The organism is Burkholderia aenigmatica (assembly GCF_902499175.1).
Classification (GTDB): Bacteria; Pseudomonadota; Gammaproteobacteria; order Burkholderiales; family Burkholderiaceae; genus Burkholderia; species Burkholderia aenigmatica.
Genome location: NZ_CABVQC010000014.1, coordinates 1 through 115,343 on the forward strand (window position 1 = coordinate 1; position 115,343 = coordinate 115,343).

Genomic DNA, 115,343 nt, shown 5'->3' on the forward strand with positions numbered 1-115,343 from the left:
AGCGTGCGCGCGAGCGTGGCGCCGACGCCGAACAGCATCGGGTCGCCGCTGGCGAGCACGCAGACCGGCGACGCGCGCCGCGCGAGCACGCCCGCGAGATCGAATGGCGACGGCCACGCTTCACGCGCGGCCGGCAGCCGCGCGGGCAGCATGTCGAGATGCCGCTTCGCGCCGACGACGAGCGTCGCGTCGAGCAGCGCGCGGCGCGCGCTGCGTCCGAGCCCCGCGTAACCGTCGTCGCCGATGCCCACTACCGTCAGCCACGCCGTCATGCACCCTTCCCCATCGTTCGATTTCCTACCGTTTGTTGCAATGCGCGGCTGCCGGGCCGCCGCGCGTTGATCCGTTCATGTGCGGTGCGCATCGCCCGCCAGCCGGTGCGATGCGGCTACAACTACGACGTCAGCCGAGCGGCACGCCGACGACAAACGTCAGCAAGGCCAGAATCATGCCGCCGATCGACGCGATCAGCAGCCAGCCGAGCAGCAGCCACATGAGCGAGCGTGCATCGGTTTTCCGGTACAGGAACGTTCCGCCCGCCACGATCGGCATGCCGAGACCGGCGAGCGCGACATTCTTCGGCCACTCGGCCAACGGTGCAAGCGGGATCAGCATGCCCTCGAGCAGCATCCATGCCGGGATGGCCAGCAAGCCCAGTGCAATGCCCATGCCGAACAGCTCCGTCCTGGCGAGTTTCATCGCGAATGCCGGCAGTCGCCGATCTGATGTCGAGCTGCCAATCGTACCATTTGCGAGACAGTGCAAACCCGGCTGCGGCCGTGCTGCGACGCGGTTGCGCGGCGAATTCCCGATGCCGGATCGTCGTGAAAATCGGGTATCCTACGGCCGTTCGTTCGCCGGTGCCCTTCGGGGCCGAAGAGGGAACACAGGGCGCGCCACGCGCCGCTGTGGCTGCCCCCGCAACTGTAGACAGCGAGCCGATCTCCCCCTCATGCCACTGGTTCCACCGGGAAGGCAGGGAGCCGGCGCGGACCTGTCAGCCAGGAGACCTGCCGGCCTGAAAGTGCGTGCGTGCCAGTCGGCGTCGGGCGGGGTGTACCGATGCGTTGGCCGCGGCGCGACACTGTCCCGGTACCCCGTTGAGTTCCGCCCCCGTTTCGATTCCTGCGTCGCCCGTCGCGCGCCCGTCCGCCTGCCCGGGGCTCGTGCGCGTGGTCGCGGCCGCCGACGGCGGGCTGTGCCGGATCAAGCTGCCGGGCGGCCGGCTCGATGCGCGCCAGGCGCGTGCGATCGCCGCCGCCGCGCGTGCCTTCGGCTCCGGCACGATCGACGCGACCAATCGCGCGAATCTCCAGCTACGCGGCATTCGCGACGGTGCGGCCGACGCGCTGACGCGCGCGTTGCTCGACGCGGGTCTCGGCCCGTCCGTCGATGCAACCGCAGACGCCGCCGCCGATGCGGTCGCGCTCGCCACGAGCGACGACGTCCGCAACCTGATGCTCAGCCCGCTCGCCGGCCACGACCCCGCCGCGCTCATCGACAGCCGCACGCTCGCCGCGCCACTCTTCGACATGCTGGCGCGCGAGCCACGTCGCGGCGAACTGTCGCCGAAATTCTCGATCCAGCTCGACGGCGGCGAATCGGTGGCGGCGCTCGATCATCCGCACGACATCTGGCTGGCCGCATGGCGTCGCGGCGACGGCGCAGTGCGCCTCGCAGCCGGGCTGGCCGGCTGCCCGCCGGTCGCACATGGCGATCCACCCGCTTCGGTCGATGTAGCGCCCGATCAAGGTGTCGCGCTGGTGCGCGCGCTGCTGCTCGCGTTCCTCGATCTTGCGCCGGCCGACGTCACGCGGATGCGCGCCCTGCTTGCAACATGCGGTGAACGCGCGATGCTCGAACGCGCGCAGCGCTATGCGCCCTTCCCGCTCGCGGCCGATCCGGCGCTCGCCGGCTGGCGCCGCTCGCACACCGACGAGGCGCTGCGTTTCGGCGTACGCCCGTCGCTCGATGCGGCGCGCTGCAACATCGGCGCGCAATTCGCGCTCGGCCGGCTCGATGCAACCCAACTGGAACGGCTCGCCACGCTGGCCGAAACCGACGGCGACGGCACGCTGTCGATGACGCCCTGGCAAGGCGTGTTCATGCACGGCGTATCGCGCGAGCGCGCGCCGGCCTCGCTCGATGCGCTTGCGTCGCTCGGCCTCGTCTGCACGCCGTCCGATCCGCTCGCGACGCTCGTCGCGTGCACCGGCAGCGCGGGCTGCGCGAAAGCGCGCGCCGACACCAAACACGACGCGCTCGTGCTCGCCGCGCGCATCGGCCACGCGGTCGACGTGCACCTGACCGGCTGCGAACGCCACTGCGCACTGCCGCATCCCGCGACGCACACGCTCGTCGCGGTTGCGCCCGCGCACTACGACCTTTACCGGCGCGACGCCGCTGCGGGCCTCGGTGCCCCACTCGCGCGCCATCTGACGATTGACCAGGCCGCGGCCCGACTGACGGGCGCGCGGCACAGCCAGGACACCACCGATGCTTGACTACATTCGCGACGGGCAGGAAATCTACCGCCAGTCGTTCGCGACGATCCGCGCCGAGGCCGACCTGTCGCAGGTTCCGCCCGACCTCGAGAAACTCGCGGTGCGCGTGATTCATGCGTGCGGGATGGTCGACGTCGTCTACGACCTGCGCTTCTCGGCCGGCGCCGGCACGTCGGGCCGCGCGGCCCTTGCCGCCGGCGCGCCGATCCTGTGCGACGCGAGGATGGTCGCCGAAGGCATCACGCGCGCGCGGCTGCCGGCCGACAATCGCGTGATCTGCACGCTCGGCGAGCCGGAGGTGCCCGATCTCGCGCGGCATCTCGGCAACACGCGTTCGGCTGCCGCACTCGAACTGTGGCGTCCGCATCTCGCGGGCAGCGTCGTCGTGATCGGCAATGCGCCGACCGCGCTGTTCCACCTGCTCGACATGATCGACGCCGGCGCGCCGCGCCCCGCGCTGATCCTCGGTTTCCCGGTCGGCTTCATCGGTGCGGCCGAATCGAAGGCGCTGCTCGATGCCGACAGCCGCGGCGTGCCGTACGTCGCGCTGCTCGGCCGGCGCGGCGGCAGCGCGATGGCGGCTGCCGCAGTCAACGCGCTCGCGACGGAGGTCGAATGAAGCGCGCACGCGGACGCCTGTTCGGGGTCGGCGTCGGCCCCGGCGATCCTGAACTAATGACGATCAAGGCGCTGCGCGTGCTGCAGGCCGCGCCGGTGGTCGCGTATTTCGTCGCGAAGGGCAAGAAAGGCAATGCATACGGCATCGTCGAAGCACACCTGCAGGACGGGCAGACGCAACTGCCGCTCGTCTATCCGGTGACGACCGAGGCACTGCCGCCGCCGCTGTGCTACGAGACGGTGATCGCCGACTTCTACGATACGGCCGCCGAAATCGTTGCCGCGCACCTCGACGCGGGCCGCGACGTCGCGGTGATCTGCGAAGGCGACCCGTTCTTCTACGGTTCGTACATGTACCTGCACGACCGCCTCGCGCCGCGCTACGACACCGAGGTAATCCCCGGCGTATGCGCGATGCTCGGCGGCACCGCCGTGCTCGGCCAGCCGCTCGTCTATCGAAACCAGAGCCTGTCGGTGCTGTCGGGCGTGCTGCCCGAGCACGAACTGCGCGAGCGGCTTGCGCGGGCCGACGCGGCCGTCGTGATGAAGCTCGGCCGCAATTTCGACAAGGTGCGGCGCGTGCTCGACGAGCTGGGGCTCGCGAAGCGCGCGCTGTATGTCGAGCGCGCGACGATGGCGAGCCAGCGCATCGTGCCGCTCGATGAAGTCGATCCGATGGCGTCGCCGTATTTCTCGCTGCTCGTCGTACCGGGGGAAAAATGGCAAGGATGACGACGCCGCCCGCGATCGTGATTCTCGGCGCGGGCGCGCTCGATACCGCGCGGCGCATCCAGGCGCGCTATCCGGGTGCGCTCGTACATGGCCTCGCGTCGCGCGTCGCGGCCGACGTGCCGTTCGACGATCTCGGTGCGCACTTGCGCGAACTCTATGCCCGCGGCCTGCCGATCGTCGCGCTGTGCGCAGCCGGCATCGTGATCCGCTGCCTCGCCCCCGCGCTGGCCGACAAGGGCGTCGAGCCGCCCGTGCTCGCGGTGGCGGAAGACGGTTCGGCGGTCGTGCCGCTGCTCGGCGGGCTGACGGGCGTCAACGTGATCGCGCGCGAAATCGCCGCATGCGTCGGCGTCGCGCCGGCGATCACGACGAGCGGCGAACTGCGCTTCGGCGCGTGCGTGCTCAATCCGCCGGAAGGCTATGCGCTCGCCGATCTCGCCCAGGGCAAGCGCTTCGTGTCCGATCTGCTCGCGGGTGCGTCGACGCGCATCGATGGCGCGGCGCCGTGGCTCGACGATGTCGCGCTGCCGCGCGACGACGCGGCCGCGCATGCGATCCGCGTGACACCCGATGCATGGCCCGGCACACGCGACGAACTCGTGATTCATCCGCGCAGCGTGGTGGTCGGTGTCGATGCACCGGCTATCCACGGCGATGAAGCGCTCGCCGCGCGCATCGACGCCGCACTCGAAGCGCACGGTCTCGCGCGGCTGGCGCTCGCGGCCATCGTCGCGCCCGCATCGGCAATCGGTGATGGCGGGCTGGAAGAAGCGGCGCAAACGCTCGACGTACCGCTGCGCTTTGTCGATACCGACGGTGACGGCGGCGCGACAACCGATGCGGCCGCACTGCTCGGCCGCGCGTTGCGCGTCGTGCACACGCTGCGCGCGACGACGAACGGCATCGCATGCGCGATCGCGTCGCATCCGGTCGATCCCGCCACGCTCGGCCGCGCGCGCGGCCGCCTGACGGTGCTCGGGCTCGGCCCGGGCGGCGCCGCGTGGCTCACGCCGGCCGCGCGCGCCGCGCTCGCGGAAGCGACCGACATCCTCGGCTACACGACCTACGTGAACATGGCCGGCCCGTTCCGCGACGACCAGCGCGTGCACGGCACCGACAATCGCGAGGAGATGCAGCGCGCGCGCCATGCGTTCGAACTCGCGGCGGAGGGCCGGCGTGTCGCCGTGGTGTCGTCGGGCGATCCGGGTGTGTTCGCGATGGCCGCGGCCGTGCTCGAAGCGCTCGACGAAGCGCGCGATCCGCACTGGGCGGCGGTCGACCTGCGCGTGGAGCCCGGCATCTCGGCGTCGCTCGCGACGGCCGCGCAGGCTGGCGCGCCGCTCGGCCACGATTTCTGCGCGATTTCGCTGTCGGACAACCTGAAGCCGTGGGACGTGATCGAGACGCGGCTGCGGCATGCGGCGCAGGCCGATCTCGTGATGGCGTTCTACAACCCGATCTCGCGTGCGCGGCCGTGGCAGCTCGATCGCGCGCTCGATGTCGTGCGCGCGCACCGCACGGCCGATACGGTGGTCGTGCTCGGCCGCGACATCGGCCGGCCGGGTGCGACGCTCACGACGACGACGCTCGGCGCGCTGCGCAGCGACCAGGTCGACATGCGCACGATGGTGATCGTCGGCTCGTCGACGACGCGCCGCTTTGCGATCGGCAACGCACGCGAATGGGTCTATACGCCGCGCTGGTATCGCTGAACCCGGTCAGCGCGTCGGCGTGACGCTGCGCGTGCCGGCATCCGCGATGCCGGCCGCGCCACCCGCTCGCCAGAACCGGTACACGAGCACACCGACGATGGCCTGTGCCGCGACCACGAACGCGACGCAGCCGGCCCATCCCCACCGATGCCAGCCGGGCACCGGCAGGATCGAGCCGAGGCTGCCGCCGAAGTAATAGCAGGACAGGTAGATGCCGATCGCTGTCGAGCGCGCGCTCGACGCCGCCTGCGAGATGAACGTGTTGGCCGACGCCTGTTCGACGAACACGGCGGTCGAGCTGAGCGCGAGGCCCGCCAGGATCACCGGCACGGTGTCGGACAGCGTCAGCAACGCCCCGCCGATCGCGAGCGCGGCCGCGGCAAGCCCCGGCGCGCGCGGGCCGCGATGCCGCGCGAGGCGCCCAGCCAGCGGGGTCACGACCACCGCCACCAGAAACACCGCATAGATCGCGCCGATCCCGACCGTACCGAAGCCGAACGGCGCGCGCGCAAGGCGCAGGCCGACGAACGTGAACGTCGCGACCTGCGACGCGAGTACACACGCGCCGATCGCGAACGACGCGAGCAGCGGGCCGCGCGTGACGATGCGCCAAGACGGCCCCGCACCGGCATCCGCTTCGTGCTCGGCGCGCCGCGCGATCGCACCGGACGCCGGCAGGCTCGCGTAGATCGCGATGCCCGTGACGAGACACAGCGCCGCGACGACGTCGAGCGCATGCCGCCAGCCCCAGATCGACGTCATCAGGTTGGTCGCGAAGCGGCCGGCGAACCCGCCGAGCGTCGTGCCGGCAACGAACAGCGCACTGATCTCGGCCGACGTGCCGCGATCGAAGCGCTCGGCGATATAGGCGATCGACAGCGCGAAGACGAACGGCATGACCAGGCCGGCCGCGAAGCGCGCGCCGAGAAACGACGCGAAACTGCCCGCATGCGCGGACCACACGACCGGCAGCGCGACCGCCACGGCCGCCAGCGAGATCGCGATGCGTCGCTCGATGCGTGCGGCCAGCACGCCGACGAACGGCGCGATAATGGCGACGGCCGTCGTGGTGGCGCTCACGCCCTGCCCTGCACGCTCGGCGCTCACGCCGAAGGTGGCCGCGAGTTCGTGCAGGATGCCCTGTGTCGAATACAGATTGAGAAACGCGGCAAAGCCGCAGAGAAAGAACGCGATGCGCGTGGTCCTGTCGTTCATCGGAGCGGCCTGGTCGTCGATGCCGACAGTCTGACAAGCGCGCCGCATGCACGCCAATACCGTTTTCATCGCGATTGATACCGGAACGACAACAATGCTCGACCTGCGCCGCCTTCGCTATTTCGTGGTCGTTGCCGACGAACTGCATTTCGGGCGTGCCGCGCTACGCCTGCGCGTCGCGCAGCCGCCGCTGACCCGCCACATCGCCGCGCTGGAAAGCGAACTCGGCGTGCGGCTGTTCGAGCGCTCGACCCGTGCGGTGCGGCTGACGCCCGACGGCGAGCGATTCCTCGAGCATGCACGCAACGTGGTCAGCGCGGCTGCCGAGGCCGAGGCGAGCGCGCGCAAGCTGCCGCAGGGCATCGCCGGGCGCATCGTGATCGGCTACGCGAGCTCGATTCCGATGTCCGACACGTTCCCGGACATCGTCCGTCAGGCGAGCCGCACGATGCCGGACGTCGAGCTCGCCTTCCGCGAAGCGTCGACCGCCAGTCAGCGCCAGCAGATCGCGGACGGCGCGATGGACGTCGGGTTCGGCTGGTCGTGGGCGCGTGCGCCCGGTGCAGCGGTGCCGTCGTTCGTCGTCGCCCGCGAACCGCTCGTCGCGGCCGTGCCGGCCGGCAATCCGCTTTCGGAACGCACGCACGTCGACTTTGCCGCGCTCGCCGGCGAAACCTTCGTGACCTTCCCGCCCGGCTTCGGCTCCGCGCTGACGACGGCGCTCGACGATCTGTGCGCGCAGGCCGGTTTCGCGCCGCGCATCGGGCCGACCGCATCGCAGATCACGACGCTCGTGTCGCTGGTGGCCGCCGAGCGCGGCATCGCGATCGTGCCGGGTTTCACCGCGACGCTGCAACGCCCGGGCGTCACCTACGTACCGCTGAACGACACGCGCCGGGTCGAACTGATCGTGTCGTGGCGCGAGCCGTTTGCATCCGCATGCATCGAACGTTTCGTCGCCCTCGCCCGGTCACTCGAACCGCCTGCGTCGGCCTGACCGGCGCGCGCGCCGTACATCGGCACGAGGTGGAAAAATCGCTCGCCCGGCGTTGCGCAACGGTGTCGAATCGGCAAGATCGTTACGTACCGGGAATCAAATAACAAAAAGAACTCCTGACTATTCCCTATCGGGCGCGAATCCTCCAAGATGAGCACGCCGTCGGGCCGGCACACCCGGTTGCCTGCCGGGCGGCGATACGCGGGCCAGCGTATCTCTCTTCCACTTGGAGAGCACCATGCACAACAATGTGTTGCCGTGTTTCATTCCGCGCGCGCTTGCCGCGGGTTGCCTGCTCGCCGTCGCGAGCGTGTCCCAGGGCGCCGGCGTCTATGCGCCCTATGTCGACGTGACGCTCTATCCGACGCCGCTCGTCGACCAGATCGGCGTCCGGCAAGGCATCCAGCAATTCACGCTCGCGTTCGTGGTCGCGGGCAGCGGCTGTATGCCGTCATGGGGCGGCGTGCAACCGATTGGCAATGGCGCGAGCGGCGGCCTGCTGACCGCGCTGTCGACGTCGATCGCGAGCTATCGCGCGAAAGGCGGCGAAGTCGCCGTGTCGTTCGGCGGCGCGAACGGCACCCCGCTGATGCAGGCGTGCTCGACGGTCCCCGCGCTGGCAAGCGCGTACCAGACCGTGATCGACACGTACGGCCTTACGCACATCGACTTCGACATCGAAGGCGTGTCGCAACTCGACACGGCCGCAGTCGCGCGCAACTTCCAGGCGGTCACGCAATTGCAGGCGAGCTATGCGGCGAAAGGCAAGCCGCTGCACGTGACGCTGACGCTGCCGACGATGCCGACCGGGCTTACGCAGGACGGCCTGAACATCGTCAATGCGGCGATTTCGAACCAGACCGTGTTCGATGCGGTGAACGTGATGGCGATGGACTACGGCCCCGCGAATCTCGACATGGGCGCGGCCGCGATCAGCGCCGCGCAGGCGCTCTATTCGCAACTCGATACGGCCTTCAAGTCGGCCGGCCAGCCGAAGACCAATGCCCAGCTCTGGCAGATGGTCGGCGTCACGCCGATGATCGGCGTGAACGACGTGCAGGGCGAAACCTTCACGCTCGCGAATGCGCAGAGCGTGCTGAACGCGGCGGTCGCCAACGGCTACGGCTTCTTCGGCAACTGGTCGGTCGGCCGCGATCAGGCGTGCCCGTCCGGCGGCACCTATGCGTCGCCGACCTGCTCGGGCGTCGCGCAGCAGCCGTACGCGTTCGCGACGATCTTCAAGCAGCTCGACGGCAAGTGGGGCACGGGCGTCACGCAGGATCCGAACTACGGCGGCGGCTCAAACGGCGGCACGCCGCAGCCGGGCGCACCCTGGGCGGCCGGCCAGGTCTATACGGCCGGCGCGACGGTCACCTACCAGGGCACCACGTATCAGGCGCAATGGTGGACGCAGGGCGACGTGCCCGGTCAGGCTGCGGTGTGGAAGGCGGTCGGAGGCGGCACCGCCACGTGGTCGGCGACCACCGCGTATTCAGGCGGCACCTGCGTGATGTACCAGGGCGCGAAATACTGCGCGAAATGGTGGACGCAAGGCGACAACCCGAGTGCGGGCGGTGTGTGGGTGAAGTCGTGATGCCGCGTAGCGGCCGTCGCTAGGCCAGCGCGTCAGGGGCCGTTCACGACGATCGCAACCGGATCGCCAGCGGACGGCTCGCAGGCCGGCGCGCCCTGCCCGCCGTCAGTCGCGCGCGTGTTCGGCCAGCAGCCTGGCCTTCGCATCGACGAGCAGCGCCGCATGCGTATCGCGATGCTGGCGGATCCGCTCGGTCGGCCCGACCACCGACAACCCGTACCAGTCGCCGTCGAGCGTCAGCGCGACCGCGATCGCCGACAGCTCGGGCGCGCTCTCGCCGAAGTTCTCGGCCCAGCCGAGTTCGCGAAACCCGGCGGTTTGCGCGACGAGCGTGGGCAGGTCTGCCACGGTCGAATCAGTGAAGCGCTCGAACGGCAACTGCGCGCCGAGCGCCTGCTGCGCGTCGCCGGCCAGTTCCGCGAAAATCGCCTTGCCGATCGAGTTCGCATGCAGCGGGCGCAGCTCGCCCGGCGCACGCGTATAGCGGATCGCCTGCTCCGATTCGACGACGTCGAGGTACGTGACCGACACGCCCTGGATCTTGCCGAGCACGGCCGTCTCGCGGCTCGCGTCGCGCAGCGCGACCAGATGCGGATGGACGATGTCGACGACCGGATCCGTCGCGTCGATCGCGGCGGCGATCGTCTGCAGGCGGCGCGTCGGGTAGTAGCCGCCGCGCTTGCGCACTTCGTACAGGTAGCCGCGGCTCACGAGCGTGCGCGCCATCGCGAGGCAGCTCGACGCCGGCACATTGAGCAGGCGCGCGAGTTCGGTGAGCGGCAGCGGCCGCCGTTCGGCGGCGAACAGCTCGAACAGGTCGAGCGTGCGGGCAACGAGTTTGACGTCCATGACGAGCGCTTGATTCGGAACGGGAAACCGCGCACCGGGCCGGCCGCCGGGTCGGACCGGTCAGTACGACTTCGGCAGCCCGAGCACCTTCTCCGCGATGTAGCACAGGATCAGTTGCGGGCTCACGGGCGCGAGCCTCGGAATCATACACTCGCGCAGGTAGCGCTCGACATGGTATTCCTTCGCGTAGCCCATCCCGCCGTGCGTCGCGACCGCCGTCTGACATGCGTGGAACGCGGCTTCCGCGCCGAGGTATTTCGCGGCGTTCGCTTCCGCGCCGCACGACTGCCCCGCGTCGTAGCGCGTCGCGGCCTTCATCACCATCAGCCACGAGGCCTCGAGCTGCATCCACGCCAGCGCGAGCGGATGCTGGATCGACTGGTTCTGCCCGATCGGCCGGCCGAACACAACGCGCTCGCACGCGTACTGCGTCGCGCGGCGCAGCGCGGCCTGCCCGATCCCGATCGCCTCCGCGGCGATCAGGATCCGCTCGGGATTCAGCCCGTGCAGCAAATAGCGGAAGCCGTCGCCTTCGTGGCCGATCAGGTCGCCTTCCGGCACGCGCAGGTTGTCGATGAACAGCATGTTCGAATCGACCGCCTTGCGGCCCATCTTCTCGATCTCGCGCACCTCGACGCGCGACCGGTCGAGATCCGTATAGAACAGGCTCAGCCCGTCGGTCGGCTTCGCGACCTGGTCGAGCGGCGTCGTGCGCGCGATGATCAGCATCTTGTTCGCGACCTGCGCGGTCGAGATCCAGATCTTGCGCCCGCTCAGCACGTAGTGGTCACCGTCGCGGCGTGCCTGCGTGGTCAGGTGCGTGGTGTCGAGCCCCGCGTCGGGTTCCGTCACCGCGAAGCACGCCTTGTCGCGCCCGGCGATCAGCGGCGGCAGGAAGCGCGCCTTCTGCGCGTCGTTGCCGAATACCTGCACCGGATTCAGCCCGAAGATGTTCATGTGGACGGCCGACGCACCGGACAGGCCGGCACCCGATGCGCTGATCGTGCGCATCATCAGCGCGGCCTCGGTCATCCCGAGCCCGGCGCCGCCGTAAGCCGGATCCATCGCGATGCCGAGCCAGCCGGCCTCGGCGAGCGCCGCGTGGAAATCGGCCGGAAACCCGCCCGCGCGATCGCGTTCGAGCCAGTAGTCGTCGCCGAAGCGCGCGCAGATTTTCTCGATCGCGCTTTCGATCGCGCGCTGGTCATCGGTCAGGTCAAACTGCATGGAATGCTCTCCCGGAAAAAGCGGAGCGGCCGCGCCGCTCTCAAGGAAACGCCAGGCGGCGCCAGGGTTTCCGCGCCGACCGACGTCCCCTCGCGGGGCGCGCCGGCACGAAGCGGCAGGCCTGGGCCGCTCACAACGGAAATACCCCGACGATCACGGCGGCGAACACCATCAGCACCGTGGCGGCAAACAGGAACGGAATCGTGAATTTCTGGTGCTCGGCGAGCTCGACACCGGTCAGGCCGACGATCAGGAACGTCGCGGGCGTGAGCGGGCTCACCGGGAAACCCGTCGTCATCTGGCCGAGCAGCGCGGCCTGTGCCATCTGGATCGGCGGCACACCCAGCAGCTTCGCGCTTTCCGCGAGCACCGGCAGCACGCCGAAGTAGAACGAATCGGGGTCGAACAGCAGGCTGAGCGGCATCGACAGCAGCCCGAGCACGAACGGCATGTGGCGCGCGTGCTCGACCGGCACGTGCGCGACGACCACGTCCGCCATCGCCTTCAGCATCCCGGTGCCGGACATGATGCCGGTGAACGCGCCGGCCGCGAGCAGCACGCTCGCCATCATCAGCGCGGCCTTGGCATGCGCGTCGATCCGCTCGCGCTGGGCCTGCACGTCCGGGTAATTGATCACGAGCGCGGCGACCGTGCCGAGCATGAACATCACCATCGGGTCGACGATGCCGGACACGAGCGTGACGAGCACGACGAGCGTCAGCACGAGATTGATCCGGAAGCGTTCCGGCCGGCGCAATGCGCGCTCGGCATCGGTCAGTGCGCGCGGCGCGATCGCGAGCGACGCCGCACCGGCACGATCGAGCCCGAGCCGCTTCGCCTCGCGCACGCCGAGCACGTATGCGGTGCCGAACACGAACACGAGCCCGACGATCTGCACCGGAATCATCGGCATGAAGATCGCGGAACCGGGAATATGCAGCGCCGCCGACGCGCGCAGCATCGGCCCGACCCACGGCAGGAAATTGACGCCGGCCGCCATCGATGCGACGCACGCGAGGATGCGGCGATCCATCCCGAGCCGCGTATAGAGCGGCATCATCGCGGGCAGCGTGACGAGAAACGTGACGGCGCCCGAACCGTCGAGATGAATCAGCAGCGCGAGCAGCGCCGAGCCCATCACGATCCGCGGCGGATGGCAGCCGATCACGCGCAGCACGCCCGCGATGATCGGGTCGAGCATGCCGGCGTCCGTGAGGATTCCGAAAAAAAGAATCGCAAAAACGAACATCCCGGCGATCGGGCCGATGTTCTGGACGCCGTGCACGATGAACTTGCCGGTCGCAAGCCCGAAACCGGCTGCGAGCGACGCGGCCACCGGCACGACGATCAGCGCAACGAGCGGCGACAGCCGCTTCGTGATGATCAGGCCGAACAGCGCGACGATGGCGATCGCGCCGATCCATGCAAGCATGATGCGTCTCCTCTTCAGCCGATGCGCCCGTGCGGGGCCCGGCGTGGGGTTCGAAGGGGCGTGCGGTACGCTTGGCCGTGCGGCGCCGTCGGGCGCGCGGCACGGCCGGCGGCCGCGATGCCGGTCAGTCCCGGTGTGTGTCGTGGTCGTGGTTGTCTGCGTCGGCGAACACCTGCGCCGCGTGCTCGTTCAGCGCAGGCGGCGGCCGCCGGTACGTGGCTGGCGTACGGCCGAGCTTGATCGGCGACGCGATGCCGCGATGCCGGCCCAGTTCGACTTTCATCTCCCGATGCGCGACATGCGGATGGTCGAGCGCGGCATCGAGCCCGAGCACCGGCGCGCACGGCACGCCGCGGCGCATCAGCTGCTCGGCGAGTGCCGCGCCGTCGTGTCCGGCCAGCGCCGTCTCGAGCAGCGTGCGCAGCGCGGCGCGATTCGCGCTGCGCGCGCGGTTGTCCGCGAAGCGCGGATCGTCGAGCCAGTCGCGCGTGCCAAGCACGGCGCACAGCCCCGCGAACTGCCCGTTGTTGCCCACCGCCAGAAAGATGTCGACGCTCGCCGTCGGAAAGCTGTCGTACGGCGTGATGTTCGGATGCGCGTTGCCAGTGCGCACGGGGGCATTCCCCGAATGGAAGAAGTTCGGCGTATGCGGATGCAGGATCGACAGCGCGCAGTCGAACAGCGTCGATTCGACGAACTGGCCGCAGCCGCTCGCGTCGCGCTCGCGCAGCGCCATCAGCACGCCGAGCGCCGCATTCAGCCCGGTGACGAGATCGACGATCGGCACGCCGACCCGCAGCGGCGCGCCGCCGGCTTCGCCATTGACGCTCATCAGCCCCGCGAGCGCCTGCACGGCCGCGTCGTAGCCGGGCAGCCCGCCGAGCGGGCCGTCCGCGCCGAAGCCCGATACCCGGCAATGGACGAGGCGCGGAAAGCGCGCGTGCAGCGCGTCGAAGCCGAGCCCCCAGCGCTCCATCGTGCCGATCTTGAAGTTCTCGACGATGGCGTCCGCATGTTCGAGCAGGCCGAGCAGCCGCTCGCGGTCGGCGGCCTGCGTCAGGTCGAGCGCAATGCCGAGCTTGTTGCGGTTCACGCCGAGGAAGTACGACGCGGTATCGCCGTCGAACGGCGGGCCCCACGTGCGCGTTTCGTCGCCGGACGGCGGTTCGACCTTGATCACCTCCGCGCCGTGGTCGGCCAGGATCTGCGTCGCATACGGGCCGCCCAGCACCCGCGACAGATCGATGATGCGCAATCCCGCCAGCGCGCCCTGCTGCTCGTGTTCCGCCATGCGTCCCGCTCCTGGTTCCGGTTGATCGGACTGCCGGCTCCGGCGGCCCGGCGCCTGCGGCGCGACCTTCCGGATTGGGCAAATAATTCTTGTGTGTGAATTTATGTTCCCACTCAGGAATTATGTTGTCAACCCCGGCGGCACCCTGAGTCCGGGCGGATGACGCCGCCGCGCGCAAGTGGGGGCGACCCCGAACACGGGCCGGTTGCGGTAGCGCCCCGCCTTTCGCTAAGCTGGCGGAAAACCTTCATCTCGAAAAAATAAGGCGGATTATTCATGAAACGGATGCTGCTGGCGGCCTTCATGCTGGCGTCGACGCTGGGCGTCGGACATGCGCAAACCCAGACGTTCCATTTCGGCGAAGGACAGACCGGGATGCCGGGCGCAGCGCCGACCGCACGGCCCGCGCCCGCGCGCCGGCACGTCACGCCGCCGCCGTCCCACCATCGGCGTGCCGTTCACAAGCGCCGCCATCCGAGCCACGTGAAGCCGACGCGCAACGGGATCTATACGCACGCGTGATGCGTCAGCGGTCCTGCAACGCCGTGCACGGAACTGTCACGAACCGCCGGTAGCATCGTTGCGGCTGCCTGTACGCCGTCGCGGCCGGCTGCCGAATGACGCGCCGCCGACGCGCATTTTCTCCACGATTCAGCACCTGTTTTGCCGAACATGAGTACCGGGCCGGACACACTCGCCGTCATCAAGGAACGCGCCACGATCGTGTGCCGTCAGCGCAGCAGCGTGCTGCTGGTCTCCCGCACCGCGTCGCGCTGGTCGCTGCCGGGCGGCACGATCCGGCGTGGCGAGACGCCGCTCGATGCGGCACTGCGGGAGCTCGCCGAGGAAACGCGGCTGGAGGGGCTCGCGCTCGATTACGCGGTGCAGTTCGGCGGGCTGACGAAGCTCCATCACGTGTTCGTGGCCGACGTGCCGGCGCACCTGACGCCGCGCGCGAGCAATGAGATCGCCCGCTGCAAGTGGTTCACCGTCGACCGCCTCGACACGCTGCGTGCAAGCGTGCCGACGCGCAAGATCATCGAGTTGCTGCGGCTCGACGGTTTTTCGGCGATCGCGAACGGCCGGCTGCGCTGACGTCCACCTCGCCCGTGCCGGTCACCCGTGCAGGAACGGGCCGGCCTTGCGCTCGAGCAACGTGACGAGTTCGGGCTGCATGTACACGTAACGGTCGGGAATGTCGAGGCACACGATCTTCTTGTGCCGTAGCTGCGCGCCGAATTGCGCCGCCAGCCTCGCCTTGTGCGCCCGCTCCATCACGAACACGACGTCGGCCCAGTCGAGCTGCTCGGCGGACACGCGCGTGTCCGCATCGGGCGCGAGGCCCGCCGAGTCGGTGTCGACACCCGGCCACGCGGCGAATACCGCTTCGGCCGTCGGGCTGCGCAGCCGGTTGCGGCTGCAGATGAAAAGTGCCCGCGTCATGTCGTTTCGACGGTGCCCGGCGCCTGCCGGCTCACCCCTGCGGAATCGTGCCCGGCCGGACGTACGCGAGCATGTGCGGCACGTAGTCGGCCTTGCCGAGTTCGACGCCGTGGTGGCGCAGGATCGCGTACGCGGCGATCGCGTGGAAGTAGAACTGCGGCAGCGCCCAGTCGCGCGCGTACTGTTCGCCCGTCATGTCGAACGCGATCCCGTTCGGCATTTCGAGCGCGATCGGCAGCGAGGCACCGCCATCGAGCGCATCCGGCGCGAGTTCGTCGAGAAAGGCGAGCGTGCCGGCGATGATCGCCTGCGCGTCGGCCAGCGTGCCGGGCTGCGCATCGGCATTCCATCCCGCTTCGCGCAAGGCCAGCAGCGCAGCCGGCAACGGTTCGCCACGCAGCCGGTGGACGGGCTCCATCGCCTGGAAGCACGAGAAGCGCACCTGTGCGGCAAGCGGATACATGTCGGGCGCCAGCTTCAGCGACATCGCCGCGTCGGGCGCGTCGCCCGCGGCCTGCCGGTGTGCGACGGCCTTGTCGAGCCACGCGGTCTGCGCGCGCAGCATCTGGGTGAAGGTCGGAACGAGAAGTTGAGTCGGTGACACGCGTGCGCTCCTGTGTTGTGGTTTGCGCCACGATAGCAGTGTCGGCGCGAACCTGCATCCCGGCCTGCGCGATGAGCGCGATTAAATGCGGATCCGGTGATGTGGCGCATGGTACGTGCAGGTGTTCGTCCACGCATCCACGCAGGATGATCGCCGTACGCGGCTGGCGCAACGCACCCTCAGGGCTTGCCGTGTCGCGCGAGGAACCGGTCGAGCTGCGAGGCGAACGCCTTGCCGTCGCGCGCGCTGAACGGCGCCGGCCCGCCCGTGTCGATGCCCGCGCTGCGCAACTGATCCATCATCGCGCGCGTCGACAGGCGTTCCTCGATGTTCTCGCGGCTGAACCAGTTGCCGCGCGGGTCGAGCGCATGCGCGCCCTTGTCGAGCACGGCGGCGGCCAGCGGGATGTCGGCGGTGATCACGAGATCCCCCGCTTCCACCAGCTCGACGATGCGCGCATCGGCCACGTCGAAGCCGGCCGGCACCTGCACAGCCTTGATGAACGGCGATGGCGGCGTGCGCAGAAACTGGTTCGCGACCAGCGTCACGCTGATTTCGGCACGACGCGCGGCGCGAAACAGCATGTCCTTGATGACGGCCGGACACGCGTCGGCATCGACCAGTACTTGCATGGCGGGTGTTTCCAGAGAGCAGCAGAAGCGGCGATCATAACGCACCGCTGGCCGCCCATCAGCCGGCGCGGCCCGTGTACAGCGCGTCGGCCGTCACCCACTGCGCGCCCCAGGCCGCGGCCAGCCGCGCGCCCTGCCCGATCCGCACGGCCGCATCGTCGAAGTCGACGAACACGACGTGATCGGCCGCCGCGGGTTTCGCGGGTATCTCGCGCGTGCGTCCGTCGGACAGCACCCACAGCCAGCGCTGCTTGCCGGGCTCGCGCCGCGCCGCGTGCGCGAGCAATTGCGCGGCGGCCGCGATGCCGTCCGCGAGCGGCGTGCCGCCGCCACCTTCGACGGGTTCGAGCCAGCGCGCATTCCACCAGCGCGGCACGGCCGGGCCGAAGCGGCGCGCGGCGCCATTGCCGCCGAAACAGATCAGCGCGGTTTCGACACGGTCGCGCGCGGCCTGGTCGAAATACGCGACGATCAGCCCCTTCGCCAGTGCGAGCCGCTCGTGCGACAGCATCGACGCCGAACAATCGAGCACGAAGCAATGCAGCGCGTCCGGCGTGCCGGCCCGTTTCCGGAAGCGCAGATGGCCGCGATGCAGCGGGCCGCCGCGTTTCGCGGCAAGCGTTGCCGGCCATGCAACGGTGGTGCCGGCACGTGCCGTGCCCGGCACGCGCGCGGCTGCGCCTGATTGCCATCGAGGACCGCGAACGGTGTTCGCAGCGGCGCCGGCTCGATGGCTCAGCGTTTTTTTAGCGGCAGCGGCACCACGCCTTTCACGTCGTGCAGCCCGGCCGGTTCGGGCGGCAGGTAGCCCCAGTCGCCCTGCGCTGCCGCGGCATCGTTCTGCGCGGCGCCCGATGGATCGTCGGGGCGCTCGCGCGCATCGGGCGGCGTGTGACCGTCGCGTTCGTCGTTTTTCTGCGGCGCTCGGGACGATGGCGGCGTCCCCGCATGACGCCGGTGCCGCAGCACCGCATCGGCCACGCGCTCCACATGCGACACCGTCACCGCATCGGCCTGCTCCAGTGCGGCGAGCGCGCGCGCCGCGCGCAGCATCACGAGATCGGCACGCAGCCCGTCAACGGCCGCGTCGATGCACAGCGCGCTGACGCGCGCATGGACGGCATCGTCGAAATCGAGCGCCGCCAGCCGTGCACGCGCCGCGTGAATCCGGTCGCCGAGTTCGCGCTGTGCGGATACATGGCCTGCGCGGAACGCGTCCGGATCGAGATCGAACGCGAGCCGCGCCTTCACGATCCGCTCGCGCTGTGCGGCGTCGAAGCAATTCTCCAGTTCGACCATCAACCCGAAGCGGTCGAGCAACTGCGGACGCAGCTCGCCCTCCTCCGGATTCATCGTCCCGATCAGCACGAAGCGCGCATCGTGCGCGTGCGACACGCCATCGCGCTCGACGATGTTCACGCCGCTCGCGGCGACGTCGAGCAGCGTATCGACGAGCCCGTCGGCGAGCAGGTTCACTTCGTCGACATACAGCACGCCGAGATGCGCCCTCGCGAGCAGGCCCGGCCGGAAGCGCACGCCATTTTCAGCGAGGGCATGCGCGAGATCGAGCGTACCGGTCACCTGCTCGTCGCTCGCCGACAGCGGCAGCGTGACGAACTGCCCTTCGGGCAACAGCTCCGCGAGGCCGCGCGCCGCGGTCGATTTCGCGGTGCCGCGCGGCCCGCTGACGAGCACGCCGCCGAGCGACGGGTCGATCGCGGCGAGCAGCAGCGCCTGCTGCAATGCGTCCTGCGCAACGAGCGCCGCAAACGGAAACACCGCGCGGGCGCGGTGCAGCGTCGGATCGGTCATCGCCGTCCCCCTTCCTGGAGTTGTTCGCTCGCGAGCCAGACCGCTTCGATCCGTTCGCGATAGTCGCCCGGCTGTTGCCACAGGCCGCGCTGCATCGCCTCGACGAAGCGTTCGCAGATGCCGTGCAGCGCCTTCGGATTGTGCCGTTCGAGGAACGCGCGGGTGGCGTCGTCGAACAGGTACGCGTCGGCGACGAGCGCGTACTGGTGGTCGGACAGCACGCGCGCGGTCGCGTCATAGCCGTACAGGTAGTCGACGGTCGCGGCCAGCTCGGCCGCGCCCTTGTAACCATGGCGCTTCACGCCGTCGAGCCATTTCGGGTTGACGACGCGCGAGCGGATCACGCGCGCAATTTCCTCGCGCAGCGTGCGCATCTTCGGCGCGACCGGGTTCGCGTGGTCGCCGTGGTAGATGCTCGGCTGCTGCCCGGACAGGTGCCGCACGGCTGCGGTCATCCCGCCCTGGAACTGGTAGTAGTCGTTCGAATCGAGGATGTCGTGTTCGCGGCTGTCCTGGTTCTGCACGACGACGTCGATCGTCGCGAGCCGCTCGCCGAACACGTCGGCCGCCGCGTCGCCCGCGCTGTTCTGCGCATACGCATGGCCGCCCCACTGGCGGTAGGCATCGGCGAGATCGGCGTCGGTCTGCCAGCGGCGCTGGTCGATCAGGTCCTGCAGGCCCGCGCCGTAGCTGCCCGGCCGTGCGCCGAACACACGCCAGCCGGCGCGGCGCCGCGCTTCGTCCGGTGCCACGCCCTGCGCGACCCACTTCGCGCGCTCGCGCTCGATGCGCGCGCGGATCGGGTTCAGCTCCTCGGGCTCGTCGAGTGCGGCCACCGCCTGCACGGCCGCGTCGAACAGGTGCATCAGGTTCGGGAACGCGTCTCGGAAGAAGCCCGACACGCGCAGCGTCACGTCGATGCGCGGCCGGTCGAAGATCTCGATCGGCAGGATCTCGAAGTCGGTCACGCGGTGGCTGCCGTGCGCCCATTTCGGCCGCACGCCGAGCAGCGCGAACGCCTGCGCGATGTCGTCGCCGCCCGTGCGCATCGTCGCCGTGCCCCAGACCGACAGGCCGATCGCGCGCGGATAGTCGCCATGATCCTGCAGATGGCGTTCGATCAGTTGCTGTGCGGATTTCAGGCCGAGCGACCACGCCGCCTGCGTCGGTACCGCGCGCGTGTCGACCGAGTAGAAATTGCGACCGGTCGGCAGCACGTCGGGCCGGCCGCGCGATGGCGAGCCGCTCGGCCCCGGCGGCACGAAGCGGCCGTCGAGCCCGCGCAGCAGCTGACGCATTTCCTCGCCGCCACACGCGTCGAGCGCGGGCAGCAGCATCTCACGGACACGCTCGATCACGGCGAGCGTGTGCGGCCAGTCGCCGGGAGGCGTCGCATCGGTACCTGCGTTACCGCCGTCGGCTGCGCACAGTCCGTCCAGCCACTGCTGCGCAAGCCGTTCGAGCCGCTCGCGCGTATCGCCCGCATGGCGCCACGGCGATGCGTCGAGCGCCTGCAGGATCGCCGGGCGCGGGCCGACCCACGGCGCGGCCCAGTCGGCCGCGAGCGGATCGAAGTCATCGCCGAGTGCGAGATCGCGCGCGAGCGCGCCGATCAGTCCTGCGCGTGCTCCCTTGCCGTCGCCGACCGGAAAGCGCGCGAGCGCGAGCAGCGTGTCGCGCCGCTGACGATCGGCCGGCGACGCGCCGAACACGTGCAGCCCGTCGCGGATCTGCGCTTCCTTCAATTCGCACAGCCACGCATCGACACGCGTGAGCAGCGCATCCTCGTCGCCCGTATCGCGCGGCGGCGACACGCTCAGTTCGTCGTGCAACCGGTGTTCGGCGATCGTCGCGAGGATCGTCTTGCGCAGCAGCTTCGCGCGCCGCCCGTCGACCATCAGCGCTTCGTAGTATTCGTCGACCTGCCGCTCGAGATCCTGCAGCGGGCCGTAGTTTTCCGCGCGCGTGAGCGGCGGCATCAGGTGATCGATGATCACCGCCTGCGCGCGACGCTTCGCCTGGCTGCCCTCGCCCGGATCGTTGACAATGAACGGATACAGGTGCGGCAGCGGCCCGAGCGTCAGGTCGGGCCAGCACGCGTCGGACAGCGCGACGCTCTTGCCTGGCAGCCATTCCAGGTTGCCGTGCTTGCCGAGGTGGATCACCGCGTCGATGCGATACGCGTCGCGCAGCCAGAAATAGAACGCGAGATACGCGTGCGGCGGCACGAGATCCGCATCGTGGTAGCTCGCGTAGTCGTTCTCGCCGCGCGAGCGCGACGGCTGGATGCCGACGAACACGTTGCCGGCACGCCAGCCGGCGATCGTGAAGCGCCCTTGCCGCAGCGTCGGATCGGCTTCGGGCGGACCCCAGCGCTCGTTCAGCGCGTCGCGCACGGCCGCCGGCAGCCGCGCGAAACGGGCGACGTAGTCGGCCAGCGGGAAGCTCTGGAATGCGGGGCGCAACGCATGCACGGCCGCGTCGTTGGTCACGCCTTCGGTGAGCCGCGCGATCAGCGCGTCACCGTCGGGCGGCAGGTCGGCCACCGCGTAGCCCGCGTCGCGCAGCGCCGCGAGCACGCGCAGCGCGGACGCCGGCGTGTCGAGCCCGACGCCGTTGCCGATCCGACCTTCGCTTTGCGGATAGTTCGCGAGAATCAGCGCGACGCGCTTGTCGGCGTTGTCGAGCGTGCGCAGCCGGCACCAGCCGTGCGCGAGCGCCGCGACGAACGCGATCCGCTCGGCGTCCGGCTGGTAGCGCACGACGTCGACCTCGGTATGCGGGCAGCGGTACGCGAGCCCCTTGAAGCTCACCGCGCGCGTGACAATGCGCCCGTCGACCTCGGGCAGCGCGATGTGCATCGCGATATCGCGCGCATGCAGGCCCTGGTTGTCGGCCACCCACGCGTCGCGATTGCCGCCGGACAGGATCACCTGCAGGACCGGCGCGTCGCCGGCGAGCACGTCGTGCTCGGGGCTGTCGATCGCGCCGGCCGCGAACGCGGTCGTGTTCAGCACGAGCGCGACGTCGTGCGTGTCGCAGAGCTGCGTGATGACTTCGCGGCTCACCGCGTCCTTCAGCGACGTGACCGCGATCGGCAGCGGATTCAGCCCTTCGGCGACGAGCGCATCGGCCAGCGCGTCGAACACGGCCGTGTTCGCGGCCTGCCAGTGCGCACGATAGAACAGGATCGCGACGACGGGCGCGCCGGGCGTCCAGCGCGGCCGCCAGTCGTCGACGCTCGCGCGGTCGCGCGCCAGGTGATACAGCGCGGCGGCCGGCAGCGGGCGCGGCAGTTCGGGCTCTTCGCCGAACCCGAGCGTATGGAATGCAATGCTGCGCAGCAGCGCCTCGGCGTTGTGCACGCCGCCTTCACGCAGGTAGCGCCACCACAGCCGGCACAGGTCGGGCGCGATCGTGCTCTTCGCGACGAGGTTCGGGTCTTCCTGCAGGTCGCCCGAGAACATCGCGAGCTGCTGCTTGCGTTTCGACGCGAGCGACACGGCCTGCTCGATCCCGTACGGCCAGTACGCCTCGCCGCCGAGATGATCGATCACGACCGACTTCGCATGCTGCAGCACGTCGTCGACGTAGAAGTCGACCGACGCCGGTTGCCGCAGGAACGTGACGTTCGCGAGCCGCACGCTCGGGAAGCCGGCCGGCAGGTGCGGCACGACGCTCGCCAGCAGCGACAGTGTCGTGTCGGCCGAGCTCAGGATCACGATGTCGGCCGGCTGCTGGTCGATCCGGACGACGCCCTGCGTGTCGTCGACGAAGCCGCCCGGCGTGGTGCGCAGCAAATGCATCGTGCGTTACGCCTGTTGCGGTTCGGCCGCGCACGCGGCGTCGAACGCGCGTTGCAGCGCGGCCGCGTCGAGATCCTCGCCGATCAGCACGAAGCGGCTCGCGCGCGTTTCGCCGTCCTGCCAGCGACGGTCGAAATAGCTGTCGAAGCGGCGGCCGACGCCCTGGATCACGAGGCGCATCGGCGCGCCGGGCAGCGCGGCGAAGCCTTTCGCGCGATAGATCGTGTGCGCTTCGACGACACGCTGCAGCGCGGCGATCGTCGCTTCGCGCGTGCCGGCGTCGCCCGACACGACGACCGAGTCGAAATCGTCGTGATGGTGATCGTGATCACCGTCGTCGGCCGAGCCGTGATGGTCGTGACGCAGGTGGATCGTTTCTTCCGATGCCGATTCGAGACCGAGCAGCATCGCGAGATCGAGCTCGCCGCGCGTCGCGCGCACGATCTTCACCTGCGGCGGGATTTCGTCGCGAATCGCGGTTTCGATCTGCGCGAACGCTGCGTCGCCGACGAGATCGGCCTTGTTCACGATCACGAGATCGGCGGACGACAGTTGATCGGCGAACAGCTCGTGCAGCGGCGATTCATGATCGAGGTTCGGATCGGCGCGGCGCTGCGCGTCGACGGCCTGCGGGTTTTCCGCGAACTGGCCGCTTGCGGCGGCCGGCCCGTCGACCACGGTCACGACCGCGTCGACTGTGAAGCTGTTGCGGATCGTCGGCCAGTTGAACGCCTGCACGAGCGGCTTCGGCAGCGCGAGGCCCGAGGTTTCGATCAGCACGTGGTCGATGTCCGCACGCCGCTCGACGAGCGCTTCCATCACCGGATAGAACTCTTCCTGCACGGTGCAGCACAGGCAGCCGTTCGCGAGTTCGTAGAGCTGGCCCGACGCTTCGCCCTGCGCCCCCTCGGCATCCTCGCAGCCGATGCCGCAGCCCTTGAGGATTTCGCCGTCGATGCCGAGCTCGCCGAATTCGTTGACGATCACCGCGATGCGGCGGCCTTCGGCGTGCTGCAGGATGTGGCGCATCAGCGTCGTCTTGCCGCTGCCGAGAAAGCCCGTGACGATCGTGACGGGAAGCTTGCGCATGGTCATGGTAGGTCCTGTGTCGAAAATGGAATCAGCCCGGGATCGTCGCGTCGATGGCGGCGTGGCAGTTCATCTGGCGGATCGCGGGCATGCCGCCGCGCGATCCGGACGGACAGTCGCGGGACGGGCGGAACGACGAAGCGGACATGGTGCTTCCTTGCGAACGGTCGACATCGTGAATGCCAACACGGCTGCCGCCGGCCCGGTGCGCACCGCCTGCCGTTCGCCACGCCGGCCGGCGCGGGTTGGCGCGACGGCGGATCGGCGGAGGAAGCGGGCAACACGCGGGCGTCGGGCCTGCTGCGGCCGTGGACGATGCGCCGCCTCCCCGCGGCGCTGAACCCCAACGTTTAGGCCGGTATCCGGGCTGACGAACACACCGCTTCGCCTTCCCGGATGCACGCGGCATCCAGTGGCGGTCGTCCGCATGCGCGCGGCATGCGGCGAAGCGGCGTTGCGTGGCGCTTCTTGCGCGACGCGTTCGCTTACCGTTGCGGGGGCAGCACAGGTTGGCTCGACTGCGGCGCAGGCAGGCTCCCTGTTTCCCGTTTAACTGCGCGCGCCGGAGCGGCGCGCGCGAGCACCAAAACGCGTGCGAGTGTAGGCGGCGCGGGCGGGGAGCGTCAAGGCGGAGCGGGCCACCGGGCCCGGTTCCGGATGGCCGGCGCACGTGGCCGAACGCCGTGCGCAGTGGTTCGCGCGGGTGGATCGCTGTGCTATCGTAGCGCCGCGTTCGGTGCTCGCATGCGCATTCCGTGCATGCAGTTAAACGGGAAACAGGAGGCGGACCACCGCCCGGCCTGTGCTGTCCCCGCAACGGTACGCCGCCCGCGCGACGCGCTTCCCCGCGCACGCGCCCAGGCCGCCCACGATGCCACTGCCCTTCAGCCGGGCGGGAAGGCCGCGGCCTGGCAAGCGGCCAGCCCGGATACCGGCCGACGCAAGGGGCGAGCCCGAGGCTCGCCGAACGCCCGATCCGCGGGGGACGGATGGGGTGCGCATTCCGCCCGCGTCCGCGCGGGCTTCGTTAGATCCGTCATGCGTTTCCTGTCTGCTGGCCGCCGCCGTGCCGCCCGCCTGCCCTGTTCCACTGTTTCGACACGGTGCGCACCGTGCCGCGCCCGATGAGCCGCGCCTGGCTCATCGGCGCCGGCCCCGGCGACGCCGACCTGCTGACGCTCAAGGCCGTCCGTGCGATCGGCGCGGCGGACGTGCTGCTCGTCGACGATCTCGTGAATCCCGACGTGTTGCGCCATGCGCGTGCCGATGCGCAGATCGAGCACGTCGGCAAGCGTGGCGGCCATGCATCGACGCCGCAGGAGACGATCGTCGCCGCGATGCTCGCGCATCTGCGCGCGGGCCGCAGCGTCGCGCGGCTCAAGGGCGGCGATCCGTTCGTGTTCGGCCGCGGCGGCGAGGAACTGGCCGCACTCGGCGCGGCGGGATTCGCGGTCGAGGTCGTGAACGGCGTCACCGCGGGCATCGCCGCGCCGGCCGCGCTCGGCATTCCGGTCACGCAACGCGGCGACGCCCAGGGCGTGATCTTCGTCACGGGCCACGGCGCGGGCGCCGGCGAACCCGACTGGCGCGCGCTCGCGGCCACGCGCATGACGATCGTCATCTACATGGGCATTCGCCGCCTCGACACGATTGCAGCCGCGCTGCGTGAAGGCGGCCTGCCCGGCGATACGCCGTGCGCGGCGATCGAGAACGCGACGCGCCCCGAACAACGGCACGTGCTCGCGACGCTCGACACCCTCGTCGAACGCATCGGTGCGACTGGCATCGGCTCGCCGGCCATCGTCGTAATCGGCCGCGTCGCGGCGTTCGCCGGCGATCCCGCGGTACGTGCCGCGCTCGGCAGCGGCGCATGATGCGCGTCGCGCTCGGCGTCGGTTTCCGCGCGGGCGTGACGGCCGCGCAACTCGATACCGCGATCCGCGCGGCGCTGACCCTGTACCCGGGCGCCGAACCGGCGCTCGTTGCGACGCTCGCCGACAAGGCGCGTGCCCGCGCGCTGCGCACGCTGTGCGCGCGCCGCGGCTGGCCGCTCGTCGTGTTCGACGCGGCACGGCTCGCGCGCCGCCCGGAACTGGCCGCAAGCGGCCCGTCGGATGCCGCGCTCGCCCGCTTTGGCGTCGCGGGCGTAGCCGAGCCGTGCGCGCAGCTGGCGGCGCCGCACGGCCGGCTGCTGGGCCCCAAATCGATCCGGGACGGCGTGACGGTCGCGCTCGCCGGCCCGCTCTGAACCCTTTGTTTCGCTTTCTTTCGACAGGACCAATCCGATGAAAACCGACGCCGAATCCCATCAACGGATGACCGAACGCCGCCGTGCCGGCCATGAGAAGAAGCAGGCCGCCGCCGTCAACGAAAAGGGCCTGCTGATCGTCAATACCGGCAATGGCAAGGGCAAGAGCACGGCCGCGTTCGGCATGGCCGTGCGCGTGCTCGGCCACGGCATGCGGCTCGGCGTCGTACAGTTCATCAAGGGCGCGCTGCACACGTCCGAGCGCGACTTCCTCGGCGCGGTAGCCGAATGCGATTTCGTGACGATGGGCGATGGCTATACGTGGAACACGCAGAACCGCGACGCCGACATCGCGACCGCGCGCAAGGGCTGGGACGAGGCGCGCCGGATGATCGAGAGCGGCGACTACCGGATGGTGATCCTCGACGAACTGAACACGGTGCTGAAGTACGAATACCTGCCGCTCGACGAAGTGCTCGCGACGCTGGCCGCGCGCCCTGATTCGGTGCACGTCGTCGTGACCGGGCGGCACGCGCCCGATGCGCTGATCGACGCGGCCGACCTCGTTACCGAAATGCGGCTCGTCAAGCATCCGTACAAGGAACAAGGCGTGAAGGCGCAACGCGGCGTGGAGTTCTGAGCGTGCCGGCCTGCCCCGCGCTGTTCGTCAGCGCGCCCGCGTCGGGCCAGGGCAAGACGTCGGTGACGGCCGGCCTGGCGCGGCTGCACCGCCGGCTCGGCCGGCGCGTGCGCGTGTTCAAGACCGGGCCCGACTTTCTCGATCCGATGCTGCTCGAACGTGCGAGCGGCGCGCCCGTACATGCGCTCGACCTCGGGATGGTCGGCGAGGCCGGCTGCCGCGCGCTGCTGGCCGACGCCGCGCGCGAGGCCGACCTGATCCTGATCGAAGGCGTGATGGGGCTGTTCGACGGCACACCGAGCAGTGCCGATCTCGCGGCCGCGTTCGGCGTGCCGGTCGTCGCGGTGATTTCCGCGAAGTCGATGGCGCAGACGTTCGCGGCGATCGCATTCGGGCTCGCGCGGTTCCGGCCGGGGCTGCCGTTTCACGGCGTGCTGGCGAATCGCGTCGGCTCGGCCCGGCACGCGGAACTGCTGCAACAGGCGCTGCCCGACGACCTGCGCTGGCTCGGGCACGTGCCGGCCGATGCGGGCATCGCGCTGCCGGAGCGGCATCTCGGCCTGTACCAGCCGGCCGACATCGACGATCTCGACGCACGGCTCGATCGCGCGGCCGACGTGCTCGCGCAGACGGCGCTTGCCGAGTTGCCGCCGGCCGTCGCGTTCGCGGAACCGGACCTGGCCGCACCGCTGCCGCGCGCGCTTGCCGGCAAGCGGATCGCGGTCGCGCGCGATACAGCGTTTTCGTTCGTCTATCCGGCGAATCTCGCGTTGCTGGATACGCTCGGTGCGGAACTGCGGTGCTTCTCGCCGCTTGCCGACGAACCCGTGCCCGACGATTGCGACGCGCTGTTTTTGCCGGGCGGCTATCCGGAACTGCATGCGGCGACGCTGGCGGCGAATGTCGTGGCCGCGCAGACGATTCGCGCGCATGCGGCGGCCGGCCGGCCGATCGTCGCGGAATGCGGGGGGATGGTGTATCTGTGTGAATCGCTGACCGATGTGGACGGCGTGACGACGCCGATGCTTGGGCTGTTGCCGGGTCAGGCGACGATGCAGCGCCGGTTCGCGGCGCTCGGCATGCAGCAGATCGATACGCGCACCGGGCCGATGCGCGGACATACGTTTCATTATTCGCGGCTCGCGACGCCGCTGGAACCCATCGCGCACGCCGCGCGCCCCGACGGCGCGCCGGGCAGTGGCGAAGCCGTGTATCGCCACGGCGCGATCGTCGCGACGTACATGCACATGTACTGGCCGTCGAATCCGGATGCGGCGGCGGCGCTGTTCAGCGGGGAAGCGTGGTGACTTGCGGCGACGGAATGACGCGGCCGGGCAGGCCCGCCGTCACGGCTTCTCCCGTCCGGGCGCTTCCGATCTCGATGTCCGGATCACGATCCCGTCCGGCGAAAAATGTGCATTGAACATCGCGTCGCCCGATACGCCACCTTCAGCCCAGTGCCAGCTCCAGACTTCTTCGTGGCTCAACGCGTATTGCGAGACCGACGTCGGCTTGCCGAGCAGTTGCCGCACGTCGTCCTTCGTCATCCCCGGCACGACCTTCGCGATGTTTTCCGCGCTCAGCGCCTGCGTGATCGACATGAGCCTGCCGTCCGGCCCGAAGTCGAGCATGTACGTGCTCGTCCCGAACGGGCCGCGCGGATACTCGTACCGCTGCGAGCCGTCTTCGTTCTGCCTGACCATCTCGGGCTTGCCCGCGGCGCGGAGCACGTCGTCGACCGTCGACACGCCCCGCTGCAGACTGCCGAACGCCACGTTGTCCGGCTTGATCGCGTTGACCGCATCGGCCATCTTCTGATCGTCGCATCCGGTCAGGAGGAAGCCGAACGCGCAGGCCGTCAGCGCGATGAGGATAGGTTTTCGCATGTCGTAGGGGCGGTATCGATTGAGCAGGGCCGGCGCCCATGGCCAAGAGGCAGTGCGAGCCCGGGTGTGAGCGGTCGAGCGACGCGTGCCCGGCCGTGCAGGCCGGAAAACACCGTTCGTTCAGCGAGCGGCGCAGCCGAATTCTCGTTGCTGCCGGCGCCCGGCACGGATCGCGCCGTGCGGGCCGTCCGCGTGTGCCGACGACCGGTCCGACGCGAAACGGAGCGTAGCACGCGGCCTTGCAACGCCATGTCAAGGACCGTCAAATCCTGATCCCGCCGGGGCGATGCGATGCCGATGGACCATGCGGGCGCCGCGCGCGGGCCGCAACCGTCACACCAGAAACGCCTCCGCCAGCTTCACCCAGTACGACGCGCCGGTGGGCAACGCCGCATCGTTGAAGTCGTAGCCCGGGTTGTGCACCATGCAGCCACCCTCCCCGTCGCCGTTGCCGATGATCAGGTAGCAGCCGGGCCGCTTCTCGAGCAGGAACGCAAAATCCTCGCTGCCGGTGAGCGGCACCATCCCGTCGATCAGGTTCGCGTCGCCCACCCATTCGCGTGCGACGTTGCGCGCGAAGGCCGTCATCTCCGCATCGTTGACGAGCACCGGGTAGCGGCGCTGGTAGTCGATCGTCGCGGTCGCGCCGAACACGGCCGCCTGCGCATGCACGACTTCCTTGATACGCGTCTCGAGCAGGTCACGCACCTCCGGCTTCAGCGCGCGCACCGACAGGCGCATCTGCGCACGATCGGGAATCACGTTCGGCGCCTCGCCCGCGTGGATCGCGCCGACCGTGACGATCGCCATGTCGAGCGGCGACACGTTGCGCGACACGATCGTCTGCAGCGCGATGACGATCTGCGCACAGACGACCACCGAGTCGACGGCCTTGTGCGGCACCGCGCCGTGGCCGCCACGGCCCTGTACGTCGACGATCACCGTATCCGACGACGCCATGAACGGCCCCGGCAGGAAACCGAACTTGCCCGTCGGGAACCCGGGCATGTTGTGCATCGCGAAGATCGCGTCGCACGGGAACTGCTCGAACAGCCCTTCGTCGAGCATCTTCTTCGCGCCGCCGAGCCCTTCCTCCGCCGGCTGGAAAATCAGGTTCAGCGTGCCCGAGAAGCAGCGCTCGCGCGCGAGATGCTTCGCGGCCGCGAGCAGCATCGCCGTGTGGCCGTCGTGGCCGCACGCGTGCATCTTGCCGGCGATCTTGCTCTCGTACGGCAGGCCCGTCGACTCGTGGATCGGCAGCGCGTCCATGTCGGCGCGCAGGCCGAGGCGCTGCGTGCCGTTGCCGACCTTCAACTGCCCGACGACGCCCGTCCCGCCGAGCCCGCGATGCACCGTGTAGCCCCACGACTGCAGTTGCGCCGCGACGAGGTCGCTCGTCGCGAATTCCTCGAAACCGAGCTCGGGGTGGGCATGGATGCGGTGCCGGATCTCGATCATTTCGTCGGCGAGGCCTGCGGGAATCACGCTGTGCGTCACGGTGTCGTCTCCTGTCCTTTGGGGAATATGCAGGCAAGGATAGTCAGTTCGATGGCAACCCGGAAGACCGAGAGTCGTCGTGGTAGCAACCGATGGTTGCCATAGGGGAATGCGATGCGCGACGAGCGCAAGCCCGGCCATCCGGACGACTGCCGCATGAGATCCGAGCGCGCGAAACTGTACGCCACCCGCCCATTTCCTGCGTATGAGAGCCCGATGACTATCGCCTGACACCCTGAAATAGCCCATACATATCAAAGGCTTGTGAATTATTGTTCACTTTTTGACGTTCGTACATTTTTTGTGTACGCTGACAAAAAAGTGAACATGCGATTCCCTTCGATGCCCGCGAACCCTTCCCTCTCCCTGCCGGAACAGCACGTGCTCGACGAAGCCTGCGCCGCGTTCGAACGCGCGACCCGGCGCTTTCGCGCGCGGCCCGTGCGCGTGCCGGCCGCCTACAAGGCACGCGCCGACGCCATGATCCGCTTCGACGTTGCGGGGCAGGTATTCGAGATGCCGGTCGCGGTGCGCCTGCACGTCGAATCGCTGGCGGGCACGCTCGCGGCATTGCGCCGCGGCGGCGGCAACGCAGCGCCCGGCGAGCGCCCGTTGATGCTGGTCGCGCCGCATCTGTCGGCCGAACTGGCCGCCGGCCTGATCGACCAGGGCATCCCGTTTCTCGATACCGCCGGCAACGCATGCCTGATTCAGCCGGAGGCAACCGTGATGATCGCGGGCCGGCCGAAGCCCGCACGGGCACCGCGCCGGCAGTCGTCGCGCGCGACGACGCCGAAGGGGCTGGCCGTGATGTTCGCGCTCGCGACGCAGCCCGGCCTCGTCGCGCAACCGTATCGGGCGATCGCGGCCGCGTCGGATGTCGCGCTCGGCACGGTCAATCTGGCGATGGACGATCTGATCGCGCGCGGCCTCGTCGGGCAGCGCCGCAACGGCGAGCGCCTGCTTCCCGACTGGCCTCGCTTCGTGCAGGAATGGGTCGCGCTGTACCCGAGCCGCTTGCGCGCGAAGCTGCCGAGCCGCCGGTTTGCCAGCCTCGCGCCCGACTGGTGGCGCGGTTTCGATTTCGCGGCATTCGATGCGCGGCTCGGCGGCGAGCCGGCGGCCGACCTGCTGACGCACGACCTGAAGCCGGCCACGATCACCGTCTATACGCACGGCACCGCGTCGAACCGGCTGCTGCTCCAGGGACGCCTGCGTCCGGACGAGCGCGGCGAGGTCGAACTCGTCGAAGCGTTCTGGCCGCCGTCTGCCGCGCTCGACTGGCGCGAGCAGGAAGGACCGGTCGTGCCGCCGCTGTTGATCTACGCGGATCTCGTCTCGTCCGGCGACAGCCGCAATCTCGCCATCGCGGATCGCATCCATGACCGATATCTCGCCCACCCGCCCGCTTGAAGTCGACGCACGCCGGCCGCTGGAGCCTGCGGCGGTCGCGTTGCTGCAGGCCGTTAGCTCGGCCTGCGCAAACCTCGACGCGGCGTTCGTGGTCGCCGGCGCTACCGCGCGCGACATCCTGATGTGGCACGTGCACGGCATCCGGCCGGTGCGTGCAACGCGCGACGTCGACGTTGCCGTGTGCGCGGTGAGCTGGCCATTTCACGCGCAACTCGTCGAGGCACTCGTCGCCACCGGGCAATTCACGCGCGCATCGAAACAGCAGCAGAAACTGCTGTTCGACAGCGGCGCGCACGGTTTTCGCACGGAGCTGGACCTCGTGCCGTTCGGGCCGCTCGAAACGCCGCCGGGCGAGATTGCGTGGCCGCCCGGCGGTGAATTCGTGCTGAACGTACTCGGGTTCCAGGAAGCGGTGGACACCGCACAGCCGGTGTCGATCGACGCGCATACCCTGGTGCCGGTGGCCAGCCTGCCGGCGCTGACGCTGCTGAAGCTGCTCGCGTGGAAGGACCGGCGTGCGCGCCAGAACAGTGACGCGTACGACCTGCTGTTCCTGCTGCGGAATTTCCACGACGCCGGCAATCGCGAACGTATCTGGGATGATGCGCCGGACCTGCTCGAGACCCATGCGTTCCAGCCGGGACTCGCCGCGGCCGCGCTGCTCGCGCGCGAGGCGCAGCAAATTGCTTCGCCGCCAACGCGCGACGCGATCCGCGCGCTGTTGTCGGACGCAGCGACCTATGCCGCGCTCGGCCAGGATCTGCTGGCACGCGCTTTCGCACTGTTGCCCGGTGAATTCAGCGACGACGTCGACCGGTATCTCGATGCGTTCCGTACCGCCTTTCTCGTCGATCAACCCGCGCCACGCACGTGACGCGTCGCTGCGGAACAGCAGCGTGCGCGTACGGATACGAAGCTGCGCTCAGGCCGCCCAGTCTTCGAGCGCCAACCCGGCGACACGGCCGAACTCGCGGCTGTTGTGCGTGACGAGCACCGCACCGGCCGCGATCGCATGCCCGGCGATCGACGCGTCGTTCGCGCCGATCGGCGTGCCGCGCGCGGCAAGATCGGCACGAATCGCGGCCGTTGCATCGACGGCCGCGGTATCCCACGACAGCACGCCATCCAGCCGCGAAACAAAGGCTGTCACGAGTTCCGCATGCTTCGGTGACGCCTTCCTGCCAACCGCGCCGAACCGCATTTCGGCGTACGTAATCGCCGAGACGACGATCCGGTGTTGCGCATTGACGCACGATTGCAGCCGCGACAGCACCACGGGAGGCCGCTCGCGCATGATGAACGAGCAGATGTTCGTATCGAGCATGTAGAGCGTGGTCACTGGCCGGACTCCGTCGGCGCGGCGCCACCACCGGACAGGTCGAAGCGGCCGGACTCGATGACGGCCGGACGTTCGGCGAGGAAGTCGGCGTCGGCCAGCGGTTCGCTCGCGAACGAGAGCCACGTGGGCCGCACCGGCCGCAGCAACAGTGTGTCGCCCTCGCGGCGGATCTCGAGTTCCGTCACCCCCTCGAACTCCATGTCCTTCGGGATGCGGATCGCCTGATTACGGGCGTTCTTGAAAATGGAAACGGTGCGCATGAGCCACTCCATGGGAGATCGATGCGTCCATTCTAGGCATATGTCGGCATATGTCAATTTGACGGGGTGCGAATCGGACGTCGCGCCCCACGCTGTCGAGGGTGTCGGGTTCATGTTGCCGGCCTGTCGTGGATGAGAAGAGCGATCCATTCTTCATGACGCAGGCCGGGCGGTCCATATCCCGGACGGCCGATGCACGCGCATCGCAAGGCCGCACGCAACGTCGCACCGACGCTGCGCGCCCGCACCGTCACGGCAACCGGAAAGTGTCGAAGAATGTATCGCGCTCGATCACGGTGAGCGCCGCGCGCTTGTGCGGGAAATCGAATTCCTTCAGCGTGTAGAACCCGAGCCGGTGCATGTACGCGATGTGCCGCACGTGATCGACGCGCGGCTCGCCGACGAGCCGCTGCGTGCGCGGTTCGTCGACGAACATGTAGTGCAGCACCCCGCTCCACCATGCATGCAGCTTGCCGGCGCTCTGGAAGCGCGAGTCGCCGATCAGCAGGTGCAGCCCGCGGTCGTAGTCGTGCGCCTCGTAGAACGGCGCGAGACGGTCCTCCTTCGCCCAGTAGAACTCGAAATAGCCGAACGGCGTGTCGTCGAAATAGCCGATCATCGGGTGCATGTGCGGATCGGCGAGCCGCTCCGCGAGATACGCCGCGTGCTCGTCGCGCGTGCCGCGCTGGTCCCAGAAGTGCGCGACGCGATCGAGGTTCATCCAGTCGCTGAACAATTGCGCATGTTCGTCGATGTCGACGGTGCGCAGGCTGAACGTCATCCCGACCTGCGGCATGTCGCGCGCATAGATCTCGCCGGCCGGCGACGGCGGCCGCACCGGGTGCCGGTGGCCGTTCGTGATCGTGTAACGCAGCGGCATCCCGCCCGACGCAGGCGCCTTCAGCCACGGCCGCGGGTTCTGCCAGAACGTCGCGCGCGACACGGTGAGGCGCAGCGTGTCGCCGGCAACCTGTGCACCGTCGATCACACCCTCGCGCACCGCGCGTGCGACGTACGACGCAACGGCCGCCGCATCGGCGCCGCCGAGCGGCACCGTGACCGTCGCCGCGTCGTAGCGCGTGTCGGTGTTGAACAGCGCGACGAACGCCGCGAGCAATCCGTCCGGCGCATCGTCGGGCCGCCACGCGTCGAGCGTGTGCTCGGCGACTGCCCTCGCCGGCCCGTGTGCGGCGCCGTCGAGCGCGGCGGCCACGTCCCCTTCGACGGCGTCGGCCGTGCCGGCCGGTTTCGTCAGCGTGTCTTCCATCACAGTGCTCCCGCGTCGTGGCGGTCGGCGAGGACGTGCAGCCCCCGCTCGAGCGCCGGAAACAGGCTGCGCTGGAAGTTGTTCCAGCGCAGTTCGAGAATCGTGTCGTCCGGCGCGATCGACGTGTCGAGCACGTCGCAGATCACCTCGCCGGAATCGATACCGTTGTCGACGTAGTGGAACGACGCGCCCGTCATCATCACGGGCTCGACGGTCGACGTCGCGCCGCTCGCCCAGTCGACCCGTTCGCCGCGCGCGCCGTGCAGCGCGTCGAGCGTCGCCCATGCGCCGCGCCGCTGGTACGGCGAACCGTCGGCGGTGATGCCCGGATGAATGTTGGCGATGCGCCGGTGAAAGCGCGCGCCGGGCCGCACGAGTTCGTCGAGGATCACGAGCAGCCCGTCGAGCACGACGACGTCGGCTTCGAGTTCGAGCAGGCGTTCGAGCAGGCGGCGCTCGAACGCCTGCTTGGCCGCAGCGCGCTCGCGCGCGTCGCGCGGCAGCCGCCGGTACGTCGACGGAATCGAGCAGAACAGTTCGTCGACCGGCCGGCCCTGCACCGCCAACCCTTCCGGCAGGATCCACGGGCGGCCCGGCGTGCGGGCGAAGCCGTAGTCGGCGACTTTCGCGCGGTCGGCCGGCGACCCGTCGTCGTCGTCGACGATCACGCCCTTCAGCGTGTAGCGCTCGCCGAGTGGCGAGTCGTTCAGGCGTTCGACGAGAAATTCGAGCGGTGCCTTCATGTAGCGCGTGCCGCCCTGATAGGCGACCGGCTGCCCGGCACGATCGGCCGCGCCGTTGCGCAGCGACTGGATGTAGACGAGATTTTTCTTCGGCATGGATGCGTCGTGGAAAAGCGGACGAAGGCGCCGCAGCCGGCCCGCGCCAGCCATGAAGGCCGGCCGGCGGGCCGCGGCGCGCATCGTCACCAGTTGTATTTCGCGGTCGCGATCACCGTGCGGTCGGTACCGAAAATGCAGACGTTCATCGACTGGCAACCGCTGACGTAATGGCGGTTGAAGAGGTTCGTCCCGTTCACGGCGAAGCGCCAGTTACGCGTGTCGTAGTGCAGGCCCGCGTCGAACAGCGTGACGCTCGATACCGTCAGCGAGTTGTCGGCCGCACCGGCCGAGGCGCTCTGGTAGCGAATGCCGCCGCCGAGGCCGAAGCCCTCGAGCGGCCCCGTATGCCACGTCCAGTCGGTCCACAGCGACGCGATCTGGCGCGGACGCGGCACGTCGACCGGCCAGTTGTTCAGCGACACGTCGTTGGCCTTCACGTTCTTCACGTCCTGATACACGTACGACGCGATCACCGACAGGTTGCGCGTGACCTTGCCGGTCGCGCTCAGCTCGATCCCGCGCGAACGCACTTCGCCGGTCTGCACCGACTTCGTGATATCGGTCGGCGCCGGCGTGAGCACGTTGGTCTGGTTGATCTGGTAGATCGCCGCGTTCAGCATCAGGTTCTTGCCAGGCGGCTGCCAGCGCAGCCCGGCCTCGATCTGCTTGCCGCGCGTCGGCTGCGCCAGCCCGCCGCCGAGCATGCTCACGCCGATCATCGGATTGAACGACGTCGCGTAGCTGATGTACGGCGACAGCCCGTAATCGCCCTGATACGTCAGACCCACGCGGCCGGTGAACGCGGTGACGTCGGCCTTCGACTGCGTGCCGCTGGCGCGGTCGTCCATCCGCATGTTGACCCAGTCCTCGCGGCCGCCAAGCGTCAGCGTCCAGCGGTTCCACTTGACCTGGTCCTGCGCGTACAGGCCGAACGTGTTCATCGTCGTGTACGTGTTGGTACGGGACGTCGCGTCGGGATCCGCGAACACGCCCATCGTGACCGGCAGGTAGACCGGGTTGTACAGGTTCAGCGGCGGCGCCGCGGCCAGCCATTCGCTGTCGGTCGCCGTCTGCCGGTTGTACTGGAACCCGAGCAGCAGCGTGTGCTCGAGCGGGCCGGTGCCGAAGCGCGCCTGCGCGTTGTTGTCGATGTCGAAACGACTGTAGTTCATCTGGAACAGGCCGGCCCAGCGCGACACGTCGGTCGTGCTGCCGTCGACGAAGCCGTTCCCGAACACCGACGCGTTGTCGAGCGACAGGTGCATCCAGCGTACGTTCTGGCGCAGCGTCCACATCGAATTCAGATTGTGCTCGAACTGATAGCCGAGCGACCACTGCTTCTTGCGGTAATAGTTGAAGTTCCCGTCGCCTTCGTAGATATCCTTATTGATCTGCCCGTTCGGGTTCGGCAGCACCGTGCCCTGCGCGGGCAGGAAGTTCGACGAGATGTCGCCCCAGTCCTGCAGGTAGGTCGCGGAAACCGTCAGCGACGTATCCGCGTTCGGGCGCCAGCGGAACGACGGCGCGAGCGCAATGCGCTGGTCGTTGTTCGGGCCGGTCACCGCGTTGCCGTCGCGCGCGACGCCGACGAACCGGTACGCGTACTTGCCGTCCGGGTCGAGCTTGTCGCCGACGTCGATCATGAACTGCTTGCGCGCATAGTTGCCGATCTGCACACCGGCCTCGCGCACGCGCTCGCCGTCGGCGAGCTTGGTCTGCACGTCGATGATCGCGCCGGGATCGCCCGCGCCGTACAGCACCGAGGTCGGTCCGCGCAGCACGCTGATGCTGTCGATCATGTACGGATCGACGCGCCAGCTCGCCAGGTTCAGCGTGTTCGGCACCTGCAGCCCGTTCACATACGCGGTCGGCGTGAAGCCGCGCAGCGCCGCGTACCAGTCCGAACGGTTATCCGAGCCGTACGACGAGAAACCCGGCACGTAGCGTAGCGCCGCGTTCACGTCGGTCGCGCCCGTCATCTCGATCTGCTGCGCGGTGACGATGTTGATCGTCTGCGGAATCTCGTTGATCGGCGTATCGGTTTTGGTGCCGGTCCGGCTGCGCTTCGCGACGAGCCCGACCGTCCCGTCCCCTGCCGAGGCCGCGTTGACGTTGATCGTCGGCAGCGTGCCGGCCGCCGCACTGGCCGCCCCACCGTTCTGCGCACTGCTGGCCGACGCCGCGGCGCCCGCGTTCACGGCCGGCGCCGTCTGGGCATACGCGTGCCCTGCCGCCGCACCGAACGCCACGCTCGCCGCGGCTGCGATCGCACGCAAACGCGTGCCTGTTGCCCACTCCATCTTTCTCTGCTCCAGTTTTTTCATGCGGTCTCCGACCGCGCCTTTGTCAAAGAGCGAAAGCCATCCGGCTTGCGCTCACCCCGTTGTCCTGTCGTTTGTCATGCGGTGCCCGGGCCGCGCCTTCGTCATGGGCGGGTGCGGTTCCGTGTTCGAGCGATGCGCAGATTTCGTCCGCGCGGCGCGCCAGTACCGACAGCAGCGTGTCGGACAGGCCGTGGCTGTCTTCGCAGCAGCCTTGCAGGTAGATGCGCGGCGCGAAGTGCTCGGGCGTCGCGAGCAGGTAGTCGCGCGCGACGTCGCCGCGCACCAGCGCATCGCCCAGGTGCGGCGCGAGCCCTTCGAGCAGCGCGGAATGCGTGTCGCGGCGGTAGCCCGTTGCCAGCACGAGCGCGTCGAAGCGCTCGACGCGCGTGGCGCCGCTCATCCGGTCGCGCAGCGTCAGCTCGATGCGGCCGTCGGCGCCGCGCACCGCAGCCTCGATCGCGCGGTTCGCGAGCAGTGCATGACGCGGCGTCCCGTCGATGCGCTGCAGGTACAGCATTTCGTAGATCTGTTCGATCAGCGGGCGGTCGACCACCGCGTAGTTCGTGTCGCGATAGCGCTCGAGCAGCGCACGGCGCGCGTCGTGCGGCTGCGCATAGACGACATCGGTGAACTCGGGGCTGAAGATCTCGTTGACGAACGGGCTGTCGTCCGCGGGCTTCAGTGCGCCTGCGCGCATCACGAGGCTCGCGTCGACATGCGGGAAGCGGCGCGCGAGATCGATGAACACCTCGGCTGCGCTCTGCCCCGCGCCGATCACCGCGACGCGGCGGCGCTCGCCGTCCGGCGATGCGACGAGCCGGTCGATGTCGGTCAGGTACGACGACGAGTGGATCACGCGGTCGCGGCCGAGCGTGGCGAACGCGTCCGGAATCGCCGGCGTGCCGCCGACGCCGACCGACAGCGCGCGCGTGACGCGCTGGCGCTCGTGGCCCGCGGCGTCGCGCGACAGCACCCGCAGCGCATCGATCTTCGCGCCATCGCCACGCACGGGCTCGATCGCGAGGACGGTCTCGCTGTAATGGACGCGATCGTCGAACGCCTCGGCCACCCAGCTCAGGTAGTCGTGGAACTCGACGCGGGTCGGATAGAAGTTCTTCAGGTTGACGAATTCGTTCAGCCGGCCGCGTTCGAACAGGTAGTTGATGAACGTGTAGGGGCTTTTCGGATCGCGCATCGTGACGAGATCCTTCAGAAACGAGATCTGCATCCGGCAGTCGTCGAGCAGCATCCCGCGATGCCAGCCGAATTCAGGCTGGCGCTCGACGAAGCAATGGGCAAACGTCCGCGCGCCGCTGCGCTCCGCGAGGCGCACGGCCAGCGCCAGATTCGACGGCCCGAAGCCGACGCCGATCAGGTCGAATACGGTTTCTCTCTGCATGTCTCAGCTCCCTTGTCGGTTAATCCGGCGCGTCAGACGTGACGGCCGGAGAAGAACGTCTCGCGCAGCGCGCGCATCCACAGCGGCTGCGCGTCGGCCAGCGCGAGACGGCGCTGCCGCGCGAAGCCATGCCGCGCGAGATGGTCGGCAACCCGCGCGTGGCCGGCCGGAACGGCACAGCCGACCGCTTCGGTACGCGGGTCGTCGAGAAACAGGTAATGCACGACGGACGGCAGCCAGCCGGCCACGCAATGCGGGCCGCGCCAGCGCGATGCGCCGACCAGCATCCGCAGTCCGCGGTCGTAGTCGCGCGCCGCGACGTGCGGCGCGAGCGCGTCTTCCTTCAACCAGTACGCTTCGAAAAACGCGAACGGTTCGCCGTCGAAGCAGCCGACGAGTGGAATCACGTGCGGATCGGTGCCGGGCGCGGTGCCGGGCGCGGTGCCTTGCGCGCCGTCCGTGCCGGATTGCGCGGGTTGCATGGGTTGCGCGCCCGGCCAGCCGTCGCGCACGCGCGGTTCGCCGAACCAGCGCGCGAGTCGCTCGGTGTCCTCGGCGGGCTGCCAGCCGCGCAGCGCGAAACGCACGCCGAGCGCCGGCAGGTCGCGCGCGTAGACCTCGCCGCGCGGCGCGGGCGGCCGACGCGGATGGCGGCGGCCGTCGGTGAGCATCGGCAACGTCGCGCATGGCAGATGCGGGCCGACGAGCCACAGATCGGCCTGCTGCGCCCAGCCTTCACGCATGCAGCGGCCGCCGTCGGCGAGCACGCCACTCGCGCGCAGCGCGTCGAGCGCGACCGCCGGCCACGCGGCCGGGTCGAGCCCGATCGCCGCGTGGCGCGCGCTGTCCGAAAACGCCGCGGCCAGCACGGCCAGCAGCGCGCGCCGCTGGTCGGCCGGCGCCGCGCGATGGTTGTACGCGACGAGGCGCAGCGCGCCGTCGTCGCCGAGTTGGGCGCGCAGCAACTGCGCGCCGATGCCGTCACCCTGCGCGACGCGGATCTCCGCACCGTCGCGCACGGCGAACAGACCGTCCGCGAACGCGAGGCGGTAGGTATCGAGCATCGTGAATCCGTCCGGACGTACTTCAGCCAGCATGGCGTGCCTCCTGTCCCGTTTCCGTGAGCGCATCGAGTCGCGCGCCGAGCGCCGCGAGCGTCGGCGACGCGAATACGTCGGCAACCGTCAGCGTGTGACCGGCGCGGCTGGCCGCATCGACGAAACGCACGACGTCGAACGAGGTCGCGCCGGCTTCGAACAGGTCGGCGTCGGGTTCGGGCGCGGCCGTCGCGAACGTGTCCGACCACAGCGCCGCGAGCACGGCAGCCGCATGCGGCGTACGTGACGGCGTTGCCGCGCATGAACGGCCTTGCGCCTGTGCGCGACGCGGCGCTCGTGCAACGGCACGCTCGTCGGGCACGCCGAGCGCAGCTTCCGACGCGCCCGCGAAGCGCGCGACTTCGTCGTGATAGAGATCGACGAGTACATCGACGAAGTCGCGCTCGAGCAGTTCGTCCGCATACGAGAACGCGGCGCTCACGCGACCGTCCGGATGCTCGACGACGTCCAGCTCCAGCGTGAACACGACGCGATGGCGCACGTCGTCGAATCCGGCCAGCGACAGGCCGGCCCAGTCGCGCGCCGCGGCACCGGCCGGGCGCAGGTAGTTGAACATCACCTGGAACAGCGGATTGGCCTGCGCGGCACGCGGCGCGCGCAGCGCCGCGACGACGTCCGCGAACGGCACGTCGGCGTGCGCGTAGGCCGCGAGCGCCGTGTCGCGCACTTGGGCGAGCAGGTCCGTCCGGCGCGCGGCCGGGTCGATCTGCGTGCGCACGACGACCGAATTGATGAAGAGGCCGAGCGCGTCGCGGGCCGCGTCGCCCGTCAGCTCGCGCGTCGACGCGAGCACGCCGACCGGCTGGTCGGCCGCCCCCGTCGCGCGGAACAGTGCGGCGTTGAGCGCCGCGTGCAGCAGCATCGGCAGCGTCGCGTGCGCGGCCGACGCCGCATCGCGCGCCGCGCGGATCAGCGGGCCGTCGAATTCGAACGCGATGCGTGCCGCGCGCCATTGCGGCACGGCCGGCGCGTCCGCGCGCTGCGGCAGCACGCGCGCCGGCAGATCGGCGAGCGCATCGCGCCAGTAGGTGACGCGGGATGGATGGCACGGCGCGGGTAGCACGAGTGGCACGGCCAGTTGGATGGCCGCTTCGGCCGGCACGGCGGCGCCCTTTATGCGGGCGACATAGCGCGCACGAACCGCATCGAGCCACAGCTCGATCGATTCGCCATCCGACACGATGTGATGAATCGTCACCGACAACACGTGATCGTCTACACCGAGCCGCAGTACCCGCGCGCGCCACAGCGGCGCATCGGCTGCGAGGTCGAATGGCGTGAGTGCATCCTCGTCGGTCGACGCCGCGGCGCGAGCCAGCACGTCGGTTTGCGCCGACAGGTCGATCACCGGCAGTTCGACAGCCACGTCTGCGTCGATCCGCTGGCCCGGCAGCGCGCCGTCACGCGCAACAAGCCGCGCGCGCAGCGCGGGATGCACGGCCGCGACATCCGAGAAGGCGGCACGCAGCGCATCGACGTCGAGCGGGCCGCGCACACGCAACGCGACCGGAATGTTGTATGCGGCGCTGTCCGGCTGCGCACGCCACAGGAACCACAGGCCGAGCTGCGCCGGCGACAACGGCCACACGCCGTGTGCGTCCGGTTTGGCTACCGCGACACCTGGCGCCGCAGCACCGGCATGCGCGGCGCGCGGCGCATCGGCCACCTGCAACGCGTACTGCGCGAGCACCGGCGCCTCGAACAGCGCGCGCACCGGCACGTCGCGGCCGAGCCGCTCGGCCACGCGCGTCGCGACGCGCACGGCGGCGAGCGAATGGCCGCCGAGATCGAAGAAGTGATCGCCACGGCCCACGCGCTCGAGATTCAGCACGTCGCACCAGATCGCCGCGAGCGCGGCTTCGTCGCCGTCGTGCGGCGCTTCGTACGCGCGTTCGAGACGCACCGGCGCCGGCAGCCGGGCGCGGTCGACCTTGCTGTTCGCGTTGCGCGGCAGCGCGTCGAGCACGATCAGTTGCGCCGGCACCATGTAGTCGGGCAGCGTCCGGCGCAGGTGCGCGTCGAGCGTCGCGGCTTCGACCGGCTGCGCGGCTGCCCGTGCGTCGGCGGTCAGTTCGACATACGCGACGAGCTGCGCGAGTGCGCACCGCCCGTGCACGATCGCGCACGCTTCGCGCACCGCGTCGTGCGCGGCAAGCTGCGCCTCGATCTCGCCGAGTTCGATGCGCAGCCCGCGCAGCTTCACCTGATGATCGACGCGGCCGATGAAGTCGAACACGCCATCCGCGCGACGCCGTACGAGGTCGCCCGTGCGGTACAGCCGCGCGCCCGGCGCGCCGTACGGATCGGGCACGAAGCGCTCGGCCGTCAGCGCCGGGCGGTCGAGATAGCCGCGCGCGACGCCGATCCCCTCGCCGCCCAGGTACAGTTCGCCGATCACGCCCACCGGCAGCGGATGCAGCCGCTCGTCGAGCACATGCGCGGTGCGTGCGCCGACCAGCGTGCCGATCGGCAGGTACGCGGCGTCGCCGAGCTTCGCGAGATCGTCGCCGGGCCGGAACATCCACAGCGTCGGTGTGATGACCGTCTCGGTCGGGCCGTAGCCGTTGACCACGCGCACGTTCGGCAGCGCGCGGCGCAGCATCGCGAACGCCTCGCGCGACGTCGCCTCGCCGCCGACCGTCAGCGAACGCAGCGTCGGCGGCGCACCGTGCGCGAGCGCCCATTCGGCGAGCTGCGCGGCGCAGCCGGGCGGCACGTAGGTCATCGTCACGCCGTCGCGGACCATCATCGCGCAGGTCTGCGCGGGCGGCCACAGCACGTCGGCCGTCACCGACACGGCGGCACCCGACATGTATTGCGAAAACCAGCCTTCGTGCGCGCCGTCGAAGTTGACCGACTGGAACAGCAGGAATACGTCCTGCTCGCCCGCGCCGTAGCGCTCGGCGATCGCCGCGCAATGCAGCGCGAACGACGCATGGTCGACGATCACGCCCTTCGGCTTGCCGGTCGAACCCGACGTGTAGATCGCATAGGCCGCATGGCCCGGCAGCACGTCAGGCAGCACGACGTGCGCGGCTGCGTCGAGTGCATCGACCTCATCGGCGCGCCACACGCGCAGATCCGGCAGCTCGGGCAGCGACGCGGCGCTCGCGCCGTCGGTCAGCACGTGCTCGATGTGCGCGTCGCCGACGATCTGCGCGAGCCGTTCGCGCGGATGCGCCGGATCGAGCGGCACGAACGCGGCGCCCGACTTCAGCACCGCGATCAGCGCGACGAGCAGGTCGACCGAGCGCTGCAGCGCCACACCGACGCGCATTTCCGGGCGGACGCCGGCCGCCACCAGTTGGCGTGCCAGGCGGGCCGCACGTGCGTCGACTTCGCCGCGCGTCAGCGCGCGATCGATGTCGGCCACGCCGCGCGCGTCGGGTCGTGCTTGCGCATGCGCAGCGATGCGGGCATGCACAGGCACGAACGGTTCAGCGTCGGCCGCGCCTGCGGGTGCGTTCCATGCCAAGAGCTGCGCGCGCTCGTCGGCTGGCAGCCAGTCGAGATCGCCGACCGGCATGTCGGGGCGCGCAAGCGCATCGGCCAGCAGCGTGACGAAACGCGCGGCCAGCCGGGCGATCGCGTCCGCATCGAACAGGTCGAGCGCGTAGATGAATGCGGCGTCGAACGTACCTTCAGGCGTCGCTTCGACGGACAGCGTCAGGTCGAATTTCGCGGACGGCGTGCCCGACGGCAGCAACGCGGCCGACGCCGTGCCGAGCGCAGGCAGCGCGCGGCGCTCGCCATACGCGGCCATCACCTGGAACAGAGGATGGTGGCTTGCGCTGCGCGGCACGCCGAGCGCGTCGACCACCTGCTCGAACGGCACGTCCTGGTGCATCTGCGCGTCGACCAGCGCACGCTGCGTGCGGGCGACCAGCGACGAGAAATCGCCGTGCGCGGGCACGTCGACGTCGATCGCCAGCGTGTTGACGAAGAAGCCGATCAGGCCGGCGACTTCCGCACGTTCGCGGTTCGCGGCCGGCACGCCGACGCAGATGCGCGCGTCGCCGGTCGCGCGCGCCAGCAGCGCATCGAGCGCGGCGAGCAACACCGCGAACGGCGTGGCACCCGATGCGGCCGCGAATGCGCGCAGTTGCGCGCCGATGCGCGCGTCGAGCGAAAACACATGGCGTGCGCCGCGCGCACTGCGGCGGGCGGGTCGTGCGGTCGCGCCCGGCAGCGTCAGCACGCCGCGTTGCGGATTGAGCCGTTCGCGCCAGAACGCGAGCTGGCGGTCGCGTTCGCCGGCGTCGAGCCAGCGGCGCTGCCACAGCGCGTAGTCGGCGTACTGGATCGGCAGCGGCGCAAGCGGCACCGGCCGGTCGGACGCATACGCGCGATAGAACGCCGCGAGTTCCTCGAGCATCACGCCCGACGACCAGCCGTCCGACACGATGTGATGCACGGTCAGCGCGAGCCAGTGATGGGTCGCGTCGAAGCGCACCAAGTGGGCACGGACGAGCGGCGCCGCGCCGAGATCGAACGGCTCGGCTTCATCGGCCGTCGCGACGGCTTCCGCGCGCGCCGTGCGCTGCGCGTCCGGCAGCGCTTCGAGATCGGCTTCGCGCCACGGGCAGCGCAACGGCGCGTGGATCGTTTGCGCGACGCCGTCCTGCGCTTCGTCGAAGGTCGTGCGCAGCGCTTCGTGGCGCGCGATCAGCGCGTCGCACGCAAGGCGCAGCGCATGCGCGTCGAGCGGGCCTGTCAGCGCCAGGCGCTCGGTGATGTGATACGCGTCGGGCGCATCGATCAGCCGCGCATGCAGCCACAGCCGCGTCTGTGCAAACGACGCCGGCACCCGGTCGCTGCGCGGCGTGCGCGGAGGGATCGGCAGCACGCGAAAATCGATGCCGGCCGCGCCGAGCTTGTCGATGAAGACCGCGCGCTGCGCGTCGGGCAGTTGCGAGAAACGCGTCGCGAGCGCGAGCCAGTCGGGTTGAACCTTCGTCATCCGTCGTCCTTATTGGGTTTCCAGTTCGCCGAGCAGCGCGTCGATCGCGCTTGCCGCATCGGTCGCGCCGCATGCCGCACAGGCCGCGTCGATCGCCTCCGCGCAGCGCGCCAGCGTGCGCGTGTCGAACAGCGTGCGCAGCGGCAACGCGAGCCCCCAGTGCAGGTTTGCCTGCGCATGGGCCTGCGTCGCGAGCAGCGAATGGCCGCCGAGCAGGAAGAAGTCGCCGTCGCGGCCGATCGCGTCCACGTGCAGCACGCGTTGCCAGATCTCGGCGAGCGCGCGTTCCGTGTCGGTCGCGAGCGCGACGTCGGCTGCCGTTTCGCGTACCGGTGCGGGCAGCGCATGGCGATCGCACTTGCCGTTCGGCGTGACGGGCAATGCATCGAGTTCGATCAGTTGCGACGGCACCATGTAGGCCGGCAATTGCGCGCGCAGCGCGTCGAGCAGCGCCGCACGGTCGAGCGGGCCCGCGTCGCCGCATGCGACATAGCCGATCAGTTGCTCGTCGCGCACGATCACGACTGCATCGTTCACGCCGGGCGCCGCACGCAGCAGCGCCTCGATTTCGCCCGGTTCGATCCGCTGGCCGCGCAGCTTCACCTGCGTGTCGACGCGGCCGAGGTAGTCGAGCGCACCGTCGGCGCGCCGGCGCGCGAGGTCGCCGGTGCGGTACATGCGCGCCCCCGGCACGAACGGATCGGGCACGAAGCGCTCGGCGGTCAGCGCCGGACGGCCGAGATAGCCGCGCGCGAGGCCTGCGCCGGCGAGATACAGTTCGCCGGTCGCGCCGGCCGGCACCGGCTGCCATGCGGCATCGAGCACATGAAGTTGCAGGTTCGCGATCGGATGGCCGATCGGCACCGCGACCGCATTTGCGTCGTCGGGGCCGCAGGTCCAGTGCGACACGTCGATCGCGGCTTCAGTCGGCCCGTACAGGTTCACGAGCATCGCGTTCGGCAGCAGCCGCGCCATCTTTGCGACGAGTTCGGGCGCGAGTGCCTCGCCGCTCGCGACGATCAGGCGCACGCTGTCGCACTGCGCGGCGGCCGAAAAATCGTCGAGATACGCGGCGAACGCCGCGAGCATCGACGGCACGAAGTGCAGCACCGTCACGCCGTGTGCATGGATCGCCGCGGCCAGACGCGCCGGATCGCGATGGTCGCCAGGCGCGGCAATCGCGAGCTTCGCGCCGATCGCCAGCGGCCACACGAATTCCCACACGGAGACGTCGAAACCGAACGGCGTCTTGTGCAGCACGACGTCGTCGCGCGTCAGCCGGTAGGCGTGCTGCATCCACGCGATCCGGTTCGCGAGCGCGCCGTGCGTGTTGCCGGCGCCCTTCGGCTTGCCGGTCGAGCCGGACGTGTAGATCAGGTACGCGAGTTGGGCGTCGTCGATCGTGGCAGGCGCGCTGGCAGCGTCGCTTTCGCTTTCATCGGCGAGCAGATCCGCGACCGTCAGCAGCTGCGTCGTCGCACCGTCGCCGAGCGCAGCTTCGACTGGTTCACGCAGATGCGCCTGAGTAATCGCGACGGCCGGCCGCGCGTCGCGCAGCAGGTACGCGATGCGCTCGGCCGGATAGTCGGGATCGACCGGCAAGTAGGCCGCGCCGGCCTTCAGTACGCCGACCAGCGCCATCACCATGTCGAACGAACGCTCGACACACAGCGCGACCGGCGTGTCGGGCTGCACGCCGCGCCGGCGTAGCGCGGCCGCGATCCGCGACGTGCTGACGTCGAGTTCGCGATAGGTTGCGCGATGCACGCCGCCGTGAATGTCCGCGTATTCGAGCGCGATCGCGTCGGGCGTCGCCCGCGCCGCATCGGTGAATTGAAGGTGCAGCGGCTGCTGTTGCGATGCCGGCCACTCGCGCGCGGTGTCTTGCGCCAGCGCCAGCGCATCGCGGGTTGCGTCGTCTGCGATCGACAGCGCGCCGAGCAGCGCGTCCGGCGTGCGGGCCAGCGCATCGAGCGCACACGCGAATGCACGGTGCCAGGTTTCAACCTGCCGCGCGTCGACGCGCGCGGTGTCGTAGCCGTAGTCGATCGTCAGCTCGGCGCCGCTCTCGATCACGAGCGTCAACGCAAAATCGGTCGCTTCGATGCTGCGCACGTCGCTCAACGCGAGCGCGCGCGGATCCGCGTCGCGCGCCGTGTCTTCGACCGGGTAGTTCTCGAACACGACCAGCGTGTCGAACAATGCACCACCCGCACCACGCGCCCAGCGCTGGATGTCGGCAAGCGGCGTGTGCGCGTGCTCGGCGGCGGCCGCGTTGTCGCGTTGCAGCGTTTGCAGCCAGTCGGCCGCACGCTGCTGCGGCGCCGGTGCGGTGATGACCGGCAGCGTGTTGATGAAGAGACCGAGCACCGAGTCGACGTCCGCCAGCGCGTCGGGACGCCCCGCGACGGTCGCGCCGAACGCGACGGCCGGCTGGTGCGTCATCCGCTGCAGCGCAAGTGCCCAAGCGCCCTGCACCAGCGTGTTGACGGTCAGCTTCAGTGCCCGCGCGGTCCGTGCGACACGCGTCATCGTGCAGGCGTCGAGCGTCGCGCGCCACGTGACCATCTCGGCATCCGCCCGGTCGGCCGTGCGTTCCGCGATCAGCGTCGGTGTGTCGAGCCGTGCGAGGCGTTCCGTCCAGAAGCGTTCGTCGGCGTCGAGGTCGCGCGTGCCGAGCCATGCGATGAAGTCGCGATAGCGCAGTGCCGGGCGGCTCGCGAACGGCGACACGGCGTCCGGGTCGCGATAGTCGCGCAGCACGTCCGCGAGCAGGCGCGCGGTGCTCCAGCCGTCGAGCAGCACATGGTGGCGCGTCCAAACGACACGCCATGCGTCGTCGGTCACGCGGATCAGCGTGAGCCGCATCAGCGGCGGTTCGCGCCAGTCGAAACCGCGGGCGCGGTCGGCCGCAAGCCATGCGTCGAAGTCGGCGTCTAGCGTGTCGCCGCGTGTGCGCCAGTCGAACTGTTCGACCGGCATTGGCGCATGGCGATGCACGCACTGCAGCGGCGCGGCTTCGTCCGGCATCACGCTCGTGCGCAGGATGTCGTGGCGCGCGATCGACGCTTCGAATGCGGCGGCGAGACGATCGGCGTCGAGCGCGGTCGCTGTCGCGACGAGCTGGTTCACGTAGCTCGCGTGACCGGGCGCGAACAGCGCGTGGAACAGGATGCCCTGCTGCATCGGCGACAGCGGATACACGTCGTCGATCGTGCGCCAGTCGAGCGGCGCGCGTTCGATCGCGGCCTGCGTGAGACCGGCGGCCCGGGCGAGCGGGAAATCGCCCGGCGTCGCGCCACCGCCGCGATGCGCCACGCGCGACGCACACGCGTCGACGAGTTCGCGCAGCGCAGCCGCGAAGCGTTCGGCGAATGCGTCGATCGTCGCGCGCTCGAATTGCGGTGCGCCGTAGACCCAATGCACTTTCAGCGTGCGTGCGCCGTCGCGATCCGTGTCGAGGTAGGCGTGGATCGCGAGCGTATTGCCGAGCGGTCCCAACGGATCGCGTTCGACACCGGTGCCGCCGAAGCGCGGCACGAGCATCGCATCGCGCGGCGCGTCGAACTGGCCGAGGTAGTTGAACGTGACGCGCGGGCGCGGCACGGCGGCCAGCGTCGCGCGCGTCGCCGCATCGCCGTAGTGTGCGAGCACGCCGAAGCCGAGCCCCTTGTGTGGCACCGCGCCCAGCGTGTCCTTGACCGCGCAGAGCGTGTCGCGCGCGGTGGCCGCGACCGGCAGCGTCACCGGGTAATGACTCGTCAGCCAGCCGATCGTGCGGCTGGCATCGGCATCGTCGAACAGCGCCTCGCGGCCATGCCCTTCCAGTTCAACCCGGCACGATGCGGCACCGCTCACGCCGGCCAGTGCCAGCGCGAGCGCCGCGCCCAGCAGTTCAATCGTCTGCGTGCGATAGGCGGCATGCGCATCGGTCAACGCCGCGCGGGTCAATGCCGCGTCGATCGTCTGCACGACGACGGCGGCATCGGCGTTCGTCGCCGTTGCGTCGGGATGATCGGGCACGACGTCGTCGCCCAGCGCCATGCCGGCCCAGTACGCGGCTTCGCCCGCAAACGGCGATGCCGGTTCCGTTGCCGCACGCGCGAGTCGCGACGCCCATGCATCCGCGCGCGGGCCCGGCTGCGACAGCCGGATCGGCGCGCGCTCGCATGCGGCGCGGTACGCGGTGTCCAGGTCGTCGAGCAGGATGCGCCACGACACGCCGTCGACGATCGCATGGTGAATCGCGAGACAGAGCTGCGTCGAGCCGTCCGGCAAGCGTGCCGCGCATGCGCAGGCAAGCGGCCCGCGGCCGAGGTCGAGACGGCGCTGCAACGCGTCGAAGCGCGCGCGCGCGTCGGTTTCGTCGCGGGCAGAGACTTCGACGAACGGCAGTGCGTCGTACGGCTTCGCGGCATCGTTGGCTTGCCACGTGCCGTCCGCGCCGCGCGCAAAGCGCTGGCGGAATGCGTCGTGATGCGTCAGCAATGCGTCGAATGCCCGTGCGAATGCGTCGGCGTCGAAAGGTCCGTGCACGTCGAATGCAACCGACTGGTTCCAGTGGCCCGGATGCGGGATACCGAGCGCGAAGAAGCGCTGCTGTGCGGGCGTCAGGACCTGCGCCGCCACGGGCGCGCTGGCAACGGCCGCGACCGCAGGCTGCGCGGCAGCCACGTCCTCCGTCTTCGCGATGCGTGCGAGTTCGGCCACCGTCGGGCCATCGAACAGTTGCTTCGGCGTGAAGCGCACCCCGCGCTTGCGTGCACGGGCGATCACCTGCAGCACGAGGATCGAATCGCCACCGAGTTCGAAGAAGTTGTCGTCGCGACCGACTTGCGGCGCCTTCAGCACGGCTTGCCAAACTTCCGCGAGTACCGTTTCGACCGGGCCCTGCGGCGCATTGCCGGTCGCGCTCGCGACCGGCGCGGCCGCCTGTTCACGCAACGCGGCGCGATCGATCTTGCCGTTCGCGGTCACCGGCAGGCGCGCGAGCGCAACGAACTGCGCGGGCACCATGTAGTCGGGCAGCTTCGCGGCAAGCGCTGCGCGCACGGCGGCCTCGTCGAAGTTCGCGCCGTCGCGCATCACGACGAACGTCGCGAGCCGCAGCCGGCCGTCGTGTTCGATCGCAAGTGTTTCCGCCTGCGCAACCGGGCCGGCCGCACGCACAGCCGCACTCACCTCGCCCGGTTCGACGCGGTAGCCGCGAATCTTCACCTGGTCGTCGATGCGTCCGAGGAACGCAAGACGGCCATCCGCGCGCAACCGTACGCGGTCGCCCGTACGATACAGCCGCGCACCGGGCGCGAACGGATCGGGTACGAAGCGCTCGGCGGTCTGCGCCGGGCGACCCAGATAGCCGCGCGCGACGCCCGGCCCGCCCAGATACAACTCGCCCGTCGCGCCAGCCGGCACGCACGCGCCGAACGCATCGAGCACCAGCGCACGCGCATTCGGCAGCGGCAGGCCGAGCGGCACACCGCTCGCGGGATCGCGCGCATCGGCGGCAATCGACGCCGTGTCGCATGCGATCGCGCCGACCGTCGCTTCGGTCGGCCCGTAGTGGTTGATCACGCGGCAGGCGGGCGCAAGCGCGGCCAGTCGCGTGACGAGCGCCCACGTGAGCGTTTCGCCGCCCGTCACGAGCGCGTGGCGCGGCAGCACGTCGGCCGGCACACGTGCATCGAGCAGCGCCTGCAGGTGGCTCGGCACGATCTTCAGCACGCCGACGCCGCGGCGGCGCATTTCCTCGGCGAACAGGTCCGGATCGAACGCGCACGCGGCCGGCAGCAGGTGCAGCGTGCGGCCCGCGCACAGCGCGCCGAACAACGTCGTGTGGCCGAGATCGGCCGCGACGGTCGATACCATCGCGAACGACGCGTCCGGTGCGAACGCGAGTTCGTCGAGCATCCCCTGCACGTAGTCGGCTAGCGCGCCGTGCGACACGACGACGCCCTTCGGCGTACCGGTCGAGCCCGACGTATAGATCAGGTACGCGCCCTGTTCCGGATGCGGTGCGATACGCACGCCGGCTGCGTGCGCGAGCGTCGCGTCCTGCGCGAGCGTGTCCACGTCGAGCGGCCGTGCATCGATGTCGGCCGGCCAGGCGGCCGACTCCGCGACGAGCGCCCAGCGCGCGCCGCAGTCGGCGGCTGCCGCGGCGAGTCGCGCGGCCGGCTGTGCCGGGTCAAGCAATACCGCGAGCGCACCGGCCTTCAGCGCACCGAGCAGGCCGACGACGAACCGCGCCGAGCGTTCGATACAGACGATGACGGCCGCTTCGGCAGCCACGCCGCGCTGGGTCAGCGCGCGTGCGATGCGGTTCGATGCGTCGTCGAGTTCGGCGAACGTCAGCGATGCCGACGCATCGGCGAGCGCGACGCGATGCGGATACGCGGCCGCCTGTCGCGCGAATGCGGCGACGATGTCCGCATGTTCGACGCGCAGCGCACGGCCGTCGCGCGGCTGGCGCGAAGCGGCCGACGCGTCGCACGGCAGTACAGCCGTCGTTTGGTGCGGGTCGCGCGCGGCCGCACCGACGAACGCCGCATAGCTGTCGAGCCATGCGCGCGCGGTGTCCGCATCGACGCAGTCGGTCGCATAGGCCGCAACCAGTGCGATGCCGTTCGCATCGTCGGTGAAATCCACTGCGAAGTCGAAGCGCGCAGCGAGATCGGGGCCCGGTGTTGCAACGGCCGTCGCACCCGGCAGCACGCTGTCGTGCCGCGCGTCGAACTGCTGCGCGAATTTCACGCGCAGCCATTCGTCGCCGCGCTTGACCGGCGGTTTCACCGCATCGACGACGCGCTCGAACGGCACGTCCTGGTGCGCGACCGCGTCGAGCGCCGCCGTGCGCGCCGCATCGACGAGCGCGCGGAACGGTAGCGTCGGCGCCACGCGCACGCGCAGCGCGACGGTATTCAGGAACAGCCCGAGCAGCGCACGGGTTTCGGGGCGCTGACGATGCGCGACCGGCACCGCAACGACGATATCCGTCGTGCCGGTCAGGCGCGACAGCCACGCGTCGAGCGCGGCCAGCAGCACCGTGAAGGTGGTTGCCTGTGCGTCGCGCGCAAGTTGCCGCACGTCGGCCGCGACCGCGTCGGGCAGCCGCACCGACACGCGCGCCCCCTGCAGCGTGCGTACCGCCCCCGGCTGACGATCGACCGGCAGCGCGAGCGGGCCCGGCACGTCGCGCAATGCGCCGCGCCAGTAGTCGAGCTGACGTTCGCCCTCTCCGCCGGCCAGCATGTCGCGTTGCCAGTCCGCATAGTCGGCGTACTGGATCGGCAGATCGGGCAACGACGGTTCGCGGCCTTCGGCATACGCGCGATAGGCAGCCGACAATTCGTCGAACGCACAGCGCGAGCTCCAGCCGTCGGTAATCGCGTGATGCGCGGTCAGCAGCAGGCGGTGACAGTCGTCGGCGAGTGCGACCAGCGTCGCGCGCAGCAGCGGGCCGCGCGCGAGGTCGAACGGTTCGGCCGCATCGCGCTCGGCGAGACGCGCAGCCTGCGCGTCACGTGCGGCGGGCGGCTGGTCGCGCAGGTCGATGTCGGCGATCGACACCGGCAGATGCGCATGAATCCGCTGCATCACGACGCCGTCGTCGTTGTCGACGAGCGTCGTGCGCCACGCTTCGTGCCGCCCGATCACGTGATCGAGTGCGCGCTGCAGCGCGTCGCGGTCGAGCACGCCATCGATCGTCCAGTGCGCGGCGATGTGATACGCGGCGCTCGCGTCGCGCGTTTGCGCGAGCACCCAGAAACGTTGTTGCGCGAGCGACGCGGCGCGGTCGACATACGGTGCGCCCGATACGGCCGCTTCTGCCGGCAAACGGCGAGCGGTAATGGCGGCTAGCGGCTCGCCGGTTTCTCGTTCCGAACGGTCGACCGCTTCAGCCAGTTCGAAGAGCACCGGATCGGCGAACAGCGTATCGAGCCGCAGGTTCACGCGCGATGCGGCACGGATCGCCGCCTGCAACTGCATCGCGGCGAGCGAATCGGCGCCCAGCGCGAAGAAACGGTCATCGCGCGACGGCGTGACATCGAGGCCGAGCAGCGTCTGCCAGAGGCCGGCGAGTTGCCGTTCGGTCGGCGTGCGCGGTGCGTCGCCGTTGCCTTGCGCGGTGTCGCGCGCGGCAGCAATCTTCTCGCGCAGTGCGGCCCGGTCGATCTTGCCGTTCAGCGTATACGGCAGCGCATCGCACCGCACGAACCGGTGCGGCTGCCATGCGGCCGGCAGTTGCGCGGCCACGTGTGCTTTCAGCGCCGCATCGTCGGCTGCCGCGCGCAGTGCGACGCACGCGATCAGCCGCGTCGGCCCGTTGCCGGTTTCGGCGACCACGGCAGCGTCGGCCACGGCCGGATGCGAACGCAGGCACGCGGCGATTTCAGCGGGCTCCACGCGCACGCCGCGCACCTGGACCTGGTCGTCGAGGCGGCCGAGATAGTCGAATGCGCCGTCGTCGCGCAGCCGTGCGAGGTCGCCCGTGCGGTACACGCGCGCACCGGGTTCGCCATCGGCATCGGGAATGAAACGTTCGGCCGTCAGCGCCGGACGGCCGTGATAGCCGCGCGCGATGCAGACGCCGCCCAGCAGCAGTTCGCCCACGCCGTCGGCCTCGCCGCCGTCGACGCGCGCGACGCGTGGGCCGATCACGCGGCCGATCGGCAACGACGCATACGCATCGTCGGCGGCCAGCGCGGGCGTCTCGCCCGGCTCGACCGGCCACAGCATCGGCGAGATCACGGCCTCGGTCGGCCCGTAGCCGTTGATCAGGCGTACCGACGGGAACGTGCTGCGCACGAATTCGAACGCCTGCTGCGGCAACGCTTCGCCACCGAATGCGAGCACGCGCAACGCCGGCGGCACGCCATCGCGCGCGGCCACCGCCGCGAATTCGCGCAGGTATGCAGGCGGGAACGCGGCCACGTTGACCGCTTCATTCACCATCAGCGCATGTGCGGCATCCGGCGCGAACGGCTGCGGCGGCGCCACGACGATGCTGGCACCGGTCGCGAGCGGCGCGAGCCAGCATTCATGCGCGGCGTCGAAATTGACCGACGCGAAATGCAGCAGGCGATCGCCGGCCTCGATCGGCAGCGCGGCCGCGAGCGCGTCGCAGTGCGCGGCCAGCGGCCCGTGTTCGACGACGACCGCCTTTGGCGTGCCGGTCGAACCCGACGTATAGATCATGTACGCGGCCGAACGCGGGTGGGCGGACGCTTCTTCGTCATCGGCGGCGGTCTCGTGCCCGTCCGACGCGTCGACTGCCGCGTCAAACGCATGTTCGAACGGCTGGCCGAGCGCCGCACGGCCGGCCGCGTCGACGATCCCGTGCCGCAATTGCGCATCCTGGACGATCCAGTCAAGGCGCGCGGCCGGATGACGCGGATCGAGCGGCACGAACACACCGCCCGCCTTCAGCACGGCCAGCAGCGCGACGAACAGCTCGCACGAACGCTCGACGCACACGCCCACCCGCACTTCCGCGCCGACGCCGGCCGCGCGCAGCTGCCGGGCCAGCCGCGACGCCCGCGCATCGAGCGCGCCGCGCGACAGGCGCAAGCCATACTGGAAAGGGATCGCGATCGCGGGTGCGTCGGGCGCGATGCGCGCCAGTTCGCGGATTCGGTGATGCAGCGCAGTCGGGAAACTCGTCATGTGCGTGAAGTCCTTCGGTCCGGCCGCTTCGGCCAAGTCTCGGGGCCGCTTGGGGCGGCTTCACTGATGTGACGAACGGCGCGGCCGATTTTTTACCGTTTTGTATCCAAAGCACGTGCGAACGCTTTTTTGAACACGCCGCTAAATATTTGCGCGGCCCATTCGTCTATCAGGGAGGAAAGCCGGAACGGGGCCCCGCCTCGCCCGCTGCTTTCGCGTTTTCGCCTGCCCTCCCTTTACCGACGTTGCCGATGACAGCTGCCCACGAGCCTTCTTCCCCGCCGTCCCTCGACGCTTCCCCCGGCCGCCCCGCGGCGCGCCTGATCCTCGCGCTGTTGCGCGAAAGCCGCGCGTCACTCGTGCTGGCGCTCACCGCGTGCGTGCTGAACGGCGTCGCGAGCGTGCTGCTCGTCGCGACGCTGAACCGCGCGCTCTCGCAGCCGGGCGCCGCCGACGCGTCGCTCGCGTGGCGCTTCGCGCTGTGCGCGGTAATCGCACTCGTCACGCGGATCGTGTCGGGCACGCTGTTCGCGCGCCTGTCACAGGACACGATGGCGCGGCTGCGCGTGCATCTCGCGCGGCGCGTCGGCGCGGCCGAGCTGCGCGACATCGAGCGGATCGGCGCGGCGCCCGTGCAGTCGGTGTTGACCGATGACGCGACCAACGTGTCGATGCTCTTTTTCGCGCTGCCGAACCTGGTCATGCACGGCTCGATCGTGTTCGGCTGCCTCGGCTATCTCGCGTGGCTGTCGTGGCCGGTGTGCCTGCTGGCGCTGGCCGCGATCGTCGCGGGTTCGCTCGGCTATCACACCGGCGACCGCCGCGCGATCGCATCGCTCGAAGCGGCCGGCCAGGCGCAGGACCGGCTGTTCGGCTATCTCGGTTCGCTGTTTTCCGGCGCGAAGGAGCTGAAGCTGCACGATGAACGCGCCCGCCAGTTCGTCGACGGCCAGCTCGGCGCCGCGATCGGCGAAGTGCGCGACCACCGCCGCCGCGCGTTCAGCGCGTATGCGGTCGGCGTCGGCTGGATCATCTTCCTGTTCTATGCGTTCCTCGGCGTCGCGTCGTTCTGGCCGCAGCTCGGCGTGCATGCCGATCCGGCCGCAGCCGCCGGCTACGTCGTCGTGTTCCTGTTCATGCTCGTGCCGCTCGACGGGCTACTGAACAACCTGCCGACCGTCAACGCGGCACGCGTGTCGCTCACGCGGATCGAAGGCGTGATGGCCGAATTCGGCGCGCTGCGCACGGTGCCGCCCGCGTCGGACGCTCCCGACGTGCCGCCGGCCGGCGCCGTCACGCTGCGCGGTGTCACGCATGCGTACTTCCACGAACGCGACGAACGGATGTTCAGCATCGGGCCGATCGACCTGACGATCCAGCCGGGCGAGCTGGTGTTCATCGTTGGCGGCAACGGCAGCGGCAAGACGACGCTCGCGAAGGTGCTGACGGGGCTCTACGAGCCCGAGGAAGGCACGATCGAGGTCGATGGCCGCACGATCGGCTGGCGCGAGCGCGCCGCGTACCGGCAGCGCTTCAGCGCGGTGTTCAACGATTTCCACCTGTTCGATGCGCTGCTCGGCATCGTCGATCCCGACGATCCGTCCCGCGCGCAGGCCGACGCGCGCGCAAACGCGCTCGTCGCGAAGCTCGCACTCGATCACAAGGTGAAGGTGGTCGACGGCGCGTTCTCGACCCGCGCGCTGTCGACCGGGCAGCGCAAGCGGCTCGCGCTCGTCGTCGCGTACCTGGAGGACCGGCCGTTCTACCTGTTCGACGAATGGGCGGCCGATCAGGATCCGTCGTTCAAGGCCGTGTTCTACGAGCAATTGCTGCCCGAGCTGCGCGCGCGCGGCAAGGCCGTGATCGTGATCACGCACGACGACCGCTACTTCGATCTTGCCGACCGCTTGCTGAAGCTCGACAACGGGCGCATCGTCAGCGACACGACGCCGGCGCGGTCACGTGCGCAGGATGGCGTCGATGCGCTGAGCGCGTAACACGTCAGTCGATAAAAAATCGCCGACGCGCTGCAGCGGCAGTGCGTCGGCGATTTTCGCTTCAGGAAGAAAGATTGGCGGCGCGCGGTGCGTTCGTGTAAAGGCTCGCGCCGTTCACCGCCAGTCAGGCCAACCGAAACGCCCTGCCCATGGAAATCCAGGCGGCATCCTCCGCCGATCGACCGCCGCGCACTCAGCGCGTGGCCGGCAGCTTCAGCATCGTCTCGGTCATCACGTCGGCCAGCTTCAGCGCCGACATCGGCCCGCCGAACCCCCAGATATTGCGTTCGATGAGCGCGATCCGGTGTTCCCGCATCGCGGGCACGAAGCGCCACACCGGCGAATCGAGTTTCTCGGACAGCGGCACGTCCATTCCCGATGCGGTCACGAACAGCACGGCCAGGTCGCGCTGCCGGAGCAGGTCGGCCGACGTCACGTACAGCGTGCCTTCCCGCGTCGGCTTCTTCGGCCACGGATCGAGGCCGAGCGCCCGCGCGAGGCCAGCCGACGTGCTGTTGCCCGTATAGGCCCAGTAGCGGTCGGGCAAGCCGAGATCCTGCAGCAGCGCGATGCGCTCGCCCTTGCGTCCGGCGGCCGCGAGCCGCGCTGCATTGCGTGCAATGCCCGCGTCGAGTTGCGCATCGATCGCCTGCGCGCGCGCGTCGCGCCCCGTGACCGTACCGATCGTCCGGAAGATCTGCCGCATCCAGTCGAGCTGCGTGACCGGCACACCACCGTCCGACACGTTCGGACTGAACTGGAACAGGATCGTCGGCGCGATCCGGTCGAGCGCATCGAAAATCGGCGCATGCCGGAAACCGACGCCGATGATCAAATCGGGTTTGACCGCCGCGATCGCTTCCAGGCCCGGCTCCTGGCGCGAACCGATGTCGGTCACGTTCGCGAGCCGCTCGCTTTGATAGCCGAGCCAGCCCGGATAGAACGCCGTATCGGCCATCCCGACCGGCACGAGGTCGAGCGCGATCACGCTTTCCGCGAACATGAAGTCGAGCGCGACCACGCGTTGCGGGCGCACCGGCATCGTCGCGCTCGCCTGCGACACGACGGGATTGCCGGCCACCGACACGGCACCCGGCGCACGCACGCCCTGAGCACGATGGGCATCGAGGTTCGCGGCAACGGCGCCGGACGACGCGAAAAACGCGCCGCAGCACGCGGCGCCGAGCGCTGCGAGTGCGCGGAGCGCGTCCCGGCGGCCGGCATCCGTCACCGGATCGCGACCTGCTCGGCCAGCGCCGTGTCGTCCATCGTCAGTAGCAGGGGGCAGCTTCCACACAGTTGCGTTTCTCCAGGAATTTCATAGCGCAGGCAGCACACGCGGCGCGCGCGAAACGGCGTCGGCAGCAGCGCCGAGCGCGGCACGGCATCACGCACGGGCACACGCAGCGGATTCGGTTCGCCGTGAACGCAGCTCGAACCGAACAGCCAGTCCGCATCGCGGACGGGATCGGCGGCGCATGGCAGCGAACGATACGTATCGAGCAGATAGTCGAGCAGGTTGCCCGCGTTGCTCCACAGCACGCGCGGCGTGACGCGGCCCATCGCCGCGAGCAGGTCGATCACCGCGCCGAGATGCGCGACGAGCCCCGCATAGCGGGGCGCCGGGTCGTCGCACGGTTCGCCGAGTGCATCGTGCGTGAAGTACAGCGCCGCGGGCATCCCGTCGTCGAGCGCGACGAACGTGCGCTCGGGTGTCATGTCGAGCGGCCGGCCGAGCGTCAGCGCGGCGACGACGCCGGCCGGCGCCGCGCGGCCGAAATAGTATTTGCTCCATTGCGACATCAGCGCGCGCGCATGCTGCGCCGGATCGCCGCCGTAATGGCGGACCATCGCGTCGAGCACGATGTCGCGGTGTGCGGGCAACGCGCTGACCGGCACGATGAGGCGGCCCGGCGCGTGCGCGTCGTCGGGCATGCCGAGCCAGACGACGTCGAGGTGTTCGGCGAACGGTTCGGGCGCGAACGCCGAGAAGCGCGTGGCGCGCGCGCCGTCGAGCGCGGGCGTCATCGCCCTGCGCGCCGGGCGCGGCGCCCCTCGAGGATCAGCAGCCCGAGCAGGTACGGTGCGCCGATCAGCGCGGTCAGCACGCCGGCCGGTACTTCTCGCGGCGCGACGACGGTTCGTGCCGCGAGATCCGCCACACCGAGGATCAGCGCGCCGCACGCGGCCGCGAGCCACAGCCGCGTCCGGTGCCGGCGCGCGCCGAGCATCGTCGCGACGTGCGGCGCCATCAACCCGATGAAGCCGACCGGCCCGACCGCCGCGACGGCCGCGCACGCGGCGAGCGTCGCGATCGTCAGCGCAAGCGGCCGCAGCGCGGCTACCGGCAGGCCGAGCGCGGCCGCCTGGTCGTCGCCGAGCGCGAGCATGTCGAGCGGTTTCGCGAGCCACGCGAACACGGGCACCGCGAGCACACACCACGGCAGCAGCATCGACACCTCGCCCCAGCTCCGGCCATAGGTGCCGCCGACGAGCCACACGACGAAGCGCGCGGGCTGCACGCTTTCCTGCGTGATCAGCCATTGCGCGAGCGTGGTCCACAGCGCGCCGATCACGATGCCCGTCAGCGCCACCGCGAGCGGCGCGTAACGATGCCGGTGATTCAGCGCAAGCGTGATCGCGAGCGACAGCCCGCCGCCGATCAGTGCGGCGGCCGCGAGCGTCACGTGGCCCATCAGCGGCCACGTCGACAGCGCAAACAGCGTGACGAGCCCCGCGCCTTGCGTGACGCCGAGCACTTCGGGGCCCGCGAGCGGATTACGCACGACGCTCTGCATCGCGACGCCGCTGACCGCCAGCAGCGCGCCGGCAAGAAGCGCGCACAACAGGCGCGGCATGCGCAGGTCGATCAGCATCCGCGCGAGCGCATCGTGGCCGGACAACGCGGCCGACCAGCGCGCGATCGACAGCCACTCGGAGCCGGCCGACACGCCGACGAACACGACCAGTACGCCTGCCACGACGAACAGGACGGTGCGCAGCGGCCAGCCGAGCCGTTCGAGCCAGCCGACGAGCCGCGTCGAGCCGCCGCCCGCCGCGCGTTCGGCATCCGCGTGCAGCACGCCCGACCACGCGGCCCCGCGCCGGATCATCGCCAGCATCAGCGGCGTACCGACCAGCGCGATCGCGACGCCGGTCGACAGCGTGGCGTCGAGACCCGACGCGAGCACCGCGCTGTCGGTGACGAGGACGAGCGCCCCGCCCGCGAGCGCCGACAGCGGCACCAGCACACCGAGCCGAGCCGCGCGCGCGCCGCGCACCTGGCGCAGCAGGTTCGGCGCGACGAGGCCGACATACGACAGCGGGCCCGCGATACTGACGGCCACGCTCGTGAACGCGACCGCGACGATCGTCGCGGCGAACCGCGTCGCGTCGACGCGCACGCCGGCCGCGGCCGCCGCATCGTCACCGAGCGTGAGCGGATTCAGCGGCCGGATCACGAACGGCAATGCGATGAGCGGCACGACGAGCCAGCGTGCGGCGAGCGCGAGGCCCGTCGCGCCCGGCTGATAGAGGCTGCCGTTGGTCCACAGCGCGGCCCCCGCGATGTTCTGCTCGAAGAATGCGAGCACGAGCGTCGACAGCGCGGCGAACAGCAGCATGCACACGCTGCCGGCGAGCACGAGGCGCAACGGCGTCGCACGCCAGCCGCCGGCCGCGACGATCGCGCAGGCGGCCGCGGCCAGCCCGCACACGAACAGCAGCGGCACCGACGCGACGCCCGCCAGCGCCGGCACGAGCATCGCCGCGAGCAGGCCGAGCTGGGCGCCGCCCGTCACGCCGAGCAGGTCGGGCGACGCGAGCGGATTGCGCGTGAGCGACTGGAACAGCGCACCCGCGATGCCGAGGCACCCGCCCGCGACGAGCGCCGCCGCGACACGCGGCAGGTTGAGGTCGAACAGGAACACGTGCGCGAGCGCGGCGGCATCGCTGCCGGGCACCGCGCCCCACCACACGCGCAGATCGGGGGCGACGCGCAGCGCCGCGAGTAGCGCGATCAACGTGACGAGGCCGATCGCGATCGTACCGGCCCGGCCCGTTGCCGCGCCCTTCCCCGCCGCCACGAGGCGCTTGCGCGTCGCGAGCGTCGTCATACGGCGAGATCCCGGTCGAAGACGCCGGCCGCCTGCGGCGCGCCGTCGGTCGACGGCCCGTAGGCTGGCACGCACATCGGTGCGCCCGTCTGCGGATGCGCGATCTTCAGCATCTCGACGCCGAACGCCGCGCGCAGCCGCGCCGGTTCGAGCATCGCATCGGGCGAGCCCTGCGCGACGAGGCGCCCCGCGCGCATCAGCACGATCTCGTCGCTGTACGCGGCCGCCTGGTTCAGGTCGTGCAGCACCCACACGATCGTCAGCCCGCGTGCGCGGTTCAGCGCACGCAGCGCATCGAGGATGTCGAGCTGGTGATGGATGTCGAGATAGGTCGTCGGTTCGTCGAGCAGCACGATCGGCGCCTGCTGCGCGAGCGCCATCGCGATCCACGCGCGCTGGCGCTCGCCGCCCGACAGCGCGCCGACGTCGCGGCCCGCGTCGTCGGCGAGGCCGCTCGTCTCGAGTGCCTCGTCGATCGCTGCATGGTCGGCCCGCGACAGGCCGCGCAGGAAGCCGCCGTACGCATAGCGCCCGTACGCGACGAGCTCGCGCACCGTGAGGCCCGACGGAATCTGGTTGAACTGCGCGAGCATCGTCAGCTCGCGCGCGAGCGCTCGACGGCGAAACGACGCGAGCGGCTGGCCGTTGACTTCGACATGGCCGGCACGCGCGGGCTGCAGGCCCGCGAGCGTGCGCAGCAGCGTGCTCTTGCCGCAGCCGTTCGGTCCGCACAGCGCGGTTACGCGGCCGGCCGCGATCGACAGGTCCAGCCCGTCGATCACGACATGGTCGCGATACCCTACCGACAGCCCGCGCGCGGCAAGCGCGGCGGTACTACGCGTCATCAATCCTCCGTTCGGTCACGCGGGACCGTGTAACTCTGCGCCATCGCGACGACGACCTTGCGCGGCCCCTCGAACGGGTCGCGCGCATGTGCGGTCAGCATGTTGTCGAGCATCAGCACGTCGCCCGTGCGCCACGGGAACACGATGCGCTGCTGGTCGAGCACGCCGCGGATCTCCGCGAGCGCGTCCGCTTCGAGCGGTTCGCCGTCGCCGTAATACACGTTGCGCGGCACGTTCTCGAGCCCGACCGCGTCGACGAGCGCTTCCTGCATGTCGTCGTCAAGCGCCGACAGGTGAAACAGGTTCGCCTGGTTGAACCACACGCGGTCGCCCGTGCGCGGATGGCGCGCGACGGCCTGGCAGCGTTCGCGGGTGCGCAGCAGCAGCTCGCCGTCGTCATCGGTGCGCCACGCGCATTCGATGCCGCGCGCCGCGCACATCCGTTCGACCTCGGCCGGCTCGTCGGTGCCGAACGACTGCTGCCACGGCAGGTCGAGCCCCTGCCCGAAATTGCGCACGTACAGCAGCTCGCGCTTCTCGAAACGCGCAATCAGCGCCGGATCGAGCGCACGATAGACCGCGCGGCTGTCCGCGATCGGCGTCGCCCCGCCGTGCGGCGCCGCGAGCGCGCAGTGGAACCAGATCCGCAGCGGCCATTCGCGCGTGTACGACTGCTCGTTGTGCAGCGGAATCGCGCGGTGCGGCGGGTATTCGGTCGACGTATAGACCGCGCCTTCCACCTGGCTGCGCGGCGTCGATGCGTATTCATAGCCGATCAGCGGATCGCCGAACGACGCCGCGAACTGCTGGAACGCGTCGATCGACGGCACGTGAAAACCCGTGAACAGCACGCCGCCCGCCCGTTCGAGCGTGTCGGCCGCGATCTCGCGCGCGAGCGGCGCGACGTCGTCGATCGACATCCCGTCGCTGCCGCGCGGCGACACGACGGTGGGCAGCCCCGGCTCGATACGCAGGTCGTCGAGCGTCGGCAACGTAAGCAGGGTCATGCAACGTCCTCTTCAGGTGACGCGCCGGATCACGGCGCAGCGGGTCACGACGCGCGCGATGCGCGCTCGCCGTCCATCGCGCGGCGCAGGCTCGCGGGGCGCATGTCGGTCCAGACTGTCTCGATGTGCGCGAGACAGTCGGCTTTCGGGCCGCTCACGCCGACTTCGCGCCAGCCGGCCGGCACGGGCCGGAACGTCGGCCAGATCGAATACTGTTCTTCGTCGTTGATGACGACCGTATAGACGAGGTCGTCGGTGTCGGCGGAAGGCGTCGTGGCTTGCGTCATGATCGGAAATCGCTGAGGCGGTTGAAGGTGGCGAAGCGGCGGAGTCGGCCGCTCCTGTCTGATAGACGATTGGCCGGCGCGGTTTTTTACCGGCGCCGGGCGCGACCGCCCAGGAACACCGGGCACGCGACGCCGCGATGGCACGCGTCGAGGCATTCCGCGCAGTGGCGCTCCGCGTCGCGCACCATGAAATGCACGAGCGTCTGCGACACGTTCAGCGCGCGCGCCGCGGTCTGCAGCGTCTCCTCGCGCAGCCGCACCATCTCGAATGCCGCGCGGCTGCGCGCCGGCAGGTCATCGAGGGCGGCCCACACACGCCGCAGCGTGTCGCGCGTCAGCAGCGCGGCTTCCGGCGTCGGCTCGGGCGACGGCACGTCGAAGCCGTCGTCCTCTTCCGTGTGATAGACGTTCTCGAGGCTTTGCCGGCGGCACGCGTCGATCGACGCATTGCGCACCATTCGCGTCACGTACGCGACCGGCTGGCGCACCGCGTCCTGGTTCGGGAATTCGACGAGCTTCACGAACACGTCGTGGACGACATCCTCGGCGCGGCTCGCGCAGCCGACGAAGCCGCGCGCGACATTGACGAGCATCGCGCGATGCGAGATCAGCACGTCGAGCAACGCCCCCTGCGCACGGGGCTCCGCGGCACGGCACGCACGCAGCGGCCGATCGGAATGACGGCCGAGGAACGGGTTCGCCGCTGCCGCCGCCGGTCGGTCGAGCACTTCCGCCATCGCCATCGATCTGCTCCGTCAAATTCCGAGATAGCGCAATTTAACGTAAACGCAAATCATTCTCAATCCGATTACGGGATGACCCTTTCGACTACCAGGATTTGTCTGAATAATCGCCGGAATCGTTGCATGAACAGACGGGACGCGCGCGGCCGGTCGCGGCACGCGGCCACCCGCGCGTCCGTCCGGCGCGCATGGCTGGCGTCGCGCCGACACGATCTTTCACGAGTCTGACGAAACGCCTGCGCCTGTCATGCGCGGTAGCAACTTATTACCACGTGAAATTTTGAGGGCTCGTACGATCGACTTGCCGTTTCCAAGGGAGAACAACATGAAATCCATCGTGTTATCCGCTGTCATGGTGGGCGCGCTGTCGAGCGTGATGCTCACCGGTTGCGTTGCCTATCCTGCCCCGGCCGAAGTCACGATCGGCTGGCATGGCGATCGCTACTGGGACGGCAATCGCTACTGGGAGCGCCACGACTGGGAGGCTCAGCATCCGGGCGGGCATGACGACCGCCGCGACGATCGCCGGGACGACCAGCGGCCGCAGTGGTAAGGCCCCGCCGCTCCCGTGACCCGCTATTCAACGACCGCACCTCAACATGAAGACGCTACTGAAAACCCTGACCGTCGCGGCGCTCGCCGCCGCCGTACTCGTACCGGCCATCGCCGAAGCGCATCCGCACCGGGTGTGTCACTTCGATCATCACCATCACAAGATGTGCCGCTGGGTGCGCTGAGCCTCGCGCAGCAGATGCGAAAAACGCCGGCAAGCCGGCGTTTTTTTCGTTTTACCGACTCTGCGGCAACAACCTGCGTCGCACGATGCAACGCACGCCGCTCACGCCGCACAGCGCTCAATACAGAAAAATCCGGATCGTCGCCGACGCGTCGAACGGCCCGATCTTCGGCGGTCCGAACGACTTGAGCACCGCGTCGAGCATCACGCTCTGATTGGCGACGTTGGCCGCAAACTGCGCGAGCGTGAATTGCTTGTTGAATTCGATCGCCTTGCCCTGGCTGTCTTCCAGACCAATGCCGAAGTTGCTCTTGCTTTCAGGCACCAGCAAGCCGTTCTGCACGTCGCCCTTCGTCGCTTCAAAGTAACCGTCGACGCGCACCGGGATGCTGCATTTCTTCGTCAGCGACAGCGAAAACCGCTCGCGCGGCACGGCCGGCAGGAAGCCATTGCCGGACGCCTGCACCTGGCGGAAATTGACGATGCCGGGCTCGGGCGTCACCAGCACGTCGACGGTGCATGGCGTCGGCTTGAGTTTCTGCAGCCCGCTCAGGTAGTAGCGGAAACTTCCATTGCTGTTCAGCCCGCGCTCGCCGTCGAACTGGAACACCGCATAGGTGTCTGACGGCGGCGTCACCCACGTTCCGCGCTTGCGCACGACAATCTGATACGTGATGCTGATCGGCACCTTGGGGCACAACCCTTGCCCGACCTCCCAATCACTCAAACGGCACACGCCCACGGAACTGCCCGTTTCGATGCGATCACCCAGCAAGCTGCCGTGCCCGTAATGGTCTTCGCCACCGTAGCGAATGCCGACTTCGAGCCCCCATGCAGCCGGATTCTGCGTCGCCGGATTCGCGTAGAAGTAAACCGGCTCGGGAAAGTTCTGCAGCCTGGGGATATCCTTGTAGCAATAGCCGGTCGTCGTGCGCGGTGGCGAGACCCAGATCACGTAGCCGTCCGGCGCATCGGTCGGATACGACGCGACATTGCCGATCGATTCGGTCAGCGACATGCCGCTGCCGTTCGCGACACATTTCAACGCCCACGCCGGCTGCGCAAGCGCGACGAACAGCGCGAGCACACACCACCGGAGCCACTTGGGCATCCGCGCCGTCACCCCGCTTCGCGTGCCCCAGCTCATTTCTTCACGCTCTTGCAAGCACCGGCCTCACACGCATACTCCACCGCCACCTGGCCGCCGTAGTCGTCCACATGCGTGACGAACAGCGTCGACAGCGTCGCGGCCTTGAACGGCACGTCGGCCGTGCTCATCGGGCTGATCATCACCGGGTCCAGCGGCACGGGCGTCTTCTGCGCGCCCGACGCCACGTCGACGATCGTGATGTGATAGGGCGTCGGGTTGTCGAACACCAGCTTGTGCGCGGCCGCGTCCACACGCAGCGTCATCGGCAGCGTCCAGTCCTCGTCGCGCACCGGCTGCACGGCCTTCGGCCGGTAGAACAGCTTCATCTGCGTATGCAGCGCGATCTGCAGCGAGTTCGGCACATCGCTCTTCGGCGGTACTTCGCGAATGTTCAGGTAGAACACCGTTTCGCGATCGGCCGGCAGCTCGGCACCCGGCAGCTTTGCGATCCGCAGCACGTTGCGCTCGTTCGCTTCGACGCGTTGCAGCGGGGGCACGACCATCAGCGGCGACGTGATCTTGTTGTGTTTCTCGTCCTCGAGCCAAGACTGCACGAGATACGGATAGGTCGTGCTCTTGTTGGTGATCGTGACGATCGCAGCCTGTTCGCCTTCGTTGAAGATCACTCGTGTGCGGTCCGGCACGATCGCCGCCTGCGCGGCACCCGCGAGCAGCGCGCCGGCGGTGGCGAGCACGCACCATGCGCGCCGCGGAAAGGAAAGGGAGAGGGAATGGTTCATCGCTGGATCCGTGAAATCATCGTTCGACCCGCGCAGCCGCTGCATGCGACTCGCCGGGTGTCTGGCACGTCACCGGAATCGGCGTGCCTTCGAGTTGAAGCTGGTTCGGCAGTGCGTCGACCGTGCAAAGCGTGCGTTCGCCCGCCCGCACCGCGAGCGTGGATTTCGGCTGAACCTGGGTCAGGAACGCTGCACCGCCCTCGCCGACGATGCCGAGTTCCTTGCCGTTCGCCGCGTCCTGCACGGACGCGCCGAACGGCATCGGCTTGCCGGCCGCATCGGTCAGCGTCAGGTACAGGTTGCTACCGCGCGCGGCAGTGAACTTCACGAAGCCGATCGCGCCGTCGGTCAGCACCATGCGCTGGATCGGGTTCGTCACCTGCACTTCGAGCGGCAGCTTCTCGACGTTGACGGTCGCGTCGTACACGTTGTACGGCGAGATGCCGTCGAGCACCCCATAGCCGCGCGAATCGGTATGCGTGAGCGAGCCGGACAGCGGTACGTCGGGCACGCCGTCGGTGGACACCAGCAAGCGCGTATCGCCCGCGTTGCCGTTCGCGTGCGCGGAGATGCCGTACTGCGTCGCGACGAACGAGCCGTCGACCTCGAGCGACGCGGCCGCATACGAATTGGCAAGCGTCGACGCCTGCGCGGTAAGCTGGTACGTCGACGAGCGCTGCCGGAAGCTCGCGTTCGCCGATGCACGACCGTCGGTCGCGCCCGTATTGATCTGGTAGGTACGGCCGTCCGCATCGTCGTAGATGTAGCCGGCGTTCACGCTCGTACTGCCGCTGCCCGTCGTCAAGTTCGACGTGACGGTGTGTTTGACGCCGATCGGCAGCGTCGCGGTGACGGAGAACTGGTTGCCGCTCGCGCCCGCGCTCTGCGTGCGAAATGCCGACACGTTCACGCTCACGTTGCGCAGCGCGCCGATCGAGAACGCGCGCGTCAACGTGATGCCGACGCGCTGCTCGGACGCGCGCGCCCAGTAGGTCGTCTGGTCGTACGAGAAATAGGTCGACGTGTCGCCGAAGCGCTTAGACATCGACGCCGAATAGCGCTGCTTGCTGTTGGCAAGGCCGTATGAAGTCGGATCGCCCGTGAACTGTGCGAAGTTCGTGTACTCGCGCTCAGAAAAACGGTAGCCGAAGAAGCGCACGTCGGCATCGAGCGTATCGAAGTGCTTCGAATAGTTGACGCGGTACGAGTTGCCGTTGCGTGTCGCGCCGTTCCACCACAGGCGCGCCCGTGCATGCGTGACGTCGGCCGACAGCGCGCCGAACGATCCGAAATCGCGACCGAGGCCCAGCGCGATCGACGTATAGCCCGACGCGGCGATGAAACCGCCGTACACGGTGAAGTCCAGCGGCAGGCCGTATGCCACTTCGCCGAAACCGAAGAATGGCGTAATGCCGGCGCCGCCGAACTGGCGCGGCTTGCCGAGCGCCATCTTGTAGCGCAATTGCCCGGTACGCGCGAGGAACGGCACGGCTGCCGTCGTCACCTGGAAACGCTGCACGCTGCCGTCCTCTTCCTCGACCGCGACGTCGAGCGTGCCCTGCACGCTCGTGTTGATGTTCTGCAGCGCAAAGGCGCCCGGCGACACGCGCGTCACGTACAACACGCGGCCTGCCTGCGACACGGTCACGGTCGCGTTGGTGCGCGCGACGCCCGAGATCAGCGGCGCATAGCCGCGCAACGACGGCGGCAGCATGCGGTCGTCGCTGCGGATCGACGCGCCCGTCAGCGCGAACGTGTCGAAAATGTCGGAGCTCAGGTAGTCGTCGCCGAACGTCGCGGTCGATTGGATCGACGGCAGCGCGCGAAATGCGTAAAGCCGGCTGAAGCGGAACGTTCGGTCCGCGTACGCTGTGTTGCCGACGTTCGACTGCGCCTGGTAGTCGCCACGAAAGCGCCATGCGTCCCAGTTCGCGCCGATCGTCCCGTAGGCCTGGATCGAATTCGTCTGTCGGCCTGCCGCGCCGAAGCTGCGGTTGGTGTTCGCGATCACGCGATAGTCGAGCATCGCGCCGGGAATCCCTTCGGACCAGTTCTCCGGCGGCAGGTAGGTCGAATCGGTGAACTCGAGCGCGGCCTGCGGAATCGTGATCTTGAGCCGCCCGTCGCTTTTCAGGTAACGCACGGTCGCCCCTTCGATCGCCGTCAGGTCGACGCAGCTTCCGCCCTGGAAACGCGGCAGGTCCTTCGCAAGCGACGGCTTCAGGCCGAACCGCGCGACGAGTTCCGGTCGCAGGCACGGCTTGCCCGCGCCGGACGCGTCGACGGCCACGAACTCGATCGCCTGCAGCCCGAGGAACAGGTCGTTGACCTGCACGTCGAGCATGTACTCGCCCGGCAGCGTGAAGTCGGGCTGCGAGAACTGCGACAGGTCGACGTTGCTCGTTCCGCCGATGTCGAGGAACGACGAATTGAATTCCGTCGCATGGCTCTGGCTGCCGACAACCAGCACGGAGACGCAAAGGAAGGAATGTCTGATTCGCACGCGGCGCTACCGGAAGTCCGAGGAGAAGAAAACAGGAAGGAAAGAAGAGGGAGGAAGGGATGCATGCACCCCTCCTCCGATACAGGCGCTTACTCGTAGCGAACCGTGAAGTTCGCGACGCTGTCGGCCGTACCCGGCGTCACGCCGGCAGCCGTCGCTTCGTAGCGCGCCCCGAACGTCACGGTGTTGTTGCCCTTCGACAGCAGCGTCGGCGCAGCTTGCTCGACGCCGTTGTCGAGGTCTTCACCCGACGCGCTCTGCAGACGGATGCCGACGTTGGTTGCGGAACCGATCGTTGCGAGCAGCTTCGGCTGCGTTGCGTTCGACGTGCCCGTGAACGTGAACTTCGCCTGCTTCGACACGCTGGTGTCGCAATCCGTCAGCGTGATCTGGAACGTAACCGGCTGGGACTTGTCGCCAGCCTTCGTGAACGCGTTGGTCGGCACCTTGCCGAGCTGCACGGTCTGGTTGACCGAACCCGAATCGATGCCGCATGCGCCCGCGACGATCTCGCCCTTGAAGTTGATCGTGCCGGTGCCCGCTGCGAAAGCCGAGGTCGACAGGGCCGCGAGTGCGACAGCGGTCAGGAGGGATTTTTTCATGACGTTACCCGTAAGGAGTACAAATGGAGTAGATGACGTGGCGGACACAAACGGCAGCGTGTGGTGGCTCCCGTCCGTCACGAGGCGGCATTATCGAGATAAACATGAAAGTTTTCTGTAAATCATTGTCAAATCCCTCTGACAATGTCCGATTCACCCCTCTAAATTCACATTCTTTCCTGTCAATTTTCAATCCATTTATTTTTATCCGCAGTCCTTCTTTATTTTTCGGAAGCAATTGAAGATTAAAGAAATTTTCGAACGACAACCGACACTGCCCCGCTCACCCTTGCTGGCATTGACTCCCGCAAGATCCCTCCGGAAAAAGACAAAACATTGTCCGGCTCCGCCATCGTTGTCATACGGCAACACCAATATCAAATCATTTTCAACAAACAGGAAATTAACCGGCGATTTAATCAAGCCAATTTTTTCGCGCAAACGATTGCGATATAAATACAAACGTTTTACTGCGACACTTTGCCGCCCTCATTATTTCCAATACATGGATTAATCCGGACGTCAATTCCGGAACGGAAAGCGCGTGCCTGCGTGGCCGCCGGAACCCGACATTCGGGCCGCATCGCAGGTGCGAAGAAAGGAAAAGTGAACCGCACACGTTTGCGCGTCCGGCGACACGAACGGTCGCCGGACGCGGGTCGTTCCGGAACGCACATGTGCGCGCTGCCGCAGGATGACAAACGTCCTGGCCGGCCTGTCGGTGGGGAAATTCGGTGGAGAAAGATAGCGCGAGAACAGCGATATCGGTCGAAGCAAGCGGCGGCGGCACGTCGCATCGTACCGCCGCCGTTGTGCCGCCTGGCGCGCTGCCGCGTCAGGCGACGGGTATTACGCGGACGCCTCGGCCTCCGCCGACACCGGCGACCAGCCGCCGCCGAGCGCGCGGTACAGCGTGATCGCATTCGCGAGCCTGAGCTGCTTGAGCCGGATCAGCTCCTGCCCCGACTCGTAGGTACTGCGCTGCGCGTCGAGCAGTTCGAGATACGTCGCCACACCCCCCGCGTAGCGGCGCTCCGCGAGCTTCAGCCGCGCGCCGTCGGCCGCATACACGTCCTGCTGCGCGGCAAGCTGGCGATCGATCCAGTCGCGCGCGGCGAATGCGTCGGCCACTTCGCGGAACGCGGTCTGCACCGTCTTCTCGTATTCGGCCACCGCGATGTGCTTGCGCGCGTTCGCGACGTCGAGGTTCGCGCGATTGCGTCCGCCCGCGAAGATCGGCAGCGTGATGCGCGGCGCGAACGTCCACACGCCCGTGCCGCCGGTAAACAGGCCCGAGAATGCGTCGCTGACCGAGCCGTAATCGGTCGTCAGCGTGATGCGCGGGAAGAACGCCGCGCGCGCGGCGCCGATCTGCGCGTTGGCGGCCTTGAGCCGCGACTCCGCCTGCCGGATGTCCGGCCGCCGCTCGAGCAGCGCACTCGGTGCGCCGGGCGCCACGGGCGCGATCGACAGCGTGTCGAGCGCGGTCGTGTCGCCGGGCGCGTTGCGCGCGAAATCGCCCGCGAGCAACTGCAGCGCCCGCACGGACTGCGCATGCTCGCGCTCCAGTGCGGCCTGCGACGCGCGCGCGGAGGCCACCAGCATCTCGGCCGAGCGCAGTTCGATCGCGTCGCTCGTGCCGGCTGCATAGCGGCGCTGCGTGAGCGCGGCCATGCGTTCGCGTGCGTCCAGCGTACGCTGCGCCAACGCGAGCTGTTCGTGCAACGCGCGCTCCGAGACGTACGCGCCCGCCACATCGGCAATCACGCCGATACGCACCGTGCGCTGTGCGTTGGCCGTCGCGAAATACTCGGCGAGCGCCGCGTCGGACAGACTGCGCACGCGGCCGAACAGGTCGAGCTCGTACGCGCTGATGCCGACGCCCGCGCGATACAGCCCGCTGATCGCGCTTTCGCGCACGACCGGATCGTACTGACGCGCACGGTCATAGCCCAGATTCGCATCGACCGACGGCATCAGGTCCGCGCGCTGCACACCGTACAGCGCACGCGCTTCCTCGAGCCGGCCGGCCGCGACCCGCAGGTCGCGGTTGTTCGCGAGCGCCGCATCGATCCATGCCTGCAGCGCGGCATCGGTAAAGTACGTGCGCCAGTCGTCAAGCAGCGCGGCGGCGGCGGGCGACGTTGCGGCCGCCGCGGGTGCGGCACCGCCGTCGACCGGCGCATAGGTAGCCGGCACCGGCGCCGCCGGCCGCTCGTAACGCGGCGCAAGCGTGCAGCCGGCCAGCGCAAGCGCGGCGGCCAGCGCTACCTGAACCCGCAGCGCGGCGCGTGCATTGAGCGCAAACATCATTGGGAACCCTCCATCGTCGCCGGCTGCACCCCGCCGCGCCGGCGCGGGCCGACGTCGAACAGGCGGCCGACGATCACGAAAAACAGCGGGACAAGGAACACCGCGAGCACGGTCGCCGTGATCACGCCGCCCAGCACGCCGGTGCCGATCGCCATCTGCGCGCCGGACGCGGCGCCCGACGCGAACGCGAGCGGCAGCACGCCGACGCCGAACGCGAGCGACGTCATCACGATCGGCCGCAGCCGCAGACGCGCGGCCTCGAGCGCCGCGTCGACGAGCGACATGCGCTGCGCGACCAGGTCCTTCGCGACTTCGACGATCAGGATCGCGTTCTTCGCGGACAGCCCGATCGTCGCGATCAGCCCCACCTTGAAGTAGATGTCGTTCGGCATCATCCGCAGCGTGACGCCGAGCACCGCGCCGATCACGCCGAGCGGCACGACCAGCATCACCGCGAACGGGATCGACCAGCTCTCGTAAAGCGCCGCGAGCGCGAGGAACACGACGAGCACCGACAGCGCGAACAGCATCGGCGCCTGCGCGCCCGACAGCCGCTCCTCGAACGACTGCCCCGACCACGAGTAGCCGGTGCCGGCCGGCAGCTTCCCGGCGAGCCGCTCGATCGCGGCCATCGCCTCGCCGCTGCTGTGGCCTTCCGCGGCCGAGCCGTTGATCGTGAACGACGGAAAGCCGTTGTAGCGCGTGAGCTGCGGCGGCCCGAGCGTCCAGTGCAACGTCGTGAACGCCGCGAGCGGCACCATCTCGCCGCGCGTGTTGCGCACGCGCAGCTTCTTCACGTCGTCCGGATCGAGCCGGTGCAGCCCGTCGGCCTGCACGATCACGCGCCGCACCTGCGTGCCGTGCATGAAGTCGCCGATATAGTCGGAGCCGAACATCACCGCGAGCGTCGTGTTGATCTCGTCCATCGACACGCCGAGTGCGGAGGCCTTCGCACGATCGATGTCGAGCTTCAACTGCGGCGCGTCCTGCGTGCCGGCGAACATCAGGTCGGTCAACGCCGGATCCTCGCGGCCCGTCGCGAGCAGTTGCTCGCGCGCGGCGCTGAACGTCGCGTAGTCGAGCCCGCCGCGGTTCTGCAGCCGGAAGTCGAAACCGCTCGTCGAACCGAGATCGGGCAGCGCCGGCGAGTTCATCGCAAACACCGTCGTGTTCGGCGTGCCCGCGAAGCGCTCGTTGATGCGCGCGACGATCGCCTGCACGTGCGCGTCTTCGGACTTGCGCTCCTTCCAGTTCTTCAGCGTGACGAAGATCATCCCGCCGTTCGGCCCTTCTCCGTACAGGTTGAAACCGCCGAGCGCATACGTGTAGGCGGCCGGCTCGTCGCGGCGGATGGTCGACTCGACTTCCCGCACGCTCTGCATCGTTTCCGCGAGCGGCGTGCCTTGCGGGCGGATCACCATCACCATGAAGTTGCCCTGGTCCTCGTCCGGCAGGAACGCGGTCGGCAGCTGCGTGAGCATCAGCCCCGCGGCACCGGTCAGCGCGCCGTACACGACGAGCCAGCGCACCGGCTTCTTCAACATCTTGCCGACGCGCGTTGCGTAGCGCTGCGTCGAGCTCGCGACGAAGCGGTTGAACCAGCCGAAGAAGCCGCGCTTCTCGTGATGGTCGCCGGACACCGGCTTGAGCAGCGTCGCGCACAACGCGGGCGTCAGCGACAGTGCGAGGAAGGCCGAGAAGCCGATCGACACCGCGAGCGACAGCGCGAACTGCCGGTAGATGTTGCCCACCGCGCCACCGAAGAACGCCATCGGCAAGAACACCGACGTCAGCACCACGGTGATCCCGACGATCGCGCCGCTGATCTGCTTCATCGCCTTGACGGTCGCATCGTAGGGCCCGAGCCCCTCCTCGACCATCAGCCGCTCGACGTTCTCGACCACGACGATCGCGTCGTCGACGAGGATGCCGATCGCGAGCACCATCCCGAACATCGTCAGCACGTTGATCGAGAAGCCCGCCGCATACATCACGCCGAACGTGCCCGCGAGCGCGACCGGCACGACGAGCGTCGGGATCAGCGTCGCCCGCAGGTTCTGCATGAACAGGAACATCACGAGGAACACGAGCACGCCGGCCTCGATCAGCGTCGTGACGACCTTGTTCATCGACACGCGCACGAACGACGACGTCTCGTACGGGATCTGGTACTTCACGCCCGGCGGGAAATACGCGGACAGCTCGTCCATCGTGGCGCGCACGCGCTTCTCGGTGGAGACCGCGTTCGAGCCCGGCGCGAGCTTGATGCCCATCCCGGTCGCGACCTTGCCGTTCACGTACGACGGGTAGTTGTAGTCGTTGCCGCCGAACTCGATGCGTGCGACGTCGCGCAGGTACAGCGCGGAGCCGTCGGCCTGCGTGCGCAGCGCGATCGCGCCGAAATCGGCGGGCGTCTTGAGCGGTGCATCGGCGAACACGGTCGCCGCGATCGGCGCGCTGGCCGGCACCGCGGTGCGGCCGATGTCGCCGATCGTCACGCGCGCGTTGTGTGCGCGCACCGCCGACGCGATATCGGACGCGGTGAGGCCGTGCCCGGCCATCTTCACCGGGTCAGGCCAGATCCGCATCGCGTACTCGGCGCCCCAGAACTGCACCTTGCCGACGCCCTCGACACGACGCAGTGCCTGCACGACGTTCGCCGACGCATATTCGCCGAGCTGCACGCCGGTCATCCGGCCGTCGTCGGACGTCAGCGACACCACGAACTGGATGTTGTCGGCGGCCTTCTCGACCTGGATGCCGTCACGCCGCACGGGTTCGGGCAGCCGCGCCTCGACCGTCTTCAGCCGGTTCTGCACTTCGACGGCCGCGAGATCGGCATTCACGCCCTGCTTGAACGTCAGGTACAGCGACGCCATCCCGGCGCTGCTGGTGGCCGACGTGTACATCAGCCCCGGCGCGCCGTTCATTTCGCGCTCGATCAGCGCGGTCACCGATTCCTCGACGACCTGCGCGGACGCGCCCGGGTACGTCGCATAGATGCTGACGACGGGCGGTGCGATGTCCGGGTACTGCGCCACGGGCAGCGCGCGAATCGCGAATGCGCCGCCCAGCATGATGAAGATTGCGATCACCCACGCGAAGACGGGGCGATCGATGAAGAAACGTGCCATGGTGGTGTGGTGTTAACCAGTCAGGTTTGACGGGCGGCCGCCTGCGAAGCGGCTGCTGCCGGCGCCGCCTTCGACGGCGGCGCCTGCTCGACGGGCTTGACGGCCGTCTCGGGCGCGAACTGCGCGGCGTTGTCGATGATCACGCGCTCGCCGCCCGCGAGGCCGCGCGTGATACGCCAGTCATGGCCGGTCATCTGGTCGGCCACGACCTCGACGTCCTTGACCTTGCCGTTCGTGCCGACGACCCGCACCGACGTGCGGTCCGTCGTGCGCAGCAGCGCATCGCGCGGCACGAGGATCGCCCGCTGGTCGACGGCTGTGTCGAGCGCGATCCGCACATACGCGCCCGGCAGCAACTCGCGCTCCGGATTCGGGAACAGCGCGCGCATCGCAACCGTGTCGGTGGTCGGATCGACCGCGAGATCGCTGAACAGCAGCTTGCCCTTCAACGGATACGCGGTGCCGTCGGCGCGCAGCAGCGTCACTGCGATGTCGTGCTGCGCGATGCCCGTTGCCCGCCCGCTCTTCACCGCGCGGCGCAGCGCGTCGACGTCGGCGGCCGGCTGCGAGAAGTTCACGTAGATCGGATCGAGCTGCTCGACGGTCGTGAGCGGCGTCGCCTGGTCCTGGCCGACGAGCGCGCCTTCGGTCACGAGCGCGCGCCGTGCGCGGCCCGCGATCGGCGCGGTGACGGTCGCATAGTCGAGCTGCAACTGTGCCCGTGCGAGCTCCGCCTTCGCGGACGCGACGTCGGCCTTCGCCTGCGTGTCGTCGGCAACGGCCTCGGTGTGGTCGCGCTCGCTCACTGCGCGGTCGCGCACGAGATCGTCGTAACGGCGGCGCTTGTCGCTCGCAGCAAGAGCGGCGGCCTGCGCCTTCGCGAGCGCACCCTGCGCGGCATCGCGCGCGGCCTTCAGCGGCGCGGGATCGATGCGGAACAGCACCGCGCCCTGCTTCACTTCCTGGCCTTCCTCATAGGTGCGTGCTGTCACGATGCCCGCGACCCGTGCGCGTACTTCCGCTTGCCGGTATGCGTCGAGCCGGCCCGGCAATTCGACGGTCATCGGCACGGCCGTCGGATGCACCGTCACGACCGTGGCCTGTTTCGCGGTCTCCGGCGCGGTGTCCTTGTCGCCCTTTCCACATCCGGCCAGGGCCAGCACGGCCACCAGCGCGAACGGCGCCAGCCGGTGGCGCATCAGGGAGCGATTGTTATTCATGTATGACCTCGGATCGATCGCCGCCGATAAAATGCGGCAGCTCAGGGTGGCCGATTATAATCAGTCACGACTGATTAAATACACACCACTTCAATCTGACCGTCACACTGTCTCAATAAAACGACAGCGAACTGTAAGGAATCTCAGGACATGGCCCGCAAGACCCGCGAAGAATCGCTCGCCATCAAGCACCGGATCCTCGACGCCGCCGAGCTCGTGCTGCTCGAGAAAGGCGTGGCGCAAACCGCGATGGCGGATCTCGCCGAGGCCGCCGGGATGTCGCGCGGCGCCGTCTACGGCCACTACCGCAACAAGATGGAAGTGTGTCTCGCGATGTGCGACCGCGCGTTCGCGCGCACGTCGGAAGGCTTCGACGCGGGCGACGGGCTGCCGCCGCTCGCCACGCTGCGGCACGCCGCATCGCACTATCTGCAGGAATGCGGCGAGCCGGGCCCGATGCAGCGCGTGCTCGTGATCCTCTATACGAAGTGCGAGCAGAGCGAAGAGAACGGCGCGCTGCAGCGGCGCCGCATGCTGCTCGAATTGCAGATGCTGCGGATCACGAAGGCACTGCTGCGCCGCGCGATCGCGGCCGGCGAAATCGCCGCCGATCTCGACGTGCATCTGGCCGCCGTCTATCTCGTGTCGCTGCTCGAAGGCGTGTTCGCGTCGATGATCTGGACCAACCGGCTGCGCGGCAACCTGTGGAACGACGCCGAGGCCATGCTCGACGCCGGCTTCGACACCGTGCGCACGTCCGCCGCGTTGCGCAGCCGCGCGCACAAATTGCCGGCCTGATTGAAATTGTCGTAATAAATGCTGATTTAACCCGATTTACCGCACTGCGAAACGAATGAGCTGACCCCCTTTAAAATTTTTAACGTTTTGCGGAACATCGGTAGACTGACGCTGTCATCTTTCTTTAGCGTCTTCGTGATAACCGGGTACGACCCGGTATGCACGCCGCCGTTCGAAGCGGGCCCGCCCCGCGCGTTGGGTCGAACGGAAACGACACAGGCCCCTGGCGGGGCCTGTTTTGTTGCACGCCCACCGCCCGCCCCGTCGCTGCCCGACGGCTGTGCCGCCGGTGGCCCCTGCCCACACCCCTTTGAACCGCTTTCCTGGATGTGGACACCTTGGTCAAGTCTGCCGCTACCCCTGATGCTTTCGCGCCCGGCCGCGCGCAGCGCATTGCGCGCGCGCTCGTGCCGGCCGCTGTGCTCGGCACCCTCGCCGCCCTCGGCCTCGCCGCACTGCCGGCCGTGTCGCAATTGCCGGGCGCCGTCGACTCGGGCACGGCCGCGCTGCCGCAGCGCGTGCTGTCCGACACGCCGTTTCCCACCGCGCAGCATTTCGTGACGAGCGAGCTTGCCCGCACGCTCGGCGAGCCTAACGATGCTGGCGAACGCCACGACCGCAGCCAGCAGCCGGGCCTGTTCGCACCGCTCAGCGCACACCGCAACGACATGCTCGGCTATGCGAGCCTGTTCCAGTTCGCGGCCCCTGCAAACCAGCACGGCATGCGCGCGGGCGATATCGAGCTCACGCTGTCCGATACGCTGAACCGTCTCGACGTGCCGCCCGAGGTGCGCATCCAGCTCGGCGATCTCGTCAGCGGCAAGGTCGCGATGCGGGCGAGCGCGCAGCGCGGCGACTATTACCGCGTCGCGTTCGATACGAACGACGGCACACCGCGCCTCACCGCGCTCGAACTGCGCGTCGCCGGCCGCACGTTCGGCGCGATCTGGTTCCGCGCACCGGGCGCCGAGCACGGCGCGTATTACGCGCTCGACGGCTCGCCGCTCGAAGCCGCCGCCTTCACGATGCCGGTCAAGTGGACGCGCATCAGCTCGTTCTTCGGCGAGCGCATCCATCCGCTGTCGCAGGCGATGGCGTTCCACACGGGCGTCGATCTCGCCGCGCCGACCGGCACGCCCGTCGACGCGGCGGCCGACGGCGTCGTGTCGTTCGTCGGCACCGATCCGGGTGGCTACGGCCGCTACGTGATCGTCGATCACGCCGATGGTTACTCGACCTACTACGCGCACCTGTCCGCGTTCGCGCACGACCTCAAGACGGGCGAGACCGTGAAGCAGGGCCAGCGCATCGGCTCGGTCGGGATGACCGGCGCCGCGACGGGCCCGCACCTGCACTTCGAGGTGCGCGTCGCGAACAATCCGGTCGATCCGCTCGTCACGCTCGCGAGCGCGCAGACGGCGCTGTCCGACATGCAGCTCACCGCCTTTCGCCAGGAAGCGGCGCAATGGCGCTTCCGCCTCGCGTCGATCAATACGGCGCCGTTCGCGTTCGCGCAGAACGACGGGCCGCTGTGGGGCGATTTCGCGACCGACTCCTCGACGCTGCGCGCGGTCTTCAATACGCGTTACTCCGCGTCGTGATGCACCTGCCACGCGCCGTCGCTCGACGAGCAGCGGCGCGCGGCAGGCCCTCTACCGTTCTTGTCCGCCCTGCCCGGCGGGCTGTCGGCTACGCAGGTTCACCGACACATCCTCACCGGCATCGCGAGACAGCCGCAAACTGCCTTTATCGTGCGGGTTCCGTACACTCGCCCGCCACCTGCGCAGCGCGTTCCGCGCGCGGGCCCCGCGACAGCAGCCAGCGTGCCGCGCCGTCGAGCGACGTGCACAGCACCAGATAGATCAGCGCAACGAACAGAAAGATCGGCGCCGGATACACCATCAGCCGGTTGTTCACCTGCGTCGCGACGAACGACAGCTCCGGCACGCCGACGATATAGGCAAGCGACGTGTCCTTCACGAGCGCGACCCACTGGTTGACGAACGACGGCGTCATGATCCGGATCGCCTGCGGCAGCAGCACGAAGCGCACCGTCTGCCAGCGCGTGAGCCCGAGCGACAGCCCGGCCTGCCATTGCCCGTCGCCCGCCGCGACGATGCCCGCATGCACCGCGTGCGCGAGATACGCGCCGCCGATCAGCGCGAGCGCGCACACGACCGTCGCGAGCCCCGGCACGTCCATGTGCAGCAGCATCGGCATCAGGAAGTAGGTCCAGAAAATCAGCATCAGCACCGGAATCGCGCGGAAGAAGCCGATGAACGCGAGTAACAGCACGCGCGCCGGCCCGCGCGCGAGCGCCATCGCAACGCCGAGCGCGATGCCGAGCACGGCCGATGCGACGGCCGACGCGATCGCGAGCAGCAGCGACAGCGCGGCCCCGCCGAGCGGCCCTTCCGGAAATGCGCCGACGAGCAGGTACGGCAGATTGGCGAGCAGCAGCGAAAAATCCATCGTCAGCGCCCCGCTCCCAGCCGGTCGCGCCATTGCGTCGCCGCATACGCGCCCGCCTCGATCGCGGCCACCGCCGCGACGTACAGCACGGTCGCGACGCCGAATGCGGCGAACGTCTTGAACGTCTCGGTCTCGACCTGCCGCGATGCATACGACAGCTCGGCCACGCCGATCGCCATCGCGAGCGACGAGTTCTTCACGAGATTCATGTATTGGCCGAACAGCGGCGGCAACGCGATGCGCACCGCCTGCGGCAGCACCACGTAACGCAGCGACTGCATCGGCGTGAGGCCGAGCGCGGCCGCCGCATCGTGCTGCGCGCGCCGCACGCCGCGCAGGCCGGCTTCACACTCTTCGGCGACGAATGCGGCCGTATAGGCGCTCAGCCCGACCCAGCCCGCAACGAATTCGAACGACGGCCATGCGAGCGTGAACGGGCCGATGCTCAACGCATGGCGCGCATTCAGCCACGCGATCCACGTGTCGGGCAGCAGCGACGCGACACCGAAATACCAGAACAGCAACTGCACGAGCAGCGGTGTGTTGCGGAACGTGACGACGTACGCGGCCGCGACCGTGCGCGGCGCCATGCCCCGTGCATGCCGCATCACCGCCAGCAGCAGCCCGCCGGCGGTCGCGGCGACGGCCGACGCGGCCGCGAGGCCAAGCGTCAGCAGGAAGCCCTGCCAGAGCCAGGACAGATATTTGGGAGCCAACCCGAGCATGCTGTGTTGCGGGCGCGAAGCGCGCGATCGGAAGAAAACGGAAAGCGCCGCGAGGCCGAGGGTCCAGCCGAGCGCGGCGCGCGTGCGAGGAAGCGGATCAGGTCTTGTCGCCGATCCGGAAGATGCGCGTGAGCGGCGTCTTCGTCGTCGGCCCGAACCATGCGTCGTAGATCTGCACGGCGTGGCCGTTCGCCTCGAGCCCCTTCAACGTGTCGTTGACGAAGCCGAGCAGGCGCGTCTCGCCCTTCGGCACGCCGACGCCCATGTAGTCGTTCGAGATCGTGAACGCCGGGATCTCGTAGTTCTGCTTGTCGGGCACGTTCGCGAGCAAGCCGATCAGCTTCGGGCCGTCCTGCGTGATCGCTTGCACGTTGCCGGCGCGCAGCGCGGCGAACGCGAACGGCGTGTCGTCGTACGCGACGATCGTCGCCTTCGGGAATTTCTCGCGCAGCGTGATCTCGTTGGTCGTCCCCTTGTCGGCACCGACGCGCAGCGCGTTCAGTTGGTCGGCCGATTTCAGCACGCCCTTCTTCGCGAGAAACTGCTGGCCCGACGAGAAATACGGAATGCTGAAGTCGACCTGCTTCGCGCGCTCGTCGGTGATCGTGAAGTTCGCGAGCACGAGATCGACCTTGCCGGACGTCAGGAACGGAATGCGGTTCGCGGGGTTGGTCGGCTGGAGTTGCAGCTTCACGCCGAGCTTGTCGGCGAGTGCCTTCGCATAGTCGACGTCGAGGCCGACGATGTGATTGCTCTTGCCGTCGACATAGCCGAACGGCGGGTTGCTGTCGAACGTCGCGACGCGCAGCACGCCGGCTTTCTTGATGTCGTCGAGACGGTCCGCATGCGCGACGGTGCCTGCGGTAATGAGCGCGGCCCCGACGAGCCACGTAGCGAGCGTGTGGAATTTCATGAGCATGACCTGTTTTGTTATGAAGGCCGCCGCGGATCGCGCGGCGGCCCGGTTCGAAGAACATCGCGATGGAGTGTGTCGTCGCGAAGCCGCTAACGTATCAGCGCGTGCGGTAATTCCGAACCAACAAATGGTGCTTTGCTCAGCGGGTTTCGTGATGAGCCACGTGGGCCGCGGGCGTGGCATGGCACTGCCCGCCACGCGCCCCTTCCCGCTTGCCGCGCATCACCCGGCGAGCGCCGTCGCCGCCTCGTCGATCAGCGCCGCGACCGCCACCGGTTGCGACGCAAGCGACGCATGGCTCGCATCGAGCGTGATGACCTTGCGCGCGCCCATCCGCGCCGACATCCGCTGCTGGTTTTCAGGCGCGATCATCCGGTCCTCGCTCGAGATCTGGTACCACGACGGCTTCACGCGCCAAGCGGGCGCCTGAACGGTGTCCGCGAACGTGCTCGCCACCGGCGCCTTCTGCGTGACGGCCATCACGAGCGCTTCGTCTGACGAAAGATCCTGGCAGAAGCTCTCGTGGAATTTGTCGGGCTTGATCCACAGATAGCCGTCGCTGTCGGGGGCGAGGTTCGGCGCGGCCGCCGGCAGGTGTTCCTGCGTGATCCCGCCGGGGCTTTCACCGGCGTCCGGCGCGAACGCGGCGATGAACACAAGGCCCGCGACGTTCGGCAGGTTGCCGGCCTCGCTGATCACCGCGCCGCCGTACGAATGGCCGACCAGCAGCACGGGGCCGGCCTGTTGCGCGACCATCTTGCGCGTGCGTTCGGCGTCATCGGCGAGCGACGTCAGCGGCACCTCGACCGCATGCAGCGATGTATGGCCCTTGCGCGCGAGTTCGACGATCACTTTCGCCCAGTGCGCGGCGCCGCCCCAGAAGCCGTGCACGAGCACGATCGCGGGTTTGCTCATCGTGTTTCTCCTTGACGTGGCATGTCATCGAACCGTCACCGGCCCGGCCGATCCGGACCGTCGCGCGGACATGCAGCAACCAGCATAGGCGAGCGGCCGCACGCGACCAACCCCGCCGGGGCCGGCGTGAGATGCAGCGCACAAAAAAAGACGCCCGCTGCAAGCAGCGGGCGCGAATCCCAGTCAAGGAGGTGTCACACGAACTACGGGCCCAGATTAAGGAATTCGCCCGTCATGGACAACGAATCGATTTCAATATCGATATGACGGGACACGCTCACGCGGGCACTTCGCGGGTCGAGCAGTGGATGCCGCCACCGCCCGACGCGATGCCGAGGATGTCGACCTGCACGATCGCCCGGTTCCCCGCATACGGCCGGATCGCGGCGACTGCGGCCGCGTCGGCTGCCGCATCGTTGAACTTCGGCATCACGATCGCGCCGTTGCAGGTATAGAAGTTGATGTAGCCGGCCGCGAAATGCGACATCTGCCGCTCGTTCAGGCTCGTGCCGGCCGACGTGCCGAAATTGACCGGCGGCACCAGCTCGACGATCTTCAGCGGCCGGCCGTTCGCATCGGTCTGGCCCGCGAGCCGTTGCCGGTTGGCGTCCGTCAACGCGCGTTCGCCGGTCGAATTCGACGCGTCGTAACAGCACGCGACCACGCCGGGCGCGAGAAAGCGCGCGTAGAAGTCGACGTGCCCGTTCGTGATGTCGGTCTCGCCGGCCGGGGTCGCCGCGCCGCCGGCGCCGCCCACGCCGCTGCCACGCGGATAGGTCGCGGTGCCCGGCAGCCAGATGATCTTCCGCACGCCGAGCGTGCGCCGCAGTTCGGCGAGCACCGTGTCTTTCGCCGTCGGCAGCAGCGTCGCATTCGCGATCACGCCGTTCGGGATGTCGAACAGCTGCCGATTCCGGTTCACGTGCAGCACGGACGACTCGGTGAGGATCGCCGTCGCGTCGCCGTCGAATTCGATCGCGCCGCCTTCGAGCGTCAACGTGCTGCGGATCAGGTTCGCGCCTTTCCGCTGCGCCATCCAGCCCGCCACCGCCTTGTCGCGACCGAACGGCTGGAAGAACTTGCCCGCCTTCGAACGGTTGCTCGCGGCCGCGACTTCCGGCGGGACCGTCGCGCCGGGGCTCATGCCGGCGCCGTCGGTGTTCGCGTTGCCCCAGCCGTTGAAATTGAAGCCGACCGCATTCAGCGCATTGTCGTTCGTCGTATCCCTGACGAACAGGCACCCTGTGTCGCGCACCCAGAAATCGTTGAAGCCGTCGGCGAGCGGCACGAGGTTGATCCCGCCCGCGGCGCGTGCCGCGTAGCGCGCATGCAGGTCGGGGTTCGCGACGCTCGCGGTCGCGAGCAGCGCGCGGGCCGCGTCGAGATCGGCCGGCAGCACCAGCATGTCGACCGGTTCGGTCGCGCCGATCGCCTTCGCGACGTCCATCAGGTCGGCACGCACGCGGTCGATGCCGGCGTCCGTGCTTTGCGGCGTGACCGGCAACCAGATGCCGTCCGCGCCGGACGCGAACGCCATGTAGGTCGACGCGTGCGTCGCATCTTCTGCCGGCAGCCGGTACGTGACCGGACGCGTCGACGGCGTCGTGCCGGGTGTCGTGCCTGGCGACGTGGAAGCCGCGCCGGATGCACCGTCGCCGCCACCACCGCAAGCAGTCAGGCTGCCCAGCAGCGGCAAGCCGAGAAAAGCGGCCGAATATCGGATGAAGCCGCGCCGGCCGGTATCCGGCGCATGCTGCGTACGCTTGCCTGCGCTCGCGTGGGTACGTCGTTTCGTCATGTTTCAACTCCATTGCGCGGTCGGCGCGCACGCGCGCGCGCCGGCTTCCGTCTCGCAAGACGGATTCCGCATTGTTTTCAGTAGTCCGGAACGAACTGCCGCCTGCTACGGTCGTGCGGGCCGGTCACGCATGCCGGCCCATGGCCGTGCTCAGGCCGGCTGCTGTTGCGTCGTGCAGTGGATGCCGCCGCCGCCCGCGGCGATGCCGTCGATGTTCAGCTGGATGACTTCGCGGCCGGGAAACAGGTCGACGAGCGTGTCGCGCGTATTGCGGTCGGCGCGACTGTCGCCGAACTCCGGCGCGATCACCGCGCGATTGCACACGTAGAAGTTGATGTAACCGGCCGCGAACTCCGCGTTCTCGTATTGATGCCGGACGGTCTTCGGCCCCGGCAGCACGACGACCTTCAGCGGGCGGCCCTTCGCATCGGTGGATTTCCGCAGGATCTCCAGATGCTGCCGCGTCACCGCATGGTCGTACGACGACGGATCCGTGTCGAGCCCGGCTACCACGACACCCGGGCTCGTGAAGCGCGCGTAGAAGTCGGTATGCCCGTCGGTGATGTCCTTGCCTGCGATGCCCGGCAACCAGATGATCTTCTTCAGCCCGAGCAGCCGGCTCAGCTCCGCCTCGCACTGTGCCTGGCTGACGCCCGGATTGCGGTTCCGGTTGAGCACGCAGCTGCGCGTGATGATCGCCGTGCCCTCACCGTCCACCTCGATGCCGCCGCCTTCCAGCACGAGCTTCGTGTCGACCAGCCGTGCCCCGGCGCGCTCCGCCACGAACGGCGCGACTTCCGCGTCCTGGTCGTGTTCCTGCTTGTTGCCCCAGCCGTTGAAATTGAAGCTCACGCCGCCGAGCTGGCCCGACGCGTTCTTCACGAACACGGGCCCCGTGTCGCGCATCCACAGGTCGTCGACCGGATGCTGGACGAGCTCGACCGACGAACCGCACAGCCGCGACGCGACCGCGTAGTCCTCCTCACGCACCAGCATCTTGAGCGGCTCGTGCGCGGCAATCGCCTTCGCGATCGCGGCCAGGTTCGCACGCGCGACGGGCAACAGCCGCGCGCCCCAGATGTCCTCGCTCGGGCCGAACGCCATCCAGGTCGCCGTGTGCGGCGCACCCTCGTCCGGCATGTGCCAGGTTGCGCCCTGCTGCGCATGCGCGGCGCGGCCGAGCATCCCGCCCAGCGCGCTGGCGGCCAGCGCCGCACCCGATACGGACAGGCCGCGTTTCAACAGTTGACGTCTCGTTGTCATGGCATTCCTCTTTCTCGTGCCGGTTACTTCGTTTGCTTCGCTTGTTTCAATCGTTCGGTGACTTCGTGATGCGCGGTCAAGGTCGCGCCGTCTTGAAGCCAAGCCAGGTCCGGCCTTCAAGACGCATCGCGGCCGGCGATTCGGCGATCGGCGTGAACAGCGTACGCCGCGTCGCCTCGTCCGGATAGATGCCCGGATCGCGCACCAACGCCGGATCCATCAGCTTCAGCGCGCCCTGGTTCGCATTCGCGTAGCGCGTCGAGTTCGAGATCTTCGCGATCACGTCCGGGCGCAGGATGTAGTTGATGAACGCATGCGCGTTGTCCGGATGTTTCGCGGAGGCCGGAATGACCATCGCGTCGAACCACATCAGGGTGCCGATCCGCGGAATGTCGTACACGACGTCGCGTTTCGGATCGCGTGCCTTCGCCTTCTGCGCGGCCAGGTTGATCGCGCCGGAGAAGCCGACCGTCACGCACAGCTCGCCGTCGATCAGTTCGTTGGAATCGGACGAATTGACGAACTCGCGGATGAACGGCCGGATCTTCATCAGCATCGCCTGCGCGGCCGCATAGTCCTGCGCGGACGGATGCATCGGATCGCGGCCGATATAGCGCAGCGCCAGCGGCAGCACGGTGCTCGCGGAATCCTGCAGCCCCAGCCCGCACTTCGCGGCCACGCGCGACGCGATCTCCGGCTTGAACAGCAGGTCGAGGCTGTCGGCCGGCATGTCCTTGCCGAGGATCCCGCGCACCTTGGCACGGTCGTAGCCGACGCCCACGGTGCCCCACATGTACGGCACGCCGTACTGGTTGCCCGGATCGGATTGCGCCATCTGCTTCAGCAGCGACGGATCGAGATACTTCAGGTTCGGCAGCCGGTTCTTGTCGAGCTTGCGAAACACGCCGGCCTGGATCTGCTTGGCCATGAAGTCGTTGGTCGGCCACACGAGGTCGTAGCCGCTGTTACCGGTCAGCAGCTTCGACTGCAGCGTCTCGTCGCTGTCGTACGCGTCGTAGCGCACCTTGATGCCGGTTTCCTTCTCGAAGCCGGCCAGCGTATCCGGCGCGAAGTAATTGCTCCAGTTGTACAGGTTCAGCACCTTCTCTTCGTCGGCGCGGGCCGCGCCGGCCAGCACGCACAGCGCGAGGCCCGACGCCGCGAAGCGCAACCATCCTGTTCGTTTCATCGTGCTTCCCTCATCGATAACACGACGACACGCCGTCGCTGGTCAGCAACGTGCGATACATCTCCGGGCGGCGATCGCGGAAAAAGCCCCACGATTGCCGGTCGGCACGGATCGCATCGAGATCGAACGTATGCACGAGCACGGCTTCGTCGGTGCGGCTCGCCTCGGCCCGCTTCTCGCCGGTATGATCCGCGATGAAGCTCGACCCGTAGAACACGCCGGTGAGCCCCTGCTGCTCCGGATTGCCGTTGCCGAAGCCGACTTCGCGGCCGATCCGGTTCGCGGCCACCACCGGCACCATGTTGGCGGCTGCGTGGCCCTGCATCGTGCGCTGCCAGTGGCCGGACGAATCGAACTCGCTGCTGAACGGCTCCGAGCCGATGATGGTCGGGAAGCACAGGATCTCGGCGCCCATCAGCGCGAGGCTGCGCGCCGTCTCCGGATACCACTGGTCCCAGCAGATGCCGATGCCGATCCGGCCGAAGCGCGTGTCCCACACCTTGAAGCCGGTGTCGCCCGGCGTGAAATAGAACTTCTCCGTATAGCCCGGCCCGTCCGGGATATGCGTCTTGCGATAAACGCCGAGCACGCGCCCGTCCGCGTCCGCCACGGCGACCGAGTTGTACGCGGCATTGCCCGCGCGCTCGAAGAAGCCGATCGGCAGCACGATGCCGAGCTCGCCGGCCAGCGCCGCGAAACGGGCGATCTGCGCGTTGCCTTCGAATGGCTGCGCGAGTTCGAGATGGCGCACGTTCTGATCGAGGCAGAAGTACGGCATCGCGAACAGCTCCGGGCACAGCACGAGATTCGCGCCCTGTGCGGCGGCCGCGCGGATCAGGCGCTCCGCGGTGGCCATGTTGTCTTCGAGATTCCAGCTGCCCGACGCCATCTGGACGGCGGCGACGGTGATGTGCTTGGACGGCATTGCGATTGCTCCTCGGTGGTACCGGAAACCGCTGACGAAACGTCGCTCAGTTCGCGACGGATGGCTGCTGCTGCGTCGAACAGTGGATGCTGCCGCCGCCGATCGACAGCGTCGGAATCGGCAGCATCTCCACGTTACGCCCCGGGAACGCGCGACTGAATGCCTCGCGCGCGGCCTGATCCTGCTCGACGCCGAACGCGGACACGATCACCGCGCCGTTCACCAGGATGTAGTTCGCATAGCAATCGCAGTAGCGCTCGGAGCCGAAGCGTTCGGTGACGATCGGCGACGGCAGGTCGAGCAGCTCGAAGCGGCGCCCCGCCGCGTCGGTCGCGAGTTCCAGCGCGCGTCGGTTTTCCCGCATCACGTGAAAATAGTCGCCCTGCTCCGGCAGCGCGGTCTGGCACAGCATCCGGCCGGGTGCGATGAACGACGCGATGCCGTCCACGTGCCCGTTCGTCTCCACTTCGTCCGGATTGCCCGGCAGCCAAATGATCTTCTCAACGCCCAGCATCCGGCGCAGCTCCGTCTCGATCTCCGCGCGGCTCAGGTGCGGATTGCGATTCGGATGCAGCAGGCAGCTCTCGGTGGTGATCAGCGTGCCCTGCCCGTCGACATAGAACGAGCCGCCTTCCAGCACCATGTGCGAATTGAAGATCTCCGCGCCGGCCGCACGCGCGATGTCCTGCCCGGCCTGCTGGCAGCCGTCGTATGGCTGGTACTTCTCGCCCCAGCAGTTGAAGCGGAACACGGCCGCACCCAGCCCGCGCTGTTCGCTCACGAGGAAGACCGGCCCGCAGTCGCGCAGCCAGTTGTCCTCGGCCGCGACCGGCAGCACGTCGACGCTCGCACCGACCATTTCCCGCGCGGTATCGGCCTGGCTGTGGTGCGCGGCCACCACGCAGCGCTGGTAGCGGGCGATTGTCCGCGCGACCAGCGCGAACTCGCGGCACACCTGCGCGTAATGGCTCCCCCACAGATCCTCGCGATCGTGGAGAACCGGCCATCCGAGCCACGTGGCATCCATGGATTCCCATTCCGCGGGCATCCGGTAACCGCGCTGGCGAGCATCAAAGCGACCCATCGTTCCGTCTCCGTTGTGATTGATGGCCGATTGTGCGTCAGGTTAAACTTGATGAATATTGATATTTATTGGCCGAATCAATCAATTCATCTCATACCTCGATGCAACGCGTTCCGTCCCTGAAACTGCTGACCGGCTTCGAAGCCGCAGCCCGGCTGGGTAATTTCTCGCGCGCGGCCGACGAGCTCCACCTGTCGCAATCGGCGATCAGCCATCAGATCCAGCAGCTCGAAGCGCAGCTCGGGCAGCCGCTGTTCCGCCGGCGCGGTCGCGGTGTCGAACTGACCATCGCCGGCGAGGTCCTGCAGCGCAGCGTGCAGCGCGCGATGGACACGCTGCGCGGCGGCCTCGACCGCATCGCGACCTACCTGAATCCGGGGCTGGTCGTGCTGGTGTGTCCCGCGCCGTTGCTGCACGGCTGGCTGCAGCCGCGCCTCGAGCAGTTGCAGCAGGTCCTGCCCGACCTGTGCCCGCTGCTGTCGACCGACGAAACCGCGCGCTACGTCGACGAGATCGACGTCGACATGACGATCGGCACGCGGCCGATGCTGCAGCCCGGCCTGCTGGATATCCCGTTCATGCGCGACGAATGGGTGACGGTGTGCGCGACGCCGCTGGCGGAACAACTCGAACGCGTACCGCGCGACGAGCACCCGCAGCATGCGGGAGTCATCTGTCTCGAAGCCAGCCTGACCGACGAGCGCCTGGCGACCGTGTTCCGCGAGCGGCTGTCGGCATTCCGGATGCATGCGATCTACGACGACCAGCGGCTCGTGCTGGACGCCGTGCTGCGCGGCCGCGGCATCGCCTGCCTGCCGCGGCTCGTCGCGCAGGCGGGCATCGACCAGCGCACCCTGACCGTGCTCGCCGGCTACCCGCGCCTGCCCGGCACCACGTGGTGGCTGTCGCGCATGGAAGGCCCGTCGCGTTCGCCGATCGTCGAGCGGATGTTCGAATGGCTGGTCGAGCAAGGCCGCCTGTCGAGCGCATCCGGTCCGGCGCCCGACCACGCACCGCCACCACCCGCGTAATCGCACGCCGCAAAAAAAACGTCCCGCCGGTTGGCGGGACGTTCGTCATGATGCGCACACTGCGCGGCCGATCACGGCTCGTGACGCAGATACCCTTCCTTGCTCGGGTCGCGCATCAGCCACGACACGAGCAGCGAGATCGCGCACAGCACGGTCACGTACCAGTAGAAGGTTTCCTCGCTGCCGATCGACTTGAACCACAGCGCAACGTACTCAGCCGAGCCGCCGAAGATCGCGTTCGCGACCGCGTACGACAGGCCGACACCCATCGCGCGCACTTCCGGCGGGAACATCTCGGCCTTGATCAGCCCGCTGATCGACGTGTAAAAGCTGACGATCGCGAGCGCGATCGTAATCAGCACGAACGCAGTCACCGGGCTCGTCACGTCCTTCAACGCATGCATCAGCGGCACCGTGCCGATCACCGAGAACGTACCGAACAGGATCATCGACGTGCGACGGCCGATCTTGTCGGACAGCGCGCCGAACACCGGCTGCATCAGCATGTAGACGAGCAGCGCGACGGTCATCACGTTGCTGGCCGTCTTCGCATGCATGCCGGCCGTGTTCACGAGGTACTTCTGCATATACGTCGTGAACGTGTAGAAGATCAGCGAGCCGCCGGCCGTGAAGCCGACCACCGTAAAGAACGCGCCCTTGTGCTGCCACACGCCGCGGATCGTGCCCGCGTCTTTCTTGTCGCGCGATGCGGTCGTCGACGTCTCATCGAGCGACTTGCGCAGGTACAGCGAGATCAGCGCGGCCGCCGCGCCGACCACGAACGGAATGCGCCAGCCCCACGCCTTCAGTTCGCCGGCCGACAGCGTCTGCTGCAGGATCACGAGCACGAGCAGCGCGCACAGCTGGCCGCCGATCAGCGTCACGTACTGGAACGACGCGAAGAAGCCGCGGCGGCCCTTCAGTGCCACCTCGCTCATGTAGGTCGCGCTCGTGCCGTATTCGCCGCCCACCGACAGCCCCTGGAACAGCCGCGCGACCAGCAGCAGCGCGGGCGCGAGCGCGCCGATCTGCGCATAGGTCGGCAGCACCGCGATCACGAGCGAGCCGCCGCACATCATCAGCACCGAGATCATCATCGCGTTGCGGCGGCCGTGGCGGTCGGCGATGCGGCCGAATAGCCAGCCACCGATCGGACGCATCAGGAAGCCGGCCGCGAACACGCCGGCCGTGTTCAGCAGCTGCGTCGTCGTGTTGCCGCTCGGGAAGAACGCCGGCGCGAAGTACAGCGCACAGAACGAATAGATGTAGAAGTCGAACCACTCGACGAGGTTGCCCGACGAGGCGCCGACGATGGCGAACACGCGTCGCCGGGTGTCATGCGCGGACAGCGCAGCTTGGTCGGTCTGGACGTCCATGGATTGGTCAGTTCCTTTTAGTGCTTTCTGGGCGAGACGGCTGGGGGCCGCCGCGTGCGATCGCACGTGGCACCGGTTCCGGCGCACGGCGCTACAGGATTTTAGCGAAATGTAAAGTAACAGGCTCTCCGGGTTCGTCCGGATGTAGAAAATTTTTCTCCTGCCACGCGTTCGTCATATGAAAACGCCAGCCGCAAGGCTGGCGTCCGATGCAAACTTTCTGCCGGCGAGGTTCAGATCCGGACCTCCGGCGGCACGTAGCGGCACTCGTAGCGCTTGCGCACGGTACCGGCCTCGTCGACGCTTTCCAGGAACACGTCGAACTGCCAGAGCCGCGCCATATGCTTGAGCACCTCGTCGCTGTCGTTCGACAGGTGGCGGTTGTCGGTCATGAAGTGGCGCAGCGTGAGGCTGCGGTCGCCGCGCGTGTTCACCGCCCACACCTGGATGTTGGGCTCGCGGTGATGGATGTCGTACTGCCTCGACAGCGCCTGCCGTACGTACTGGTAGCCCGAATCGTCGTGGATCGCCGACACCTCGAGCGAATCGCGCATGTCGTCGTCGAGCACCGAGAACAGCCGCATGTCGCGGATCAGGCTCGGCGACAGGTACTGTGCGATGAAGCTCTCGTCCTTGAAGTTGCGCATCGCGTAGTGCATCGCCGGCAGCCACGGGGTGCCCGCGATCTCCGGAAACCACTTGTAGTCTTCTTCCGTCGGCGCTTCGCAGATCCGCCGGATGTCGCTCATCATCGAGAAACCGAGCGCGTACGGGTTGATCCCGCTGTAGTACGGCTTCGTGACGGGCGGCTGGTAGACCACGTTGCTGTGCGAATGCAGGAACTCCATCATGAAGCCGTCTTCCAGCTTCCCCTGGTTGTACAGCGTGTTCAGCAGCGTGTAGTGCCAGAACGTCGCCCAGCCTTCGTTCATCACCTGCGTCTGCCGCTGCGGGTAGAAATACTGGCCGATCTTGCGCACGATGCGGATCACTTCCCGCTCCCACGGTTCGAGCAGCGGTGCATTCTTCTCCGCGAAATACAGCAGGTTCTCCTGCGGCTCCGGTGGATAGCGGTCTTCCTGCTCTTCCATCTGCTCGGGCTTCTTGCCCGGCAGCGTGCGCCACAGTTCGTTCACCTGCGACTGCAGGTACGCCTCGCGCTCGCGCCGCAGCGCCGCCTCCTTCGACAGCGAAGGCTTCTGCGGCCGCTTGTAGCGGTCGACGCCGTAGTTCATCAGCGCATGGCACGAATCGAGCAGTTCCTCGACGCGGTCGAGCCCGTAGCGCTCTTCACATTCCGCGACGTAGTTCTTCGCATACACGAGATAGTCGATGATCGCGTGCGCGTCGGTCCACAGCCGGAACAGGTAGTTGCCCTTGAAGAACGAGTTGTGCCCGTACGCCGCGTGCGCGATGACGAGCGCCTGCATCGTCATCGTGTTCTCTTCCATCAGATACGCGATGCACGGGTTCGAGTTGATGACGATTTCGTAAGCGAGCCCCATCTGGCCGCGACGGTAGCTCTTCTCCGTCGACAGGAAGTGCTTGCCGAACGACCAGTGACGGTAGTTGACGGGCATCCCGACCGACGCATACGCGTCCATCATCTGTTCGGCGCTGATCAGTTCGAGCTGGATCGGATAGATGTCGAGCTCGTATTGTTCCGCGACCTGCGAGATGTGCGTGTCGTATTCCTCGAGCAGTTCGAACGTCCAGTCGGACGGGCACGGCAACGGCTTGCGTTCGGCAACGTTCATACGCGCTTCCTTTTGCCCTGGGCCGGGCAAGTCGGCGGCCGGCGGCGACGGTTCGGCCTGCCCGCGTTGCTGCGATGCGGCAGGACCGGCCGTGTCGTCACCGGAAGGGCGCGGCGCATAGCCGCGCGACTCGTTGTGCAGATGGCGGGTCGTCATGACATTTCCACCTGCTTTTCGAACAATTCGCGAAACACCGGGTAAATGTCGGCAGCCGATTCCACTTTTTTCATCGCGAGATGCGGCTGTGACAGGGCCAGTTGCGCGTATTCCAGCCACAGGTTCTGCTCTTCCGGCGCGACCTGGATATACGCGAAGTAACGCGTCTTCGTGAGGATATCCTCTTCCAGGATTTTGCGACACTTGGGCGAATCGTCCGTCCAGTTGTCGCCGTCGGACGCCTGCGCGCCGTAAATGTTCCACTCGGTCGGCGAGTAGCGCTCGTTCATCACCTTGCGCATCAGCTCGAGCGCGCTCGACACCACCGTGCCGCCGCTCTCGGTCGAATGGAAGAAGGTATCTTCGTCGACTTCCTCGGCGCGCGTGTGGTGACGGATGAACACGACCTCGATGCGCTCGTAGTTCCGTTTGAGGAACAGGTAGAGCAGGATGAAGAAGCGCTTCGACAGATCCTTGCGCTGCTCGTCCATCGAACCCGACACGTCCATCAGGCAGAACATCACGGCCTGGCTCGACGGTTGCGGCTGCTTCACGCGGTTGATGTAGCGCAGGTCGAACGGATCGATGAACGGAATCCGCCAGATGCGCCCCTTCAGGTGATGGATCTCGGCCTCGAGCACCGCGATCTCCGCGCGCCGGTCTTCCGGATCGCTCTTCATCGCCTCGAGCTGGGCCTCGAGTTCGCGCAGCTCGTTGACGAGCGGCGAGCCGAGCGCGATGCGACGCCCGAGCGCGCTGCGCAGCGAACGCACGACGTCGATGTTGTTCGGCGTGCCTTCCGCCGACCAGCCCGCGCGCACGTTCTTCCAGCTCGGCACCGTCAGCAGGTGCGTCTTCACGAGGCGCGGCAGTTCGAGATCGTCGAAGAAGTACTGCATGAACTCGTCGCGCGACAACTCGAACACGAAGTCGTCCTGCCCTTCGCCCTCGTTGCTCGCCTGACTGCCTCCCCCGCCCGAGCCGCCCTGCGGACGCGGGATCTTGTCGCCGCGTACGTAGTCCTCGTTGCCGGGGTGCACGTATTCACGACGTCCGCCAGGGCCGTGCCGAAAATTCGGCTCCGCGATGTCCTTGCGCGGGATCGTGATGCTCTGCGTGCTCTGGATATCCTTGATGCTACGGTCGCGCACCGCGTCGGACACGGCACGACGAATGTAGTTCTTGACGCGACGCAGAAAGCGTTCGCGGTTGGCGATACTCTTGTTCTTGCCGGCCAGCCTGCGGTCGATGATTTGATGAAGCACTCCCGGTCTCCCGCTCGAAAGTCGATATGCCGGGACGCTCGCCGCACATGCCGTCTCCCGTCATGCGGGCGGCGTCTCTGAAAACACCCGTACGGCGACGCCGTACGGGCGCGGTACCGCGCGCGTCATGACGACTTGCGCACGCGCAGGTACCAGTCGCAAAGCAGCCTCACCTGCTTCGGCGTATAGCCCTTCGCGACCATCCGGTTCACAAAGTCCTCATGTTTGCGCTGTTCCTCCGCCGAACCCTTTGCGTTGAACGAAATCACCGGCAACAGTTCCTCGGTGTTCGAGAACATCTTCTTCTCGATCACGACGCGCAACTTCTCGTAGCTCGTCCACACGGGGTTCTTGCCGGCATTCGCCGCCCGCGCACGCAACACGAAGTTCACGATCTCGTTGCGGTAATCCTTCGGATTACTGATGCCGGCCGGCTTCTCGATCTTCTCCAGCTCCGCGTTCAGCGCGGCGCGGTCGAAGCTCTCGCCCGTATCGTGATCGCGGAATTCCTGGTCCTGGATCCAGAAGTCCGCATACGTGACGTAGCGGTCGAAGATGTTCTGGCCGTACTCCGAATACGACTCGAGGTAGGCCGTCTGGATCTCCTTGCCGATGAATTCCGCATAGCGCGACGCGAGCACGTCCTTCACGAAGGACAGGTACTTCTGCTCGGTTTCCGGCGGGAACTGCTCGCGTTCGATCTGCTGTTCGAGCACGTACATCAGGTGCACGGGGTTGGCCGCGACCTCGCTCGAATCGAAGTTGAACACGCGCGACAGGATCTTGAACGCGAAGCGTGTCGACACGCCCGTCATCCCTTCGTCCACGCCCGCGTAGTCGCGGTATTCCTGGTACGACTTCGCCTTCGGATCGGTGTCCTTGAGGTTTTCACCGTCATACACCTGCATCTTCGAGAACAGGCTCGAATTCTCCGGCTCGTGCAGGCGCGACAGCACCGAGAACTGCGACATCATCTTCAGCGTGCCCGGCGCGCACACGGCCTCGGCCAGCGACGAGTTGCGGATCAGCTTCTCGTAGATCTTGGTCTCTTCCGATACGCGCAGGCAGTACGGCACCTTCACGACGAAGATCCGGTCGAGCAGTGCCTCGTTGTTGCGGTTGTTGCGGAACGCCTTCCACTCCGACTCGTTCGAGTGCGCGAGGATGATCCCGTCGAACGGAATCGCGCCGAAGCCCTCGGTGCCCTTGAAGTTGCCTTCCTGCGTCGCAGTGAGCAGCGGGTGCAGCACCTTGATCGGCGCCTTGAACATTTCGACGAACTCGAGCAGGCCCTGGTTCGCCAGGCACAGGCCACCCGAGTAGCTGTATGCGTCGGCGTCGTCCTGCGCGTACTGTTCGAGCTTGCGGATATCGACCTTGCCGACCAGCGACGAGATGTCCTGGTTGTTCTCGTCGCCCGGCTCCGTCTTCGCGATGCCGACTTGCCGCAGGATCGACGGATAGCGGCGCACCACGCGGAACTGGCGGATGTCGCCGTTGTATTCGTGCAGCCGCTTGACGGCCCACGGACTCAGGATGTTTTTCAGGTAGCGGCGCGGAATGCCGTACTGTTCCTCGAGGATCGGGCCGTCTTCGTCGTAGTCGAACAGCCCGAGCGGCGATTCGTTGACGGGCGAACCCTTCAGCGAATAGAACGGCACGCGCTCCATCAGTTGCTTCAGACGCTCGGCGATCGACGACTTGCCGCCGCCCACCGGACCCAGCAGATAGAGGATCTGCTTCTTCTCTTCGAGCCCTTGCGCAGCGTGACGGAAATACGCGACCACTTGCTCGATCACTTCCTCCATTCCGTAGAACTCACGGAATGCCGGATAGACCTTGATGACCTTGTTCGCAAAGATCCGCGACAGGCGCGGCTCGTTGCGGGTATCGATGTGTTCAGGTTCCCCGATTGCTGCCAGCATGCGTTCACCAGCCGTCGCGTACGCGGATGGATCGTTCTTGCAGAGCGCGAGATACTCCTCCAGCGAGAGCTCTTCCTCTCGCGTTTTTTCGAAGCGGTTCGCGAAGCTGCTGTAAATATCCATGCTACCTCCCTCGCCTGAGTCTGAAGACGTGCCTGCCTTCGTACGACTGCGCAGAAGCAAGCGCGTTCGAATTCATCCTAAACCCTTTCTTATTTTTTTTCACGAACTCTTCGTATGAAGTTCGTCATTCTCGACAACACCGCTTGGACAACACATTTCATCGTTTTACAATCGATCTCCCGAGCCGCAGAAACTGCATCCGTCACGTCTCGTCGAACGACGGAACGTCTTGTGCGTTGGACACATCCGACGTCGTCACTTCCCCCCTTCATCCCTATACGTTCGAGCAGCCGTTTGCGACGACACGTTGCGCGCGCCGTTACAAATTTTTTTCGCAGCGCCCTTACGGAGATACCCGTACGACGGATGCGGGAACGTCACGTGCAGCTGTGCACGCGTCCGGCGATGCAGGGCACGCGATGCACGCGACGATGCACGATCGTCATTCATGCACATCGCCTGTCACATTTCTCCGCCGCAGAAGCGACGACGCCCGCATATCGCGGGCGTCGTTCGTCACCAAATGGGGATAGATGCGCGGCACGCGCGAATCAGAAGGTCTCCCAGTCATCCGCGTCCGCGGTCACGGCCGACTGCGCGGGCGCAGCAGCGACAGCGACGGGCTTGCGCATCGGCGCCACCGCGGCCACGCGTTTCGGCGGCGCATCGCGATCGTCGCGCACAGCAGTTGCGCGTTGCGCAACGTCAGTCTGGACGGGCATGGCAACCGCGACGGAAGGCGCACGCGGCGCGTGACGCACCGCAACCGGCGCTGCGGCGCCCGGGCGTGACGTGTCGTCGTCGAGCTGGAATACCGCCGCTGTTTCACGCAGGCGCCCGGCCTGTTCGTCGAGCGACTGTGCGGCAGCCGCGGCTTCCTCGACGAGCGCCGCATTCTGCTGCGTGACCTCGTCCATCTGTGCGACCGCGCGCGCCACCTGGTCGATCCCGCCGCTCTGCTCCTCGGACGCCGCTGCGATCTCGCCCATGATGTCCGTCACGCGCTGCACCGCACCGATCACGTCGCTCATCGTGCGCCCCGCTTCGTCGACCAGCGTGGAACCCGACCGGATGCGCTCCACCGACGCGTCGATCAGCACCTTGATCTCCTTGGCCGCAGTCGACGAGCGCTGGGCCAGGCTGCGCACCTCACCCGCGACGACCGCGAAACCTCGGCCTTCCTCGCCTGCCCGCGCGGCTTCGACCGCTGCATTCAGCGCAAGAATATTGGTCTGGAACGCGATTCCCTCGATGATCGCAATGATGTCCGCGATCTTCGCCGAGCTGTCGTTGATCTCGCCCATCGTGCCGACCACCTGGCCGACCACCGTATTGCCCTTGTTTGCAATCTCCGACGCATTCGCGGCCAGCGAGCTGGCCTGGCGTGCATTGTCCGCGTTCTGTTTCACGGTGCCGGTCAGCTGTTCCATGCTCGATGCGGTTTCCTGCAGCGCTGCGGCCTGCTCCTCGGTGCGCGACGACAGGTCGATGTTGCCGGCCGCGATCTGGCGCGCCGCGGTCGCGATCGACTCGCTGCCGCCGCGCACGGTGCGCACCGTGTCGACGAGCCCGCGCTGCATCTTGCCCAGGCCCTGGAGAAGCTGGCCCATCTCGTCATGCCGGTCCACGACGATCGGCCGGCGCAGGTCGCCGGCGGCAATCGCGTCGAAATGTGCAAGCGCGTCGGCAATCGGACGGCCGATCGCGCGGCTCAGCGTCAACCACGACATCAATGCGGCGCCGATCCCGGCCACGAGCGCGACGATCGACAGCACGCGCAGCGTGTCGAACGCCGACTCCGCATGATTGAAGCTCACCTGCGCATCCGTGAACTGGAAGTTGCGCAGCGCCTCGCTGGCCACCGCGAGGTCGTTGTAGAGCACCTGGAGCTGCTTGGCGCCGTCGCCGATGCGATCGCGCTGATCCGCGCCAAGGACGCTCGCGAACGCGTCACAGCCGTGCTGCATCGCCTCGCGCTTCGCGACGACGTCCTGCGCGAGCCGATCCTCCTCGGGCCCGCGCGGCAGCGCCAGGTATTTCTGCCACCACGCGTCGGCCTGCGTGCGCATCGCGCGGCTACGCTCGACGGCGGCCGCCGCATCGGGCGTGCCGGCCAGCAGCGCCGCGCGGTCGAGCGCAAGACGCTCGCGCGCCGCATACATTTCCGCCATCGCCACATCGACCGCGCTCGGCATCTGGTTCGTGAAAATATCGCGCGTCGAGTCGTTCGAGCGCGTCATGCCGTACACCCCGAGCACGCCGGTTACACCCAGCAGCACCGCCAGAAATGCCATCGTCAAACCGATGCGCGCGCGAATCGTCAGGTTCCTGAACACCATCATCCATCCTGTGTTGCGTCATGAACGGGCCCGGCCCGTTGGCTCGAAGCACTGCTTCACCCGGTGCATTTACGACCGTGCACCGCACAACTTGATGGCGATCTCGCTATTTTTTCGAATTATTCGTCTGTTTATTACAAATAGCTGAATGAATAATGCGCGTCTCGCGTGTGTTCGGGAAACCAGGAGATGGAAGGCCCTCCACTGCCGGCGGGCGTCGCGGCGCCCGGCCGGCCGTCGTTGGCGACGAGCCGGCCGCGATGGGCGATCAGGCCCTATCGGCCAGTTCGGCTAGCGTTGGAATCGACGGCTGCGCGCCCGCTCGCGTGACCGACAGTGCCGCTGCGCGTTGCGCGAAGCGGATGGCCGTGTCGACGTCCGCGCTGGCCGCGAGCTGCGCGGCAAAGCCGCCGATGAAGGTATCGCCGGCCGCCGTCGTGTCGACGGCCTGCACGGTGGGCGCCGGATAATGCCGCGCCGCACCATCGGCCGTCAGCGCCAGCACGCCGCGCGCGCCCAGCGTGACCAGCACGTTGCGCGCGCCGCTTGCCTGCAGCGCCCGCGCGGCGGCTTCCGCCTCCGCCGGGTCGCGCACGGGCAGCGCGGTCAGCGCGGCGGCCTCGACCTCGTTCGGGATCAGGTAATCGACGAGCGGCAGCCAGCCGTCCGGCAGCGGTGCGACGGCCGGGGCCGGATTGAGCACCACCGTGCGGCCGAGCCGACGCCCGGCCGACAGCGCTGCGAACACCGCGTCCGGTGGCGTTTCGAGCTGGCAGATAACGACGTCGGCCGACGCCAGTGCGGCCTCGTGCTGCGCGACCATATCGGTCGTGACCTCGCCGTTGCCGCCCGCGACGATCACGATCGCGTTCTGGCTCGCATCGTCGACAACGATCAGCGCAACGCCGGTCGATGCCGACGCGCTCGTCGCGAGCCCCGCGCAATCGATCCCCTCGGCTTCGAGGCCCGCGCGCAGGGCCGCGCCATGCGCATCCGCGCCGACGCAGCCGATCATCGCGACTTGCGCACCAAGCCGCGCAGCGGCGACGGCCTGGTTGCCGCCCTTGCCACCCGCCGCCTGCGCGAACGCGTGACCGGCGAGCGTTTCGCCCGGCAACGGCAGACGCGGCGCGCGCACGACGAGATCCATGTTGAGGCTGCCGACCACCGTCACACGGCCGGCGCCCGGTGCGAGCGCCGTCATGCGCGACCGCCGGAGGCCGGCGGCTCGCGGTAGATCGCTGTCGATTCACGCAGCACGAGGCGCGGCGATACGACGCGGCGGCGGCTCGGCACGGCCGTCGAGCCGCCACCGATCCGCTCGATCAGTGTCTGCGCGGCCATTTCGCCGAGCGCGCGCACCGACTGGCCGACCGTCGACAGTGCCGGATACGTGTAGCGGGAAAATTCGATGTCGTCGAACCCGATGATCGAGCAGTCGTCGGGCACGCGCATGCCGCGCTCGGCCGCCGCGCGCAGTGCGCCAACACCCATCAGGTCGTTGCCCGCGAAGATCGCGCTCGGCCGCACCGATTCGAACAGCCGCGACGCCGCGTGATAACCGCCGAGGCACGAGAAGTCGCTCTCCGCGATCGCGCCCGGCACGATGTCGACCCCGCGCTCGGCCATCGCGCGGATGAAGCCGTGCACGCGCATCGCGCTGACGGCCGTGTCGGTCGGCCCCGTAATGCAGCCGATCTTCGCGTGCCCGAGCTCGAGCAGGTGCCGCGTCGCCAGGTACGCGCCGCGCTCGTGGTCGATCTGCACGAGATCGGCCGCGAGCCCCTCGATGTTGCGGTCGACGACGACGAGCGGCGCGTGAATATCCGCGAGCGTCTGCGCGAGCACCGCATCCTCGCCGGCCGATGCGACGATCAGCCCGTCGATGCGCTTTTCCTGCAGCACGCGCAGGTAGTTGCGCTGCTTCACCGGATCGTCGTCCGAGTTGCAGAAGAACACGCAATAGCCGTTGGCCGCGCACTGATCCTCGATGCCGCGCGCAAGCTCCGCGAAGTACGGATTCGTGCTGTTCGGCACGACGAGGCCGATGGTCGCCGTCGCACGCGCCTTCAGCGAGCGCGCCACGGCCGACGGCACGTAATTCAGCTCGCGGATTGCGCCCTCGACCTTCGCACGCACATCCGCGGACACCGGCCGCGAATTGTTCACCACGTGCGAGACGGTCGTAAACGACACGCCCGCCATGGCCGCCACATCCTTGATCGTCGCCATTTCCCGTTTCTCTCTGGTCTGTTCTGTCTGTCTTTCTACCGCACGCGTGTGCGCCGGCTGCGATACGTATCGAGCACGACTGCCACCACGATTACCGCGCCGGTGATGATCCGTTTCGTCGGTTCGTTCGCACCGATCTGCGCAAGCCCCGCGGCCAGCACGGAGATGATCAACACGCCGAAGAACGTGCTGATCACCGAGCCGCGCCCGCCCATCAGGCTCGTGCCGCCGATCACGACGGCCGCGATCACCTGCAGTTCGAGGCCCACGCCCGCGTTCGGGTCGGCCGCCTCGAGCCGCGAAATCTGGAACAGCGACGCGAGCCCGGCGAGCGCGCCCATCAGTGCGAATACGAGAATTTTATACGGCCGGGGGTTAACCCCTGCAAGTCGGACGGCTTCCTCGTTCGTGCCGATCCCGACGAGATAGCGTCCGAATACGGTGCGCGTCAGCACGAACTGGGCCGCGATCATCACCGCGACCGCGATCAGGAATGCCGGCGAGATGCCGAGCGCGATCGGGTTCGACAGGAAATCGAACGCGTCGCCGATATACGCCGTGCGCGAATTCGTCAGCTGGTACGCGACGCCGCGCGCGGCCTCCAGCACGCCGAGCGACACGATAAAGGACGGAATCCGCCAGCCGACCGTGACCGCGCCCGTCAGCGCGCCCGTAACGGCTGCGACCGCGATGCCGATCAGCGCGGCCGGCAGCGGCCCCCACTGCCATTTCAGCGCGGCGACGCTGACCATCGACGCGGCGAGCGCGAGCACCGAGCCGACCGACAGGTCAATCCCGGCGATGATCAGCACGAAGGTCATCCCGACCGACATCACGACGAGATCGGGAATCTGGTTCGCGATCGTGCTGAACGTGTCGTAGGTCAGGAAATGCGAGCTCAGCACCGAAAACAGCACGATCATCGCGGCGAGCGCGCCGGCGAGCCCGAGATAGTTCGACAACCCGAGCCGCGTGCCGGACAGCGTGCGCGCGCGTCGCCCCGTCACGTCCTGCTGCGCGCGTGCGTCGGTCGGGGTTACGGGAGGCTGGGTCATGGCTGTCGTCCTGTCGTCGAAGTGCCCGGAGCGGCGCCTGGCGCCTGCCCCGCGTCCGGATGCCGTGTGCCGCCCGGCGGCGTCTCGCGGCCGAAGCCGGCGAACGCCGCGGCCAGCAGCGCATCCTGGGTCCAGTTGCCGCGCTCGAACACGGCGGTCATGCGGCCGGCCGACATCACGCCGATCCGGTCGCAGATCAGCATCAGCTCGCGCAGGTCGCTCGACACGACGACGAGCGCGCGGCCTTCGCGCGCGAGCGCCCCCATCAGCGTGTAGATCTCGAACTTCGCGCCGACGTCGATCCCGCGGGTCGGCTCGTCGAACAGCAGCACGCCCATGTCGCGCGCGAGCCAGCGGCCGATCACGACTTTCTGCTGATTGCCGCCCGACAGCTCGCCGACCGCCTGCGACGCACCGTGCGTGCGGATCCGCAGCGCGTCGATCTGCTGCTCGGCGAGCGCCGTTTCGCGCGCGCTGTCGACGATGCCGCCGCGCGCGAGCCGGTCGAGCTGGCCGAGCGACACGTTCGCGGTGATCGACTGCGACAGCAGCAGCCCTTCGCCCTTGCGATCCTCGGTGATCAGCGCGATGCCGTGCTTCACCGCCTCGACGGGCGAACCGATCCGCGCCGGCTTCAGCGGCTGGCCGACCGCGATCGTCCCCGCATCCGGCGTATCGGCGCCGTATATCAGCCGCAGCAGCTCGGTGCGTCCCGCGCCGATCAGCCCGGAGATGCCGAAAATCTCGCCCGCGCGGACTTCGAGCGACACGTCGCGCACCGCCGTGCCGCGGGTAAGGCCCGACACGACGAGCCGCGGCGCACCGATACGGCGCTCGCCGAGATCGATGTGCTCGCCGATCTCGCGCCCGACCATCAGCGTGACGAGCCCGTCGGACGTCGTCGCCGCCATGTCGCCCGCATGGACGAGCCGGCCGTCGCGCAGCACCGCGACCCGCTCGGCGACGCGCGCGAGCTCCTCGAGCCGGTGCGAAATGTAGACGATCGCGACGCCGCGCGCCTTCAGCCGGTCGATCTGGTCGAACAGCAGCTCGACTTCGCGCGCGGTCAGCATCGCGGTCGGTTCGTCGAGAATCAGCACGCGACAGTCGCCGATCAGGTTACGCGCGATCTCGACCATCTGCTGATGGCCGATGCCGAGCGCGCCCACCGGCGTATCGGGATCGACCGTATCGAGCCCGACCTGTGCCATCGCGGCCCGCGCATCGTCGCGCAGTCGCGCGCGATCGATGATCCCGAAGCGCTGCGGCAGGCGGTTCAGGAACAGGTTTTCGGCGATCGTCAGTGTCGGCAGCAGGTTCAGCTCCTGCATCACCATGCGCACGCCGAGCGCTTCGGCCTGGGTCCGGCTCGCCGGTGCATACGGCTGGCCGCCGAGCTGCATCGTGCCGGTGGTCGGTTCGACGAGCCCGCCGATGATCTTCGACAACGTGCTCTTGCCTGCGCCGTTCTCGCCCGTCAACGCAAGCGCGTGACCCGGCTCGAGCGTCAGCGTGACGTCGGCGAGCACGGGTTCGGCATAGGTCTTGCCGATGCCGGATACGGACAGCACGGGAGTGGCTGCGCGGGAGGGTTGGAAGGTCGGGTCCATCGCGATCCTGGTTGCGGCCGCGCGCACGCGGCGCGCGGGTGTGACGCTCACAAGTGCATGTGCATGCAGTGGCCGTGATCGCGCTCACCCCGGATAACGGCCGCCGCGCCAAATTCTTGAGGGCGGCGGCCGCATCGGAGCTGCATCACTTCGTCACGAGATCCACCGGCGTCTCGACCACGCCCGACATGTCGGCCTGCTTGCGATGCTCGGCGATCGCCTTGAGCGCCGTGTCGATGCCGAACACCGCCTGCTTCGCCGCGTACTGATCGGCGGTCGCGAGCACGCGGCCGTCCTTCAGCATCGGCTTGATCGCGTTGATGTTGTCGTAGCCGACCACGAGCACCTTGCCCTGCTTGCCGGCCGCGCGCACGGCCGACACGGCGCCGATCGCCATGTTGTCGTTGCCGCACAGCAGCGCCTTCAGGTTCGGGTATTCGTTCAGCATCGCGGCCGCGACCGCATTGCCCTTGTCGATCTCCCATTCGCCGGACTGCACCGACACGACCTTCATCCCGCCCGCCTTCATCGCGTCCTGGAAGCCGGCCGTGCGCTGCTGCGCGTTGGTGGTGGTCGACACGCCTTCGACGATGCCGACCTGATCGCCCGCCTTCAGCCGCTTCGCGAGGTAATCGCCGATCTTGCGCGCGCCCTTGCGGTTGTCCGGGCCGACGAACGGCACGTTCAGGTTTTTCGATTTCAGTACGTCGGGGTCGAGCCGGTTGTCGATGTTCACGACGATGATGCCCGCGTCGACCGCCTTCTTCACGACCGGCACGAGCGCCTTCGAATCGGCCGGCGCGAGCACGATCGCATCGACCTTCGACACGATCATCTGCTCGACGATGCGGATCTGGTTCGCGGTGTCGGTCTCGTCCTTGATGCCGTTGGTGATCAGGTCGAACTGGCTCGCGTTGTGTTTCTGGTATTCCTTCGCGCCCGTTTCCATCGTCAGGAAGAACTCGTTGGCAAGCGACTTCATCACGAGCGCGACCTTCGGCTTGGCCGTCGATTGCGCGTGGACGGCCGGTGCGGCGGCGACCGCGACGGCGGCGAGCGCGGCGGTCAGGAAGCGACGGCGAAAGAGGACATTCATACACATCTCCTGGCGACTGGCCCCAAGGGCCGGACAATTGTTTGACTGTTGTTTTAATGTGAGCAAACGTTTGCGCCACACTACCCGGACAACGGCCATCGATGCTGCTGTCGGTACCACGGAATGGAAGCGAGGCAGACGGCCGACTGCCTGACGCGTGCTGTCGTTGACACGCCACCGCCGGCGGGACGCCGGCGGAGTGAAGGCTATGCTGTACCGATTCGTGTCGGCGCGCAACCTGTCTGATCAATATTTAAGGGTTTATTCGGAGCGCGTGTCACGCCGGATCATGCGGCGCCGGCACGTCTTCATCAACCGACGGCGGCTCGCCGAACCGGTTCGCCTGCGGCGTGCCGGCGATGAAGCCGTTCATCACGAACAATGCGAGCGAGCCGACGATCGGAACGAACAACAACAGCATCCACCATCCCGACTTGTCGATGTCGTGCAGCCGCTTCACGCCGACCGCAATCGACGACCACACCGCGATGACCGCGATGACGACACCCACCAGCACCACAAGCAGTGGCAAATCGTCAGTCGACGAGCCGCGCGAACCCGCATCGAAAAACGCGCACAGCAAAGCGTAAGCCAGCGCGTAGATCCACCACGGCAGGCGCCCGATTCGGCCTTCGAAGGAAAAGAGAAACCATTTCAGATTCATTGTTTAGCGCTTCGTCACGTGTGTTGCGTACTGCGCAATATGTCGCCGAGTGTGTCGGAGCCGGCAATCCGCGCGCATGGTTCCATGAATGCGAACCGACTGTCGGTCATGCGTCCAGCGGTTCGTTCCGGCGCGTTGCATTGCACCGCTGTGCGGGCCTATCGGTCAGGTGCGTGGCCGAGGGGTCGCCTCGACATCCGTCCGCCGGCATTCACGCGCATTGAATCACATCCGTGTGGAAACGGGTCGCCCGGTATGGCAGATGACCGCACCCGAAACGGGGCGCTCGAACGTGCAGTGTTGATGGTGTGCCGGCAGGCGACCGCATCTCGCTCGCCGCGTGGGGGGATGAATCGGACTGGAAACCGCGATGGCGGTCGATGATTCGGTGAATCGAACCGCCAAGGCGGCGGCAGATCGCGTGCCGCCGCCCAATGCATGACAACCCGCGCAGGGACGGCGCGCGGCGCGCTGTCGTCAAACGGCTTCGCGCAACAGCCCCGCGATTTCCGCTTCGTTCAGGTGCGGCGCGAACATCTCGATCAGCCGGTACGCATAGGCGCGAAGGAACGCGCCCTTGCGCAGCCCGACCCGCGTCGTGCTCGCCTCGAACAGGTGCTGCGTGTCGAGCGCGACGAGCCCCGTGTCGCGCTGCGGATCGTAGGCCATCGCCGCGACAACGCCGATCCCCATCCCGAGTTCGACGTAGGTCTTGATCACGTCCGCGTCGATCGCGGTCAGCACGACGTCGGGCACGGCCCCCGCCTGCGTGAACGCCTGATCGATGTGCGAACGGCCCGTGAAGTCCTGGTCGTACGTGATGATCGGGTACTCGGCGATTTCCTCGAGCGTGAGGTTCTCGCGGCCGACGAGCGGATGATCCTTCGGCACGACCACCGTGTGGTGCCACGAATAGCACGGGAACGTGACGATGTCCGGGTAGCGGTCGAGCGCCTCGGTCGAGATGCCGAGATCGGCCTCGCCGTTCAGGATCATCTGCGCGATCTGCTGCGGGCTGCCCTGGCGCAGCGCGAGATGCACCTTCGGGAACACCTCGGTGAACTGCCGGATCACCTTCGGCAGCGCGTAGCGCGCTTGCGTGTGGGTCGTTGCGACGACGAGGTGGCCGCTGTCCTGGTCGGCGAACTGGCGCGCGACACGGCGCAGGTTCTCGGCATCGAGCAGCATCCGCTCGATCAGCTGGTGCACGGCCTTGCCGGGCTCGGTGAGCCCCGTCAGCCGCTTGCCGCGCCGGATGAAGATGTCGACGCCGAGCTCGTCCTCGAGATCCTTGATCTGCTTCGACACGCCCGACTGCGACGTGTACAGCACGTTCGCGACTTCCGTCAGGTTCATGTTCTGGCGCACCGCTTCGCGCACGAAGCGCAGTTGCTGAAAATTCATGGGTATGCCTCTTAGGCTGTCGTTGTTTGCTTGTGTAATCGGAGCGGCACCCGCCCCCTCCTGCCCTGCACCCGCGCGTCAGCGCGCGGGGAATACGCGCACCGCGCGCGGCACGGCCGTCGCGCCGTCGCCGACCTGCAGCGACAGCGCACGCCACGCGTCGCGGTCGAGTTCGGCTTCGAGCGCGCCGCCTGCGCGCGCCTCGAGCTCCACGCGCACCGAACCGCCGAGCGGGATCACACGGCGCACGTCCACTGCGATGCCGTCGCGGTGCCCTTCGCCCACCGGCCACAGCTGCAGGTCGTGCGGCCGCACGTACGCATTCGCGGGGCCCGCGAAATCGGCGTCGACCTCGATCGGCGCGGCTGCGCCCTCGGCGACGAAGCCGCGCCCGGCGACCGTGCCCGGCAACCGGTTGGCCGCGCCGAGGAACTCGTAGACGAACGCGCTCTGCGGATGATCGTAGACGTCCTGCGGGCTGCCGACCTGCTCGACGTGGCCGCGGTTCAGCACGACGATGCGATCCGCGACTTCCAGCGCCTCTTCCTGATCGTGCGTGACGAAGATCGTCGAGATGTGCAGGTCGTCGTGCAGACGACGCAGCCAGCCGCGCAGTTCCTTGCGGACTTTCGCGTCAAGTGCGCCGAACGGTTCGTCGAGCAGCAGCACCTTCGGCTCGACCGCGAGCGCGCGGGCCAGCGCGATGCGCTGGCGCTGGCCGCCCGACAGCTCGGACGGATAGCGCTGCGCGAGCCAGTCGAGCTGCACGAGCTTCAGCAACTCGTGCACCTTGTCGCGGATCACGCTTTCCGACGGCCGCTCGCGGCGCGGCTTCACGCGCAGCCCGAACGCAACGTTCTCGAATACCGTCATGTGGCGGAACAGCGCGTAGTGCTGGAACACGAAACCGACCTGGCGCTCGCGCGCGCCGACCGACGCGACGTCGAGCCCCTGCAGCACGACCTGCCCCGCATCCGCGTGCTCGAGGCCCGCGATCACGCGCAGCAGCGTGGTCTTGCCGCAGCCGGACGGCCCGAGCAGCGCGACCAGTTCGCCGGGCGGAAAATCGAGCGATACATTGTCGAGCGCCGTGAAATCGCCGAAGCGCTTCTGAAGGTGACGGACGGTGATACCCATTCTGGTTGCCTCTTTACGATTTCGACGAAACGACGGCGACGGGGCCGGCATGTGCGGGAGCGGTGTCGCGCGCGCCGGCCAGCTCGGCGGCCAGGTGGCGCTCGGCGAGCAGCTTCAGCGCGAGCGTGACGAGCGCGAGCAGCGCCAGCACCGACGCCACCGCGAACGCCGCCGCGAAGTTGTATTCGTTGTACAGGATCTCGACGTGCAGCGGCATCGTGTCGGTCACGCCGCGAATGTGGCCGGACACGACCGACACCGCGCCGAACTCGCCCATCGCGCGCGCGTTGCACAGGATCACGCCGTACAGCAGGCCCCACCTCACGTTCGGCAGCGTCACGCGACGGAAGATCTGCCAGCCCGATGCGCCGAGCACGCGCGCGGCTTCTTCCTCGTCGGTGCCCTGCGCCTGCATCAGCGGAATCAGTTCGCGCGCGACGAACGGGAACGTGACGAAGATCGTCGCGAGCACGATGCCCGGTACCGCGAAGATGATCTGCACGTCGTGATCCTGCAGCCACGGCCCGAGCCAGCCCTGCGCGCCGAACAGCAGCACGTAGACGAGGCCGGAAATCACCGGCGACACCGAGAACGGCAGGTCGATCAGCGTCGTCAGCAACGCCTTGCCGCGGAACTCGAACTTCGCGATCGCCCACGACGCGCACACGCCGAACACGAGGTTCAGCGGCACGGCGATCGCAGCGACGGTCAGCGTCAGCTTGATCGCCGCCCACGCATCGGGGTCGGCGAGCGATTCCAGATAGAAGCCGATGCCCTTGCGCAGCGCCTCGACGAACACCGCGGCAAGCGGCACGACGAGGAAGAACGCAAGAAACGCCAGCGCGATGCCCGTGAGCAGCCAGCGCACGACACGCGACTCGCTGACGGGGTCGAGCCGCTTTGCGGCGCGCCCTTGCGCAGCCGAAGACGGGGTTTTCAGCACGACGGTGGCCTCCTGGCTCATTGCTGGCCTCCTGCTGCGACGGCGGTGACGGTGGCGGGCGCGGGACCGCTCGCGCCCTTGCTCGTGCGGCGCTGCAGATACCACTGCAGCGTGTTGATCAGCAGCAGCATCAGGAACGACACGACGAGCATCACGACCGCGAGCGCGGTCGCGCCCGCGTAGTCGTACTGCTCGAGCTTCGTGATGATGAGCAGCGACGTGATCTCGGATTTCATCGGCACGTTGCCGGCGATGAAGATCACCGAGCCGTATTCGCCGAGCGCGCGCGCGAACGCCAGTGCGAACCCGGTGAGGAGCGCCGGCAGCACCGCCGGCAGCACGACGCGGCGGAACGTCAGCCAGCGCGACGCGCCGAGGCACGCGGCGGCCTCTTCCTGCTCGCGCTCGAAATCCTCGAGCACCGGCTGCACCGTGCGCACGACGAACGGCAGCCCGATGAAGGTCAGCGCGACCAGCACGCCGGCCGGTGTGAACGCGATCTTGATGCCGAGTGGTGCGAGATACTGACCGACCCAGCCGTTGGTCGCATAGACGGCCGCGAGCGAAATGCCGGCGACCGACGTCGGCAGCGCGAACGGCAGGTCGACGATCGCATCGACGAGGCGCTTGAACGGGAACGTGTAGCGCACGAGCACCCACGCGACGAGGAAGCCGAACACGGCGTTGATCAGCGCGCCGCCGAGGGCGGACAAGAACGTCAGCCGGTACGACGCGAGCACGCGCGGCGACGTGACGGCGGTGACGAACTGGTCCCACGACAGCGTCGCGGTCTTCAGGAACGTGGCGGCGAGCGGAATCAGCACCACGAGGCTCAAATAGGCCACCGTGATGCCTAGCGTCACGCCGAAACCGGGCAGCGCGCTCGGCTTGCGAAAGGTGTACGTCGTCATCGGATGCTCTTGCTGGGTCGTTGCTGCTCACGGGTCCGACGCAAACGCCGGCGCGATGCATTGCGCCGGCGGGCCGTCGGGGATGCGGCGCGCTGTCGTGGCGCACCGCTGTCGTTATGGCGTTACTGCGGCTTGTAGATCGAGTCGAACACGCCGCCGTCCGCGAAATGCGTCTTCTGCGCATTCGTCCAGCCGCCGAAGGTATCGTCGACCGTGTACAGCTTCAGCTTCGGGAACTGCTTCGTCAGCTCCGCCGCCACGTTTTTCGAACGCGGCCGGTAGTAGTTGCGCGCCGCGATCTCCTGGCCCTGCGGGCTATACAGGAAGTTCAGGTACGCCTCGGCCAGCTTGCGCGTTCCCTTCTTGTCGACCACCTTGTCGACCACCGCGACGGGCGGTTCGGCCAGGATGCTCACCGACGGCACGACGATCTCGAACTTGTCGGTACCGAACTCCTTGACCGACAGGAACGCCTCGTTCTCCCATGCGATCAGCACGTCGCCGATCCCGCGCTGCACGAAGCTCGTGGTCGCGCCGCGCGCGCCCGAATCGAGCACGCCCGCGTTCTTGTAGAGCTTCGTGACGAATTCCTTCGCCGTCTGCTCGTTACCGCCCGGCTTGTGCAGTGCGTACGCCCAGGCAGCCAGGTAGTTCCAGCGCGCGCCGCCGGACGTCTTCGGATTCGGCGTGACGATCGAGATACCCGGCTTGGTCAGGTCGTCCCAGTCCTTGATCCCCTTCGGATTGCCCTTGCGCACCAGGAACACGATCGTCGACGTATACGGCGACGCGTTGTCGGGCAGGCGTTTCTGCCAGTCCTTGTTGACGAGCCCCTTGTTCGCGAGCGCGTCGATGTCGTACGCCAGCGCCAGCGTGACGACGTCGGCCTGCAGGCCGTCGAGCACCGAGCGCGCCTGCGCGCCCGAACCGCCGTGCGACTGCTTGAAGTTGACCGTCTCGCCCGTCTTGGCCTTCCACTCCTTGCCGAACGCCTGGTTGAAGTCCTGATACAGCTCGCGCGTCGGGTCGTACGACACGTTCAGGAAAGTCGTATCGGCCTGCGCATGCGTCGCGACGCCCAGCGCCGCCGCCGCGCCCAGCGCGAGTGTTGCGATCAGGCGGCCCACTCCGCCCACCAGCCCCGTATTGCGCTTGCCCATCCTTGGTTCTCCAGTGTTGTCGGTATTGCGATGTCGGGCCAGTCTAACGAACGGGTTACATGATTAAAAATAATCGTTCCTCATTTTTTAATACTCAAAAGTGCTAACGCAGACGGGATGGACGGTTGCGGCAGATGAACCGGCGTCCGGACGTCGCGAAATCACGCCGGAACCGGCGTGATCGCGTCGAACCTCACGTAACACTTGAAATTCGCGAACTACTGTATAAAAATACAGCTCACTGTCTATCCATACAGTTCAGCCATGACCAAACTCACCGCCCGTCAGCAGCAAGTGTTCGACTTGATCCGCCGCGCGATCGAGCGCTCCGGATTCCCGCCCACCCGTGCCGAGATCGCGGCCGAGCTGGGCTTCAGCTCGCCGAACGCGGCCGAGGAGCACCTGCGCGCGCTGGCCCGCAAAGGCGTGATCGAGCTGGCCGCCGGTGCGTCGCGCGGCATCCGCCTGCTCGGCATCGACGACGCCCCGCACCAGTTCACGCTGCCGCACGCCGGCCTGATGCAGCTGTCGCTGCCGCTCGTCGGCCGCGTCGCGGCCGGTAGCCCGATCCTCGCGCAGGAGCACATCTCGCAGCATTACGCGTGCGATCCCGCGCTGTTCTCCAGCAAGCCCGACTACCTGCTGAAAGTGCGCGGCCTGTCGATGCGCGACGCCGGCATCCTCGACGGCGACCTCCTCGCCGTGCAGAAGCGCACGGAAGCGAAGGACGGCCAGATCATCGTCGCGCGTCTCGGCGACGACGTCACGGTCAAGCGCCTGATGCGCCGGCCGGGCGGTCTCGAGCTGATCGCGGAGAACCCGGATTACGAAAACATCTTCGTCAAGGCCGGCAGCGCGGAATTCGCGCTGGAAGGCATCGCCGTCGGGCTGATCCGCTCGGGCGAACTCTGACATTCCGTCTCGCTGAGGAGAACATCATGGAACGCCTTTCCCGTCTGCTGCCTTTCCGTCAATTCGGTCGCCTGCGTCACCTGCGCGGCCGCACGCCCTGCGCACCGCTGTCCGCGGCGGCGCCTGTGCAAGAAGAAGTCGCAGTCGAACGGCAGGCGTCCCTGCTGCCGTCGGCGCTCCCCGCTTTCGCGCGGGTATCGCTGAACGCCGGCCTGAATCACGCAGAACCCGCACGCCGCGCACCGGTGCGCGTCTATCACGGCCGTTCGCGCCTGATCATGGTCGGCACGATCGATGCCGTGTGCCGGATGATCGATCGCTGCATCGCAGAGGAACGATCGGCCACGCCAGGCGGTCTCTGATTGCGGAATCCCCGCACCGGAGGCAACGTGACCGGATCGTCGAGCCGCGCCTGGCGGCTCAAGCCCCTGCTGATCGTCGTGCTGGCCGTCGCCATCATTGCGGCGATCGGCTATGCCTACGCGTCGCCGTACGTCGCGCTCGGTCGCCTGAAATCGGCGATCGATGCGCGCGATGCGCAGGCCATCAGTGAATATGTCGATTTTCCGTCGCTGCGCATCAGCCTGAAGCAGCAGGTCACGGAAGAGTTGATGCGCCGGATCGACGCGGTGAAGAAGAACAATCCGTTTGCGGTGATCGGCGCGCTGATCGGGTCTGCGCTGATCGGCCCGCTGGTCGATGCGTACGCGACCCCGGAGGGCGTGGCCGCGCTGATGAGCGGGTTGCCGCCGCGTGGCAATCCGGGTGAGCGTCCACCGGAATGGTCGAATCTGCCGCCAGGCGGCAATGCACCGGGCAATGCGCCGACCGCACCATCGGCCAATCCGGCACCGGCGAGCGCTGCGACTCCGGGCAGCAACGTAGCCGCTACGGCTGCGTCATCGCAACCACCCGCCGCTGCCGCACCGGCCAGCCCGGCCGATGCAACGCATTCGCCGCACCAGCAGCAAACCAGCGCCGGCTACCGGAATATCGACGAATTCGTCGTGACCTACCAGCGCAGTGCCGACGGCACGCGCTACGCGGCGATATTCCACCGCTTCGGCCTGTTCTCGTGGAAGTTGTCGGCGATCGACCTGCACGCTTGACCGGTCTTGGCTGGCCACTGCCGACGCCCGCGCCACTGACGTGGCGCGACCCCTGACCGGCGCGGTTCGCCGGTCAGGCAGTCATCGAATCATTGGATCATTTGCCGTTCGCCGTGGCCGCTTCACGCTCGCGCGCGATTTCGGCCTTCTGCTCCTGCGCCGACGAACACGCAACCAGAATGCTGCAGTTCACGCGATCGAGCAGTTGCGTGTTGCCCGACCCCATCCACCATCTCGACAGCCCGCTGCGGCACCGATGGCCGACCACAACCAGGTCGGCCTGCAGTTCCGTCGCGAGATTCGCGATTTCGTCGATCGGATAGCCGAACGCGAAATGGCCTTCGGCCTGCACGCCGCGCTCGCGCAGCCAGTTCACCCCTTCCTGCAGGATTTCACGCGCGGTTTCCTCGAACCGGCCGCACGCGACGTCGGTCAGCAAACCCGCGCTCTGTGCAATGCTCGAGCGCATGTCGACGACCGACAGCAAATGCGTCTCGGCCTTCAGGTCCATCGCGAGATTGGCGCCGCAGCGCAATGCCTTGCGTCCTTCGAGCGTGCCGTCGTAACACAGCAGAATCTTGTTGTAGCTAGCCATGAAACCTCCCTATCGCAACAACGAGCCTACGCATTCATCATGGTGCGCCGCAATTCAGGACGCAAGGGATGGAAAACGCTGATTCGCCCCGCTCGGCGCGTGCGCGATGATGCGGTGCACGATCGGTGCGCGCATGCATCGCACCGTGCAGGCATGCCCTGAAGAGACGCAGCCGATGCACTAGAATGGCCCGTTCGTACTCCAGCGGGCCATCAGGCGCCGGCATCGTGCGCTTCGGTCATGCCCGTGTGACACGCAATCGTCCGATCGGTTCGCCAACCGGCCACGCATCGGACAGCGGAACGCTTCCGCGCCCGCTTACAACGACAACATGCCCATGTCCGTTGCACCGATCGATTTCCGGAACGTCGAAAAGCGCTATGGCGACAAGCTCGTCGTCAACGGCCTGTCCTTCACGGTACAGGCCGGCGAATGCTACGGCCTGCTCGGGCCGAACGGCGCCGGCAAGACCACCACGCTGAAAATGCTGCTCGGTCTCACGCATCCCGATGCGGGCACCATTTCGCTCTGCGGCGAACCGGTTCCATCACGCGCGCGGCATGCGCGCCAGCGCGTCGGGGTCGTCCCGCAGTTCGACAATCTCGACCCCGACTTCACCGTGCGCGAGAACCTGCTCGTGTTCAGCCGCTATTTCGGCATGTCCGCGCAGGCTGCGCGCGCGCTCGTGAAGCCGCTGCTCGAATTCGCGAAGCTCGAGAGCAAGGCCGATGCGAAGGTCGGCGAGCTGTCGGGCGGCATGAAGCGCCGTCTGACGCTCGCCCGCGCGCTCGTCAACGATCCCGATGTGCTGGTGCTCGACGAGCCGACGACGGGCCTCGACCCGCAGGCACGTCACCTCATGTGGGAACGCCTGCGCTCGCTGCTCGCACGCGGCAAGACGATCCTGATCACCACGCACTTCATGGAAGAAGCCGAACGCCTGTGCGACCGCCTGTGCGTGATCGAGGAAGGCCGCAAGATCGCCGAAGGCGCGCCGCACGCGCTGATCGAATCGGAAATCGGCTGCGACGTGATCGAGATCTACGGGCCCGATCCGGCCACGTTGCGCGACGAGCTGTCGGCGTTCGCGAAGCACACCGAGATCAGCGGCGAGACGCTGTTTTGCTACGTGAGCGACCCGGAACCGCTCAGTGCGCGGCTCAAGGGTCGCCCGGGGTTGCGCTATCTGCATCGCCCGGCCAATCTTGAAGATGTGTTCCTGCGGCTCACTGGCCGCGAAATGCAGGACTGATCGATCATGGACGTCCGCAACTATTCCACCGCCGCACCGTCGGCACCGCCGCGCGTGTCACGCTTCGCGATCGCGATGCCCGCCAACGCGACCAACTGGATCGCCGTCTGGCGGCGCAACTATCTCGTCTGGCGCAAGCTCGCGCTCGCGTCGATGTTCGGCAATCTTGCCGATCCGATGATCTATCTGTTCGGGTTGGGGTTCGGGCTCGGGCTGATGCTCGGCCATGTCGACGGCGTGTCGTATATCGCGTTCCTCGCGGCCGGCACGGTCGGGTCGAGCGTGATGATGTCCGCGAGCTTCGAGTCGATGTATTCAGGCTTCTCGCGGATGCACGTGCAGCGCACGTGGGAAGCGATCATGCATACGCCGATCGCGCTCGGCGACATCGTGCTCGGCGAGATCGTCTGGGGGGCCAGCAAGGCGATGCTGTCGGGGGCCGCGATCATGCTCGTCGCGGGGGCGCTCGGCTATGCGCAGTTTCCGTCGATGCTCGCGGCGCTGCCCGTGATCGCGCTCGCGGGCCTCGCGTTTGCAAGCATCGCGATGATCGTCACGGCGCTCGCGCCGTCCTACGATTTCTTCATGTTTTATCAGACGCTCGTGCTGACGCCGATGCTGCTGCTGTCGGGCGTGTTCTTCCCGACCACGCAGTTGCCGCCGATCGCCCAGCACGCTGCGCAGGCGCTGCCGCTCGCGAACGCGGTCGAGCTGATCCGGCCCGCGATGCTCGGCCGGCCGGCGACCGACGTCGCGCTGCATGTCGCGGTGCTCGCCGGCTACGCGGTCGGCGGATTCCTGCTGTCCGCGTGGCTGTTCCGGCGGCGGATGATGCGCTGACGGCCGGCGCACCGGCCTCATGCGACGACGTCACTCGTCGTCATCGCTCCACGGAATCTCGACGTCGGTCAGGAACGCGACGGTCGCGAGCGGGCCACCTTCCTGGCGGCCGAGCTTGCCGTCGGCGCGATGCCATTCGACGCGGAACTGCGTGCCCGGATCGTCAGCAACCAGATAGACCGAGCGCAGCTCTTCCTTGTCGGCTTCGTCCACCGGGCCGTCGAACGACACCAGCATCTTCTGCGGCCACAGGCCGTTGACCGGATCGTAAATGCGGTCGCCTTGCGGAATGTCGATGCTGGCGTCGACGCCGATCGTTGCGGAGGCCTCGATGATCATTGTGCCGAGTGCGTTCAGCACGGCAGTCGCCCGCGCGGAATTGGCCTGACGGATCGCGAGATCGCCGCGCGTCAGCGCCTTTTCGAGTCGAGGATGGATCTTCGGTTGGGTCATGCGTTTTCCTGTTTGCTTCTTGTAAATGGCGCCGCACACGTGAAACGGCGGCGCCGGATGAATATGACGATTGCGCCCGACAGGCGCGCCGCTTGTACGCGTCAG

At 68.2% G+C, this 115,343-nt stretch carries 92 protein-coding genes and 3 riboswitches (1 of these 95 running past the window's edge); of the genes, 25 read left to right on the forward strand and 67 right to left on the reverse strand.

Features of this window, described 5'->3' with window-relative positions; genetic code table 11:
* Together BDO18943_RS12350 and BDO18943_RS12355 are read right to left on the reverse strand one after the other, a co-directional pair.
* Positions 1-272, reverse strand: a 272-nt coding sequence (locus tag BDO18943_RS12350; RefSeq protein ID WP_321533532.1) for an SAM-dependent methyltransferase, incomplete at its 3' end; no start/stop codon positions are given.
* 130 nt (positions 273-402) lie between these two features.
* Positions 403-699 carry a hypothetical protein gene (locus BDO18943_RS12355; RefSeq protein ID WP_175022500.1) on the reverse strand — a complete coding sequence of 99 codons (297 nt, stop codon included), beginning with the start codon at positions 697-699 and terminating at the stop codon, positions 403-405.
* Positions 700-841: 142 nt separating this feature from the next.
* Positions 842-1,032: riboswitch (cobalamin riboswitch) on the forward strand.
* Positions 1,033-1,100: 68 nt separating this feature from the next.
* Here BDO18943_RS12355 and cobG point away from each other — a divergent pair.
* The 4 genes from cobG to cobJ are packed head-to-tail and all read left to right on the forward strand — an operon-like array spanning position 1,101 to position 5,566.
* Positions 1,101-2,504: a precorrin-3B synthase gene (cobG, locus tag BDO18943_RS12360; protein ID WP_235995964.1), complete on the forward strand. Its 1,404-nt coding sequence runs from the start codon at positions 1,101-1,103 to the stop codon at positions 2,502-2,504.
* Positions 2,497-3,123: a precorrin-8X methylmutase gene (locus tag BDO18943_RS12365; protein WP_175022502.1), complete on the forward strand. Its 627-nt coding sequence runs from the start codon at positions 2,497-2,499 to the stop codon at positions 3,121-3,123. The genes cobG and BDO18943_RS12365 overlap by 8 nt, the downstream gene beginning before the upstream one ends.
* Positions 3,120-3,854 carry a precorrin-2 C(20)-methyltransferase gene (locus BDO18943_RS12370; protein ID WP_175022503.1) on the forward strand — a complete coding sequence of 245 codons (735 nt, stop codon included), beginning with the start codon at positions 3,120-3,122 and terminating at the stop codon, positions 3,852-3,854. The genes BDO18943_RS12365 and BDO18943_RS12370 overlap by 4 nt, the downstream gene beginning before the upstream one ends.
* The gene (gene cobJ / locus BDO18943_RS12375) at positions 3,851-5,566 is read left to right on the forward strand and encodes a precorrin-3B C(17)-methyltransferase (protein WP_175022504.1); all 1,716 of its coding nucleotides are present in this window, start codon (positions 3,851-3,853) and stop codon (positions 5,564-5,566) included. Before BDO18943_RS12370 ends, cobJ begins: the two co-directional genes overlap by 4 nt.
* A 6-nt stretch (positions 5,567-5,572) precedes the next feature.
* On the opposite strand, the gene BDO18943_RS12380 is transcribed toward cobJ, so the two are convergent.
* Positions 5,573-6,781, reverse strand: coding sequence for an MFS transporter (locus tag BDO18943_RS12380; RefSeq protein WP_175022505.1), 1,209 nt, complete (start codon positions 6,779-6,781; stop codon positions 5,573-5,575).
* A 94-nt stretch (positions 6,782-6,875) separates the two neighbouring features.
* Between BDO18943_RS12380 and BDO18943_RS12385 the strand changes: the two genes are divergently transcribed.
* Together BDO18943_RS12385 and BDO18943_RS12390 are read left to right on the forward strand one after the other, a co-directional pair.
* Positions 6,876-7,778, forward strand: coding sequence for a LysR family transcriptional regulator (locus BDO18943_RS12385; protein ID WP_175022506.1), 903 nt, complete (start codon positions 6,876-6,878; stop codon positions 7,776-7,778).
* A 238-nt stretch (positions 7,779-8,016) separates the two neighbouring features.
* Positions 8,017-9,372: a chitinase gene (locus BDO18943_RS12390; RefSeq protein WP_175022507.1), complete on the forward strand. Its 1,356-nt coding sequence runs from the start codon at positions 8,017-8,019 to the stop codon at positions 9,370-9,372.
* Positions 9,373-9,477: 105 nt separating this feature from the next.
* Here the strand turns inward: BDO18943_RS12390 and BDO18943_RS12395 are convergent, their stop codons facing one another.
* The 4 genes from BDO18943_RS12395 to BDO18943_RS12410 form a co-directional block, all read right to left on the reverse strand.
* Positions 9,478-10,221: an IclR family transcriptional regulator gene (locus tag BDO18943_RS12395; RefSeq protein WP_175022508.1), complete on the reverse strand. Its 744-nt coding sequence runs from the start codon at positions 10,219-10,221 to the stop codon at positions 9,478-9,480.
* 60 nt (positions 10,222-10,281) lie between these two features.
* Positions 10,282-11,448 carry an acyl-CoA dehydrogenase family protein gene (locus tag BDO18943_RS12400; RefSeq protein ID WP_175022509.1) on the reverse strand — a complete coding sequence of 389 codons (1,167 nt, stop codon included), beginning with the start codon at positions 11,446-11,448 and terminating at the stop codon, positions 10,282-10,284.
* 130 nt (positions 11,449-11,578) lie between these two features.
* A complete protein-coding gene (locus tag BDO18943_RS12405; RefSeq protein WP_069247950.1) occupies positions 11,579-12,880 on the reverse strand; it encodes a CitMHS family transporter in 1,302 nt (433 codons plus the stop codon).
* A 124-nt stretch (positions 12,881-13,004) separates the two neighbouring features.
* Positions 13,005-14,171, reverse strand: a complete 1,167-nt coding sequence (locus BDO18943_RS12410; protein ID WP_175022510.1) for a CaiB/BaiF CoA transferase family protein — start codon at positions 14,169-14,171, stop codon at positions 13,005-13,007.
* 276 nt (positions 14,172-14,447) lie between these two features.
* On the opposite strand from BDO18943_RS12410, the gene BDO18943_RS12415 reads away from it, so the two are divergent.
* Together BDO18943_RS12415 and BDO18943_RS12420 are read left to right on the forward strand one after the other, a co-directional pair.
* Positions 14,448-14,693: a hypothetical protein gene (locus tag BDO18943_RS12415; protein ID WP_175022511.1), complete on the forward strand. Its 246-nt coding sequence runs from the start codon at positions 14,448-14,450 to the stop codon at positions 14,691-14,693.
* Positions 14,694-14,843: 150 nt separating this feature from the next.
* Positions 14,844-15,266 (forward strand): NUDIX hydrolase, encoded by a 423-nt coding sequence (locus BDO18943_RS12420; protein ID WP_175022512.1) that lies wholly within the window; start codon positions 14,844-14,846, stop codon positions 15,264-15,266.
* A gap of 21 nt (positions 15,267-15,287) precedes the next feature.
* Here the strand turns inward: BDO18943_RS12420 and BDO18943_RS12425 are convergent, their stop codons facing one another.
* The 7 genes from BDO18943_RS12425 to cobW form a co-directional block, all read right to left on the reverse strand.
* Positions 15,288-15,614, reverse strand: a complete 327-nt coding sequence (locus BDO18943_RS12425; protein WP_175022513.1) for a low molecular weight protein tyrosine phosphatase family protein — start codon at positions 15,612-15,614, stop codon at positions 15,288-15,290.
* A gap of 31 nt (positions 15,615-15,645) precedes the next feature.
* Positions 15,646-16,218 carry a DUF1993 domain-containing protein gene (locus tag BDO18943_RS12430; protein ID WP_175022514.1) on the reverse strand — a complete coding sequence of 191 codons (573 nt, stop codon included), beginning with the start codon at positions 16,216-16,218 and terminating at the stop codon, positions 15,646-15,648.
* A 179-nt stretch (positions 16,219-16,397) separates the two neighbouring features.
* Positions 16,398-16,850 (reverse strand): YaiI/YqxD family protein, encoded by a 453-nt coding sequence (locus BDO18943_RS12435; RefSeq protein WP_175022515.1) that lies wholly within the window; start codon positions 16,848-16,850, stop codon positions 16,398-16,400.
* A 58-nt stretch (positions 16,851-16,908) separates the two neighbouring features.
* Positions 16,909-17,517 carry a vWA domain-containing protein gene (locus tag BDO18943_RS12440; RefSeq protein ID WP_175022516.1) on the reverse strand — a complete coding sequence of 203 codons (609 nt, stop codon included), beginning with the start codon at positions 17,515-17,517 and terminating at the stop codon, positions 16,909-16,911.
* A 68-nt stretch (positions 17,518-17,585) separates the two neighbouring features.
* Positions 17,586-18,662: an ATP-binding protein gene (locus BDO18943_RS12445; protein ID WP_175022517.1), complete on the reverse strand. Its 1,077-nt coding sequence runs from the start codon at positions 18,660-18,662 to the stop codon at positions 17,586-17,588.
* The gene (gene cobN, locus BDO18943_RS12450; RefSeq protein WP_175022518.1) at positions 18,659-22,468 is read right to left on the reverse strand and encodes a cobaltochelatase subunit CobN; all 3,810 of its coding nucleotides are present in this window, start codon (positions 22,466-22,468) and stop codon (positions 18,659-18,661) included. The genes BDO18943_RS12445 and cobN overlap by 4 nt, the downstream gene beginning before the upstream one ends.
* Positions 22,469-22,474: 6 nt before the next feature.
* Positions 22,475-23,563, reverse strand: a complete 1,089-nt coding sequence (cobW, locus tag BDO18943_RS12455; protein ID WP_089450457.1) for a cobalamin biosynthesis protein CobW — start codon at positions 23,561-23,563, stop codon at positions 22,475-22,477.
* Positions 23,564-23,893: 330 nt separating this feature from the next.
* Positions 23,894-24,160: riboswitch (cobalamin riboswitch) on the reverse strand.
* Between the two features lie 114 nt (positions 24,161-24,274).
* Positions 24,275-24,511, forward strand: a riboswitch (cobalamin riboswitch).
* 170 nt (positions 24,512-24,681) lie between these two features.
* On the opposite strand from cobW, the gene cobA reads away from it, so the two are divergent.
* From cobA to BDO18943_RS12475, 4 genes are read left to right on the forward strand one after another with little or no spacing between them, the layout of a single operon-like run.
* The gene (gene cobA / locus BDO18943_RS12460) at positions 24,682-25,431 is read left to right on the forward strand and encodes a uroporphyrinogen-III C-methyltransferase (RefSeq protein WP_175022519.1); all 750 of its coding nucleotides are present in this window, start codon (positions 24,682-24,684) and stop codon (positions 25,429-25,431) included.
* Complete coding sequence (locus BDO18943_RS12465) at positions 25,428-25,805, forward strand: cobalamin biosynthesis protein (RefSeq protein ID WP_175022520.1); 378 nt, start codon at positions 25,428-25,430, stop codon at positions 25,803-25,805. Before cobA ends, BDO18943_RS12465 begins: the two co-directional genes overlap by 4 nt.
* A gap of 37 nt (positions 25,806-25,842) precedes the next feature.
* Positions 25,843-26,445 (forward strand): cob(I)yrinic acid a,c-diamide adenosyltransferase, encoded by a 603-nt coding sequence (cobO, locus tag BDO18943_RS12470; RefSeq protein ID WP_021160089.1) that lies wholly within the window; start codon positions 25,843-25,845, stop codon positions 26,443-26,445.
* A 2-nt stretch (positions 26,446-26,447) separates the two neighbouring features.
* Positions 26,448-27,752, forward strand: a complete 1,305-nt coding sequence (locus BDO18943_RS12475; RefSeq protein WP_175022521.1) for a cobyrinate a,c-diamide synthase — start codon at positions 26,448-26,450, stop codon at positions 27,750-27,752.
* A 39-nt stretch (positions 27,753-27,791) separates the two neighbouring features.
* On the opposite strand, the gene bamE is transcribed toward BDO18943_RS12475, so the two are convergent.
* Positions 27,792-28,331 carry an outer membrane protein assembly factor BamE domain-containing protein gene (bamE, locus tag BDO18943_RS12480; protein WP_175022522.1) on the reverse strand — a complete coding sequence of 180 codons (540 nt, stop codon included), beginning with the start codon at positions 28,329-28,331 and terminating at the stop codon, positions 27,792-27,794.
* 333 nt (positions 28,332-28,664) lie between these two features.
* Positions 28,665-29,828 (reverse strand): M20 aminoacylase family protein, encoded by a 1,164-nt coding sequence (locus tag BDO18943_RS12485; RefSeq protein ID WP_175022523.1) that lies wholly within the window; start codon positions 29,826-29,828, stop codon positions 28,665-28,667.
* A gap of 342 nt (positions 29,829-30,170) precedes the next feature.
* On the opposite strand from BDO18943_RS12485, the gene BDO18943_RS12490 reads away from it, so the two are divergent.
* Positions 30,171-31,241: a type IV toxin-antitoxin system AbiEi family antitoxin gene (locus BDO18943_RS12490; RefSeq protein ID WP_175022588.1), complete on the forward strand. Its 1,071-nt coding sequence runs from the start codon at positions 30,171-30,173 to the stop codon at positions 31,239-31,241.
* Positions 31,210-32,115 (forward strand): nucleotidyl transferase AbiEii/AbiGii toxin family protein, encoded by a 906-nt coding sequence (locus tag BDO18943_RS12495; protein ID WP_175022524.1) that lies wholly within the window; start codon positions 31,210-31,212, stop codon positions 32,113-32,115. The genes BDO18943_RS12490 and BDO18943_RS12495 overlap by 32 nt, the downstream gene beginning before the upstream one ends.
* Before the next feature lie 48 nt (positions 32,116-32,163).
* On the opposite strand, the gene BDO18943_RS12500 is transcribed toward BDO18943_RS12495, so the two are convergent.
* The 9 genes from BDO18943_RS12500 to BDO18943_RS12540 all read right to left on the reverse strand — a co-directional run bounded on the left by BDO18943_RS12500 (position 32,164) and on the right by BDO18943_RS12540 (position 54,416).
* Positions 32,164-32,580 (reverse strand): PIN domain-containing protein, encoded by a 417-nt coding sequence (locus BDO18943_RS12500; RefSeq protein WP_175022525.1) that lies wholly within the window; start codon positions 32,578-32,580, stop codon positions 32,164-32,166.
* Positions 32,577-32,840 (reverse strand): type II toxin-antitoxin system VapB family antitoxin, encoded by a 264-nt coding sequence (gene vapB / locus BDO18943_RS12505; protein ID WP_059526164.1) that lies wholly within the window; start codon positions 32,838-32,840, stop codon positions 32,577-32,579. Before vapB ends, BDO18943_RS12500 begins: the two co-directional genes overlap by 4 nt.
* Positions 32,841-33,090: 250 nt before the next feature.
* A complete protein-coding gene (locus tag BDO18943_RS12510) occupies positions 33,091-34,107 on the reverse strand; it encodes a GNAT family N-acetyltransferase (protein ID WP_043182798.1) in 1,017 nt (338 codons plus the stop codon).
* Positions 34,107-34,946, reverse strand: coding sequence for a formyltransferase family protein (locus BDO18943_RS12515; RefSeq protein WP_175022526.1), 840 nt, complete (start codon positions 34,944-34,946; stop codon positions 34,107-34,109). The genes BDO18943_RS12510 and BDO18943_RS12515 overlap by 1 nt, the downstream gene beginning before the upstream one ends.
* Before the next feature lie 86 nt (positions 34,947-35,032).
* Positions 35,033-37,249, reverse strand: a complete 2,217-nt coding sequence (locus tag BDO18943_RS12520) for a TonB-dependent siderophore receptor (protein WP_456151297.1) — start codon at positions 37,247-37,249, stop codon at positions 35,033-35,035.
* Positions 37,250-37,295: 46 nt separating this feature from the next.
* Positions 37,296-38,672 (reverse strand): lysine N(6)-hydroxylase/L-ornithine N(5)-oxygenase family protein, encoded by a 1,377-nt coding sequence (locus tag BDO18943_RS12525; protein WP_175022528.1) that lies wholly within the window; start codon positions 38,670-38,672, stop codon positions 37,296-37,298.
* Positions 38,673-38,704: 32 nt separating this feature from the next.
* Positions 38,705-39,769, reverse strand: coding sequence for a GNAT family N-acetyltransferase (locus BDO18943_RS12530; RefSeq protein WP_175022529.1), 1,065 nt, complete (start codon positions 39,767-39,769; stop codon positions 38,705-38,707).
* On the reverse strand, positions 39,759-44,750 hold the full coding sequence (locus tag BDO18943_RS12535; RefSeq protein ID WP_175022530.1) for a non-ribosomal peptide synthetase: 4,992 nt from the start codon (positions 44,748-44,750) through the stop codon (positions 39,759-39,761). The genes BDO18943_RS12530 and BDO18943_RS12535 overlap by 11 nt, the downstream gene beginning before the upstream one ends.
* 9 nt (positions 44,751-44,759) lie before the next feature.
* On the reverse strand, positions 44,760-54,416 hold the full coding sequence (locus tag BDO18943_RS12540) for a non-ribosomal peptide synthetase (protein ID WP_175022531.1): 9,657 nt from the start codon (positions 54,414-54,416) through the stop codon (positions 44,760-44,762).
* 251 nt (positions 54,417-54,667) lie between these two features.
* Here BDO18943_RS12540 and BDO18943_RS12545 point away from each other — a divergent pair, with 251 nt between their 5' ends.
* On the forward strand, positions 54,668-56,413 hold the full coding sequence (locus BDO18943_RS12545) for a cyclic peptide export ABC transporter (protein WP_043182792.1): 1,746 nt from the start codon (positions 54,668-54,670) through the stop codon (positions 56,411-56,413).
* A 193-nt stretch (positions 56,414-56,606) separates the two neighbouring features.
* Here BDO18943_RS12545 and BDO18943_RS12550 read toward each other — a convergent pair whose 3' ends face one another.
* From BDO18943_RS12550 to BDO18943_RS12580, 7 genes are all read right to left on the reverse strand, one after another.
* Positions 56,607-57,644, reverse strand: coding sequence for an ABC transporter substrate-binding protein (locus BDO18943_RS12550; protein WP_175022532.1), 1,038 nt, complete (start codon positions 57,642-57,644; stop codon positions 56,607-56,609).
* Positions 57,641-58,441 carry a siderophore-iron reductase FhuF gene (gene fhuF / locus BDO18943_RS12555; RefSeq protein WP_175022533.1) on the reverse strand — a complete coding sequence of 267 codons (801 nt, stop codon included), beginning with the start codon at positions 58,439-58,441 and terminating at the stop codon, positions 57,641-57,643. The genes BDO18943_RS12550 and fhuF overlap by 4 nt, the downstream gene beginning before the upstream one ends.
* Positions 58,438-60,528, reverse strand: a complete 2,091-nt coding sequence (gene fhuB, locus BDO18943_RS12560; protein WP_175022534.1) for a Fe(3+)-hydroxamate ABC transporter permease FhuB — start codon at positions 60,526-60,528, stop codon at positions 58,438-58,440. Before fhuB ends, fhuF begins: the two co-directional genes overlap by 4 nt.
* On the reverse strand, positions 60,525-61,373 hold the full coding sequence (locus tag BDO18943_RS12565) for an ABC transporter ATP-binding protein (protein ID WP_175022535.1): 849 nt from the start codon (positions 61,371-61,373) through the stop codon (positions 60,525-60,527). Before BDO18943_RS12565 ends, fhuB begins: the two co-directional genes overlap by 4 nt.
* A complete protein-coding gene (locus tag BDO18943_RS12570; RefSeq protein ID WP_175022536.1) occupies positions 61,373-62,380 on the reverse strand; it encodes a TauD/TfdA family dioxygenase in 1,008 nt (335 codons plus the stop codon). Before BDO18943_RS12570 ends, BDO18943_RS12565 begins: the two co-directional genes overlap by 1 nt.
* Before the next feature lie 44 nt (positions 62,381-62,424).
* Positions 62,425-62,667, reverse strand: a complete 243-nt coding sequence (locus tag BDO18943_RS12575; protein WP_021163602.1) for an MbtH family protein — start codon at positions 62,665-62,667, stop codon at positions 62,425-62,427.
* Between the two features lie 86 nt (positions 62,668-62,753).
* A complete protein-coding gene (locus BDO18943_RS12580) occupies positions 62,754-63,410 on the reverse strand; it encodes an RNA polymerase factor sigma-70 (protein WP_175022537.1) in 657 nt (218 codons plus the stop codon).
* A gap of 325 nt (positions 63,411-63,735) precedes the next feature.
* On the opposite strand from BDO18943_RS12580, the gene BDO18943_RS12585 reads away from it, so the two are divergent.
* Positions 63,736-63,963, forward strand: coding sequence for a hypothetical protein (locus BDO18943_RS12585; RefSeq protein ID WP_175022538.1), 228 nt, complete (start codon positions 63,736-63,738; stop codon positions 63,961-63,963).
* A 46-nt stretch (positions 63,964-64,009) separates the two neighbouring features.
* On the forward strand, positions 64,010-64,147 hold the full coding sequence (locus tag BDO18943_RS12590; protein WP_011351930.1) for an HHHH-motif protein: 138 nt from the start codon (positions 64,010-64,012) through the stop codon (positions 64,145-64,147).
* A gap of 117 nt (positions 64,148-64,264) precedes the next feature.
* Here BDO18943_RS12590 and BDO18943_RS12595 read toward each other — a convergent pair whose 3' ends face one another.
* The 7 genes from BDO18943_RS12595 to BDO18943_RS12625 form a co-directional block, all read right to left on the reverse strand.
* Positions 64,265-65,293, reverse strand: coding sequence for a fimbrial protein (locus BDO18943_RS12595; protein WP_175022539.1), 1,029 nt, complete (start codon positions 65,291-65,293; stop codon positions 64,265-64,267).
* Positions 65,290-66,036, reverse strand: coding sequence for a fimbrial biogenesis chaperone (locus tag BDO18943_RS12600; protein ID WP_175022540.1), 747 nt, complete (start codon positions 66,034-66,036; stop codon positions 65,290-65,292). Before BDO18943_RS12600 ends, BDO18943_RS12595 begins: the two co-directional genes overlap by 4 nt.
* Before the next feature lie 16 nt (positions 66,037-66,052).
* A complete protein-coding gene (locus tag BDO18943_RS12605) occupies positions 66,053-68,539 on the reverse strand; it encodes a fimbria/pilus outer membrane usher protein (protein WP_456151296.1) in 2,487 nt (828 codons plus the stop codon).
* Between the two features lie 89 nt (positions 68,540-68,628).
* Positions 68,629-69,141, reverse strand: a complete 513-nt coding sequence (locus BDO18943_RS12610) for a fimbrial protein (RefSeq protein ID WP_175022542.1) — start codon at positions 69,139-69,141, stop codon at positions 68,629-68,631.
* An 849-nt stretch (positions 69,142-69,990) separates the two neighbouring features.
* Complete coding sequence (locus BDO18943_RS12615; protein WP_175022589.1) at positions 69,991-71,451, reverse strand: efflux transporter outer membrane subunit; 1,461 nt, start codon at positions 71,449-71,451, stop codon at positions 69,991-69,993.
* Entirely contained in the window at positions 71,451-74,588 is a 3,138-nt protein-coding gene (locus BDO18943_RS12620; protein ID WP_175022543.1) for a multidrug efflux RND transporter permease subunit, read from the reverse strand. Before BDO18943_RS12620 ends, BDO18943_RS12615 begins: the two co-directional genes overlap by 1 nt.
* 20 nt (positions 74,589-74,608) lie before the next feature.
* On the reverse strand, positions 74,609-75,808 hold the full coding sequence (locus tag BDO18943_RS12625) for a MexX/AxyX family multidrug efflux RND transporter periplasmic adaptor subunit (RefSeq protein WP_175022544.1): 1,200 nt from the start codon (positions 75,806-75,808) through the stop codon (positions 74,609-74,611).
* Positions 75,809-75,958: 150 nt separating this feature from the next.
* Between BDO18943_RS12625 and BDO18943_RS12630 the strand changes: the two genes are divergently transcribed.
* Both BDO18943_RS12630 and BDO18943_RS12635 read left to right on the forward strand, forming a co-directional pair.
* Positions 75,959-76,606 carry a TetR family transcriptional regulator gene (locus tag BDO18943_RS12630; protein WP_175022545.1) on the forward strand — a complete coding sequence of 216 codons (648 nt, stop codon included), beginning with the start codon at positions 75,959-75,961 and terminating at the stop codon, positions 76,604-76,606.
* A gap of 338 nt (positions 76,607-76,944) precedes the next feature.
* On the forward strand, positions 76,945-78,207 hold the full coding sequence (locus tag BDO18943_RS12635; protein ID WP_175022546.1) for a M23 family metallopeptidase: 1,263 nt from the start codon (positions 76,945-76,947) through the stop codon (positions 78,205-78,207).
* A 145-nt stretch (positions 78,208-78,352) separates the two neighbouring features.
* Here the strand turns inward: BDO18943_RS12635 and BDO18943_RS12640 are convergent, their stop codons facing one another.
* From BDO18943_RS12640 to BDO18943_RS12680, 9 genes are all read right to left on the reverse strand, one after another.
* Positions 78,353-79,078: an amino acid ABC transporter permease gene (locus BDO18943_RS12640; RefSeq protein WP_175022547.1), complete on the reverse strand. Its 726-nt coding sequence runs from the start codon at positions 79,076-79,078 to the stop codon at positions 78,353-78,355.
* A 2-nt stretch (positions 79,079-79,080) separates the two neighbouring features.
* On the reverse strand, positions 79,081-79,803 hold the full coding sequence (locus BDO18943_RS12645; protein WP_175022548.1) for an amino acid ABC transporter permease: 723 nt from the start codon (positions 79,801-79,803) through the stop codon (positions 79,081-79,083).
* 97 nt (positions 79,804-79,900) lie between these two features.
* Positions 79,901-80,716, reverse strand: coding sequence for an ABC transporter substrate-binding protein (locus tag BDO18943_RS12650; protein ID WP_175022549.1), 816 nt, complete (start codon positions 80,714-80,716; stop codon positions 79,901-79,903).
* A 225-nt stretch (positions 80,717-80,941) separates the two neighbouring features.
* Positions 80,942-81,634, reverse strand: a complete 693-nt coding sequence (locus BDO18943_RS12655) for an alpha/beta hydrolase (RefSeq protein WP_175022550.1) — start codon at positions 81,632-81,634, stop codon at positions 80,942-80,944.
* Positions 81,635-81,911: 277 nt separating this feature from the next.
* Positions 81,912-83,432 (reverse strand): agmatine deiminase family protein, encoded by a 1,521-nt coding sequence (locus BDO18943_RS12660; RefSeq protein ID WP_175022551.1) that lies wholly within the window; start codon positions 83,430-83,432, stop codon positions 81,912-81,914.
* Between the two features lie 150 nt (positions 83,433-83,582).
* The gene (locus BDO18943_RS12665; RefSeq protein ID WP_175022552.1) at positions 83,583-84,695 is read right to left on the reverse strand and encodes an agmatine deiminase family protein; all 1,113 of its coding nucleotides are present in this window, start codon (positions 84,693-84,695) and stop codon (positions 83,583-83,585) included.
* A 76-nt stretch (positions 84,696-84,771) separates the two neighbouring features.
* Positions 84,772-85,884, reverse strand: a complete 1,113-nt coding sequence (locus BDO18943_RS12670; protein ID WP_235995969.1) for a polyamine ABC transporter substrate-binding protein — start codon at positions 85,882-85,884, stop codon at positions 84,772-84,774.
* A 10-nt stretch (positions 85,885-85,894) separates the two neighbouring features.
* Positions 85,895-86,809: an N-carbamoylputrescine amidase gene (aguB, locus tag BDO18943_RS12675; protein ID WP_175022553.1), complete on the reverse strand. Its 915-nt coding sequence runs from the start codon at positions 86,807-86,809 to the stop codon at positions 85,895-85,897.
* 46 nt (positions 86,810-86,855) lie between these two features.
* The gene (locus BDO18943_RS12680) at positions 86,856-87,893 is read right to left on the reverse strand and encodes an agmatine deiminase family protein (RefSeq protein ID WP_175022554.1); all 1,038 of its coding nucleotides are present in this window, start codon (positions 87,891-87,893) and stop codon (positions 86,856-86,858) included.
* 101 nt (positions 87,894-87,994) lie between these two features.
* Here BDO18943_RS12680 and BDO18943_RS12685 point away from each other — a divergent pair, with 101 nt between their 5' ends.
* Entirely contained in the window at positions 87,995-88,924 is a 930-nt protein-coding gene (locus BDO18943_RS12685; RefSeq protein ID WP_175022555.1) for a LysR family transcriptional regulator, read from the forward strand.
* Between the two features lie 71 nt (positions 88,925-88,995).
* Here BDO18943_RS12685 and BDO18943_RS12690 read toward each other — a convergent pair whose 3' ends face one another.
* From BDO18943_RS12690 to BDO18943_RS12765, 16 genes are all read right to left on the reverse strand, one after another.
* Positions 88,996-90,300: an MFS family transporter gene (locus BDO18943_RS12690; protein WP_175022556.1), complete on the reverse strand. Its 1,305-nt coding sequence runs from the start codon at positions 90,298-90,300 to the stop codon at positions 88,996-88,998.
* 233 nt (positions 90,301-90,533) lie between these two features.
* On the reverse strand, positions 90,534-92,213 hold the full coding sequence (locus tag BDO18943_RS12695) for a SpoVR family protein (RefSeq protein WP_175022557.1): 1,680 nt from the start codon (positions 92,211-92,213) through the stop codon (positions 90,534-90,536).
* Positions 92,210-93,478: a YeaH/YhbH family protein gene (locus tag BDO18943_RS12700; RefSeq protein ID WP_011351906.1), complete on the reverse strand. Its 1,269-nt coding sequence runs from the start codon at positions 93,476-93,478 to the stop codon at positions 92,210-92,212. Before BDO18943_RS12700 ends, BDO18943_RS12695 begins: the two co-directional genes overlap by 4 nt.
* 125 nt (positions 93,479-93,603) lie before the next feature.
* Positions 93,604-95,526 (reverse strand): PrkA family serine protein kinase, encoded by a 1,923-nt coding sequence (locus BDO18943_RS12705; RefSeq protein ID WP_043182748.1) that lies wholly within the window; start codon positions 95,524-95,526, stop codon positions 93,604-93,606.
* A 551-nt stretch (positions 95,527-96,077) separates the two neighbouring features.
* A complete protein-coding gene (locus BDO18943_RS12710) occupies positions 96,078-97,865 on the reverse strand; it encodes a methyl-accepting chemotaxis protein (RefSeq protein ID WP_175022558.1) in 1,788 nt (595 codons plus the stop codon).
* A gap of 268 nt (positions 97,866-98,133) precedes the next feature.
* The gene (gene rbsK / locus BDO18943_RS12715) at positions 98,134-99,069 is read right to left on the reverse strand and encodes a ribokinase (protein ID WP_175022559.1); all 936 of its coding nucleotides are present in this window, start codon (positions 99,067-99,069) and stop codon (positions 98,134-98,136) included.
* On the reverse strand, positions 99,066-100,097 hold the full coding sequence (locus BDO18943_RS12720) for a LacI family DNA-binding transcriptional regulator (protein WP_011351902.1): 1,032 nt from the start codon (positions 100,095-100,097) through the stop codon (positions 99,066-99,068). Before BDO18943_RS12720 ends, rbsK begins: the two co-directional genes overlap by 4 nt.
* 35 nt (positions 100,098-100,132) lie before the next feature.
* On the reverse strand, positions 100,133-101,152 hold the full coding sequence (locus tag BDO18943_RS12725) for an ABC transporter permease (protein ID WP_175022560.1): 1,020 nt from the start codon (positions 101,150-101,152) through the stop codon (positions 100,133-100,135).
* Positions 101,149-102,762, reverse strand: a complete 1,614-nt coding sequence (locus BDO18943_RS12730) for a sugar ABC transporter ATP-binding protein (protein ID WP_175022561.1) — start codon at positions 102,760-102,762, stop codon at positions 101,149-101,151. Before BDO18943_RS12730 ends, BDO18943_RS12725 begins: the two co-directional genes overlap by 4 nt.
* A gap of 145 nt (positions 102,763-102,907) precedes the next feature.
* Entirely contained in the window at positions 102,908-103,858 is a 951-nt protein-coding gene (locus BDO18943_RS12735) for a sugar ABC transporter substrate-binding protein (RefSeq protein WP_043182740.1), read from the reverse strand.
* Positions 103,859-104,135: 277 nt separating this feature from the next.
* Positions 104,136-104,522: a DUF805 domain-containing protein gene (locus BDO18943_RS12740; RefSeq protein WP_175022562.1), complete on the reverse strand. Its 387-nt coding sequence runs from the start codon at positions 104,520-104,522 to the stop codon at positions 104,136-104,138.
* A gap of 477 nt (positions 104,523-104,999) precedes the next feature.
* Complete coding sequence (locus tag BDO18943_RS12745) at positions 105,000-105,926, reverse strand: CysB family HTH-type transcriptional regulator (protein WP_043182737.1); 927 nt, start codon at positions 105,924-105,926, stop codon at positions 105,000-105,002.
* 78 nt (positions 105,927-106,004) lie between these two features.
* Complete coding sequence (locus BDO18943_RS12750) at positions 106,005-107,063, reverse strand: sulfate/molybdate ABC transporter ATP-binding protein (RefSeq protein WP_175022563.1); 1,059 nt, start codon at positions 107,061-107,063, stop codon at positions 106,005-106,007.
* Positions 107,064-107,076: 13 nt separating this feature from the next.
* The gene (gene cysW, locus BDO18943_RS12755; protein WP_089450424.1) at positions 107,077-108,027 is read right to left on the reverse strand and encodes a sulfate ABC transporter permease subunit CysW; all 951 of its coding nucleotides are present in this window, start codon (positions 108,025-108,027) and stop codon (positions 107,077-107,079) included.
* Positions 108,024-108,917 (reverse strand): sulfate ABC transporter permease subunit CysT, encoded by an 894-nt coding sequence (gene cysT, locus BDO18943_RS12760; RefSeq protein ID WP_043182731.1) that lies wholly within the window; start codon positions 108,915-108,917, stop codon positions 108,024-108,026. Before cysT ends, cysW begins: the two co-directional genes overlap by 4 nt.
* Before the next feature lie 122 nt (positions 108,918-109,039).
* Positions 109,040-110,077 carry a sulfate ABC transporter substrate-binding protein gene (locus BDO18943_RS12765; RefSeq protein ID WP_175022564.1) on the reverse strand — a complete coding sequence of 346 codons (1,038 nt, stop codon included), beginning with the start codon at positions 110,075-110,077 and terminating at the stop codon, positions 109,040-109,042.
* Positions 110,078-110,341: 264 nt separating this feature from the next.
* Here BDO18943_RS12765 and lexA point away from each other — a divergent pair, with 264 nt between their 5' ends.
* From lexA to BDO18943_RS12780, 3 genes are read left to right on the forward strand one after another with little or no spacing between them, the layout of a single operon-like run.
* Complete coding sequence (gene lexA / locus BDO18943_RS12770; protein ID WP_009689103.1) at positions 110,342-110,989, forward strand: transcriptional repressor LexA; 648 nt, start codon at positions 110,342-110,344, stop codon at positions 110,987-110,989.
* 26 nt (positions 110,990-111,015) lie between these two features.
* On the forward strand, positions 111,016-111,351 hold the full coding sequence (locus tag BDO18943_RS12775) for a hypothetical protein (protein WP_043182727.1): 336 nt from the start codon (positions 111,016-111,018) through the stop codon (positions 111,349-111,351).
* A 27-nt stretch (positions 111,352-111,378) separates the two neighbouring features.
* Entirely contained in the window at positions 111,379-112,098 is a 720-nt protein-coding gene (locus tag BDO18943_RS12780) for a DUF2939 domain-containing protein (protein ID WP_175022565.1), read from the forward strand.
* A gap of 97 nt (positions 112,099-112,195) precedes the next feature.
* Here BDO18943_RS12780 and BDO18943_RS12785 read toward each other — a convergent pair whose 3' ends face one another.
* Positions 112,196-112,693, reverse strand: coding sequence for a universal stress protein (locus tag BDO18943_RS12785; RefSeq protein ID WP_011351890.1), 498 nt, complete (start codon positions 112,691-112,693; stop codon positions 112,196-112,198).
* A gap of 337 nt (positions 112,694-113,030) precedes the next feature.
* On the opposite strand from BDO18943_RS12785, the gene nodI reads away from it, so the two are divergent.
* Positions 113,031-113,945, forward strand: a complete 915-nt coding sequence (gene nodI / locus BDO18943_RS12790) for a nodulation factor ABC transporter ATP-binding protein NodI (protein WP_043182724.1) — start codon at positions 113,031-113,033, stop codon at positions 113,943-113,945.
* A 6-nt stretch (positions 113,946-113,951) separates the two neighbouring features.
* Positions 113,952-114,785 carry an ABC transporter permease gene (locus BDO18943_RS12795; protein ID WP_175022566.1) on the forward strand — a complete coding sequence of 278 codons (834 nt, stop codon included), beginning with the start codon at positions 113,952-113,954 and terminating at the stop codon, positions 114,783-114,785.
* 30 nt (positions 114,786-114,815) lie between these two features.
* Here BDO18943_RS12795 and BDO18943_RS12800 read toward each other — a convergent pair whose 3' ends face one another.
* Both BDO18943_RS12800 and BDO18943_RS12805 read right to left on the reverse strand, forming a co-directional pair.
* Positions 114,816-115,238 (reverse strand): hypothetical protein, encoded by a 423-nt coding sequence (locus BDO18943_RS12800; protein WP_011351887.1) that lies wholly within the window; start codon positions 115,236-115,238, stop codon positions 114,816-114,818.
* Between the two features lie 101 nt (positions 115,239-115,339).
* Positions 115,340-115,343: the 3' end of a permease gene (locus tag BDO18943_RS12805; protein ID WP_175022567.1), read on the reverse strand. The gene runs 1,055 nt beyond the window's last position; the window shows 4 of its 1,059 coding nt (coding positions 1,056-1,059); its start codon lies off the right edge, out of view; its stop codon occupies positions 115,340-115,342.

Coding starts and splice junctions, on each gene's coding strand:
- BDO18943_RS12355 (WP_175022500.1), bottom strand. CDS start 699: ATGAAACTCGCCAGGACGGAGCTGTTCGGCATGGGCATTGCACTGGGC.
- BDO18943_RS12365 (WP_175022502.1), top strand. CDS start 2,497: ATGCTTGACTACATTCGCGACGGGCAGGAAATCTACCGCCAGTCGTTC.
- BDO18943_RS12370 (WP_175022503.1), top strand. CDS start 3,120: ATGAAGCGCGCACGCGGACGCCTGTTCGGGGTCGGCGTCGGCCCCGGC.
- cobJ (WP_175022504.1), top strand. CDS start 3,851: ATGACGACGCCGCCCGCGATCGTGATTCTCGGCGCGGGCGCGCTCGAT.
- BDO18943_RS12380 (WP_175022505.1), bottom strand. CDS start 6,781: ATGAACGACAGGACCACGCGCATCGCGTTCTTTCTCTGCGGCTTTGCC.
- BDO18943_RS12385 (WP_175022506.1), top strand. CDS start 6,876: ATGCTCGACCTGCGCCGCCTTCGCTATTTCGTGGTCGTTGCCGACGAA.
- BDO18943_RS12390 (WP_175022507.1), top strand. CDS start 8,017: ATGCACAACAATGTGTTGCCGTGTTTCATTCCGCGCGCGCTTGCCGCG.
- BDO18943_RS12395 (WP_175022508.1), bottom strand. CDS start 10,221: ATGGACGTCAAACTCGTTGCCCGCACGCTCGACCTGTTCGAGCTGTTC.
- BDO18943_RS12400 (WP_175022509.1), bottom strand. CDS start 11,448: ATGCAGTTTGACCTGACCGATGACCAGCGCGCGATCGAAAGCGCGATC.
- BDO18943_RS12405 (WP_069247950.1), bottom strand. CDS start 12,880: ATGCTTGCATGGATCGGCGCGATCGCCATCGTCGCGCTGTTCGGCCTG.
- BDO18943_RS12410 (WP_175022510.1), bottom strand. CDS start 14,171: ATGGCGGAACACGAGCAGCAGGGCGCGCTGGCGGGATTGCGCATCATC.
- BDO18943_RS12415 (WP_175022511.1), top strand. CDS start 14,448: ATGAAACGGATGCTGCTGGCGGCCTTCATGCTGGCGTCGACGCTGGGC.
- BDO18943_RS12420 (WP_175022512.1), top strand. CDS start 14,844: ATGAGTACCGGGCCGGACACACTCGCCGTCATCAAGGAACGCGCCACG.
- BDO18943_RS12425 (WP_175022513.1), bottom strand. CDS start 15,614: ATGACGCGGGCACTTTTCATCTGCAGCCGCAACCGGCTGCGCAGCCCG.
- BDO18943_RS12435 (WP_175022515.1), bottom strand. CDS start 16,850: ATGCAAGTACTGGTCGATGCCGACGCGTGTCCGGCCGTCATCAAGGAC.
- BDO18943_RS12445 (WP_175022517.1), bottom strand. CDS start 18,662: ATGACCGATCCGACGCTGCACCGCGCCCGCGCGGTGTTTCCGTTTGCG.
- cobN (WP_175022518.1), bottom strand. CDS start 22,468: ATGCATTTGCTGCGCACCACGCCGGGCGGCTTCGTCGACGACACGCAG.
- cobW (WP_089450457.1), bottom strand. CDS start 23,563: ATGACCATGCGCAAGCTTCCCGTCACGATCGTCACGGGCTTTCTCGGC.
- cobA (WP_175022519.1), top strand. CDS start 24,682: ATGAGCCGCGCCTGGCTCATCGGCGCCGGCCCCGGCGACGCCGACCTG.
- BDO18943_RS12465 (WP_175022520.1), top strand. CDS start 25,428: ATGATGCGCGTCGCGCTCGGCGTCGGTTTCCGCGCGGGCGTGACGGCC.
- cobO (WP_021160089.1), top strand. CDS start 25,843: ATGAAAACCGACGCCGAATCCCATCAACGGATGACCGAACGCCGCCGT.
- bamE (WP_175022522.1), bottom strand. CDS start 28,331: ATGCGAAAACCTATCCTCATCGCGCTGACGGCCTGCGCGTTCGGCTTC.
- BDO18943_RS12490 (WP_175022588.1), top strand. CDS start 30,171: ATGCCCGCGAACCCTTCCCTCTCCCTGCCGGAACAGCACGTGCTCGAC.
- BDO18943_RS12495 (WP_175022524.1), top strand. CDS start 31,210: ATGACCGATATCTCGCCCACCCGCCCGCTTGAAGTCGACGCACGCCGG.
- vapB (WP_059526164.1), bottom strand. CDS start 32,840: ATGCGCACCGTTTCCATTTTCAAGAACGCCCGTAATCAGGCGATCCGC.
- BDO18943_RS12510 (WP_043182798.1), bottom strand. CDS start 34,107: ATGGAAGACACGCTGACGAAACCGGCCGGCACGGCCGACGCCGTCGAA.
- BDO18943_RS12515 (WP_175022526.1), bottom strand. CDS start 34,946: ATGCCGAAGAAAAATCTCGTCTACATCCAGTCGCTGCGCAACGGCGCG.
- BDO18943_RS12520 (WP_456151297.1), bottom strand. CDS start 37,249: ATGGAGTGGGCAACAGGCACGCGTTTGCGTGCGATCGCAGCCGCGGCG.
- BDO18943_RS12525 (WP_175022528.1), bottom strand. CDS start 38,672: ATGCAGAGAGAAACCGTATTCGACCTGATCGGCGTCGGCTTCGGGCCG.
- BDO18943_RS12530 (WP_175022529.1), bottom strand. CDS start 39,769: ATGCTGGCTGAAGTACGTCCGGACGGATTCACGATGCTCGATACCTAC.
- BDO18943_RS12535 (WP_175022530.1), bottom strand. CDS start 44,750: ATGACGAAGGTTCAACCCGACTGGCTCGCGCTCGCGACGCGTTTCTCG.
- BDO18943_RS12540 (WP_175022531.1), bottom strand. CDS start 54,416: ATGACGAGTTTCCCGACTGCGCTGCATCACCGAATCCGCGAACTGGCG.
- BDO18943_RS12545 (WP_043182792.1), top strand. CDS start 54,668: ATGACAGCTGCCCACGAGCCTTCTTCCCCGCCGTCCCTCGACGCTTCC.
- fhuF (WP_175022533.1), bottom strand. CDS start 58,441: ATGACGCCCGCGCTCGACGGCGCGCGCGCCACGCGCTTCTCGGCGTTC.
- fhuB (WP_175022534.1), bottom strand. CDS start 60,528: ATGACGACGCTCGCGACGCGCAAGCGCCTCGTGGCGGCGGGGAAGGGC.
- BDO18943_RS12565 (WP_175022535.1), bottom strand. CDS start 61,373: ATGACGCGTAGTACCGCCGCGCTTGCCGCGCGCGGGCTGTCGGTAGGG.
- BDO18943_RS12570 (WP_175022536.1), bottom strand. CDS start 62,380: ATGACCCTGCTTACGTTGCCGACGCTCGACGACCTGCGTATCGAGCCG.
- BDO18943_RS12575 (WP_021163602.1), bottom strand. CDS start 62,667: ATGACGCAAGCCACGACGCCTTCCGCCGACACCGACGACCTCGTCTAT.
- BDO18943_RS12580 (WP_175022537.1), bottom strand. CDS start 63,410: ATGGCGATGGCGGAAGTGCTCGACCGACCGGCGGCGGCAGCGGCGAAC.
- BDO18943_RS12585 (WP_175022538.1), top strand. CDS start 63,736: ATGAAATCCATCGTGTTATCCGCTGTCATGGTGGGCGCGCTGTCGAGC.
- BDO18943_RS12590 (WP_011351930.1), top strand. CDS start 64,010: ATGAAGACGCTACTGAAAACCCTGACCGTCGCGGCGCTCGCCGCCGCC.
- BDO18943_RS12595 (WP_175022539.1), bottom strand. CDS start 65,293: ATGAGCTGGGGCACGCGAAGCGGGGTGACGGCGCGGATGCCCAAGTGG.
- BDO18943_RS12600 (WP_175022540.1), bottom strand. CDS start 66,036: ATGAACCATTCCCTCTCCCTTTCCTTTCCGCGGCGCGCATGGTGCGTG.
- BDO18943_RS12610 (WP_175022542.1), bottom strand. CDS start 69,141: ATGAAAAAATCCCTCCTGACCGCTGTCGCACTCGCGGCCCTGTCGACC.
- BDO18943_RS12615 (WP_175022589.1), bottom strand. CDS start 71,451: ATGTTTGCGCTCAATGCACGCGCCGCGCTGCGGGTTCAGGTAGCGCTG.
- BDO18943_RS12620 (WP_175022543.1), bottom strand. CDS start 74,588: ATGGCACGTTTCTTCATCGATCGCCCCGTCTTCGCGTGGGTGATCGCA.
- BDO18943_RS12625 (WP_175022544.1), bottom strand. CDS start 75,808: ATGAATAACAATCGCTCCCTGATGCGCCACCGGCTGGCGCCGTTCGCG.
- BDO18943_RS12630 (WP_175022545.1), top strand. CDS start 75,959: ATGGCCCGCAAGACCCGCGAAGAATCGCTCGCCATCAAGCACCGGATC.
- BDO18943_RS12640 (WP_175022547.1), bottom strand. CDS start 79,078: ATGGATTTTTCGCTGCTGCTCGCCAATCTGCCGTACCTGCTCGTCGGC.
- BDO18943_RS12645 (WP_175022548.1), bottom strand. CDS start 79,803: ATGCTCGGGTTGGCTCCCAAATATCTGTCCTGGCTCTGGCAGGGCTTC.
- BDO18943_RS12650 (WP_175022549.1), bottom strand. CDS start 80,716: ATGAAATTCCACACGCTCGCTACGTGGCTCGTCGGGGCCGCGCTCATT.
- BDO18943_RS12655 (WP_175022550.1), bottom strand. CDS start 81,634: ATGAGCAAACCCGCGATCGTGCTCGTGCACGGCTTCTGGGGCGGCGCC.
- BDO18943_RS12660 (WP_175022551.1), bottom strand. CDS start 83,432: ATGACGAAACGACGTACCCACGCGAGCGCAGGCAAGCGTACGCAGCAT.
- BDO18943_RS12665 (WP_175022552.1), bottom strand. CDS start 84,695: ATGACAACGAGACGTCAACTGTTGAAACGCGGCCTGTCCGTATCGGGT.
- BDO18943_RS12670 (WP_235995969.1), bottom strand. CDS start 85,884: ATGAAACGAACAGGATGGTTGCGCTTCGCGGCGTCGGGCCTCGCGCTG.
- aguB (WP_175022553.1), bottom strand. CDS start 86,809: ATGCCGTCCAAGCACATCACCGTCGCCGCCGTCCAGATGGCGTCGGGC.
- BDO18943_RS12680 (WP_175022554.1), bottom strand. CDS start 87,893: ATGGGTCGCTTTGATGCTCGCCAGCGCGGTTACCGGATGCCCGCGGAA.
- BDO18943_RS12685 (WP_175022555.1), top strand. CDS start 87,995: ATGCAACGCGTTCCGTCCCTGAAACTGCTGACCGGCTTCGAAGCCGCA.
- BDO18943_RS12690 (WP_175022556.1), bottom strand. CDS start 90,300: ATGGACGTCCAGACCGACCAAGCTGCGCTGTCCGCGCATGACACCCGG.
- BDO18943_RS12695 (WP_175022557.1), bottom strand. CDS start 92,213: ATGACGACCCGCCATCTGCACAACGAGTCGCGCGGCTATGCGCCGCGC.
- BDO18943_RS12705 (WP_043182748.1), bottom strand. CDS start 95,526: ATGGATATTTACAGCAGCTTCGCGAACCGCTTCGAAAAAACGCGAGAG.
- BDO18943_RS12710 (WP_175022558.1), bottom strand. CDS start 97,865: ATGGTGTTCAGGAACCTGACGATTCGCGCGCGCATCGGTTTGACGATG.
- rbsK (WP_175022559.1), bottom strand. CDS start 99,069: ATGACGGCGCTCGCACCGGGCGCCGGCCGTGTGACGGTGGTCGGCAGC.
- BDO18943_RS12720 (WP_011351902.1), bottom strand. CDS start 100,097: ATGGCGACGATCAAGGATGTGGCGGCCATGGCGGGCGTGTCGTTTACG.
- BDO18943_RS12725 (WP_175022560.1), bottom strand. CDS start 101,152: ATGACCCAGCCTCCCGTAACCCCGACCGACGCACGCGCGCAGCAGGAC.
- BDO18943_RS12730 (WP_175022561.1), bottom strand. CDS start 102,762: ATGGACCCGACCTTCCAACCCTCCCGCGCAGCCACTCCCGTGCTGTCC.
- BDO18943_RS12735 (WP_043182740.1), bottom strand. CDS start 103,858: ATGAATGTCCTCTTTCGCCGTCGCTTCCTGACCGCCGCGCTCGCCGCC.
- BDO18943_RS12740 (WP_175022562.1), bottom strand. CDS start 104,522: ATGAATCTGAAATGGTTTCTCTTTTCCTTCGAAGGCCGAATCGGGCGC.
- BDO18943_RS12745 (WP_043182737.1), bottom strand. CDS start 105,926: ATGAATTTTCAGCAACTGCGCTTCGTGCGCGAAGCGGTGCGCCAGAAC.
- BDO18943_RS12750 (WP_175022563.1), bottom strand. CDS start 107,063: ATGGGTATCACCGTCCGTCACCTTCAGAAGCGCTTCGGCGATTTCACG.
- cysW (WP_089450424.1), bottom strand. CDS start 108,027: ATGAGCCAGGAGGCCACCGTCGTGCTGAAAACCCCGTCTTCGGCTGCG.
- cysT (WP_043182731.1), bottom strand. CDS start 108,917: ATGACGACGTACACCTTTCGCAAGCCGAGCGCGCTGCCCGGTTTCGGC.
- BDO18943_RS12765 (WP_175022564.1), bottom strand. CDS start 110,077: ATGGGCAAGCGCAATACGGGGCTGGTGGGCGGAGTGGGCCGCCTGATC.
- lexA (WP_009689103.1), top strand. CDS start 110,342: ATGACCAAACTCACCGCCCGTCAGCAGCAAGTGTTCGACTTGATCCGC.
- BDO18943_RS12775 (WP_043182727.1), top strand. CDS start 111,016: ATGGAACGCCTTTCCCGTCTGCTGCCTTTCCGTCAATTCGGTCGCCTG.
- BDO18943_RS12785 (WP_011351890.1), bottom strand. CDS start 112,693: ATGGCTAGCTACAACAAGATTCTGCTGTGTTACGACGGCACGCTCGAA.
- nodI (WP_043182724.1), top strand. CDS start 113,031: ATGTCCGTTGCACCGATCGATTTCCGGAACGTCGAAAAGCGCTATGGC.
- BDO18943_RS12795 (WP_175022566.1), top strand. CDS start 113,952: ATGGACGTCCGCAACTATTCCACCGCCGCACCGTCGGCACCGCCGCGC.
- BDO18943_RS12800 (WP_011351887.1), bottom strand. CDS start 115,238: ATGACCCAACCGAAGATCCATCCTCGACTCGAAAAGGCGCTGACGCGC.